The sequence below is a fragment of the Novosphingobium sp. DS6-6 genome (assembly GCF_057784975.1).
In genome coordinates this window covers 1-113,316 of sequence record NZ_JBYNTS010000003.1, presented here as the reverse complement: position 1 = coordinate 113,316, position 113,316 = coordinate 1, and the positions used below count along the sequence as shown (strand labels likewise).

Here is a 113,316-nt window from a genome sequence, read left to right as displayed (position 1 = left end):
ATTTTGCGGCGCTGCGCGGCAAAATATTGGCCTATGACAAATATATCGCGTCGCACTTTCGCAAAGGGCACTGCGCTGTCGTTATGCTTGGCCAACCCTGTCGGCAAAGCGGTTGCGGCGGTGGTACAATCACGAGGGTTTCGAATAGGCGTGAACCTGGCTGGCGCGGAGTTCGCAACGATCGGCGGCAAGTGGCAATGGCCCTCGCTCGATAACCTGTCCTACTATCTCGACAAAGGCTTCAACGTCTATCGCATCCCGTTCAAGTGGCTGCGCTTGCAACCGCAGCTTCTGGGACCTTTGGACGAAGACGCGTTGTCTGGCCTGGATCGACTGGTGCAGGCCGCTACGTCGGCCGGTGCGATCGTGCTCGTCGACGCGCACGATTATGGCAGGCGGGAAAAGAACGTCATCGCCGATACGGGCTCGCCGGTCACGGCCGAGGCTTTCGCCGACTTCTGGGGGCGGATGGGCGCGCGTTACCGGACCAATCAACGGGTCTGGTACAACCTCATGAACGAGCCGCACGATCAGACGCCCATTTCAAACATCATGGCCCAGAACGCCGCTTGCGCCGCAATCCGGGCCAACGGCGCCCGTTCGAAAGTGCTGTTTTCCGGCACGGCCTGGACAGGGGCCCACTCCTGGCTGACTTCGGCCAATGCCAAGGCGACCTTGCAGATGGTCGATCCCGGCTACAATTATGCGTTCGACGCGCACCAATACCTTGATCGCGGCTTCGGCGGGAGCAACCCGATTGCCATTCCCGGCGTTGGCGCGCGCATCCTCCAGGCGATTTGCGATTGGGCACGGCGCAACGGTAAACAGATATTCATCGGCGAATTCGGCACTGGCCCCACGTCGGCATCGCTGAAGGAAATGGGCGACATGCTGCAATACATGGTCGACAACAAGGACGTGTTTATCGGCGCGACCTATTTTGCCGGTGGAGGTACGTGGGGTAACAGCATGTCGTCCGCCGATCCCGTCAACGGGATCGACAAGCCCCAGACGCTGCTGATGCAGCGTTATCTCAAGTATTGATGATCTTGACCAATGATGTCGCTAGCAAGGCCGGCCTGCCGATGCGTGCGCCCGCGAGCCGAGGTGCGCGCAAAACTTATTGCAGTGCAAAATTCTGTTGAATGGTTGGTTCAGGTCATGTAAGTAAATCTTCGTAAGCCGATTCTGGAGTAGTTGCCATGAAACTCACGAAGATAGGCGCCTTCGGCGTCGCCGTTTCCCTGCTGATGGCGGGAACCGCACAGGCTGCCGGTACGCAGGCTGGCGTTCCTGTCGCTTCGGTCACGACCAAGAAGCTGGTGCGTTCGTCTGCTCCGGTTCGTAAGCAGTCGAAGAGCACTGAAGGCGTGATCCTTGGTATCGCTGCGCTTGGCGTTGCGGGCTGGGGCATCTACGAGCTCACCAAGGACGACTCTTCCGGCAGCTAAGCTGGTTGTCGTTTCCTGAATTTCGAAAAGCCTGTACGCTCAAGCGTGCAGGCTTTTTGTTTGTCCACGTGCTCGATCCCTCCGGCCGACGGACACTTCGCGCTGCGTCAGCCGCGCCACGCCTGCCTGGTTGCACCACAAACAAGGCGGCGATAATCAGCATGTGGCAACCTCGCGGGCCGTTGCTGCACGGGCAGGGCGGGCCGGCCGGGCACCTTTGTGATCGAGCTTGACCCCAGTGAAAGAACGCCAAGACCCAGAGCCGCTACGTCGATCCCGCCGGCGTCGCACCAAGCCGGAACTGGATGAAGACTACGTATCGGTAGCCAAGGAACCGGCATCGCGAAGTCGCCGACATCGCTCTGGCAACGCCAGCCGTCGCCGGCGCGCCCCGCGGCCCGTACCCGGCATAATGGGCCTGCCCCAGACTGGCGTTGCGATGTTGATGGCGGCGCTGGCTGCATGCCTGATGCTGGGTGGCGGTGGCACAAGCAACCCCGAGACGGAAATGATCCTGCAGCCGCTGGTCGCGGCCCTGTTCATGTTGCCCCTGCTGCACCCGCGACTTGCCCAAGGGCTTGAGCCCATCCCACGTCTGGCGTGGGTCCTCGGCGCCTTGGTTCTGGCCATACCGGTCCTGCAGCTCATCCCGCTGCCGCCTTCTGTCTGGCATGCTTTGCCAGGCCGGGAAAGCGAGGTGATGTCGCTGGCACTCATCGGCGAACAGGACCGCTGGATGCCCTGGTCGATGACCCCTGCCCGCACGTTCATTTCGCTGTTGGCGATGGTCGTGCCGGTGCTGATCCTGCTGGGCGTCTCGCGCCTCGGCTTGTCGGGTCGTTTCTGGCTATGCGCCACGATCGCAGTTGTCGCGGTGTTGTCGGTGATGCTGGGCGCATTGCAATTGACGCGGGCCGGCGGTCACGACTGGACGTTGTACAGCTATTCCCACATCGGGGTTATCGTCGGCTTCCAGGCCAATCGCAATGCCGAGGCCGACCTGCTGTCGATCGCTCTCATGGCTTTGGGCGTGATTGCCGCCGCGGTGGCCGGACGCATACGCAATCGCAAGCTGTTCTGGGCGAGCGCGGCGTTCGTCGCCGGGATCATGGTCGTGCTCATCGTGTTGACCGGTTCGAGAACAGGCATTGCATTGTCAGTCATCTCGCTGCTGACTTTCATCGTCATGCTTTTTCCGCTCGCAAGGGCTGATTTGTCCCGCCGCGCGCTGCTGCTTATCGCGGGAAGCGTCGTTGCTGCAGTCGGTCTTGTCCTCACCGTGGGCCTGCTCTCGATCAACCGCGTTCTCAGCCGATTTTCCAACCTGAACGATTCGCGTCACGAGATCTGGACCGATACGTTTCAGGCCATTGGCAGGGTCTGGCCCATGGGCAGTGGCGTGGGCAGCTTTCCGCCAGTGTTCAATGCGGTTGAGCGCCTCGAAGTGGTTCGAAACACGCTTGCCGGCCGGGCCCATAACGATTGGCTGGAATGGACGTTGGAAGCCGGTCTGCCGGGATTGTGCGTTCTGCTGACGGTCCTTGCCATTGTCGCTATGCTGCTGTGGCGGCGTTTGCGGCTTGAATTGCGCGGGATGGGAACGCTTCATTCGCGAGCGCAAGCCGTGTTCGCGCTCGGCGTTTTTGCGCAGCTTGGCATTCACGCGGCAGACGATTTTCCCATTCGCGAAATGTCGCTCGCCGCACTTCTGGCAATGGCGGCGGGCATGGTGTTCAAGCCGCATGACCTGGCCACGCCGTCAGCTAAACCGGCCGGTCTGCCGGAAGAGCCGTCTGTCGAAGCCGAAACGCAGGCAATGCCAGCCGCAGAGCGAGCCTGATCCAGCGTTACGCCGTTGCAGGGGGGTAAACCGGCTTGAGCTTGCGCCCGGCGAGAATACTGGCCAGAAAAAGGGCATCGCCGGCATAGCGCGGTAGCAGGCGGCGAGGCTCGCTGAGCATCCGGTGCGCCCATTCCAGGCTGAGTGCACGCATCCAGCGCGGCGCGCGCTTCTTGTGCTGCGAGGAAAAGTCCAGTGCCGCGCCAACGCAGAAGATATGCGCTGCAGGCAGATCGCCGAAATGGCGCGAAACCCATATCTCGGATTTAGGCGCGCCCACGCCCATGAACAGATGGGTCGTCGCCAGGCTGCGGATCCGCTCCGCCATTGCCTGGCTGTAAGCCTGATCGTCCTGAAAGCCGTAGGGTGGGCTTTCCACCCCGATAGCGGCTGGATCGAAACCCCGTTTGACGAGACTGGCTTGCAGGGATTGCGCCGCCGCAAGCGAGCTGGCAACGAAATAGGGCCGGTCGATGCCGGGCCGCAGCCGCTCCAGGAGCGCGGGAAACAGGTCTGCCCCGGTCACGACCGGCAGGTCGTGCCCGGTCTGCAATCGCGCCAGCATCCGGATAGGCCGTCCGTCCACCGTCACCATGGCGGCGCGCGAATAGGCTTCGCGGAAATCGGAATTGCTTTGCAGCATCCGCAGATGGTTGACGTTGCAGGTGCAATAGAGCCGGGGCGTAACGGCCGGACGCAGGGCGATCGCCACAATGTCGTCCAGCGAACGTTGCCCGAAGGCCAGGCCATAGCGCCGATACAGGGCTTCGCCGCCGCTCACCGTCAACGAACTCATGTCCATCGCTTGCCCCCTTGCCAGCTTGATTTTTCGATCAGTCCCAGCCGAACAAGTCGCGGGTAAAGACCTTGTCTTCCACGTCCGCCAGTTGCTCGGTGCGTCGGTTGGCAATGATCACGTCGCATTCGGCTTTGAACGCGTCGAGATCGCGCACCACGCGCGAGCCGAAAAAGCGGTCCTGGGTCATTACCGGCTCATAGATGATCACTTCGATGCCCTTGGCCTTGATCCGCTTCATGATGCCCTGGATCGAGGACTGGCGGAAGTTGTCGGAGCCCGCCTTCATCACCAGGCGGAACACGCCGACCTTGCGCGGCCGGCGGGCGATGATCTGGTCTGCCAGGAAATCCTTGCGCGTGCTGTTGGCATCGACGATCGCCCGGATCAGGTTTTGCGGCACGTTGGAATAGTTCGCCAGCAACTGCTTGGTATCCTTGGGCAGGCAATAGCCGCCGTAACCGAAGCTGGGATTGTTGTAATGCATCCCGATGCGCGGGTCCTGGCCCACGCCTTCGATGATCTCCCGGGAATCCATCCCGCGCGCCATGGCATAGCTGTCAAGCTCGTTGAAAAAGGCAACCCGCATTGCGAGATAGGTATTGGCGAAAAGCTTGATCGCCTCGGCCTCGCGCGCGCCGGTAAACAGGATCGGCACGTCCTTGCGCACCGCGCCTTCGCGCAACAGCTCCACAAAGATGCGCGCCCGTTCGGAACGATCGCCCACGACGATCCGCGACGGATGGAGATTGTCGTACAGCGCCTTGCCTTCGCGCAGGAACTCGGGGCTGAAAATGATCTCGTCGCTGCCCAGCCGGGCGCGCATGCTGTCCACGAAACCCACCGGGATAGTGGATTTGATCACGATCGTGGCAGTCGGATTGATGCCCAGGGCACGGGCGATCACCGTTTCGACCGACGAGGTGTCGAACATGTTGGTTTCGACATCGTAATCGGTGGGCGTGGCCACGATCACGAAATCAGCCCCGGCAAGCGCTTGTTCCGCATCGAGCGTGGCCACCAGATCGAGCGGCCGATCGCGCAGGAATTGTTGCAGTTCCGCATCGACGATCGGAGCCTGCCGGGCATTGAGCTGGTCCACCCGTTCCGCCGAAATGTCCACGGCGACGACCGTGTGATTCTGCGCCAGCAGGACGGCGTTGGACAGGCCGACATAGCCAAGCCCGAAAACGGCAATCTTCATTCAGCGTTACTCATCTGATCGGCCCCGGCAACGCGGCACCTTTCCGCCGCGCCGCCGGGCCAGTCAATGCAAAAGCGCTCTGGCCAAAAGCGTTCAGGCCGGCACGGCCAGCGTGCGGACGAGATCGAGCGCCTCGCGATTGAGGCCAGCGGCGCGTTCGGGCGTGGCGCTTTCGGTATAGACGCGCAGTTCGGGCGCATTGCCGCTGGGCCGCAAGTGGATGATGTCCCCATCGGCAAAGGTCGTGCGCAGGCCATCGGTGGCATCGACGCGCGCGGCGGCTCCGGCCAGCGTGCCGAACGTCTGCGTCAGGCGCGCCAGGATATCATGCTCGCTGCCCTGCTGCAGGCTGGCGAGCAGTGCCTGGCTTTGGCTGGTTGGATAGTTCTGCAGGCGCTCGCTGGCGGTATAGCGGGCGGGCAGTTGCCCCTGCAGGGCTGACAGGCTGAGCCCGCGCGCGCGCGCGTCGGCAAGCACCGCCACCATCGGCAGCACCGCATCGCGCGTGGGCAGGGCCGCCAGAACATGGCCGTCGCGGGCGATGTCGCTGCCCAGGATGAACCCGCCGTTCGCTTCATAGCCGCAAGCGCGCGCGCCGCCGGCCAGCAAGGCGTTCATCGCCTCGATCACGAACGGAGACCCGATGCGCGTGCGCTGCACGGTGCCGAACAGGCCCGAAAGCTCCAGCGCGGAATTGGAGCTGACCGGCGTTGCCACGGCCTCGATCCCCAGCGCCCGCGCGCAGAGGATGCCCAGCACGTCGCCCCGCATCCAGGCGCCGGTTTCATCGGCGAGCAGCGGCCGGTCCGAATCGCCGTCGGTGGACAGAATGGCATCGAGCCCGTGCGCGGCAGCCCATTCGGCGCCCAAGGCCACGTCCTGCGGCCGCACCGCCTCGGTATCGACGGGGATGAACGTGTTGGAACGGCCGAGCGCCAGAACCTCTGCCCCCAGGGCACGGGCGATGTCGAACAGCGTGTCGCGCCCCACGGCGGAATGCTGATAGATGCCAAGCTTCAGACCCTTGAGCGCGTCCGGCCCGAAGAAATCGGCATAGCGCGCCAGATAAGGTGTGGCGGCATCGGCGAGTTCGGGCATCGCGGGCGGGGCGGCCAGCATGCCCTGGGCATCGAACAGCGCCTCGTCCACCGCCACGTCCTGCGCGCGGATCGCCAGTTCGTCGCTTTTGAGCACTTCGCCGTCGGCCCGGTTGAACTTGATGCCGTTGCGATCGTCGGGAATGTGGCTGCCCGTGACCATTAGCGAGGGTATGGCCCGTGCAAAGCCATGGGCGGCGACGGCAGGCGACGGCACGAAGCCGCAGTTGACCACGACACCCCCGGCATCGCGCACCGCCGCCGCGCAGGCCGCCATGATGCGCGGGCTGGACGGTCGCAGATCGCCGGCGATCGCCACGGCCGTGCCCGGGCGGAACTGCCCTTCCTCCCCCATGTGCTGAAGGAACGCGCGGGTATAGGTGTAACACACGCGATCGGTCATCGCCGTGACCAGGCCCCGCGCCCCGCTGGTGCCGAAAGCGACACCGGAACTGGCCATCAATGCGGAAACGGAGAGGGTCTGCATCGTCATAGGTCCTCGATCTTGTTCGCGTTCGCAGTCACGGCTGCGCGGGAGAGTGGGTGCCGGCAGAAAACGTTTCAATATCAGCGTGAAACTTCGTCACCTCCAGCAATAGCAGGTTCATTTCCGCTCGGTCAAAGCTGCGCAAAGGCGGCTGCTGCACGCTCGACCGTAAAGTTCTTCATCACTGTCCCCGCCTTCTCCAGCCGCATGGTGACCTCATCCGGGCCAAGGGAAAGCGCATGAGCCAGTGCGGCCTGGATTTCTTCGGGCGCCAGCCCGCAAACCAGTGCCGGATCGATCTGCTTCATCAACTCGGCGCTGCCGCAGAATTTCGACACGACCGCCAGGCGCCCGCGCATCAAAGCCTCGTTGACCACCAGCCCCCAGGGATCGATCACGGAGGGCAGCACCAGCACATCGATCGCATCGAAAAACGCCTCCAGCGCCGGGCCCGAAACATAGCCGTGCACATGCTCGTGCGGCGCGGGATCGGACACGGCATGACCGGCCAGGTGCAGGCGAATGCCCTGCTCGGGCACGGTGACAACCAATGCGTTCATAGCTGCCCGCAGCGAACCGACATTCTTGCGCGGCACGCTGCTGCCCAGGAAACCGAACCGCCTTAGCGACCGGACCGGGCGTGGTGGCGGCGCATCGGCCGGGGGTGGCGGCACGACCTGCGGGATGCGGCGGATCGTGCCTTTGAAACCCAGCCCGCGCAGATAGCGGTCCGACATGGCAGACCAGCTTGCCGCTGCGCCGGCAAAGCGCAGCAAGGCGCGGGAGGTGAGCGTCTGGTAAAGCTGCTTGCCCCGACCCTTCGAGGGATCGGGGATATGCTCGACCCACACGTACGTACGCTGCGCGATCCGACTTACCGCAGGTGCGAACAGCAGCATGGCAATGTTGGTGGGATTGTTGTCAACCAGCACGGCAACTTCCGCTTGCGAGGGAAGTTGCAACTTGCCATTGGGCAAGATCATCTTAGCAACTTGTCGGGTCGGTACCCGAATCGCACGGTAATGCACCGGAACTTCCTCGGCCCATTGCCGCCCTTCGTCGCTAGCCGACTGCATATAAATCACCAGCAATCGGCGCATCTTGCCAAGCTCTTCGAAAATAGCATGGCGACTGGGCGAAAAATAATTCTGAAATACCAGGATATCAACCGCATCATTGGGGTTGTCACTCTGGCGCATGCATCACCCGTCGCTGGCCGCTGGCTGTTCGCAGCTATATAAAGACACTTGCCGCATTGCAACATCTTGTGCGGTCAGGGTCCTAGCCGCTAAAGGCTTGACCCACGGGGCGCTGCGATGCAACATTCGTTAGTGCCGTGAGCCGCTGGCCGGCGATCGGATAGTCCGCCCTGCCAGCACGCGACGATCAGGGGAAGGACGCTAGCAAATGCAAGAGACATCCGCGGCCTATGCGCCTAAGCTCGGCGCGCGCTATGAAGCTCTTGACGGCTGGCGCGGAGTGGCCGCCCTTTGCGTTGCGGTGTTTCACTTTCAAGTTGCGAGCCATGTGTATTTCCTGCCTTTCGTGCGCAACTCCTATCTGATGGTTGACTTCTTTTTTGTCCTCTCAGGTTTTGTTATTTCACATGCTTATTATCGTAAGCTGGACAGCGAGGGCGCATTGCCGCTTTTCCTATTCCGGCGGGTGGGCAGAATTTGGCCAATGCACGCAATAATGCTCGCTGTTTTTGTAATCGCGGAAACGACTTTATTTGCATTGCACAGCCACATTGGAAATGTGCTGCCCCGCCCGCCTTTCTCCGCTGATCGTACACTGGCAAGCATCCCAACAAATCTTCTGTTATTGAACGGCGTCAGCAGTTTCCAGTTTGGAACGTGGAACGGACCAAGTTGGAGCGTGAGCGCGGAACTGTGGGTCAATCTCGTTTTTGGCATTTGCGCTGTACTCTTGCCTAAACGCGGTATGTCTTTGGTTGCTTTGATGCTGGTAATCGGCAGCGCAGCGGCACTCGCTGTGCTTTCACCAACTTACCTAGACTCCAAAGACGCTTTCTCCATTCCGCGCTGCGCCTACGGATTTTTCTTGGGGTTCTTTGTATGGAAGGCGATCTCACAAGGCCGATATAAGCCTGCTGGATCGATGCTTTGGACAGTTTTAGAACTGTCTGTAGTAATCATAACATGGATCATGATATCATACATCGACATAAGCATTTGGCAGATGTCTTTACCAGTTATTTTCGCAATATTTGTTTACATATTTGCAAATCAATCAGGTGCTATATCAAAAATTATGGAAAATAATTTTTTTCTTTTATTGGGAAAGCTATCTTATAGCATATACATCATGCACTTTTTTGTTGCTTTCTGTCTTTATAATATCATTCGAGTAGGTGGAAAACTTTTCCATTTTCAATCGACCCTGCCAGGCACGCAACTAGCGTTGATCCAAAGCCCTTACATCATGGATTTTATAACTGTCGTTTACCTTCTGGTGCTGTTGCTGGCCGCGTACCTCGCTAACAAATATATTGAAGCTCCAGCGATGCAGTGGGTCAACGATCGCGCTAAACGCTTGCTCAGCTAGCCCATGACCAAAGGCTGTCGCAGACCCAGTAATCCTATCTTGGGCTCTACCCAGAAAAAAGCGCGAAGATCGACCCACGCAGGCCGCCTTAAAGGCTCGCAACATCTGATGAGGTTCGTCGCCTTCCCAGAAAGCGAGCAAGCTTGTGTGAAGGCCATTCGACGAGGCGATAAAACACCCACGCCCCTGCGAAAATCGCCAATAGCTTACATATCCATAGCACGATAGGCGAACTCATGCGAAAATGTTCTTCTATGATCGTGAGCATGAATCGATGGGTGAGATAAATGCTATAGCCTGCAAGCCCAAACTTCTCAAAGACCGAATGGCGAGATTGCGCAAATCCAAAACTGGTTTCGGCTGCCAGCCAATAAATACAAAATAGTCCGAAGAACCAAATTGTCCAGGTATAACCAATAGCGACATTTCCCAAGTGAGTGGCCAAGATCGTTGAAATCAAACAATAGAAAACTGCAGTAAATCGAAAAAAGTAAATAGGGATATTTGACACGGCCTGAGAAAAGTATGCTCTATGCTCGGCAAGAAGGCAACCAAACAGCCACAAAGGAAGACAGAACAACCAGTTTAATTTCGTTCTGAAAGACCATAGATAAATATAGTCATAATGAGTTGCTATCATTGCAATAGATATCAAAAAGGAAAAAAGAGTTAGCCTCACAATACCCATTTTCTTGACTAATGTAAAAATAAATGGGTATATAGCGTAGTATATTATTTCAGCATATACCGACCAAGTTACATCTTCTAATGCTGAAAGATAGGTTTCCCCGAAAAAATAAGATATGCAATATATTGAGAGCAATGGAATTACAATTCTTACTCCTCGCTTAATCCAAAAGTTCTTTCTGTCGATAGAACTCTTTCCCACGTTAGCGCCGTGGATGAGAAATCCTGATATTACAAAGAATACAGCTACTGCAGCTGTTCCATTGAAAACGGTTTTCGACAGCAGGAAAAGCAGTTTCTCCAACGGCCCCTCGGGGTTCACGTAGGCCGCTATCGGGAAATACGCGCCGTGAGAGAAGGCCACCCACATGGCAGTAAAAAAGCGCAAGGTGTCAAGGCCATACACTAAGCGTGACGGCGTCACCCCATGATCCCTGGTCAGATCTTCAGCAGTATCAGACGCCAAGTTTACCCCCAAAACATGAGGCTGATAGGATAGAGATGTTATCGTGATCCAAAATGCAACTGCGATAACCGCGCTCGAGCCGGTTTTGCATGAGCCTTAACGACTAACGACCTAGATATTGAACCAGGCCAAGACGCTACACCGACTAGATAACCGCATAAGCTTGCAGCTTTTATCGAAAATACGGCGGCGCCAAACAAAAGCATGGTCGTCAGGTAGATCGCAATCATTGAAAAAAACGCAACATTTGATCCTTTGCCCCTACTTATGCCGCCGCAGTACATAAATATACCTAAAAATAGCCCAGCCAAGCCAGCACTTTTAACGAGATATAATATTCCGGTATCACTAAGATTATCACTATCGACATTCCCAATGATAATTTGCCACACGCTAAATTGCTTTAAACCGTCGAACGTTATCGAGAGACGTTGGATCGTGTCGCCCAAATGATCTCCTGAGACAGTCAGGTATACAAACCAGGCCGCGGTCATTACGCCGATAGGGGCAAGCCAGATCGCGGCAGCAGGCCAGCGCAGGCGTGGCAACAGAACCAGACTGCAAAGGAAAATGAGCCCGGAAGCCGCACGTGAATCAGAAAACAGGGCCAGCAGCAAGCAGACGCCGATAGCCCCCAAGCGGACGAACAGCCGTCCGTTGTAAAGCGCCGCGTAATAGATGGTCATCAGGACCGCGAAATAGCCAAGAGACAGCGGTTCAAGGAATGGCCCTGAAACACGATGGTCCACCAGCGAAAATATCGATCCCCCCCCGCGATAGGCGCCCGCGTAGAGGCCATCGCGCGAGGCGTCGGTAGCGCCATGGCCCGCAACCCAATCTCTGGTTGCCATGAAAAAATCGCCGGGGCTAACGATGCGCGTGAACAATGAGGGAAGCAACACCTCAACCCCAACGACCAGCACGACCGCCCCCAACAGCCAGTGCATCCAATCTGCCTTAATATTTCGCGCAGATTTTCCGACCATGATGTATAGCGGAATTATCAGACAATCATAAAAGGACTTCGCATTAAAACCATTGATTGCTGCGCCAAGAATCAACAAAAGCAACAGCACGCCCAGCGCATTCTGTTCCGCTGCCTTGAGCTTGATCGGGTTGGCAAAAATCAACGCGCCGGAGGCCAAGGTCATCAGAATCTGGATGACGACCACCTTGCTGTTGTTCATGCCGATGCCGTTAGCATTGGCAATCGCCAGGAACATGTTGAGGAACATCGAGGTGACGACCGCCAGATAACAGTGCCACGCATGTTTGGCGGCCGCATTTTCCGACAGGGCCGCTCGCACTTTCCGCCGCCGCCTGCGCACGGGCGGCGCCCATGGCTGGCGCCCGGGTGGCACCGCGGCCGCCGATGCCGTGGATAGGGCGGCAGGAAACGGGCGTCTAGCTGGGGATTTCATCCGAACCGCGGTTCCCTGTATGATCGTCCGGCAAGGCACCGGCTGTTGCTGCAGCGCCAACCATACCGGCGCCAGTGTAGCAGAGGCAAGCGCTAGTCGCCAACGCCGGCCCGGTTTTGCAGCACGAAGCGCCGCAAACGGCTCTTTCGTTCCAAAGCGATAGCGATGGAACCGCTCATGGCAGAAGCAGAACCGCTGGTACGCCCCGCCCGAGATTGTTGCGTCGCAGCGAAATTGTCGGCACAAGGTTTGCGCCCCTGACTCGCTTGGACAAGCCCCCGTGACTATCGCCGTCGATCTTGTTCTGGCCACGCGGCCCAATGCCTCTACGGGCATCGAGCGCTATGCCATCAACCTGTTCCAGGCGATGCGCCGGATTGCGCCCGATGCGATCGCCTTTGTCGATGCGCGGGCCGCCGTCCCGACCGGGCCGGGCGTCGTGCGTGTCAAAGGCGGGTTTCGCGGCTGGCTGTCGCTGCCGCTGTCGCCTTCCTGGCGCCGGGCACGGGTCGAAGCCGTGGTCTGCCCGGCTTTTCCGCCCAGCCCGCTGCTGCTTGCCATGCGGGTGCCGGTGTTGCGGATCATCCATGACGATTTCCCGTGGACCCGGGGCCAGGCGATGAACCTGCGCGGACGCGCCCTGTTCAAGCATGCCGAAACGGCCATGGCACCGTTCTACAAAGATGTGGTGGCGCCGACCGCGCTGATGGCGGAAAGCCTTGCCGCGATCCTGTGCCGGCCAGTGGACGTTATCGGCAACGCGCCGGGCATCGATCTGGCGCTGGCGCCGGCACCGGCACGATCGCTGCCGGGGGTGATCGCCGTCGGCACGGTCGAGCCGCGCAAGAACTATGCTGCGGTGCTGACCCTGGCCGATGCCCTGCCCCCACCCTGGACCGTGCGCGTCGTCGGCCGCCAGGGCTGGGGTGATGTCGCGGCCGGCTGGGAAAGCCAGGTGGCGGCGCGCGCCGGGCGGCTGGAATGGCACGGACATGCCCCGGACGATGCGCTGCTCGCACTCTATCAGTCGTCCACCTGCTTCGTTTCGATGTCGCTGGCCGAAGGGTTCAACATGCCCTTGGTCGAGGCCGGCAGCCTGGGCCTGCCGATCGTATGCAGCGATATCGCGATTCACCGCCAGGTGGCGCCGCCATGGGCGCGGTTCGTGCCGCTGTCCGTCGCGCCGGCAGACCTGGCCGGCATCGTGCAGGACGCAGCCGCGCATCCGCCCGCGGCCGCGGCCGTGGATGCCTATCGCCACAAGTTCAGCTGGGACGGGATTGCGCAGGCTGTGGCGGCGCGGATCCGGGCCTTCTGAACCCAGATTGCAGGGTCAGCCGCGCCCCAGCACGCCCTGGCAAGACGCGTCCAGCCGCGCACGTGCCGCGGCGGCCTGCTCGTGAATCGTGGCGGTGACGATCCCGGCCATGTCGTCCCGCTCGATCAGCTTGGCCACATGGCCGGCCGTGGCCGGGATGGCGAGCGGGTTGGCGATATGTTCGCGATAGAGGTAATAAGGGGTGGCCCCGTACTGCGCGAACAGGATTTCCTTTTTCTTGTCGCCCAGGGTGTGGGCCACATGCTGGCTGCCATAGCCGAGGCAGACTGCGGGAATGCCCAGGTTCCAGGCGTTGACGCACAGGTGATAGGTATCGGTCAGCACGAACTTGCATTCGAGCAGGCTGTGCAGCAGTTCGCGCGGCAGGGGCGGCAGGCGCCGCGCCGGAAAGCCGAAGGCGCGGGCCAGCGGCAACTGGCGCGGGGCCGAATCGACCCATGGGATCCACTGCGCCTTGCACCCGATATGCCGCGCCAGCGCGCGGGCCAGCGCAAGGGGCTGGGCGATCCATTTGGCCCGGCCGAAGAACACGCCCATCTTTTGGCCCGGCACTTGAGGAAAGGCGTCGACCACGCCATAGCGGACGAAATCCTGGCGCGAGAGTTGCAGTGCACAATCGCTGCCCAGCACGCTGCGGTCGCCACGCAGAGGCGATGACTTCATCTGCGACAGGGCATCGCGGAAATGGATGCCGCCGGCACCCGCGATCAGCCGCCGCAGGGCCGCGGCATAGCGCGCGTCGGACAGGTCGGCCGCACCGATGGTGATGATCGTTCCGCCGAAAACCACCACTTTGCTCAGGATGGCATCGCTCGCATCCTCGAGCATGAAGGCGCGATAGATCAGTTCGATAGCAGCCGCATGGCTTGCGCAGATGCCGTCCCGCACCAGCCATTTGGCCAGGTCCACCTCCCAATAGGGCTTGGAATGCAGAAAATCGCCCCAGAACACGATGAGGTCCGCCTGGCGCACATCTTCGATATGGTCTTGCAGCGGCAGATACTGCTGGTGCGTTTCCGCCGGCGTGTAACCCAGCTTATCGAGCGGGCCGAGCGCATAATAGGCGATCTCGTCCCTGGGATAGGCACTCTGGAAATAGGCATAGGCAGACAGGTCGACCGTATACATGCCCGTGTTGCGATTGGGCAAAAAGGCGCAGATGACGGCGATACGCGCCATGGACAGTCCTCCCTTAGCGTCTTGATTTGATGGCGGTGAACACCGTGATCAGGCGATCGCGGAACAGCAGCAGGGCAATGCCGCCGTAGAGCAGCAGCGTCAGCGTGGTGGCGGCCAGCGCCGGCCCCAGATGCGCAAGATCAAGTCCGGCAGCCCAGACGATACCGCTCACTGTGGCCACCACAACCAGGCCCAGCAGCGTGGGCAATGACAGCACCACATCGCGCGGCACACGGATTTCAGGCACAAGGCGCGTGGTCAAGAAGATCAGGATGCTGCCACCCAGAAAGCATCGGATGACAAACGCCATCCCTGCCGCCAGCACACCGAAATAGGCCCCCACCCAGATGAATGCGATGTTCAGCATCGTCTGGATCACGTTATTGAAGAACGCCAGCTTGGGGCGCCCGATCGCCACCAGATAAGTCTGCATCGGCACGACCACCGCGATCAGCGGCAGGGAAACCAGCAGGATGGTGATCATCTGCGCCAGATCAGGCCACTTGTCCTTGAATACCAGTTCGGCAAGATATAGCCCGGCAAAGGCCGACGCCACGAACGGCACCGAAGCGACCAGGCTGGTAATGCCGCAGGCGCGCCACATCGCTTCCATCGTGCGTTGCCGATCGCCCGCCATGCGCGAAAAGATCGGCAGCAGAGTGTTGTTGATGGGATTGAGGAACAGACTGACCGCCAGATCAAGCACCGTGCGCGCCAGGCGGAACACGCCGGTGGCGGTGGGGCCGGCAATGAAGCCCACGATCACGTCAACCGAGCGGATGTTGATCTGGTTCATCGCGGAAAAGCCCAACAAGGCTGCGGAAAACCGCGTCAGGGCCTTCATGTCGGCCAGGCCTGACAAGCGCTGGGGCCGCCAACCTGCCGCGAAGATACTGATCGATGTGGAAATGATAGGAGCGACGGTTACCTGGACGACAATGCTCCAGGCGCCGAAACCCGTGACCGCCATGGCACAGCAGATTACGCCCGCAACGGCCTGACCCAACGTCTTGCGAACAGCCAGGACGCGATAGTTGAACGCGCGCTCCAGCAGCCCTTCGGCCACGACGCCGAGACCCGCGGCCAAAGGCGCCAGCGCCGTGGGCAGGATCATGAAGCACACCACCTCATAGCCGGGATAGAAGCGGATTGCGGCCGCCAAGGCAACGATGATCGCGGTTGCCAGCACCCCGAGCCACAGAAACAGGCTGAAAGCGGTATCCAGGAATGCTGGCGTCGCCTCTTCGCGCTGAATGACAAGCTGGTTGCCCGATTGCAAGGTTGCGGCCATCACAATGGCGGGCGCCGTTGCCATGGCGGCAATACCGAAATCGTGCGGCCCCAGAAAAAGGGCCGCCGTAAGCATGACTACGGTCTGGGTGAACCGTTCGGCCACGACCTGCAGCAACGACCAGATCGCGCCGCGTATGGCCAGTTTGGAATAGTTGATGTCGTGATCAGAACCGTCCAAGAGTCACCTTGACCGCAATCGCATGGCGCATAGATCGCCTGGCCCCATGCCGCTTCCTTGGCGTACAAAAATTTTTGCGCTGCAGCAAGCGCTGGCATGAGCCGCAACACGCGACCGCATAGCCGCCGTTTCGAAATGTTGCTGCCGTTCCCGTTTTATCCGAAACCTAAGCCATTATGGTTAAAGCTGTTTCAGCCATAACGCAACATCACGTTGTTTAACCGCAACGCGTTCTCATTCCCTTCGCTGCCTGCAGGCATTGGCCTTGGGCCCACGTTCTCCCCGTGCAAATTATTTCGCTATCGCAGCAAAAATCTTGTCCCTTGGCCCCCGATGGTGTTGGAATACCGTTGCAGCGCGCCGCGGGTTCCGACATCGCGGTTGCCACCGACACCGATAGACAGGGGATTTGGCATGACGACAGATGTTCTTGCACCCGAGCGTTCCACGGCTGGTGACAAGGTCGCCATATCGATCGTCATCTGTACCATCGAGCGTTCCGGACGCGAAGAACGGCTGGCCGAAGTCATCCGCAGATTGCAGCAGCAGGAAAAGGTTGATCTTGAAATCGTGCTGGTTTGGCAGGGTTTCGATCCCAAGCTGTTTCCGCGTTTCGATGGCGTGACCACGGTTATCACCGATTTGTGCAGTTCTGCCGAATCGCGGAACATCGGTGCCGATCACACCCGGCACGATCTGATTGCATTCTATGACGACGATGTTTTCCCGGTGGGGCCCGACCAGCTTTATCGCACGGCCAGGATGCTCGATGAGCGCGGCCTGGATTTCATTGCCAGCAATATCAAATCAGAAGGCGATGTTCAGTCCGCGGCCCCGATTACGCGGGATGTCGTTTTCGATTTCAGCAACATGCTCAACAACCTGTGGGAGCCGGGCCTGCTTGTGAAGCGCGAAGCGTTCGCTGCGACGCGGTTCGATCCGACGCTGGGCATCGGTTGCATCCACGGGTCGAGCGAAGGCATGGACTTCGGCTACCGGCTGCTGAAAGCCGGTTACAAGGGCCAGCGCGTTGCCTCGCTCTATATCGATCATCCGCCGCTGGACAGCAACGTGGACGTGAACATCGAACGCTATTTCTTCTATTCGATCGGCAACGGCGCCGCGCTGCTGCAACATGGCTATCGCTATGTCTATGCGCGCGCGATCTTCCGTGCGTTCGCTCGCCTGATCGTGTCGCTGCTCACCGGCAGGACGCCTCGCGCCAAGACTGCCTTTGTCCGCATTCTCTGTCTGCTCGCAGGCCCGTTTCTGCCGCGTCGCAATGCCCGCCTGTTGCCGCGCAATCATATCAAGGCCCCGGCCTACGTCTTGCCGCCCGCTGATCCCGCTTAAGCCAGGCTGCGCCTGCGGCATGTTCCGCCGTTCCAGGCCGAACGAAGCGTGCCGATCAGGGGTTCACGTGCTCGAGCTTGACGTCCGCAATGCGCACATCGACACTCGGCGCCAGCCAGAATACCAGCGGGCGCAGGCGGCAGGCGGCATCGAGGGCGATCTCGGTACCGACGCGGTCACGCGCGCCGGGAATCGGGGAAGGCGGCTGTGCCAGGCCCAGATCGTAAGTGCAGGCAAGGCTCACGCGCAGGGAACGCAATGCCAGTTTGCTCGCCCCCGGCATGGCCCAGGATACCCGGTAGCGCCCGGCCGGCAGCACGATAACCTGCTGCAGGACCGGCTGGGTCGAAGCACCGTTGACGCGCACGTTCAGTTGGCGCGGATTGCCGTCCGTCGCTTCATCCACCAGCATTTCGATATCGCCAGTCTCCGGCACCCGCCAACTGAAAAGCGACCCTCCCGACTTGCCATCCAGATTGAGGTTGGCAAAATCGCCATCGTGGACCAGCGAGGTTCCGGCATCGCACGATCGCGTCCAGACATCCTGGGCTTCGTCGACGCGTTCCGCTTTGGCGAGTGCCGAGACAAACCAGCCGATGCGGTCGCATCCAAAGGTACGCCGCGGCGTACGGCGGATGACATCGACCCGTTCGGCAAGGATTTCCGGAGGTGTATCGTCCTGCGTCATCAAAAAGGCGGCTTGCCAGGGGGCGCCCTTGGCAAAACGGTCGGCAAGCGCGGTCCGGCCCTCTACGCTCGCCGTCACCGCGTTCATGAGATCGTCGCGATTGGCATTGTCGGGAAATTGGCGCATCACGGCATCCAGCCGCTCGGCCGCTATTCGGGCATCGCCCAGTTCGAGCGCACGATTTATCCAGTATATCTGGGTAAAGACATCGCGCCACCCCATCGTGCCGGACACGCGAAAGGCGGCTTCGGCTTCATCACGCTGCCCAAGTGCCAGCCGCGCACGCCCCAGCGTGCTGATTGCGAAGGGATCTACCGGATCGGACAAGACCGCCCGCCGGGCCAACCGCTCTGCTTCGACCGGCTGGTTCAATGCCAGCGCATCGTTCGCCCGCATTCGGGCCGACATCGTGTCGTAAGGCCAGCCGACCAGGCCGCGAGTGGTACTCAGCGGATCGGTGGAAAGGCGGTCTGCGCCGCTGATCGCGGCAACAATGCCATAACTTGCCAATGCCAGCGCGCCGACGATGGAAGTCCACCGACGCGCCGCTGACCATGACGCCGTCTCAGCCATTGTTCTCGGGAACGTAGCGATAATAACTATAGCCGTAGTACTCGGAATAGCGGTTACCCGACTTGGACGCATCGAACATCGTCAGCACCGCACCGAGGATATTGGGATGCATCGTGCGCAGACGGCGCAGCGATGCCCGCAGCGAACCGCGGCGGCTGCGATCGGACTGGACGACCAGCACGACACCATCGACGATGGCGGACATCAGCGGCGCATCGGCAAGGCCGAGAACAGGCGGACTATCGAGGATGACCACATCGAACTGGGCACTAAGTTCCTGGAGAAGAGCGCCGAGGCGTCCGGAACTGATCAGTTCGGTCGGGCTGGGCGGAATTGGGCCCGACGTGACAACAAACAGGTTTTCGTTGTCGGTCGGGCGCAGCACGTCGGGAATAGCATGCTGCGCGGTCAGCAGGCTCGACATCCCCGCATCGTTGGAAATGCCGATAACGGCGTGCAGCGCGGGACGGCGCATGTCGACGTCGAGCAGAACGACTTTCCGGCCAAGCCGTGCAAGACCCTCGGCGATCGCAAGGCTGGTGGTGGACTTGCCTTCCGAGGGTTGTGAACTGGTAACCAGCAACGTGCGCGGCAGCCCGTTTGCGGTGGAATAGAGCAAGGCCCCACGCAGCGAGTTATAGCTTTCGCTGATGGCCGATTTGGGATCGGCCAGCGCCGCCGTGGGCGTCGTATCTTCGGCCTTGGGAATGACACCCAGAAGCGAGATACCCAGCTTTTCCTCGACATCCTCGGGAACACGCACCGCATCGTCGAGCTGGAAGCGGACAAGAATGATGAGACCCGAGAGCACCAGCCCCGCCAGCATCGCGATCAGCAGGTTATTGATCAGCACCGGAGAACTCGGAGCCCCGGGAACTTCCGCGGAATCGATGATCGAGATGTTGCTGGCGCTGATGCCGGCAGCTGCGTTCAGTTCCTTGTAACGTTGCAGGAGGCCATCATAGAGCGAGCGGTTGGTATCCGCTTCGCGGGCCAGAAGATTGTACTGCACCGAGCGGTCCTGCTCTGCGAGCGTCGAACCCTTGAGCTTTGCAAGGTCGCTCTCCAGCTGCTTTTCCTGGTTTACCGCGGCATCGTACTGCTGCTTGATCGAGGACCGAATGCTCTGGGCGACGGCGGTGATCTGCTGATTGATTGCAGCAACCTGGGCGCGCGCCTGCTGTACCGATGGATATTCCTCAAGATGGCGTGCGCGCTCGCGCTCCAGGTCCGACTGTGCGGTAGCACGGCTGGTCAAAAGGCTGGAGATCGAGGGATTGGCCAAAACTTCGGGCGCAGACAGCAAATTGGAGCCGGAAATGGCACGCCAGCGCTGCTCGGCTGCCATGCGGTTGACCTGCGCCTGGTTAAGGGCGGTATTGATCTGCAGCAGGCTGGACATCGTGACCGAACTGCCATCGCTGCTATCGCCGCCACCGCCATCGGGCGTGACCGGCGCGTTGGCATCACGCATGCGGATCAGGCCGACTTCGCGGGCGTAAGCGTTGAGATCGCGCTCCGACTGCTCGAGCTTGGCCTTGGCTTCGGCAAGCTGGCCGGAAATGAAATCGCGCGCATAGGCCGAGCTGTCATAGCGGCGTTGAAGGTTTGATTGAATGAACTCGTTGGCCCAGGCATTGGCGATCTTGGCCGAAAGCGCCGCGTCGGTGCTGGTAAAGCGGATCGTAGCAAGTCGCGAGGACGGTACCAGGTCGGCGAGGACCGCCTTGTCGAGCAGGTCCAGGGCATACTCCCGCTGGGCTTCGGTCGAGGTACCCGGCTTGGGCGCCTGCCCGCCCATCGCGACATAAAAATCGGGGTTGCCGATCAAGCGCAGACGCTGCGCCACCCGGTCCGCAATGGCCCGGCTGTTGAGAATGGCGATCTGCGTCTTGAGGAAGCGATCGGTGTCTTGCGGAGAAGCCGCCTCGGCCTGCGAAGGGTCCTGGTCGTTGCTCAAGACCTGCGCCGACTGGTTGTTGATCTGCACCGTGGCTTCGGCCGTGTAGCGCGGCGTCATCAGCAGCGTCACGACAAAGGCCAGCGCGATCGAAAGCGCAACGATGATGGCGATGATCAGCAGGTTCGCCCTGAGGATCATCAACAGCTTGCGCAAATCGAACGACGGCGTTTCCTCGTAAAGCTCGTCGAGGCCGCCATCACCATCCATGACGGAGCGCGACGCGTAATGATCAGCCGAAGCACTGTTTATAGATGTGGACACGGTACCGCCGATGTTAGAAGCGCAGAAGGAAGATGTTGAAGATCGGCGCCATCTGGATCACGTCCCGATAACCGGACTTCAACTGAGAGAAACCGACGACGACGACGTCGCCGCCAAGGATCTGTGGATCGGGGTCGAGGCCTTTGCGAATGCGGTTAAGGTCAAACCGCGCCACCATCCGCTTGCCGTTGACCGTCCGGAACACCATGGTCTCGTCCAGTTTGGCAATGCGCGTGGGGCTTTGCGCCATCGACACGGCGCCCAGGAGCGTGGTGGTGGAGTTGATCGGATAGGCCCCGGCGTGATTCACCTGCCCTTCGACGGAGACGAATTTGCCGGCGGGCGTGGTGACGTTTATGGTGACCTGCGGATACTTGAGGTACCGCGATCCGAGTTGCTTCTCGATAAGGTTCGACGCTTCCGCCGGGGAAAGGCCGCTTATCTTGACAGATCCCACCAAGGGAACCTGGATACGGCCCGCATCGTCAACGATCAGTTTGGCATAAGTGAGATCCGGTTCCCCCATTACGGAAAGGGAAATCTCGTCGCCCGCTTGGATGGGCGACACGTCGGGCATCCTGGCATCGGCGATGGACGGCGCAACTTTGTAAGCATCCACCCCCCCTTGCACCTCAGGCCCAACCGGTGTCGAAGCGCAGCCCGCAAGCATCGCGGACGCAGAAACCGCCACAAAGATGGTAGGAAACTTCACGAGTTCCATCGCTCCTGAAAAAAGTCCGGCTTCGCCATCTCGCACAACAGGCCGGCATGCGCGATTACCTTGAGCGTCGCGGCCAGCTTGATTGCAATCCCTGACAGGTCGATGCCAGTAAATGTTGCCATGCACAATACCATTCTACGAAGCCCCCGCCTTGATAGCGAGGCCCCCGCTTGCTGATGACCACCCGCATGCGGCAATGCCATCAGAATGTATTTAACTCCAAGAGCAATATGGCTTGATTGGCTGATTTCAGGCGCCGCTTACCGCCTCCCTGAGGCAGTTCGTCGCAAGTTTTGTGATGGTATTTAATGGCGAATGCTGCGCAACAGGCCTGCGCATTGCGGCGCAACCCTGGCGGGGTCCTCGGTTCCGATAAAGGCAACCAGCGACCGAGGCGTCATGCGGCATAATAGGAAAGATACCAATCGACAAATTGTTGCACCCCGTCCCTTACCGATGTCGTCGGGCGATAGCCCAGCCCGCGTTCTAGGTCCGACACGTCGGCGAACGTGGCGGGAACGTCACCCGGCTGCAAGGGCAACAGGTTCCGTTCGGCCTTACGGCCTAAAGCTTCCTCGAGCGCCTCGATATAGGCGGTCAGCTTTACGGGATCGTTGTTGCCGATGTTATAGATGCGATAGGGCGCGTCTGATGTCGCTGGATCGGGCTGCATCGGATCCCAATCCGGATTGGGTGCGGCCGGGCGGTCCAGGGCACGCACCACGCCCGCCACGATATCGTCCACGTAGGTGAAATCGCGGGTGTGGTCGCCGCGGTTGAACACGTTGATGGGCTTGCCTTCAAGGATCGCGCGTGCAAACAGGAACAGCGCCATGTCGGGGCGGCCCCACGGACCATAGACGGTGAAGAAGCGCAAGCCCGTGGTAGGCAGGCGATAGAGATGGCTATAGCTATGCGCCATCAGTTCGTTGGCCTTCTTCGTGGCGGCATAGAACTGCAACGGATGATCGGCGCCGGCATGCTCGCTGAACGGCATCGCCTTGTTGGCACCATAGACCGAGCTTGTGGAAGCATAGACCAGATGCTCCACCCCGCCATGGCGGCAGGCTTCGAGCACGTTGGTGAAACCCACGATATTGCTTTCGACATAAGCGTGAGGATTTTCGATCGAATAGCGCACACCCGCCTGCGCGGCCAGATTGATCACCCGGCGCACGTCGCCATGCGCAAAGGCACGCTCCACCGCTGCCCGATCGGCAAGGTTGGCACGGAAGAAGCGATATGAGGAACCGGTTCGCCCGGCCGTCTCGGCAAGGATCTTGAGCCGCGCTTCCTTGATCGCAGGATCGTAGTAATCGTTGACGACGTCGAACCCGATCACCGCATCGCCGCGTTCCAGCAAGGCCTTGGCCGTGTGAAAGCCGATGAAGCCTGCGTTTCCGGTCACCAGGATAGCCACGTCACGTCTTCCTTCTCCGGCGTCGGCCGCACTTGCGCGGATACGCGAGCGATAGCAACAAGGCGCAAGCGCCCGGCACTGCTGCCGGAAAGCTCAACTGGCTTTCTTCGCCACGTTGAACGTCCCGGTGACCCGGCCATCCGGCGCGGTGACCCCGTTGCCCGTGGCAGGGGCCGGAGCGCTGCCGCGCCCGTCGACGCTGGAAAGCCCGGTATTGAGATCGATGACCAGGCGGCCGCCATTGAGCGTATCCTTGCCACGCCGCAAGGCGACATTGCCGACCATCGTGATGATCCGCCGGGGGATGTCATAGACCGCGCTGCTGCCGCTTGCCCGCTGGTCGCCGCGCGTCACCACGACACCGCCAGCGGCATCGATACGCTGCACCTGAACCGTGCTCGCGTCGGTATAGGCGAGAGTCGTACGGGCCGCCTGGAGACGCAGGCCTTCCTGGGTGATATCGACATTGCCGGTCAGAATCACGCGCTTCTGCCGGTCTTGCAGTTCCATGCGATCGGCACCGAAATTGACCGGCGCGCTGGAATCATGCTTCCCCAAAGCCTGTGCGTCGAGATTGACCGCGCCGGCAACAAGCGCTGCCGAAAGAGCAAAGCCGGCGGCGAGCGACCGCAAGGCCATGACGCGGATGGGGAGGCGGCGTGACGCGGGGATCGGGGCAGGAAACGGGTCTGTCATCTGCTTGTCCTCTTCGTATCGCACGTCACGGCCTGGATGGCAGGGTCAGCCGGCCCTGGTCCATGCGCATGCGCGCATGCCCTTCCAGGGTGACTACCCGGTCGTCAAGGTCGGCACTTATGCGGTTGGCCGAAAAGGTGCCCGTCGGCAAGCGCCCTTCCACATACCCGTCGCTGATCAGACGGTGCCCGGAAAGATCGATCGATGCGCCCTGGGTGATCATGCGATAGCCGTCGGAACTTTCGAAATTGACAACGCCCGGCACTTTGATGAACTGCCGTCCGAAATCGTAGGTGCCCTGCTGAGTGGTGAGAATGGCAGGCCCATCCTTTAGCATCACGCGCGCGGTCACGTCCTTCATCTGGATCAGGTCTTGCGTCGCGGAATGCTGAACCGCGCTGCCGGCGGTGACGGAAAAAGCACGGCCTTCGTTGTCCGCCCCCCGATACATCGCACTCGCCACCCGCAAGCGATCCTGCACGATGGCGACTTTTGTCCGATCGAGCAGAAAGCTGATTTCCCCGCGCGGGGTCAACGGGCTCAGCACGAGAACCGCCATCAATGCACCGATCAAACCGGGCAATGTCACGGCCAGAACGCGCACGATGAAATCGTGCCGCCCGCCCGGCGCGGCGTTCTGACGGCGTTGATCACGAAGGCGGTCGGCCTGGACAGTCATGGCGATGGATCGGTCATGAACGCACCAGGATTACTCGTGGCTGAAGATATCGCGGTCGGCCCATCCGGCAATATCGAGCGAGGCCCGCGTCGGCAGGAAGTCGAAACAGGCCTGGGCCAGATCGGAACGCTTTTCCCGCGCCAGCCGTTCCACAAGGATGGCGTGGACACCATGCAGGTAACGCACATCCGATGCGGCATATTCCAGTTGCGCCTCGCTCAGCACGCCACCACCCCAGTCACTCGATTGCTGCTGCTTGGAAATCTCCTTACCCAGCAGTTCGCGCACCAGATCCTTCAGTCCATGACGATCGGTATAAGTGCGCACCAGCTTTGAAGCGATCTTGGTGCAGAACACCGGCGTTGCCATGACGCCCAGGTAGTGACGGATCGCGGCCAGATCGAACCGTGCGAAATGATAGAGCTTGAGCCGGGCCGGGTCGGCCAGCACCGCACGCAGATTCGGCGCTGCATAATCGCTGCCAACCTCGAAACGGACGAGATGCTCGTCTCCCTGCCCGTCGGAAATCTGTACCACGCAAAGCCGGTCGCGCGGCGTGATCAACCCCATCGTTTCGGTATCGACGGCGAGAATGCCCGGAGCCAGGAGATCGGCGGAGGGCAGGTCTTCTTCATGCAGATAAACGGCCATGCCCGCGTGCTTAGGCCCGTTCGATGCCAGCGGCAACCCCGACACGTTTCCCGCCCCCTTTTCAACGGCAAGACAATTGCACCAGCACCGGCGCTTTCCGTGGTGCAGCAAATTCAAGGTTGCCGCTCCATGACACGTGCACTAGGGTCTGTGTGCCAATGTTGCGGCCTGGCCCGACAGTGCAGTCAGGCGGCGCGGCATTCTTGGCCAGGTAATCGCAGCGTCTTCCTACGAGATTCTCGTACCTGAAACAAATAAAGCCAAGGCAGTTAAGAACATAAGCAGGACGCGAAAACCATGATCACACCGGTAATCCTGTGCGGCGGCAGCGGCACGCGTCTCTGGCCGCGCTCGCGCAAGGTCAAGCCCAAGCCTTTCCTGCCCCTGGTGGGCGATACCACGCTATTCGAAGCCACCGTGCTGCGTTGCAGCGTGGACGCGGGCTTTGCGCCGCCGATCGTGGTCACCGGCGCACATCATCTCGATCATGTGGTGGCACAGTTGCCCGATCCGGCCAGCAGCCAGATCATCGTCGAACCGGAAGGCAAGAACACGGCGGCCGCCATCGCGCTGGCTGCCCTTCGGCTTCCCGAAGATGCGATCATGCTGGTCTGCCCGAGCGACCACCACATCGGCGATTGCGGCGCCTTTCAGGAAGCGGCCCGCGCCGCGGCCGCGCTTGCCGCTGATGACTGGCTGGTTTCATTCGGAATCGCCGCGACCGCTCCCGAAACGGGCTTCGGCTATCTCAAGCAAGGCGACCCGATCCCGGGCAGCGCCGGGCGCCGTGTCGAGCGGTTCGTCGAAAAGCCCGATCTGGAACGCGCCAAGGCCTTTCTGGCTGATGGCGGCTATGCCTGGAACGGCGGCATCTTCGCCTTTCGCGCCGGGCACTTCCTCGGCGAACTGGAAAAACATCGGCCTGATATCGCGCAAGCCGTGCGGGCGGCGGTGGAAAAGGGCCGCGCCAATGGCAATGCCTTTCATCCCGATCCCGCCGAGTTTGCGCGCATAGCCGGCGAATCGGTCGATTACGCAGTCATGGAAAAGACCGACCGCGCCGCCATGGTGCCGGCGGTGATGGCCTGGTCAGACATCGGCAACTGGCAGGCCCTGCACGAGGCGCTCGACAAGGATGACATCGGCAATGCCGTGAAAGGCACGGTGGAACTCAAGGACTGCACCAACGTGCTCGTCCACACCGACGGCCCGCGCGTGTCGGTCGTGGGCGCGAGCAACCTGATCGTCGTGGTCGATGGGAACGACGTGCTCGTCTGCACGCCCGAAGGCGCGCAACTGGTGGGCAAGCTCGACGGCGCGGTGAACCAGTGAGCAAGCTGCCGATCCGCATGGTCGAAAAGCCCTGGGGCAAGGATGTGCTGCCCGCGCCGTTCCAGGCGCCTAAGGGCCAGCGGATCGGCGAAATCTGGTTCGTTCCCCCGCCCGAAGTGCCCAGCCTTCTGGTCAAGTACATTTTCACCAGCGAAAAGCTGTCGGTCCAGGTCCACCCGACCGACGCGCAGGCCGCCGCCGCGGGGGAAAAGGATCGCGGCAAAGAGGAGTGCTGGCTGGTCATCGATGCCGAACCGGGCGCCACGCTGGGCATCGGATTTCATGCGCCTGTCGATCACGAGACCATGCGCGCTGCCGCACTCGACGGCCGCATCGAGGACATGCTGGTGTGGTATCCGGTCAAGCCGGGGGACTTCTTCTATATTCCCGCCAACACCGTTCACGCCATCGGCGCCGGCGTCAGCCTGATCGAGATCCAGCAGAACAGCGACATCACCTATCGCCTCTATGACTATGGCCGCCCGCGCGAGCTTCATCTCGATGCCGGGATCGCCGTGTCGAAAGGCGAACCGCTCGACCCGGCGCTGCACCGGCACATTCCCGATGCCGGCACGGTGGAACTGGCGAGCGGCACCTATTTCACCGCGCACCGCCTCGATGGCCTGCCCGATGCGGGGCTGCTTGCCGATTATGCCGGCCCCTTGCTGGTGATCCCCCGCCGGGGCAACGTGACATTGGGCGAGGAGGTACTGCGCCCGGGCGATTGCGCGGCGGCACCGGAAATCGACGCGCTCACGTTCGATCCGCAAGGCCAGGCGATTATCGTTCGCCCCGCGGCCTGACGGGGGCCTATGGTGCCCCGCGCAAAGCCCTGGTAAGCCTTTGACGATGAGTGCTTCTTCCATTCCCGAAAGCTGGGCGCCCGCCCTTGATCCGGTGCTGCAAAGCCGGCCGTTGCGCACGCTGGGCGGCTTTCTGAAAGCGGAGGAGGCGGCCGGCAAGGCAATCTATCCGCCGCGCGGCGAACGCCTGACCGCGCTGGAACTGACGCCCCTGCCCGCCGTCAAGGTCGTGATCCTGGGACAGGACCCTTACCACGGCCCGGGCCAGGCCCATGGCTTGGCCTTTTCGGTCAAACGCGGCGTCAGGGTGCCGCCCAGCCTTGCCAATATCTACAAGGAACTGGAAACCGACCTGGGCCTCCCCTGCCCGGCGCATGGCAACCTCACCCATTGGGCGCAGCAGGGCGTGCTGCTGCTCAACAATGTGCTGACCGTGGAAGCGGGCAAAGCCGGCTCGCACCAGGGCAAGGGCTGGGAGGCGTTTACCGACGCTGCGGTCGCCGCCGTCGCGGCGCGGACCGATCCCATCGTCTTCCTGCTATGGGGCAGCCACGCCCAGAAAAAGGCCGCGCACGTGCCGGGCCTGGCCGACGGCACGCATCTGGTGCTCAAAGCCCCGCACCCCAGCCCACTATCGGCGCACAACGGCTTTTTCGGCTGCCGCCATTTCAGCAAGACCAACGCTTTCCTCGAAAGCCACGGCCAGACCCCGATCGATTGGCGGGTGGACCCGGCGTGAGCGACGGGGCCAACGTCGATACGGTCGGTCCTGGTGGTTAGCGGACGGGTGACTTTCAAGTTTACAATCGCGAAGAGCGGACCCTATCTCTAGGCTTCAGCGGGTGGGGGATGCTCGATGAAGAGTGTTTTGAAGTGGGCGTTTGGGCGCAAGATGGCTGATCCCAGCGCAAGTGCAGGCTCGCCGCCTGCCTCAATGGATGCGGGACAGGTATACTCCTTTCGAACTCGGCCCTATACAGAGTTCTCACCTCCTGCGACCGGTCGATTTGCTGCGATCAAGATCCTTGGCATCAATAAAAATTATGTCGCCGTTGCCGTCTTAGATGGCATTTGGTTCAATTCGCCGACTTTTACAGAAGTCCGAACTACATCTATAATCAACGAACATCGCTTCGCGCACACGGGTCGGCCCGCTGTTTTTGGTGTAGTCCGCGATTGGTGGGAACCGGTGAGCGATCTAGATGAATTCAAGTTTGTAGGTACACAGCCCGTATCTCGTACGGAACGATCGTTTTTTGATGCAATTGCGAGGCATGCTCCCGGATCCTGCACTTCCACATTGTTCGCTGCCAATCACGCCGCAGAAGGTGAGTGGCGCTGGTTCAACGACCGGGGAGCTCTTACCGTTGAGGTTGAGAAAGAGAACGCCAAGAATGAAGCCGAGCGGACGGTTAAGGAGGAGCGGTATCGCACCCGGTTAAGCAATCTCACATGGGAGAAGCTTCAATCGGAAACTCCATTCGAGAGATGGTCCTTTTCACCACCATTTCCTCCGGAAGAGTTCACAGTTGCCGCTCGCACTGTGATCCGCAATGCTTACGATGCCCTTAGAGAGCTTGGGCCCAAGCCTCGCAGGGCGGATGTCCGTGCCGTTCTGAAGAATACCGTTATCTGGTTCAACAAAGCGGACGAGAAGGCCGGTGGCGTCATCGAGACCGAAGAGCGCGAGGACATTTGCGCCGTGCTCGAAGAGATGGCCCATGTGGCGCGGCAGAAGGTGCTCGTGGAGGAGATCGACGATTGGCGCGAGTGGTGAAACTCAAGGCGATCCTCCAATAGAAGGGCAGGTTTCGGGTCGTACAGTCCTCTGCCCTATTGGCAGGAACTGGGCGAGTGCCGACGTTCCCGACAGCACTTCTCACCCGGCGCTTTTTGATTGTGGATCGCGCAGAGGCGCGGAGGCGCAGAGGAATTTGATTCTCTGCGCCTCCGCGCCTCTGCGCGAAAAACTCCTTGCTCAGCGGCCGATACCGGTAGCATCGACGACCCATTTCACAACATCGTCACCCTGAACTTGCTTCAGGGTCCAGGCTTCAACCTCTTTCAGACTTCGGCTGGCATAGCCCATCTGCAAGCTGGACCCCGGATCAAGTCCGGGGTGACAAGGAGTTTGATGGCCACGAAAAAGGGCGCCCGTTGCGGGGCGCCCTCGTTCAATCGCAAACCAGGCCAATCGCTCAGCGCGGCAGTTCGGTCGCGCCCATCAAGGCTTCGTCCACGGCGCGGGCGCACTGGCGGCCTTCGCGGATCGCCCAGACGACCAGGCTCTGGCCTCGGCGCATGTCGCCGCAGGCGAACACGCCATCCACGCTGGTCTTGTAGTCCACCGTGTTGCCTTTGACGTTGCCGCGCGGGTCAAGCTCCACGCCGGCCTGTTCGAGCAGGCCCTGCTTGCGCGGGCCGACAAAGCCCATGGCCAGCAGGATAAGATCGGCCTTGAGCACGAATTCGCTGCCCGGCACTTCCTGCATCTTGCCATCGACCCATTCTATGCGCACGCACTCCAGGCCGGTCACGTCGTTTTCGCCGACCACGCGCTTGGTCAGCACGGCGAATTCGCGGGTGACGCCTTCCTCGTGGCTCGACGAAGTGCGCAGCTTGAGCGGCCAGTTCGGCCAGGTCAGCGCCTTGTCTTCCTTTTCGGGCGGACGCGGCATGATTTCAAGCTGGGTCACCGACAGGGCGCCCTGGCGGTTGGACGTGCCCACGCAGTCGGACCCGGTATCGCCGCCACCGATCACCACCACATGCTTGCCCGTGGCGGTAAGCGAACCGCGCGGCGCGGCGCGGATTTCATCGTCCCCGGCCACGCGCTTGTTCTGCTGGGTCAGGAATTCCATGGCAAAGCGCACGCCCGGCAGCTCGAAGCCGGGAATGTTGAGCGGGCGCGGATCTTCCGCCCCGCCGGCCAGAACCACCGCGTCGAAGTTTTCCTTGAGCGAATCGACCGAGACAGTGACGCCCACTTCGACCGAGGTACGGAAATCGACGCCTTCGGCCATCATCTGCACCAGCCGGCGGTTGATCAGGTGCTTTTCCATCTTGAAGTCGGGAATGCCATAGCGGAGCAGGCCGCCGACGCGGTCCGACTTTTCGAATACGGTCACCGAATGGCCGGCGCGCGCCAGTTGCTGCGCCGCAGACATGCCGGCGGGGCCGGAACCCACCACCGCGACCGATTTGCCGGTCTTCCGGGCGGGAATCTGCGGCTCGATCCAGCCTTCCTTCCAGCCCTTGTCGACGATCGCACATTCGATCGATTTGATCGTCACCGGCTGGTCGACGATATTGAGCGTGCAGGCCGCCTCGCAGGGGGCGGGGCAGACGCGGCCGGTGAACTCCGGAAAATTGTTGGTCGAATGCAGGTTGTCCAGCGCCTCGCGCCAGTCGTTTTCATAGACCAGGTGATTCCAGTCGGGGATCTGGTTGTTCACCGGGCAGCCGTTGTGACAATACGGAATGCCGCAATTCATGCAGCGCGAGGCCTGCCCCTTGAGCGAGGCCTCGTCATGCGGAACGATGAATTCGCGATAGTGCTTGAGGCGCTCGGCCGGGGCGTCATAGCCCCGGTCCTTGCGATCGAGTTCGAGAAAGCCGGTTGCCTTACCCATTGCAATCCAATCCTTATTCCGCAGCGACCGAAGCGGCTTCGAGCCGTTCGGCCTCCAGCTGGCGGAGCGCGCGCGCATAGTCGCGCGGCATGATCTTGACGAAACGCGTCACTTCCTCGTCCCAGTTGTCGAGGATCGCGCGGGCGCGCCTGGACCCGGTGTGGAGCAGGTGCCGCTCGATCAGGATGCGCAGGCGATCGGCATCGTGACGCAGCATGTCGCCCATGCCGAAATCGTTGACGTCCACGCCGCGCTGCTGCGGCCGGCCGGCTCCTTCGTCCTCGTCGCGCGCCGCCGAAACCGGCAGCACGTCGACCATGGCGCCATTGACCAGCGACGCGAAGTTGCCTTCGCCGTCATAGACATAGGCCACCCCGCCCGACATCCCTGCGGCAAAGTTGCGCCCGGTCTTGCCCAGCACGACCACGACGCCACCGGTCATGTATTCGCAGCCATGGTCGCCGGTGCCTTCCACCACGGCGAGCGCACCGGAGTTGCGCACGGCAAAGCGTTCGCCGGCAACGCCGTTGAAAAAGGCTTCACCGGCAATCGCGCCATAAAGCACGGTATTGCCAACGATGATGTTCTCGGTCGCCTCGCGGTCCACGTGCGCGGGTTGGCGCACGATCACGCGGCCGCCGGAAAGCCCCTTGCCGACATAGTCGTTGGCATCGCCGACCAGATCGAGCGTGACGCCATGCGCCAGGAACGCACCAAACGATTGGCCCGCCACGCCTTTGAAAGCGATGTGGATCGTGTTATCGGGCAGGCCGCCATGGCCATAGCGCCGCGCCACTTCGCCCGAAAGCATCGCGCCTACGGTACGGTTGACGTTGATCACCGGGCGTTCGATGCGCACAGCCTCGCCCGCTTCCAGCGCGGATGCGGCCGCGGCAATCAGATCGTTGTCGAGCGCGGCATCGAGGCCGTGATCCTGCCGCCCGGTCCAGTTGAGGCTGGTGCCGGGCGCGGGTTCCACCTGGTGCAGCAGGCGCGACAGGTCCACCCCTTCGGCTTTCCAGTGGGCCACCGCCTTGCGCGTGTCGAGCCGGTCCACCCGGCCGACCATTTCGGCCACCGTGCGAAAGCCCATTTCGGCCATGATCGCGCGCAGCTCTTCGGCCACGAAGAAGAAGTAGTTGATCACGTGCTCGGGCTGGCCGGTAAAGCGCGCGCGCAGCACCGGGTCCTGCGTCGCCACGCCCACCGGGCAGGTGTTGAGGTGGCACTTGCGCATCATGATGCAGCCGGCCGCGATCAGCGGTGCCGTCGCAAAGCCGAATTCGTCGGCCCCGAGCAAGGCAGCCACCGCCACGTCACGCCCCGTGCGCAGCCCGCCATCGGCCTGCACGCAGATGCGGCTGCGCAGGTTGTTGAGCAGCAGGGTCTGCTGGGTTTCGGCAAGGCCGATTTCCCAGGGGCTGCCGGCATGGGTCAGCGAGGTGAGCGGCGAAGCGCCGGTGCCGCCTTCATAGCCCGAGATGGTGACATGGTCGGCGCGAGCCTTGGAAACGCCGGCGGCCACCGTGCCCACGCCCACTTCCGACACCAGCTTCACGGAAACGCGCGCCCTGGTGTTCACGTTCTTGAGATCGTGAATGAGCTGGGCGAGGTCTTCGATCGAATAGATGTCATGATGCGGCGGCGGGGAAATCAGGCCGACACCGGGGGTGGAATGGCGGGTCTTGCCGATCACCTTGTCCACCTTGTCACCCGGCAGCTGGCCCCCTTCGCCGGGCTTGGCGCCCTGGGCCATCTTGATCTGGATGTCATCGGCATTGACGAGATATTCGGTGGTCACGCCAAAACGGCCCGAAGCGACCTGCTTGATCGCCGAACGCATCGAATCGCCATTGGGCAGCGGCTTGAAGCGATCCGGCTCCTCGCCCCCTTCCCCGGTGTTGGACTTGCCGCCAATGCGGTTCATCGCGATCGCCAGCGTCGTATGCGCCTCGCGGCTGATCGAGCCGAAGCTCATCGCCCCGGTGGCAAAGCGCTTGACGATCGCGCTCGCCGGTTCGACTTCGTCGATGCTTAACGGCTTGTCGGCCTTCTTGAGGTCCATCAAGCCGCGGATCGTCAGCATGCGCTCGGACTGATCGTTGATCGTCTGGGCAAATTCCCGATACTTCTCGGGGATATTGCCGCGCACGGCATGTTGCAGGCTGGCGATGTTGCCCGCCGTCCACGCATGTTCCTCGCCGCGGAGGCGCAGCTGGTACATGCCGCCGACGTCGAGCATCTTGCGGTAGACCGGGTTGTCGCCATAGGCGAGCGCGTGGCGGCGCACGGTTTCCTCGGCCACTTCCCTTAGGCCCACGCCCTCGATCGAGGTCGCCGTGCCGGTGAAGTACTTGTCGACGAATGCCGAGGACAGCCCGACCGCGTCGAAGATCTGCGCGCCGCAATAGGACTGGTAGGTCGAAATGCCCATCTTGGACATGACCTTGAGAATGCCCTTGCCGATCGCCTTGATATAGTTCTTCTGCACGTCATAGGGCGTGAGCGGCAGGCCCTTGTCGATCCGGATCGCTTCCAGGGTCTCGAACGCCAGATAGGGGTTCACCGCTTCCGCGCCATAGCCGGCCAGCACGCAGAAGTGATGCACTTCGCGCGCTTCGCCGGTTTCCACGACCAGCCCGGTCTGCATGCGCAGGCCCTGGCGCACCAGGTGATGATGAACCGCGGCGGTGGCAAGCAGCGCCGGCATGGCAATGCGCTCGGCGCTCTGCGCACGATCCGACAGGATCAGGATATTCTGATCGGCCAGCACCGCTTCGGTCGCCGCCCAGCACATTTCCTTGATCGCCATGGCGAGGCCATCGGCGCCCGATGCCGCGTCCCAGGTGGTATCGATCGTGGCGGTGCGGAACGCGCCGTCGAGCGCGGCTTCGACCGAGCGGATCTTCGCCACGTCGGCGTTGGTGAGGATCGGCTGGTCCACTTCCAGGCGCTTGTGCGTGCCGGCATCATGCCCCAGCAGATTGGGGCGCGGGCCGATCATCGACACCAGGCTCATCACCAGTTCCTCGCGGATCGGGTCGATCGGCGGGTTCGTGACCTGGGCGAAGTTCTGCTTGAAATAATCGTAAAGCAGGCGCGAGCGCTTCGAAAGCACGGCGATCGGCGTATCGGTGCCCATCGAGCCGATCGGGTCTTCGCCCATCGCGGCCATCGGCTCCAGAAACTTCGTGACGTCTTCCTGGGTATAGCCAAACGCCTGCTGGCGATCGAGCAGGCTGTCGGTCGGCGCAGGCAGCGCCACGACATCGGGCTCCACCACTTCCAGCTCCTTGAGCTTGTACTGCGCCTGGCCCAGCCATTCTTCATAGGGCTCGGCCGACGAAAGCTGCGCCTTCAGCTCGTCGTCCTCGACGATCCGGCTCTGTTCCAGGTCGATCAGCAGCATGCGGCCCGGCTGCAGGCGCCACTTGCGCACGATGTCTTCCTCGCGGAACGGCAGCACGCCGCTTTCCGAGGCCATGCAGACCAGATCGTCGCGCGTGATCGAGAAGCGCGCCGGGCGCAGGCCGTTGCGATCGAGCGTCGCGCCGATCTGGCGCCCGTCGGTAAAGGCAACGGCCGCCGGGCCGTCCCAGGGCTCCATCAGCGCGGCATGGTATTCGTAGAACGCCCGGCGCTTGGGGTCCATCAGCGCATTGCCCGCCCAGGCTTCCGGCATCAGCATCATCATGGCGTGCGCAATGCCATAGCCACCGGCCACGAGCAGTTCGAGCGCATTGTCGAGGCTGGCGGTATCGGACTGGCCATGGGGGATCAACGGCCACATCTTGTCGAGATCGGGGCCGAGCAACTCGGATTCCATCGTGCGGCGGCGCGCGTTCATCCAGTTGACGTTGCCGCGCACAGTGTTGATCTCACCGTTGTGGGCCACGAACCGGAACGGATGGGCCAGCTTCCAGCTGGGAAAAGTGTTGGTCGAAAAGCGCTGGTGGACAAGGCCGAGCGCCGAAACGCAGTCCGGATCGCGCAGATCGTCATAGAAAGAGCCCACCTGCCCGGCGAGCAGCAGCCCCTTGTAGACGATCGTACGCGACGAGAAGCTGGGCATGTAAAGCTCGGTCACGCCCGGCAGGCCGTGCTTTTCGGCCATGGCGGCCAGCGGGTTCTGCGTCTGCTTGCGGATGGCCAGCAGCTTGCGTTCGAAGGCGTCCTGATCGGCGCAGTTCTCCCCGCGCTTGATGAAGCACTGGCGGATGACCGGCATCGATTCGATCACGGTCTTGCCCAGGCCATCGAGCGTGGTCGGCACATCGCGCCAGCCGATCAGTTCCTGCCCTTCCTTGGCAATGAACTTTTCGAAAAATTCGATCACGAATGCGCGCGCGGCATCGTCCTGCGGCAGGAAGCACATGGCCACGGCATAGTCACCAGGTTGGGGCAGTTCCTTGCCTTCCCCCGCCGCCCACTTGCGAAACAGTTGATCCGGCAGCTGTATCAGCAGCCCGGCACCATCGCCCAGCAGCGGATCGGCGCCCACCGCGCCGCGGTGGTCGAGATTGCGCAGAATCTCCAGGGCCTGGCCAATAATCGCGTGGCTTTTGACGCCTTTGATATGGGCGATGAAGCCCATGCCGCATGCGTCATGCTCGTTACGCGGATCATACAGGCCCTGAACCGGCGGAAATCCCATCGCGTTGATCGTCCCTACACCCAAAAAAAGACAGCTCGCACGAATCATGGGCGCCGAAAGACGCCGAAAATTGCGCGAGAATTCCCCATGACTGTTGGAAAGTTATTTTGCAACCGGTGAGAGTCCCCCCAATGGGACAGCATGCCGGGAAATACGGATGCGATGCACAAATGGCGCACCGTCACCGTTCATGCGATCGCGGCCTCAACGGTTGGCCGTCATCCGTTGCAAGGTGGCTAGCGCATCGCGCAAGGCCTGCTGTGCGCTGTCCGCATCGGGCAAAGCATCGGTATCGTTGCTGTCAAATACCTGAAAACGGCTGGGTACCGAAGCGAGATAGGGGCGTTCGAACGGCGCAGCAACCGGCGCGACGCAGTGGTCCTCGCCTCCGCGCGCCGCGCGCGCCTGGCCGGGGAAAATCACAACGGGTTCCACGGCAGCAGCAGTGCCGCTCTCGGCCGGCGCACGCAGAGAATCGGCGCGGCGCACGGCAGTGGCGATGTCGAGCAGCGAGGAATAGCGTTCTTCGAGCAGCGACGGCTCGCCCGCATGCCCTGTTTGGACTGGGCCCAGACGGCGCAGACGCGGCATGGCAAGCACATCGGCTCCATCGGCCAAGGCGGAAGGCCCGGGGCCAGCATCAGGGTCGAGCCCCGACGCACCATCTGCAGCAGGCACGTCCGCCGTCGGAGCGAGGGGAACGCCGGTGGGGTTGGCAGTGGCGGGGCCGGAAGTGGTCGGGCCGGAAGCAGTCGGGCCGGAAGCAGTCGGGCTGGCAGCGGCCTCCTCAATTGCGGCGTCGAGCGCGCGGCGATGGTCGGCAATGGCCAGGGCCAGCCGCTCGACCAGCTGGACGAGGCCGAGCCCGTCAAGATCGGCCTGCGCCACGGGAGAGCGTGCCCGTTCGCCATCGATCTGGCGGGCCATGGCAAACAGCGAGGGCGCAGGCGGCGTCGGGGCCGGTCGCGGCTCGGCCAGGGCGACCGGTTCGCCCTGCACGCCAAAGGCAATCTCGGTCTCGGGAATTTCGGCTTCGGCAATTTCGGTTTTGGCAATTTCGGTTTTGGCGAGGGTTTCCGTCTCAGGTGCAGGATCGGCGATCGTCTCCACCGCAGGCACGGGCTCTGCCACCGCAGGCGGCGAAAAGGCGTCGCGCGTCGTTTCGCCAAGAGCATCGGCCAGGAACGCGGGAGGCACGAACGCCTCGCTTTCGTCTACCGCGTTCTCGTAGATGGCAAAGGGATCGAACGCATCCGCGGTGAAATCCGGATGGTCGCGCACCGCATCGATGGATAAAGCTGGCCGGGGCGCCTCGAACGCATCATTACGGGCGAGCAGCGCCCTACGGCGCGAGGGCATGGCCCCGTCGGCAAGGATCGCCGTTTCCGATTCGTCGATCATGTCCGCGCTCACTACCAAGGGGCGGCGGGGCGGCGCATCGGGGTGGGCATCGCGGGCGCGCACGCGCGGGGCCGGCATCGCAGCCGCATCCGCTTCGAAAGCGTCATGATCCGGTTCGTCCGCGACGATGCGGTGAGGTGCGCCCAGCCGCAGCCCGACGATCAGACCGAGCACGCCGCCCAGCCCCGTCAGCAACAGCGCCACCAAAGCGCGCGCGGTAAAGCCCAGCGGCGGGGCGGCCATCGCGATCACGTGAGGCAGGCCGCTCGCCACGACAGCGCTTTGCAGGATGTCGACGGGAACCGCCAGGCTGCCCATTCCCAGCAAGGCGGCAAACCAGAGCGCGGCAAAGGCCGGAAACAACCGGTGCGCGGTAATCGGCCGTGGCCGGGCCGCTGCCTTGCGCTTGGTTCTGCTCACCTGTGCATACCCCCTTTGGTGGGCCTTTACCCTCAATGTCAGGCGAATCGGCCTGGCGATACCCACTTATCGCGCTCGATCTTCCAACATTTCAGGCCGCCAGGCCAGGCTTGACGATAACCTGGGCTATCAGCCCTTGGTAAACGGGAAGATAACGCGCCGCGTTGCAAGCCCAGTCATGGGCCTGTTCCACGAACGCGCGCGCGACCTCGCGTTGCCGGTCCCATTCCGGCCGGCGGGCGAACAGCGCGACCATCGCCTTGGCAAGCGCCGCCGGATCGCCTGGTCCGAACAGCGTGCCGGTTTCCCCGTCGCGGATCAGTTCGCGATGGCCGCCTACGTCGCTCGCCGCCACCAGCTTGCCCTGGGCCATGGCTTCGAGCGGCTTGAGCGGGGTGACCAGATCGGTCAGCCGCATCGCTTTGCGCGGATAGCAGACCACGTCGGCCAGCGCATAATAGCGATCGACTTCGTGATGCGGCACGCGGCCGACAAAGCGGATGGCTTGTGCCGCCGGGCTGGCCGCCGCCTGGGCGCGCAAGGCCTCTGCCGCGGGGCCGCCGCCGACCAGCAGCAGCCGGGCGCCCGGCACCTGCGCGGTGATCGCAGGCATCGCCGCGATCAGATCGTCCAGCCCTTCATAGGGATAGAAACTGCCCAGAAAGCCGATCACCGGCCCCTCCCCCAGCCCCAACTGTGCGGCAAGAGCGGGATCAGGCGCCGGCGGCGTGCCGAACAGCGCCAGATCGACCCCGTTGGGCATGATCGTGATCTTGCCGGGCGCCACGCCACGCGCCACCAGATCGTCGCGCAGCCCGCGGCAGATCGTCACCACTGCATCGGCGGCGGCTACCACGCGGTTTTCCAGCTGCCGCGTCAGCCGATAACGGGGCGAGCCTTCGCGGCCCGTGCCGTTGCCGACGGCCGCATCCTCCCAGAACGCGCGGATTTCATAGACCACCGGCAGTCCCAGCCGCCTGCCGGCGCGCAAGGCCGCCAGCCCGCACAGCGCCGGGCTGTGGGCATGGAGCACGTCGGGCCGCCATTCCCGCGCCACGGCGACAATGCGATCGGCCAGGGCGCCCGCTTCGCGCCACTCGCGATAGAGCGGCAATCCGCCGCTTTCGCCCGGCGTGCGGTAGAACAACAGGCCGTCATGGGTTTCCGGCCCGGACCCTTGCGGGAGCGCCTCTTGCAGAGTCGCCCCTTGCAAGGGCGCCGCATGGCGTAGGCCCGTTATCCCCCGCACCTCCAGCCCATGCCCTTGCTGTGCCTTGAGAATCGCGCGGGTGCGGAAGGTATAGCCGCTGTGCAGCGGCAAGGCGTGATCGAGAACGTGGAGAATGCGGGCCATGACGGCATTCCTCGCATAACAAGCCTTAACGGCCGGCAAATTCTTCGCTTAACGCAGCGTCAACCGTACGGCACTATCGCCTTGCGGAAACAGGCGCCTTACGGCGTGCCTGAACACATGCGGCGACAAGGCGATGGCGGCGACAAGGCGATGATCGACAAGATAACCATCTTCGTGCCGCACATCCTGATGGCGCTGATGATCTGGAAACTGGTGCGCCGCGCCGATCTGGACGACGATCCGGCCTTGCCCAGCCGCCGTCAGCGCCTGATGGGCCAGCGTCATACGGCTTCGCACGGCGGGCGGCCGGGGCCGGGGCGCGATGCTTGACCTTTTCTTCACCGCCTTCTGCCTCGCGTTCATGGGCGCCGGGCTCAAGCGGCCGTTCCTGTTCGTGCTGGCCTATGCCTATATCGATATCGTTGCCCCGCAGAAGGTCAGCTGGGGCTTTCTCACCCATATCCCGATCTCGCTGATCGCCTTTTCCTGCGCGCTGCTGGGCTGGATCGTTGCCGAGGACAAGAACGGTATCCGCATCAGCCCGCGCCAGTTCGTGCTGCTGCTGCTGCTGGTCTATTGCGGATTGACCACGCGCATGGCCGATTTCCCGGTGGAAGCCGCCGCGAAGTGGGACTGGGTGTGGAAAGCGCTGGTCTTTGCCCTGTTCCTGCCGCTGACCTTGCGCACCCGCCTGCGGATCGAGGCACTCGCTCTGGTCATGGTACTGTCGGTGGGGGTGATCGTGATCGGCGGCGGGATCAAGACTCTGGCGAGCGGCGGCGGCTATGGCGAGCTGCGCCTGCTGGTGAACGACAACACCGGCCTTTACGAAGGATCGATCATCTCCACCGTGGCGATGTGCGTGATTCCGCTGGCGCTATGGCTTGCCAACCATGGCACGATTTTCAAGCCCGACTGGAAAGCCAAGCTTTTTGCCGCCGGCATCTGTTTTGCCTGCCTGCTCATGCCTATCGGCACGCAGGCGCGCACCGGGCTCATCTGTGCAGGCGTGCTGGCGGTGATGATGCTGCGCTCCACCCGGCGGCGCATGCTCTATATCGGCCTGGTCTGCGCCGGGATGGCGGTTGCCGTGCCGCTGCTGCCGTCCAGCTTTACCCAGCGCATGAGCACGATCGGCAATCACCAGGCAGACCAATCGGCCTCCACCCGCGTAGCGGTGTGGAAATGGACCATCGCCTTTGCCCAGACCCACCCGTTCGGCGGAGGCTTCGATGCGTTCCGCCAGAACAGCGTCAGCTACGATACGGTGAAAGCCGATTATGCCGGCGCCAACAACGCTGCGATCGAAACCGAACATATCGAAGAAAAGGGCCGCGCCTATCACTCCGCCTATTTCGAAATGCTGGGCGAGCAAGGCTATCCGGGCCTGGCCATATGGCTGCTGCTGCACATCATGGGCGTGTTCCAGATGGAACTGATCCGGCGGCGCTATCGCCGTGATCCGCCCGAAGGTTTCACCTGGGTTTCGCCGCTTGCCGATGCGCTGCAACAGGCGCAGATCTGCTATCTTGTCGGCTCGACTTTCGTGGGCATCGCTTTCCAGCCGTTCTGCTACATGCTGGTGGGCCTGCAATGCGGTCTGTCGGCCTATATCGGACGGGTGCGGCGGGCGGCGCCGGCACCTTTTCCGCGCCGCGCGCCCGCACCGGCCGCCGTCCAAGCCTGAGCCCAGGCTCCCGCGAACGGGGGCCGGTCAGTTCACCGCGGCAAGCTTGCCGCCGTGCCGCGGCTTGGCGTTGTCCGCATCGTCCCGCGTATTGAACCGGGCCATCCACGCCTCGATCACCGGGGCGATGTTCTTGCGCCAGCGCGAGCCGTTGAAGATACCGTAATGGCCCACTTCCGGCGCCAGCATGTACTGCTTCATCTCGTCGGAAAGGTTCGGCGTGACTTTCAGCGCCGCGCGCGTCTGGCCGATGCCCGAGATATCGTCCTTCTCGCCCTCGATGCACAGGATCGCGGTATCGGTGATTGCCCCCAGGTCGACCAGCTGGCCGCGATGCACGAACTGGCCCTGGGGCAGCGCGTGGCGCTGGAACACCACGTCGACGGTCTGGAGATAGAATTCGGCCGGCAGATCGCAGACCGAACGGTACTCGTCATAAAATTTCTTGGTGGCGTCCGCGCTTTCCTCCGCGCCCTGGACCATGTGCTTGAACAGCTTGTAATGGCTCATCATGTGGCTGCCCAGATTCATCGACATGAAGCTGGTGAGCTGCACGAAGCCGGGATAGACCTGCCGCCCCGCGCCCGGGTAATTCTCGGGCACGGTGGTGATCACGTTGTGCTTGAACCAGACATAGGGCTTGGTCACCGCATGGTCGTTCACCGCTGTCGGGCTTTCGCGCGTGTCGATCGGGCCGCCCATCATGGTCAGGGTCAGCGGTCGGCAGGGATGGTTGCGCGCGCCCATGATCGCGGTGGCCGCAAAGGCCGGCACCGATGGCTGGCACACGGCCATGAGGTGGGCGCCCGGCCCGAGATGCTCGAGAAAGCCGATCACGTAGTCGATGTAGTCGTCAAGATCGAAACGCCCTTCGGACAAGGGCACGTATTTCGCGTCCGCCCAGTCGGTGATGTAGACTTCCGCGCGTTCCAGCAGGCGTTCGACCGTGCCGCGCAACAGCGTGGCATAGTGGCCGCTCATCGGGGCAACCAGCAGCAGGCGCGGGGCGTCGGCCGCAAGACCATCGTGGGTAAAGCGCTTGAGATCGCCGAACGGGCGGTGAACCACGGTGCTTTCGTGCACCGCATGGGTATGGCCGTCCACCTGGATCGTGCGGATGCCGAACGCCGGCTTGCCGCGCGGCGCGGTGGCATGGGCAAAGACGTCCAGCGCCGAAGCCATGGTCTGGTTGGGGCCATAGCCGGCAAAGGGCAGCCGTGGATCGTTCAGCACGTCGGCCATCATCGAGGCCCAGGCGCTGCTCGCGTTCATCAACGAACGCTGGATTTCATAAGCCTTGTACAGCATCGCGATCTTGCCTTTCCATTCGCCGCGCCCGACCGCTGCGGCTCTCGCAGTTTCTGGCGCGGTTTGTGGCGCGTTGCGAAAAAGTCTTGCTCTTTAACCCGATAATGCCTGCGAATCGCTTCACCCGCAATGCAGCACGAAGGGCAGGTTCTAAGGTTAACTGGTCCACTTCAGATGGTAACTTTCCTCTCTGCACGCAACCCCCCTTCCGGTGCGGCCCGCCATCCGCTAGGCCCGCGCCATGGAAGAGGTTTCCCAGGATCGGCCCGCGCCGGACATGCCCGTCACTGCTGATGCCATGCCGGCGCCACTGCGCCTTCCCGCCTCGCGCCGGCTTACGCCACTGCGGATGGTCTGGCGCGAGGTGCTGAAATATCCGTGGCAGGTGACAATTGCCCTTCTGGCCCTGTTCGCCAGCTCATCGGCAACGATTGCCATCCCGGCGCGGTTCAAAACCATTATCGATCAGTCATTTGGTGCTCATGCCCCGCTCGAACTGATCGACCGGTCGTTCCACGTGCTGCTGGTTATCGTGGTGATCCTGGGGTTTGCCACCGCGTTCCGCTTCTACTTCGTTTCATGGCTGGGCGAACGGGTGGTGGCCGATGTCCGCATCAAGGTGCAAACGAATCTGCTGCGGTTGCCGCCTGCCTTTTTCGAGACCAACAGTCCCAAGGAAATCTCTTCGCGCATGACGTCGGATACGGCGGTCATCGAGCAGGTGGTGGGCACGACTGTCTCGATCGCCTTGCGCAATCTGATCACGGCATTGGGCGGGCTGGTCTATCTGTTTTTCCTCGCTCCGCGCCTGACCGCCGGCTTGCTGATCGGCATACCCGTGGTGATTTTCCCCATCGCCTGGTTCGGCAGCCGCCTGCGCAAGGTTTCGCGGGTCAGCCAGGATCGCGTGGCCGATATCGGCGCGATGACCGCCGAGGTGCTGGGCGCGATCCGCATCGTCCAGTCGTTCGGCCAGGAATTGCGTGAACGGGCACGCTTTTCCGCCGCGGTGGAACGCACGTTCGACACCGCGCGCCGCCGCATCACGATCCGCGCGCTCATGACCGCAGTGGTCATTTTTCTGGTCATGGGCGGGATCACGCTCGTGATGTGGGAAGGCGCCAGAGGCGTGGCCAGTGGCACCCTTTCCGAAGGCACGATCGCGGCGTTCGTGATCACCGGCGGGATCGTTGCCGGTTCGTTCGGCGCCTTGACCGAGGTTTACGGCGATCTGCTGCGCGGCGCCGGGGCCGCGGGGCGCCTCAACGAATTGCTGCTCGAATTCCCCGACATTGCCCCCCCGGCGCGGCCCATCGCCCTGCCGCAACCGCCGCGCGGCGCGCTGTCGTTCCAGAACGTCGCGTTCCGCTATCCCAGCCGCCCCGAAATTTCGGCGCTGGCCGATTTTTCGCTGACTGTGGAACCGGGCGAAACCGTGGCGATCGTCGGCCCGTCCGGCGCCGGCAAATCGACCCTGTTCCTGCTGGCCCAGCGGTTCTACGATCCGCAGGGTGGCGTCATCCGCGTCGACGGGGTGCCCCTGCCCCAGGCCGATCCGGCCGAAATCCGCGCGCGCATGGCGCTGGTCCCGCAGGAACCGGTACTGTTTGCCGCCAGCGCCCGCGACAATCTGCGCTACGGCGCATGGGACGCCACCGACCAGGCGATCTGGGCGGCGGCCCGCGCCGCCAATGCCGAGGATTTCCTGCGTGATCTGCCCGAAGGGCTCGATACGTTCCTGGGCGAGAATGGCGCCCGCCTTTCGGGCGGGCAGCGCCAGCGCATGGCGATTGCCCGCGCCTTGCTGCGCGATGCGCCGATCCTGCTGCTGGACGAGGCAACGAGCGCGCTCGACGCGGAAAGCGAGCGCCTGGTGCAGGATGCGCTCGACCGCCTGATGGAAGGCCGCACCACGCTGGTCATCGCACATCGCCTCGCCACCGTGCGCGCGGCAACACGGATCGTGGTGATGGATGGCGGACGTATTGTCGAACAGGGCAATCATGCCAGCCTGATGGTCACCGATGGTCTTTATGCCCGCCTGGCGCGCATGCAGTTCGAAAGCGCCTGAGGCTGTTCGGTACCCGGTGTCGCGTGCGGCAAGACGCGGCCAGGGGTTGCTACCAGTTCGGGAACGTTACCAATTTGCCATCTGGGCACCGCATCGAAACGCTTGAAAGCCGTGCTGCGCTGCGGCAAGTCGGTGATCCATGGACAGCCACATCATTACCGCCGTCGTTCTCGGCATCGTCGAAGGCCTCACCGAGTTCCTTCCTGTTTCTTCCACCGGGCACCTGATTCTCGCCACCGAGCTGCTCGGCTTCAAAGCCGGGGAATGGGAAGTGTTCAACGTGGTGATCCAGCTTCCGGCGATCATGGCGGTGGTGGTGCTTTACTGGCGCACGTTCCTCGAGGTTGCCCGAGGCGCGTTGCGGGCCGAGACCGAAGCGCTGCATTTCGTGCGCAATGTGCTGGTGGCGTTCGTTCCTTCGGCGATCCTTGGCGTGCTGCTCAAGAAAAGGATCGACCTGCTGATGGAAACACCGGCCGTGGTTGCCGTGGCGCTGATCGTGGGCGGGGTGCTGATTCTCCTGATCGAGCGCCTGGCACGCGAGGGGGAATACCAGCCGGTGGGCCGTATGCCTTTGTCCAAGGCGCTGGCGGTGGGGGTGATGCAATGCCTGTCGATGGTGCCGGGCATGTCGCGTTCGGCCTCGACCATCATGGGCGCGCTGACAATGGGCATCAACCGCAAGACGGCGGCCGAATTCAGCTTCTTCCTGGCCGTGCCCACCATGTTCGGCGCCACGGCCAAGCAGCTGTGGGACAATCGCGACGCTTTGGCCAGTGGGGCCAGCAGCGTCGGGTGGGCCGATATCGCCGTGGGCAGCGTGGTGTCCTTCGTCGTTTCGCTCGTGGTGATCAAGGGTTTCGTCACTTATATCGGCCGTCACGGTTTCGCGCCATTTGCCTGGTATCGCATCGTTGTCGGCGCAGGCGCGCTGGTGTGGCTGCTGGGCGCCTGAGCGCGCGTTCGGCTGCTGGTGCACGGCGGCGTGCCAGCTTGCGCCCGGCCCTCTGACCAGCTTTTCGGCAGGGCCGCGGCGCAACGTTCCGTCGCAAAAGCGGAACCAACCCCCCTGTGGCGAATTATCCCCGGCAGACAGCCATTCGTGGCACCAAATCAAAGGGGTTTACCGTCATGGGCCTTATCGTTCTCCTTATCGTCGGCGGCATTCTCGGCTGGCTGGCGAGCATCGTCATGCGCACCGATGCGCAGCAGGGCATTTTCCTCAACATCGTGGTCGGCATCGTCGGCGCGCTGCTGGGCGGCTTTCTGCTTACCCCGCTGGTCGGCGGCGGCAGCATCACCGAAGGCATTTCGGCCGGCAGCCTGATCGTTTCGTTCCTGGGCGCGCTGATCCTGCTGGCGGTCGTTAACCTGGTCCGTCGCGGTTCGGTGCGCTGAGCATCCGTCCGGCGAAACACCACGCATCAAAACAGGGAGAGCCCGTCATGAACTTTACCGCCAGACACGCGCTGCTGCTGCCCGTCCTCGCGCTGGGCCTTGGCCTTGCCGCCTGCAAGAACGAGCAGGAGAACGCTGCCGAGAGGACTGCTGACGCGATTGCCGAATCGTCTGACGCTGCCGCCGACGCTATCGACACGCAGGCTGTCGAAGCCACCGGTGCCGTGGCGGACCAGTTGAACAGCAAGGCTGACGAAGTCCGCGCCCAGGGTAAGGACGAAGCGACCTCGATCAAGGAAACGGCGGAAAAGGCGGGCGACACCAGCCACTGACGCTTTTGGCGATCGCGTCATGCGGGGCGTCGGGCCATTGGCCTGGCGCCCCGTTCGCTTTCGCAAAGGCTTGACTTTCGTAGTGGCCTCCCGCATGGGCGGCCACCTGTCAGGGCGGCGCGCGCCGCCCGTTTCGTTTTGAGCACGCGGCGCGCAGACGCCTAGAAGGAATTCAGGACAAGCCCATGGCAAAGCCCACAACCGTCAAGATCCGCCTGGTTTCGACCGCCGATACCGGCTTCTTCTACGTCACCAAGAAGAACCCGCGCAACACCACGGAAAAGATGTCGTTCCGCAAGTACGACCCAGTGGTGCGCAAGCACGTGGAATTCAAGGAAGCCAAGATCAAGTGATCTGAACGACGCTTCTGCCGTTCCGCAAAGGGCCGGGTAACACCCGGCCCTTTTGCATTGGTGGCCCTGACTGGCTGGTCTGCCTATTGGAACCGGAAGGTTCACAGGCGGTTCAAGGCCGCTGTAGCAAGGAGTGGCGATGAACCGACTGACCAAGATCCTGAGCGCTGGCGCGGCGATGATGCTGTCGCTGTCGCCAGCCCTGTTCCCGGCAATGGCTGCCCCGTCCCCTGCCGCCACTACCCCCACCGATGACGTGGACCGGGCGGTGGCCGCGTTGCGTGCGATATCTTCGATGCGCGCCGATTTCGTGCAGACCGATCGCAACGGGCAGCGTCTTACCGGCACGCTGACGCTGCAGCGGCCCGGCAAGATCCGCTTCCAGTATCAGCCCGGCGTGCCGCTGCTGATCGTGTCGGACGGCGCGGCCCTTACCGTAATCGATTACGAGGTCCGCCAGGTTTCACGCTGGCCCATCCGCAACAGCCCGCTTGGCGCGCTGCTCAACCCCAGCAAGGACGTGGCACGCTATGCCCGGCTGCTGCCGACTATCAATCCCGGCGTGCTGAGCCTGGAAGTGAAGGATCCGCGCCATCCCGAGTATGGCACGCTGACGCTGATCATGGTGCGCAAGCCCGGTGCCCCCGGCGGCCTGGAGCTTGACAGCTGGGTCGCGCTCGATTCGCAGAATCAGCGCACCACCATTCGCCTGTCCAACCAGCAATACGGCATTGCCGTGCCGGCCAGCATGTTTCGCTACAACGATCCGCGCCCCCAGGGCCGCCGTTGACGGGCATTGGTCGCGCTGGATGACCGCTTCGTCACTGCAGTATGCCGGCCCGCGACAATTTGCGAAAAACCCTGGGTCTTCGTTCATGCGGCAGCAAGCGGGCAGCGCCTAGGACGGTTTCAGGCGAGACGGACAGGACGGGTTTCCCCCCTGTTGCCCAGTCTGACCAATCCTCTCGTCAACCGCGTGACGAACGCACATGGAACCCTCGGACTATTGCCCCCGGTCCGAGGGTTTTTCGTATGAAGGCCGTGACAGCAGCGCCGTGCGATCGGCCTTGCTGCACGCGACGCGGCCACGTAAAGCGCGTGACATGGTCTCGATCGCCACCTGGAACATCAATTCCGTTCGCCTGCGCATCGATCAGGTCGTGCGCTTCCTGCAGGCCGAACGGCCCGATGTGCTTTGCCTGCAGGAAATCAAAGTAGCCGAACCGCTGTTCCCGCACGAGATTTTCGAGACGCTCGGCTACACCCACCGGGCCATTCACGGGCAGAAAGGCTATCATGGCGTTGCCACGCTTAGCCGTTTGCCTTTTCGCGAATACAGCCGGCACGATTGGCAGGATAACGGCGAAGCCCGCCACGTGGGCGTGGAGCTGCTCGGCGCGGGCCAGGGCCTGATTCTGGAAAACGTCTATATTCCCGCCGGCGGCGACATTGCCGATCGCACGCTCAATCCTAAGTTCGCGCAGAAGCTCGATTTCCTCGAACGCATGGCGCGATGGGCCGACACGCTCGACCGCCCCACCCTGATCGTCGGCGATTTCAACATCGCGCCGCTGCCGCACGATGTCTATGACCACAAGGCCTTGCTCAAGGTGGTCAGCCACACCCCGATCGAGGTGGAATCGCTGCAACGCTTTGCCGATGCCCATGGCTGGGTCGATCTGGGCCGCCGGCACATTCCCGCGCCGGAACGCAACTATTCGTGGTGGTCGTACCGGTCCTATTGGCGGCAGAAGGATCAGGGGCGGCGGCTCGACCATATGTGGGCCTCGCCCGAACTTGCGCCGCAATCCATCTCCCATCGTTTCGTCGAAGAAACCCGCCGCTGGGAACAGCCTTCCGATCACGTCCCGCTGATCACCGAGTTCGCGCTTTGACAATGCCGGCGGCGGCAACGCGCCGCGTGGCACGCGCGCTCGATGCCTTGCGCCATGGCTGGGCCATTCGCGTCACCGATGCCGATGGCGCATTCGCGCTGCTGCCGGCGGAAACGGGCTTTGCCCAGCCGGGCCTCTTTGCCGCGCAGATGCTGATTTCGGCGGCCCGCGCGGCAACGCTCAAGCTGGCCAACCAGCGCGATGCCGCCCTGCCCCATGCCCCGGTGCTGATCCACGGCCCCGAACCGTTCACTTTGGCGGCGGCACGCAACCTCGCCGATCCCGCGCATGATCTGGCAAGTCCCCTGCGCGGCCCGTTCCGCGCCAGCGCGATCGTTGCGCCACAGGCCGCGCAGGCGGCAATGGAACTGGCCCGCCTGGCCGGCATCCTGCCTGCCTTTCTGGTCGCCAGCGGCGCCGATATCGCCGAAACCGTTGCCGCGGCCGACGTTGCCGCATTTGCCGATCCGCTCAACCTGACGATCCAGGCCCGCGCCCGCCTGCCGGTCGATGCCTGCGAAGAAGCGGAAATCGTCGCTTTCCGCGCGCGCGACGATCTGCGCGAACATGTGGCCCTGATCATCGGGCAGCAGGACAACGGCATTGCGCCTCTCGTCCGGCTGCACAGCGAATGCCTGACGGGCGACATTCTCGGCAGTCTCAAGTGCGATTGCGGCCCCCAGTTGCAAGCGGCCCTGGCGCGCATGGCGGCAGAAGCGGCACGGGGGGGCTGGGGCGTGCTGCTTTATCTGCGGCAGGAAGGGCGCGGCATCGGGCTGATCAACAAGTTGCGCGCCTATCAGTTGCAGGATCAGGGCTTTGATACGGTCGACGCCAACGAGCGTCTGGGCCTGCCCGCCGAAGCGCGCGATTTCCCCGTGGCGGCCCGGATGCTGGACCTGATCGGCGCGCGGCAGATTCGGCTGATGACCAACAATCCCGCCAAAGTCGCCGCACTGGCCGCCTTGGGCATCATCGTGCTGGAACGGGTCGCCCACCAATTGCCGGCAAACCCCCACAATGCCCGCTATCTGGAAACCAAGCGCGATCGCACGGGCCACTTGCTGAAATAGCGCCAGCTTTGCCTGAGCCGGCCGGCGCCGTGGCACGGCACCCGGGCATCAGCGCCGTTCGAACCGGGCAATGCCCGGACCAAGCGCGTTCGCCCCCAGGTTGATCCTGTCGCCCGACCAGTCGGCCACGAACACCGTCTGGCGCGAAAGGCCGGGTGCCAGGCGGGCCGTGTTGCCGGCGATCGTCAGCCCATCGGCGCTATGCTTGTGGCCTTCGGCAGCATTGGCAATGAACGTGCTGTAGTTTTCCTTGTCGGCCCCTTGCACGAACCAGTTGCCGGAAATCACCCCGGTTGCGCCGATCGACAGGTCGATCATGTAATTGGTGGTGCGGCCGCGGCTGTCGTCGAAACTCGAATCGGTCACTTCGATCCGCGCCGCGTGGCTTTTCACATAATGCCCGCCTGTGCCCTGTTCGAACCGGCTGCGGCGGATTACCACTGTGGCCTCGTCGCCGAAATAGACCGAATGCGCGCAGGACAGGCCCCGGTCGCAGCGGCCCAGCCGGGTAAAGGTCGATTGCTCGATCAGCACGTGTCCCGACGGATAGTTGGCCGAAAGGATGCCCTGCTCGCTATCGCGAAACCAGGCTTCGCGTACGGTCAGGTCACCGCGTTCCAGGCGTATGCCAGCCCCGTTCGCATCGAACGCACGCATGTTCTGGAATACCAGGCCTTCCACGCGCATCGATTGCCCGCGCATGACGAGCGCGGCTTTCTCTTCGCACACTTTGCCATCGAAGATCGACTGGCCGGGAACGGCGGCCACATAGGTCACGTTGCCATAGGGCTGCACCCCGCAATCGCGCCAGGTTCCGGGCGCCACGCGGATCGTGCCATCCCCTTGCCCCAGGGCATTGATGGCATCCTGCAGGCGATCGAAGCCCTGGCCGGTTTCCACCACGGTGAACGGCGCGGAAGCCCTGGCCGTCGGCGCATTCTGCGCGAGCAGCGCGCCCGCGGGGATTGCCGCCAGCACGGCCATGCACAGCAGCATCAGGCGCCCCCGCACGATGCGGTGCCGGCTCAGCCGTGTTTCCATCTCGGTCAACATGACATCCACGCTCGGTTCCCCATCCAATCGAGGCAACCTAACGAAAAATGGTTGACGGGCTCTTTAGGTTCCATAGCCAACCGGATTCCCCATTACGCGTTCTGCCCATGGCTGTGGATAACCGCCAGGAAGCGCGCGCCATAGGCATCGCGCTTGCGTGTGCCAACGCCGCTGATAGCCGCGAGGTCGGTCAGCGACCGGGGCCGGATCGCGGCCATTTCGCGCAGCACCGCATCGTGGAACACGACATAGGGGGGCACATTGGCCTGCTGGGCGATTTCGCGGCGCAGCGCGCGCAGCGCGTCGAACAGCGGGTCGCCCACCGGGTTGAGCGCGGCGGCATTGCCGCTTTTGCCCCGGCGGCGCCCGCCACGTTCCTGCGCCGGCGGCAGGACAACCTGCACGCCCGCCTGGCCTTTGAGAATGGCTTTGGCATCGCCGCCCAGGGCCAGCCCGCCATGTTCGGTCGGCACCAAGCTGCCGCGCGCCAACAGTGCCCGCGCCAGGGCCTTGAGCAGCGGCGCCTGGTCTGTCGGCACGATCCCGAACACCGAAAGCGCATCATGGCCCCGGGCGACGACACGCTCGTCAGCCACGCCCGTCAGCACTTTTTCCAGATGCGCCAGGCCATAGCTCTGCCCGGTGCGATAGACCGCCGAAAGCAGCTTCTGCGCCAGTTCGGTGGCGTCGGTCCGGCCGGGCGGATCGAGGCAATTGTCGCAGTTGCCGCACGCTGCGGGGGGATCTTCGCCAAAATGGCGCAGCAGCACGGCACGGCGGCAGGCGGCGGTCTCGACAAGGCCCGCCAGCGCTTCTAGCCGGGCGCGCTCGCCCTGGCGGCGGGCTTCCTCCACTTCGGCAAGGCGGTGGCGCGCGCGGGCGAAATCATCGGCGCCCCACAGCAGCAGCGCCACCGCCGGATCGCCATCGCGGCCGGCGCGGCCGGTTTCCTGATAATAGCCTTCGATCGATTTGGGCAGGCCGGCATGGGCCACAAACCGCACGTCGGGCTTGTCGATGCCCATGCCGAAGGCCACCGTGGCGACGATGACCATGTCCTCGCTGGCAACGAAGGCTTCCTGGTTGGCCGCGCGCACTTCGGCCGGCAGCCCGGCGTGATAGGGCAAAACGCGCCGTCCGCCGGCGCCCAGTTGCGCGGCAAGCTTTTCCACCTGGGCGCGGGTGGGCGCATAGACCACGCCGGGGCCGGGATTCTCCGCGACGAACCGGCTCAGTTGGCGCAAGGGATTGTCGCGCGGGGCAATGCGGTACTGGATATTGGGTCGATCGAATCCGGCGACGATCAATCCGTCGCGGGCAATGCCCAACTGCTCCAGAATATCGGCGCGCGTGTGGCGGTCGGCCGTGGCCGTCAAGGCCAGGCGCGGCACCTGCGCAAAGGCATCCATCAGCGGGCGCAACAGGCGATAGTCGGGACGGAAATCATGGCCCCACTCCGAAACGCAGTGCGCCTCGTCGATAGCGAAAAGCGCCAGCGGAGCCTTGGCCAGCAATTCGCGGAAATGGGGCTGGCTCGCCCGTTCCGGCGCCACGTATAGCAGATCGAGATCACCGTTGCGAAACCGCTCGATCGTGCGGTCACGGTCGGTATCGACGCTGGTCAGCGCGGCCGCGCGGATGCCGTTGGCGGTCGCGCTGCGCAGTTGATCGTGCATCAGGGCGATAAGCGGCGAAACCACCACGCAAGTGCCCGGCAGCATTACCGCCGGCAATTGATACGTCAGCGATTTGCCGGCACCGGTAGGCATCACCGCCAGCGTGGACAGGCCCGCGAGCACACGGCCGACCACCTGGTCCTGAACCCCGCGAAAACCGGAAAACCCGAAAACCTGCGCCAGGCGGCGGCGCGCCGGCTCCAGGTCAGGCATTAGCGGCGCAGGCGATTCAGGCAGAACGGCGGTCACTCGCCGCCTATGGCAGATCGGCCCCGCGCCCGCCACCCCGGCAAGCGTGCCGGCCGCAGATCGTCAAGCCTCTGCCATTGCCAGCTTTTTCAGCCGGGGGCGGACGATCGGCATGGTCAGCATCGTGCTCATCACCGCCATCAGCAGCAGCGCGGTAAACGCTTCGGCAGTGATGATCTGCTTGTCGAGCAGCACGTTGACGAAAATGATCATGATCAGCGCCTTGGTTTGCAGCATCCAGCCGATGACGCCGGCTTCGCCCCGCTTCCAGCCCAGCAGCCGCCCGGCCAGGTGGACGCCGATCAGCTTGCCGGCCACCGAAGCCGCCAGCAGCAGCAGCGCCGCACCTGCCACGGCAGGCAGGCCCAGGCCCCCTACCTGGCCCCATTGCGTACGCAGGCCGGTGGACAGGAAGAACACCGGCATGACCGCCAGCAGCAGGAAATGGCGGAACGCGTCGCGCCGCCCCTGTTCGAACCAGCGCGCTTCGAGCACGGCCCCGGCCAGGAACGCGCCGACCATGAAATGCAGGCCCGACCAATCCGCGGCAAAGCCGACCGCCGCCAACCAGATCAGCGCGAGATGCCAGCGGTCGTCTTCCCGCACGCGCGCCATCAGGCGGCGACAGGCCCAGGCAGCAAGGCAGAAGCCCAGCAGGAACAGGCCCTGGCGCCCGATCCGCTGCCAGTCGAGCAGGATCAGCGACAGAACGCCCCAGATCGCCACGTCGTCGATACTGGCATAGCGCAGCAGGCGCTGGCCCAGCGGCGCGCGGAAAATTCCCAGCTTTTCCATCAGGAGAACAAGGATCGGCAGCGCGGTGACGGCGCAGGCCATGCCGATGCCGGCAATGCCCTGGCCCAAACTGCCTTTCGCGCCAAGCCATCCGGGGGCGGAAAGCAACGCGGCCGCCGCCAGCGCGCCCAGCAAAAGCGGCGCCAGCAGCGCGCAGGAAGCGGTGATCAGCGTTTCGCGGGCATTGCCCCAGGCGTCGGCCAGGTCGAGTTCAACGCCGGCGATGAAGACGAACAAGCTCACCGCCCACCAGGCAACGCCATTGAGCGCGGCGATCACCTGGGGATTGAACACGAAGCTGTAATAGGCCGGATAGGCCGCGCCGAGCACCCCCGGCCCGAGCAGGATGCCGCCAACGATCTGCACCACCACCAGCGGCGCATGATCGTCGCGATCGAGCAATCGCCAGACCAGCCACGGCACCGCCAGAATGATCGTCAAGGCAATCAGGAAGATTTCGCTGGTGCCCATGGCCATGCCCATCGCCGATCCTTACTCCCCATTAGCGCGATGCGCTCTTGCCGCGCGACAAGACCCGCGCCATCTCCTGTACATCCATCTCTTGCGTGGATCGTGTTTGCGCACAAGGAGTGGCGGTCATGGCATTTGATCTGCGAAACGCGCTGTTGCGCAAGGCGGAATACGAATCCGCCCGGCTGACGGCATTCGAATTCACGGAAATGGCTCAGGCGCTCAAGGCCCTTGCCGGCGCAAGCGGCCTCCACCCGCGCCCGGTGCTCGATCGCATGGTGGACCAAGGTCTTGCCGCGGCGCTAACCATGATCGCGGTGCAGGCGGGCCAAGCCGAAAGCGCGGTGGAAGCACGGTTTATCGAGGCCCGGGCACGGGCGCGGCAGCGCCTGATCGCGCTTCATGGCGATCCGTCGCCGGTCCGTCTCGCGTAAGGTTGCTCCGCAAAATGCCTATGACCGGCCTTAAAACCGTTTGCGCTGTCTCCCTGCTAGGCTGCGCATGGCAACAACGGCAGGAACGAGGGCATGATTGTGCAGCAGGGCTTTTGCCCATCGGCGGAACCGCGCGCGGCCCGCGAACACCTGCTGGAATTCATCGACATGGCCACGGCGATCGGCGATCTGGCCATCCAGCTCGGCATTCCCCCCGAAGTGGCGGTCGATCGCCTGGCCGAACGCGGGCTGCATGCCGCGCTTTCGATCCTGACCCAGCAGGCCGCCCTGCCCCAGCCTGGTTTGCGCCAGCCTGCTTTACATCAGCCCGCTTTGCATCAACCATTGTGACACAGCCGGGGTCAGCACCGCCGCGGCGCTGCGAAAGGACCCCGGCATGACCGACCGCATCGAAAGCGACAGCATCGGCACGATCGCCGTGCCCGGCACGGCCTATTGGGGTGCGCAGACCCAGCGCTCGATCGAGAATTTCCCGTTCGCCGCGCAAGAGCGCATGCCGATCGGCGTGATCCACGCGCTAGCGCTGATCAAACACGCCGCCGCCACCGTCAACCGTGCCCACGGCCTTGACGGGACGCTGGCCGACGCCATCGAACACGCCGCGGCCGAAGTGGCGGCCGGCCAGCACGACGACCAGTTCCCGCTGGTGATCTGGCAGACCGGCAGCGGCACGCAGACCAACATGAACGTCAATGAAGTGATCGCCGGCCGTGCCAACGAAGCCCTGGCCGGCACCCGCGGCGGCAAGAGCCCGGTCCATCCCAACGACCACGTCAACCGGGGGCAGTCGTCGAACGACAGCTTTCCCACCGCGCTTCACGTGGCGGCGGTGATCGCGTTCAACCGCGATCTGCTGCCGGCGCTCGATCTGCTGACCGACACGCTCGATTCGGCCGCGCGCGACTGGGCCGGCATCGTCAAGATCGGCCGCACCCACCTGCAGGATGCCACGCCCTTGACACTGGGCCAGGAATTTTCCGGCTATGTCCAGCAGCTGCGCGACGCCCGCATGCGCCTGGGCCAGGCCGAGCAGCACCTCTTGCGCCTGGCCCAGGGCGGCACGGCGGTCGGCACCGGCCTCAATGCGCCCGAAGGCTTTGCCGAAGCGATGGCGGCCGAGCTGACCAGCCTGACGGGCCATGCGTTCTCCCCAGCACCCAACCGGTTCGAAGCGCTGGCCAGCAACGATGCGCTGGTGCAGTTTTCGGCAACGCTGGCAACGCTGGCCGTGGCATTGACCAAGATCGCCAACGATATCCGCTTGCTCGGTTCCGGCCCCCGCTCGGGCCTGGGCGAGATCGACCTGCCGGCCAACGAACCGGGCAGCTCGATCATGCCGGGCAAAGTCAATCCCACGCAGTGCGAGATGCTGACGATGGTGGCGGCCCAGGTGATCGGCAACCATCAGGCCGTGACGGTGGGCGGCCTGCAGGGGCACCTGGAGCTCAACGTGTTCAAGCCGATGGTCGGGGCTGCGGTGCTGCGCAGCGTCCACCTTCTGGCCGTGGGCATGGAAAGCTTTGCCCTGCGCTGCGTGGCCGGCATCGCGCCCAACACCCGGCGCATTGCCGAACTGGTCGATCGCTCGCTGATGCTGGTCACCGCCCTGGCGCCCGAAATCGGCTATGACAACGCCGCCGCAATTGCCAAGCATGCCCATGCCGCGGGCCTTACCCTGCGCGAAGCGGGGCTCGCCCTGGGCCTGGTCGACGAAGCGACCTTCGATCGCCTGGTGCGGCCGCAGGACATGGTGTGACCAGCGGCCACCCCCGTCACCCCGCGCCTGATTCGGGGGTGACGGAGAACATGTTTCGCTAATCCAGCCGCACTTTGCCGCGCCCGGCCTTGACCGCGCCCCTGATCTTCTTGCCTTGCAGACGCTCGGCCTTGCCCACGCGGTTGAGCCGCGATTTCGCGCGCTTTTCGGGCAGGCGGCAAGCCTCGCGCAGCAATTCGGCGAGGCGGGCGCGAGCGTCTTCGCGGTTGGCCTCCTGCGTGCGGAAACGGCGCGCGGTCAGCACGATCTCGCCTTTGGCGGTGAACTTGCTGCCCGCCAGCGCCTTGAGGCGGTGAAACACCGCCGGCGCCAGGCGCAGGGCAAACACGTCGATGCGCAGTTGCACGGCCGTCGCCACTTTGTTGACGTTCTGCCCGCCCGGCCCGGCCGCGGCGATAAAGCTTTCCTCCACCAGGCTCAGGGCCCGGGCCACGATAGCCTCGGGCGAATCGTTCATGGCACAAAGCCCAGCCCGGCAATATCGGCCGGCACCGGCGCTTCGGCGATGACCGGCGCCTTGCCCTGGCGCGGCACGACCAGGCGCAGGGCATGGAGCAGCGTGCGCGGCGCGCCTTTGCCGTCGCCATAGACCGGATCGCCCAGCAACGGCGCGCCCAGACCGGCCAAAGCATGGACGCGCACCTGGTGCGTGCGTCCGGTTTCCAGTCGGAATTCCACCAGCGTCCGTCCGGGAAGGCGCGCCAGCACGCGCCAGTGCGTCACCGCCGGCTTGCCTTTTTTGGCCGGGATCATGCGCCAGCCGGCCGCCGCGCTGGAAATCTTCGCCAGGTTCAGCGCGATGGTTCCGGCCGTGCCGTCCACCTCGCCGGCCACCACGCCCCAATAGACCTTTTCCACCTCGCGCGCTTCAAAGGCGGCGGCAAAGCGTTTCAGCGCCTTGGGATTGCGCGCCAGCAGCAGGCAGCCCGAGGTATCGCGATCCAGCCGGTGCACGGGCACGGGCGGGCGCTGGAAGCCCAGCTTCAGATCGTCGAGCCGGTCTTCGAGCGAAAGGCCGCCCGCGCGCGGCCGGTCGAGCGGCAAGCCGGCAAGCTTGTTGATAACCAGCGCTTCGCCGTCTTCGAACAGGATGGGCAGATCTAGCATGCCGATCCCTTGCGCGCGAAATCGGCGCGCGGCAAGCGGCCCATTGCTTTACAGCAGCGCAGCCGCGATCCGCCGCAAGGCTTCGTCCAGCATGGCATCGTCTGCCGCGAACGAGACGCGAAAGCCCGGCCCGCCGCCAAATGCGGACGCCGCCACCACCGCCACGCCATGTTCCAGCAGATGCAGGGCCAGGGCCTCGTCATTGCCGAAGCGGCCCATCAGCGGCGCGGCATCGATCATGCAATAGAATGCGCCATCGGGCACGGGCGTGGAAAGGCCGGGGATGGCATTGATCGCCGCCACCACGGTGTCGCGTCGCGCGCGAAACCGATCGCGCCAGCCGGCCAGGAAGTCTTGCGGCCCGGCCAGCGCGGCAGTGGCGGCGGCCTGGGCGATGGCGCAGGGATTGCCCGAATTGTGCGATTGCAGCTTGGCCATCGCCTCGATCAGCCATGCCGGCCCGGCCGAAACGCCGATGCGGAAACCGGTCATCGCATGGCTTTTGGACACCCCCGACACGGTGAGGATGCGCTCGGCAAGATCGGGGCATTCCACGCCGAGCGTGGCATGGCGCCCCTCGCCATAGCGCAGCGGGGCATAGATATCGTCCGACAGCACGAGCACGCGCGGAAAGCGGCGCAGCACCGCGCCCAGCGCGCGCAGTTCCGCCGGCGGATAGGTGGCCCCCGTGGGGTTGCCGGGGCTGTTGAGCAGCAGCCAGCGCGTGGCCGGGGTGATCGCCGCTTCCAGTTGCGCCGGGGTGATGCGAAAGCCCCCTTTGGCCGTGGTCGGCAGAGCGACAACGTCGGCCCCGGCGAAGCGCACGATTTCGGGATAGCTGACCCACCAGGGCGAAGGGATCAATACGGCATCGCCCGGATCGAGCGTTGCCAGCAGTGCTTCGAAAATGGCCTGCTTGCCGCCCGCGGTCACGATTACCTGCGCCGGCGGCACCGCGATGCCCAGATCGCGGCGGAAATGGAGAGCGGCCGCCTCGCGCAGCGCCTGCGTCCCTGCCACCGCGGTATAGCGCGTCTGCCCCGCATCGAGTGCCGCCTTGGCCGCGGCAATCACGTGGGGCGGCGTGGCAAAATCGGGTTCGCCCACCGAGAGCGAGATGATGTCGCACCCGGCCGCACGCAACGCGATGGCGCGATCGGTCATCGCGTTGGTGGGCGACGGGGCAATGCGGCGCAAGGCGGCGCTGACGGTCTGGCTGTCGGCCATGGTTCAGCCCGGCCCGGGCCGGCTGTCGAGCAGGCGCGCGGGGCTGAGCCCGCGCACGGCATTGCCGATGAAAAAGCCGTGCGTCAGGTCTTCAAGGCGGATTTCGCCTTCGATGGCCCGGCCTTCGTCGAGCAATTGCGCGCGCAGTACGCCGGGCAGCAGCCCCAGGTCCGCGCGGGGCGTCACCAGCAGGCCATCGCGCTCCACGAACAGGCTGGTAAAGCACCCTTCGGTCAGCAGCCCGTCGTCGCGGCGCAACAGGGCCTCTTGCGCACCGGCCCGGCACGCCGCAGCAAGGCCCGCCTCGTAAAATCCGCGATCGCTGCTCTTGTGGCGCAGCCGCCAGTCGCCTTCGGCCACGGGCAGCGGCAGCACGGCGCAGGCCACGGGCGTCGCAAACGGCGCGGGCAGTGGCGCTGCTTCCAGCGCATGGGCACCGCTCTTGGCCAGCACCAGCCGCACTTTGGCCGGCGCGTCGAGATCGAAACACAGCGCATGAATGGCATTGCGCAAGGCGTGGCGATCAAAGGCAAAGCCCAGCGCCAGCGCGCTTTGCTTCATCCGTTCGAGATGCCGCTCGAGCAGGGCTATGCCCGTCGCCGGATTGAACGCCATGGTTTCGATCAGATCGGCACTGCCGGCGTTCAGGCGCAAGAAATCCCCCTTTACCAAGCATTCGCGCCATTCGCCCAGCATCGCCGAATCCGCGACCACGGCCGAACCGACCCCCATGGTCGCCCGCCCCCCGGCCGCGCCGGGATGATCTGGCACCAGGCGCACAGTGCGGATTGCCACATTGAACGCGGCGCTTCCAGCCCTTGGCACATCGGCGCGCTGGCCCTGGGTGTCGGCATCTGCATCGTCCCCCGGCACGTCGATATGGCCGATCGATCCGCAATAGAGCCCGCGCGCATCGCGCTCGGTCATGTCGATCCATTCCATGGCGCGGATCTTGGGCGCGCCGGTGATCGATCCGCAGGGAAAGATCGCGCGCAGCACATCGGCCACACTTGCGCCTGGCCGCGTCTGCGCGGTCACCGTGGTCACCATCTGGTGTACGGTCGGATAGGTCTCCACCGCAAAGGGATCGTGCACTTTCACCGTGCCCGGCACCGCCACGCGCGAGAGATCGTTGCGCATCAGATCGACGATCATCAGGTTTTCGGCACGATCCTTGGCATTGGCGGCAAGTGCGGTCTTGCGCGCGGCATCCTGCTGCGGGGTCTGCCCGCGCGCGGCGGTGCCTTTCATCGGGCGCACCGTCACCCGGTCGCCGCGCCATTCGAAGAACAGCTCGGGCGAGACCGACAGATGCCAGTGCGATCCGTCCCACAGCACCGCGCCATGGCCGGCACGGGCGTTGCCGCGCAGCATGGCATAGATCGCCAGGGGATCGCCCTGCCACGATCCGGCCAGCCGAAGCGTGAGATTGGCCTGATAGATATCGCCGTCGCGGATCGCCTCCTGTACGCGGGCAAAAGCGCGGGCATAGGCACCCGGGCCTTGCGCGGGGCCAAGCGGACCCAGCCGCGCGCCACCGCCGCCCGCTTCGCGCGCAAGCCAGGCTGCAACATCGCCGCTGTCGAGGCGCGTCATCCGGGCAAAGCGGGCAAACCATACGAGCGGCCCGCCCGCGCCGCTGCGCGCCGCCGCGCGGGGCATCAGCCGCGGCTCGAGTGCCAGCCCCGCTTCATAGGCGAGCGCGCCCGCCCACCACCCCGGGACCGATCCGATCCGCGCCAGGGCGGGCGCAACCTCGTCGGGGCGGCGCGCCACCACGATTTCCTGCGGCGCCTCATACAGCCGGGCCGGGCCGGCAGCACTTTCGCGGGCATCGTCAAGCAGCAGGAAAGGCGCAGCGCTCATCGCGCGGCCATAGCGGCAAGCCGATGCGGATGCAAAAAGCCCTCGCGGGCAATCGCGCCGCCGCCTAGACAGGGCGGCAAGCGAACGAGAAAGAGGGCGATGGACGAGATTTTCCTGGGGCTGGGTGCCAAGGGCGAACGCGAAGTGCTGCTGTTGCACCGGGCCAACCGCCACGGGCTGGTGGCCGGGGCCACCGGGACGGGCAAGACCGTCACTTTGCAGGGCATGGCCGAACAGTTCAGCCGCGCCGGCGTGCCGGTGTTCGTGGCCGACGTGAAAGGCGATCTTGCCGGCATCGCCATGCCGGGCAGCCCCACGTTCAAGCATGCCGCCACCCTCGAACAACGCGCCAGGGACCTGGGGCTGGAGGACTATGCCTATGCCGATAACCCGGCCGTGTTCTGGGACCTTTACGGCGAGCAGGGCCACCCGATTCGCACCACGATCTCGGAAATGGGGCCGCTGCTGCTTGCCCGGTTGATGGGCCTAAACGAAACGCAGGAAGGCGTGCTGACGATCGCGTTCCGCTATGCCGACGACAACGGCCTGCTGCTGGTGGACCTGGCCGATCTTCAGGCCGTGCTGGCCGCCTGCGCCGAAAACGCCGGCCAGCTTGCCACGCGATATGGCAACGTCACCAGGGCCAGCGTCGGCGCGATCCAGCGCCAGTTGCTGGGGCTGGAGAGCCAGGGGGCGGATCGCTTCTTCGGCGAACCGGCCTTTGAGATCCACGATTTCCTCCATCTGGACGAAAACGGGCGTGGCATGGTCAATGTCCTGGCAGCCGACAGACTGATGCAGAGCCCCAAGCTCTATGCCACGTTCCTGCTCTGGCTTCTGTCCGAACTGTTCGAAGCGCTGCCCGAAGTGGGCGATCCGGAAAAGCCCTGCCTGGTGTTCTTCTTTGACGAGGCGCACCTCCTGTTCGACGATGCCCCCGATGCCTTGATGGACAAAGTGGAGCAGGTGGTGCGCCTTGTCCGCTCCAAAGGGGTAGGCGTCTATTTCGTCACCCAGAACCCGATCGACATTCCCGAGAAGGTGGCAGGCCAGTTGGGCAACCGCGTGCAGCACGCCCTGCGCGCTTTCACCCCGCGCGATCAGAAGGCCATCCGCGCCGCAGCCGAAACGTTTCGCATCAATCCCGATCTCGACGTGGCGCAGGCCATTACCGAACTGAAAGTGGGCGAAGCGCTGGTGTCCACGCTCGATGCCGAAGGCGCGCCGGGCGTGGTGGCCCGCACACTGATCGCCCCGCCCCGCTCGCGCCTTGGCCCGGTCAGCCCGGCGGAACGCACCGCGATCCAGGCGGCCAGCCCGTTTGCCGGCAAATACGATACCGCCATGAACCGCGACAGCGCGGCCGAAGTCCTCGCGCGCAAAGCGGCCGACGCGGCTGCAGCGGCGCAGGTGGTGGAGGAAGAGGGAGACGCGGCCCAGCGTGCCCAACCGCGCCGCTCGCCCACGCTATGGGGCCGGGCCGGTAAGGCCGCCGCCGGCGCCGTCGCTTCATCTGCCGGCGCGATGATCGCGGCGCAGATCGCCGGCAGAAACTCGCGCGCCTCGCCCGTCGCCACGGGGGTGACGGCTATGGTCGGCTCGATCGCGACGAGCATCGGCGGGGAAACCCTGGGCCGCTTTGCGCGGGGGTTGCTGGGCGGGCTGCTGCGGTAGCGCGATCATGAAAAGGGGCGCCTTCCACGGCGGAAGGCGCCCCCTTCTTCAAGCCTGCAAAGCAGCGGTCATTCGATCACCGCGCCCCAGTTGCCCCAGACGTAGATCGCCACGAACAGGAACAGCCAGACCACGTCGACGAAGTGCCAATACCAAGCCGCCGCTTCCAGGCCGAAATGCTGGCGCGGCGTGAAATCGCCGCGTTCGGCGCGAATCCAGCACACGATCAGGAAGATCGTGCCGATGATCACGTGAAAGCCGTGGAACCCCGTGGCCATGAAGAACGCCGAGCCATAGGTGTTCTTGCCGAAGGGAAACGGCGCGTGGATATATTCGAAAGCCTGGATCGCCGTGAACAGCAGGCCGAGCAGGATCGTGGCGATAAGCCCCTGCTTGAGGCTCTTGCGGTCACCATGGATCAGCGAATGGTGCGCCCAGGTCAGCGTCGTGCCCGAACACAGCAGGATCAGCGTGTTGAGCAGCGGCAGATCGAACGCGTTGATGACGGCTTCGATCGCCTTGGGCGGCCACACGCCGCCGATCACCTCGGTGTTGACCTTGCTGGGAAACAACGCGAAATCGAAGAAGGCCCAGAACCAGCCGACGAAGAACATCACTTCCGACGCGATGAACAGGATCATGCCATAGCGCTGGTGAAGCTGCACCACCGGGGTATGATCGCCCGCATGGGCTTCCTTGATGATTTTGCCCCACCACGAGAACATGGTGAGCAGCACGCCCAGAAGGCCCAGCAGCATGATCTGCATGCCCCCGGCCATCTTGTGCATGAACAGCACGCCGCCGCTGGTCATCACCAGGGCAGACATCGCGCCCATCAATGGCCAGATATCGGGCGGCAGGATGTGATAATCGTGGTTCTTGGCACCAGCCATGATCGTCTACTTCCCCCAAAGGCTTACCCGGCATCCGCGCGCCTTGCGGCAACGGGACGCCAACGGCATCGTGGCGGCCATGTCTATCGGGCGCGGGTGGCCCGGTCCAGTCAATTTGCGGCCTTGTTGAACGTATAGCTCAGCGTGATTTCGGGCACGTCGCGCGCGTTGGCATCGTCCAGCATCGCCGGGTCGACATAATAGACCACCGGCATGCGCACTTCCTGGCCCGGTTCAAGCTTCTGATAATTGAAGCAGAAACACTGTATCTTGTGGAAATAGGCACCGGTCTGTTCGGGCGTGACGTTGAACACCGCCCGGCCCACGATCGGCTGGTCGGAATTGTTGCGCGCCGTGAAGAAGGCGATCTTGCGCTCGCCGATTCGGCCGTCCTGGGTCACCTGCTCGGGCTTGAAAGTCCAGGGCAGGCCCGGCGCCACGTTGGCATCGAAGCGGATGGTGATCGGGCGCAGGGTGGCCTTGACGGCGGCCGCCTGCTGCGCCGTGGCGCGCTGGGTCGTGCCGGCAAACCCCGTAGCCTGGCAGAACATGCGATAGAGCGGCACCGCGGCATAGCCCAGGCCCAGCATGCCCAGGGCCACGCCGGCCGCGATCAGACCGACCTTGCGATTGGCGCGGGCAATATCGGGAGTGGCCGTCGCCATCGTTCCGGCTCCTTATTCCTGCACCGGCTGCTGCGCGCTGTCGTGCCGGTGCGCCGCCTGAATGCCCAGCTTGGCGATCGTGATGGCAAAGAACAACACGACCAGCGCACCGAGCAGCAGCCCCAGTGCCCGGTTGCGCGCCTTCTGCCGCGCGCGGAAAGCTTGCAGGTCCAACTTGTCCGGCGTTTCGCTCACCGTGTCTCTCCTCTCAGGCCCAGTTGTGAAGGCCGGCAAACCGGTCCAGCACCAGGGCGCCGAACAAGGCAAACAAATAGAGCACGGAATAGGCGAAAAGCTGCCGTTCCGGCTTCATCGCATCGTCCGGCCCGCTTTGCCGGAGGCCCACGCGCAGGGCGAGCAGAACAAAGACCAGCCCCAGCGCGGCGGCCGCCCCACCATAGACTACCCCCGCACCGCCCAGCGCCCACGGCAAAAGGCTGAGTGGCACCAGCAGCACCGTATAGAGCAGGATCTGGCGGCGCGTTGCCTGCTCTCCGGCAACCACCGGCAGCATCGGAATGCCGACCTTGGCGTAATCGGTCTGCACGAAAAGGGCGAGTGACCAGAAGTGCGGCGGGGTCCAGAAAAAGATGATCAGAAACAGAATCACCGGCATCCAGCCGATATGCCCGGTCACCGCCACCCAGCCGATCAGCGGGGGAAACGCGCCGGCGCCGCCACCGATGACGATGTTCTGCGGCGTGCGCGGCTTGAGCCAGACGGTATAGACCCAGGCGTAATAGAAGATCGAAACCGCCAGGATCACGGCGGCGAGCCACCCGATTGCCAGGCCCATCACCACCACCGCACCGCCGGCCAGGGCAAAGCCGAAATCGCGTGCCGATTCGCGGTCCATCCGCCCGGCGGGCAGGGGCCGCTTGGCCGTGCGCTTCATCCCGGCATCGAGATCGGCTTCCCACCACTGGTTGAGCGCGGCGGCCCCGCCCGCCCCCACGGCAATGCACAGGATCGCCGTGAAAGCCAGCACGGGATGAAGCTCGCCAGGCGCGGCGAGCAGGCCGCACAGGCCGGTGAAGATCACCAGCGTCATCACGCGCGGCTTGGTCAGCGCAAAGAAATCGCGCCAATCGGCGGGCATGCGCAGCGGAGTCGTCACAAGGTCCATCGTCAGGGGCCTATAGCAGCCCCTGCCTTGAGGGAAAGCCCAACCGGAGGGCAGCCGTTCACGGCAGGACGCCGATCGAGCCGCCCCGGCACGACGGGCAATGGAACCGCCGGGCCGCCCGATCATTTGCCCCCATGTCCGCGCCCCGAAGTTCTGGGCGCATTGTCCAGGCGGGGCCGTGCGCGCCCTGCCAGATCATTTTTGCAGGAGCGTGTTTCATGGCCACTGCCAGCATCGACAAGCCCGCCACCATCCCGGCCGACGCCGAAGCCGCCTTTACCGATACGGCCACACTGCGGGCGCAGGCGCGGGAGGGGATCGGCGACGGACCTGTCACCCGGTCGTTTCCGCAGGACCGCGACGTCATCATCGCTCATCTCAACAAGGCCCTGGCCACCGAATGGGTCTGCGTGCTGCGTTACATGCGGCATTATTACACCGCCGAAGGCCTGGTGTCCGAGCCCGTAAAGGCCCATTTCCTCGAACATGCCAATGAAGAGCGCGCGCACGCCGACAAGCTGGCCGAGCGCATCGTGCAACTGGGCGGCGAACCCGATCTCGATCCCGCCACGCTCACCGCGCGCAGCCATGCCGAATACCAGGTGGGCAAGACGCTCAAGGACATGGTCAGGGAAGACCTGATTGCCGAGCGCATTGCCGTCGAGGCCTATCGCGAACTCATTGCCTATGTCGGCGATCGTGATCCCACGACGCGCACGTTGCTGGAAGGCATCCTGGCCCAGGAAGAACACCACGCCGATGAATTCCGCGATCTGCTGGAAGGCTGGCAGGGCGAGTAGCTTGAAACGGCAGCGTCCATGACGGCCGCGGCATCGACCGTCATGAAGCTCAGAACGGGAGGGCGCGCCCCGCGCAGATCAGCGCCAGCGCGCATCCCAGCACCGGCAGGCCGGCCAACGCCTGCCGGGCGCGGGCCGGAAGCGCGGAAAGTGCAAGCGAAAGAGGCAGGCTGCAGACCATGGTGCCTGTCTGCGCCCGCAACAGTTAACGGGTCGTAAAGGCTGGTGATCTCGATCGGCGCGCGGCCCCTTGTGCCGGTTACGGCTGAAGCCATTCCCACAGCGCTGCCAGGCATTCGCGGGCCAGCAACTTGCTGCGCTCCGCACTCCAGCCATAGACCGGATCGGGCAAATCGGCATTGTCCTTGAACGGCATTTCCAGTGTCATCGCTACCGCACCAAAGCGCTGTGCCAGCTGGTTGGTCGACATGTTGAGATTGCCCTGCCCGGGCTGGCTTTCGGGATAACCGCGCCGGACCTGGAAATCGGGGCTGCGCCTGTCGAGAATGGCGCGATAACGCCGGTATCCTTCCGATTGCCCGGGCGTAAGGCCGGGAATGCCTTCGAACCCGGCCAGGAACACGGCGGGGATCGCCTCGTCGCCATGCACGTCGATCGCGAAATCAACGCCGGTTGCATCCATCGCATCGCGGATCGCCAGCACTTCGGGCGAACGTTGCGGGCTCGGTTCGTGCCATTCTCGGTTGAGGTTGACGCCTGCCGCGTTGGTGCGCAGGTGGCCGCGCACGCTGCCATCGGGATTGCAGTTGGGCACGATGTGAAACGTGCAGGCCTGGCGGAGCGCGCGGGCATGCGGGTCGGCCGGATCGGTCAGCATGTCGATGGCGCCCTCGATCCACCATTCCGCCATGGTTTCGCCCGGATGCTGCCGGGCATAGAGCCACACCTGGCGCGCGCCCGTGCCCAGCGTCAGGCAATCGATCGGCTGCCCGTCGAGCGACAGGCCCAGGACGCGATGGCTCACCCCCGGGCTCGCCGCGGCTTCGCTTACCAGATCGTTGTGGCATTCGAGCGAATAGGGTGTGAAATACGCAAACCATGCCTGGTCGCCCGCCGGGCGGTAGCGGATATGCAGCGTGCCGCCTTCGCGCGCCCGGTCGAAGTTCGATTCGGCGCGGGTCCATTCCTGGCGGTCTTCCGAAACGCAGGCGGAATAGCCAGGCCAGCCATCCGGATAGGCCGAGGCATTGAGGCCGGTTATCGCCAGGTCAAGCTCGCGCCCCGCGATGCCGCTGACGCGAAAGTAGAACCACTGCGCGAACTCCGACTGGTTGTCGCGGCGGATCGCCAGCGTGGCGCGGGCGCCGTCGATCGACAGAACCTCGATGTTCCCGGCATCGAACGCGGCATTGATCAGGATCGGCGAAACGGAAGCGGGTGAAGATGATGTCATCTGACCGAGATAGTATCGCCCGACTTGCCGGGAAAGCCCTTAAACAGCGCCCGGGCCATGCGCGGCGCCAGAACATCGGCCGAAGCGGCGGACGATCCGGCTTTCTCGCTGTTTTCCGCGCGCCCTTCCCACAGCGGATCGCCACTGGCCCGATCGCGCAGCACCACGCGCAGCCAGGTCGTATCGCGCCGGCGCGGCCCGCCGCCCAAATTGAAACCCAGCCCCATGCCGACGCCGCCACCGCGCCCGCCGGTCGCCCCGCCAAGGCCCAGGCTGACCGGGCCGTTGCCGCCCTGGCGCGTTTCCGTCTCGCGCTGCACGCGCACTTCGGCCACCACGTCGGCCGCGCCGGGCGTCGCCGCGCCAAAACCCATTGCCGCCAGTTCGCGCTGAACCGCCAGCAGCCATGGCTGATCGGCCAGGCTTTGCGGATCGCCTTCGGCGCCGGCGCTGACGGATACCACCGCCACTGCGCCCCGGCCCAGGCGCGTCACCGTATCGGGCTTGGAAAAGCGCGTCACTTCAATGGGCGCGGCAAGGGCTGGCAGCGGTGCGGCGATGATCAGGGCCATGGCAAGGCGGCGCATACCTGTTCCTTTGTTTGCTTGCGATGTGCCCGCCACGCGCGGATCGCTTCAGCTAGATAGGCATGCCAGCAAACGGGCTCAAGGCCGCGCCGCCAGCACGGCACCGGGCCCACCCGCATCGGCCGCGACAACCTGGCCCTCCGGAAATCGGGCGAACAACGCCTTGGCCAGACGCGCGACCATTCTGCCATCGTCCAGGCCGCCCTCCCCCTGGCGCGCCAGGCCTTCGGCATGCCCTTCCCACAACACACGGCCGCTCGGCTTGTCGCGGATGCGCACGTCCATGCGGGTGGAGACGATGGCTTTTGCCGGCTTGGTGAAATCGAGTGCCAGGGCCATCGATACGGCCGAACCGCGGTTGCTGACGGTCGTGCTCATCGCGCCGCTGACAGGCGACCGCTTCGGTTCCTCGGGCACGACCACCTGGTGGCTGATGGCGACTTGCGCGATCTGAGTCACATCGCGCGCCGTCTGCGTGTCGTAACCATGCGCAACCAGTGCATCGATAACCGCGGCTTCATAGATGGGCTGCTTGCCCGGCAGGGGCGTGTCGGCGCCGTTTTCCAGATCGTCGGCCGAAGGATCAAGGCCCGTCATCATGATCCGGCCCTTGCCGAGCAGCGGCAAGGCGTCGGCGCTGCGCCAGGCGCTCACCTCGATCCGGCTCGAAGGTTCGGCCGATGTGCCGCCGCGGGGGCCGGCCTGCCCATCCCAGCCACTCGCCGGCCCACCACCCCAGCCGCCAACGGAGCCCGGGCCGACGCCGTCCCAGCCGCGCCAGGACTGCGCAAGGCCCGCTTGCGGCGCGGCCAATATCGTTGCACCCAATATCGATGCCGCCAGGGTCAGCGGGGCAAAAGCGCGAAAACCATGGCGAAGCATGAAAGAAATCCCCCAGGGTAAGATCGCTGCACTGCCACCCGGCGGCTGTCGCGCGGCTGAACCGCATCACGTCTTTAACGGCCCGGCGCGTCAAACCCTGCAAGCGCGGCGCGGACGGCGGCCTCGTCGGCCCAGAGGCAAATGATTTTGAACCATGCCCGCAATCGGCCATGCTGCTAGTGCGAACAGGCGTCTACAAAGGTGATTCGCAGCAATGTCCCCAGTTCCCGTTCTCGTCACCGGTGGCGCAGGTTATATCGGCAGCCATGCGGTTTTGGCGCTCAAGGATGCCGGCTGGCCGGTGGCGGTGATCGACAATCTCGTCACCGGCTTCCGCTTTGCCGTGCCCGACGACGTGCCGTTCTACCAAGGCGACATTGCCGATGCCGAGCTTCTGGCGCGCATCTTTGCCGAACGGGGCATCGGCGCGATCATGCACTTCGCCGGCTCGATCATCGTGCCGGAATCGGTCGAAAACCCGCTGAAATACTATCATAACAACACCGCCAAGACGCGCAGCCTGATCGCGGCGGCGGTGGCCGGCGGGGTCAGGCATTTCATCTTTTCGTCGACCGCCGCCACATACGGCATTCCCAAGGTTTCCCCCGTCACCGAAGACAGCCCAAGGGAACCGATCAATCCCTATGGCATGTCCAAGCTGATGAGCGAGATCATGCTGGCCGATACCGCACGTGCGCATCCGTTCAATTTCTGCGCGCTGCGCTATTTCAACGTCGCCGGGGCCGATCCGCAGGCGCGCACCGGGCAATCGACCGCCGGGGCGACGCATCTGATCAAGGTCGCGGTCGAAGCCGCGCTGGGCAAGCGCGACAGCGTGGGCGTTTTCGGCACCGATTACGATACGCCCGATGGCACCGGGGTGCGCGACTACATTCACGTGTCCGATCTGGCCGAGGCGCATGTCCTGGCGCTCGCCGCGCTGATCGCGCAGCCCGAGCGCTCGCTGACGATGAATTGCGGCTATGGCCGCGGCTTTTCCGTGCTCGAAGTGCTCGACGCGGTGGACCGCGTGACCAACAGGAAGATCGAGCGGGTTCTGCAGGGCCGCCGCGCCGGCGATCCGGATTCGCTGATTTCGGCCAACGCGCGGATCAAGGCCACCCTGCCCTGGGTGCCGCGCCATGCCGATCTCGACACGATCATCGCCCATGCCCTGGCCTGGGAACGCAAGCTGGGCGAAATCCGGAACGACGGGCGCTGAACCCTGCATGCCGCCGCCTGCGCCTCCAGTTGACTTTCGGAAGGTGGGCCACTAACCGCCCACCTTCAGTTTCGCGCCCGGTCGGATTCGGGCAAAAGGAATAGCCATGAAGATTCGCAACAGCCTGAAGTCGCTCAAGGACCGTCACCGCGACAACCGCGTGATCCGCCGCCGTGGCCGGACTTATGTGATCAACAAGACCCAGCGTCGTTTCAAGGCGCGCCAGGGCTGATCTGCCCGGGCGCCTAACCCCGCCCGGCTTCTTGCCGCGCGGCAAGGCTGCGATGCCGTTTCCAGCCCGCTTCCCGGCCAGGTACCCGCGACGGCGGACTCCTGGGCCGGGGAGCGGGCTGACTCGTTCGAGCGCCGGCGTGCAATGGCTCGGCCCCTGCTCTGATGGTCCTGCGATGAACTCTTCGCCTGTCAAATCAGCCATCGTGCGACCAGCCACCGTCCGGCCAGTCATCGTCGTCTGGGATGTCGGGCGCGTGCTCGTGGAATGGGATCTCGCGCTGCTCTACAGCGAGGCCATTCCCGATCCGCAGGAACGGGCCCGCTTCGTGGCCGATGTGGTAAGCGAGGAATGGCATGCCCAGCACGATGCCGGCGTTTCCTGGGCGGAGATGGTGGCCGCGCGCAGTGCGCAGTTTCCCCAGCATGCCGCGCTGATCGCCCGTTATGCCAGCCACTGGCTGGACAGCCTGCCTGGCCCCGTTGCCGGCACGCATGACCTGGTCCGGCGGCTGGACGCGCGCGCCGTGCCGCAATATGCGATCACCAATTTCGGCACCGATGCCTGGGCGCGCTTTCGCCCGACTTTTCCGGTGCTCGATCATTTCCGCGACATCGTCGTGTCCGGCCACGAAAGGCTGATCAAGCCCGATCCCGCCATTTTCCGGCTCGCCGCCCGCCGGTTCGGCCATGCCCCCGAACAGATGCTGTTCATCGACGACAATGCCGCCAATATCGCCACCGCGCAAAGCCTTGGCTGGCACACGCATCACTTCGCCGGGGGCGCGGCCGCGCTGGAAGCCGATCTGGAGCGCTTCGGCCTGTTGTGATCAACCGTCGAGTTCGGCGGGCGGCGCGGCGGCCTTGGCGCGCTGCACCAGCAGCTTGTCGATCTTGCGCCCGTCCATGTCGACCACTTCGAAGCGCCAGCCCTGCTCGGTGAAATGCTCGCCTTCGATGGGCAGCTTGCGCAGCACGGAAAGGGCAAAACCGGCCGCGGTGGCATAATCGCGATCTTCGGGCAGATCGATGCCCAGCCGGTCGGCCATGGCATCGGCCGGCAGCGCGCCGGCGATCAGCAGCGAGCCATCCTCGCGCTCGGTGATCATCGGCCCGTCCCCTTCGTCGCCATGGGCCACGAAACTGCCGGCAATGGCGGAAAGCAGATCGGCCGGGGTGACGATGCCTTCGAGGTGGCCATATTCGTCGTGCACCAGCGCGAGTGCCACTTCGGCCTGCTGGATCACCCGCAATGCATCCATGGTATCCAGCCGGTCGGGGACGATGCCCGGCTTCTTCATCAAAGTGCCAAGCGCCGGTTCCACCCCGCGCAGCCGCGCTGCCAGCACGTCGCGCACTTTGACCACGCCGACGATGCGATCGACCGAACCGTCGGCTACCAGCAGCAGCGAATGGGGGCTGTCCTCGATCGCCGCGTCGAGCTCGGCAGGCTGGGCATCCTGTTCGATCCAGTGCAGTTCGGTCCGCGGCGTCATCACTTCGCGCACGGGGCGTTCGGCAAGGCGCATCACGCTGGCCATCAACGCGCGCTCTTCCTCCTCGATCACGCCGGAACGGGTCGCTTCGGCAAAAATCATCTGCAGTTCTTCGGCAGTCACTTCCTGATCGCCGCCCTTGCCCAGGCCCAGCACCCGCATGATCATCATCGACGAGCGGTTGAGCGCCCAGACAAACGGTGCGGTCATCCGCGCCATCACCACCATCGGCCGCGCCGCCACCACCGCGATCGGCTCGGCCGCGTTCAGCGCCAGTTGCTTGGGCACCAGTTCGCCCACAACCAGGCTCAGATAGGTCGTCAGCGCGATGACCACGGCAAATCCGGCTTCCCCGGCATAAGCCGGCGGCACGCCCAGCACGGCCAGCCGCTCTCCCACCGGGCCGCCCAGGCTCGATCCCGAATAGGCGCCGGCCACGATGCCGACCAGCGTGATCCCGATCTGCACGGTCGACAAAAATTTTCCGGGATCCGCCGCCAGTTCCAGCGCCACCCGGGCACCACCGCTGCCGCTTTCGGCCAGCACTCTAAGGCGGGCCGGCCGTGCCGATACGATGGCCAGTTCCGACATGGAAAACAGGCCGTTGAGCACGACAAGGCCCAGGATGACGAGCGCTTCTGGCCACGGAAAAGGGGTCACGCCCTGGCCACTAGCAGATTTGCACGGCGCCGCGAAGACTTTGCAACGGCCGCCGGGCGGCCCGGCCATTCGGGAACCATTCAGGCGGGCCTGGTGTATTGGCCGTGTTCGGATTACCGATCGTGTCGGTATGCCCGGCAGTCAACAGCGCCGGCAACGCAGCCGGCGACACGGCCGGGCCGTGAATGCATAAGGGGAATTTGCCATGAAGCTCACTCGGGTGTTCGTCTCCAGCATGTGCGCTGTGTCGCTCGTCAGCCTGTCGGCCTGCGTCACCGATCCCAACACCGGGCAGAAAAAAGTTTCCCGCACGGCCATCGGCGCCGGCGCCGGCACACTGGGCGGCCTGCTGCTGGGCGGCCTGATCGGTGGCGGCACCGGGCGCATCATCGGCGCCGGCATCGGCGGCATCGCCGGGGCGGCCGTGGGCTATACCATGGACAAGCAGATCAAGCAGCTGCGCGAGAACACCGCCGGTTCGGGCGTGGAAGTGACGCCCACCGACAATGGCCAGGCGATCCTGGTCAATCTGCCCAACGGCGTGACGTTCGATACAGACAGCACGCTGATCAAGCCCGCCTTTCGCGATACGCTCGATCGCGTGGCACAGTCGCTGGTGCAATATCCCAACTCGCTGATCGACGTTTACGGGCACACCGATTCGACCGGCTCGGACGGCTATAACATGACGCTCTCGCAGAACCGCGCGCAGGCGGTGTCCGATTATCTCGCCTCGCGCGGGGTGGCCCCGGCACGTATCCGCGCGCAAGGGTTCGGCAAGACCCGCCCGATCGCCTCCAACGCCACCGAGGAAGGCCGCGCCGCCAACCGCCGCGTGGAAATCAAGATCGTGCCGGTGACCCAGGACGACGTGGCCCGCGCCCGCGGCCAGTAATCGCAGCAAGGGCTTTTGCCGGAACGTTCAAAGGGCCCCCCTTGCAAGGGGGGCGCCCTTTCTGCTGTCTGTCGAGACGGTTGACGCAGTGCGGCGCGGGCTGGCATGCCGCGCCCGAACGAGGAGATTATCCGGTCATGTCCACCGTTTCGCAAGTCACCCGCCGCGCGCTTGCCGGGCGCATGGTCAATCCGGTCGGTCTAGGCTGCATGTCGCTCAGCTGGGCTTATGGCGGCCGCCCGAGCGACGGAGAGGGCCTCGCCCTGCTGCACCGCGCGATCGACATCGGCTACGATCATTTCGATACCGCGCGTCTTTATGGCCTTGGCCACAACGAGACGCTGGTGGGCCAAGCGCTCAAGGGCAAGCGCGACAAGGTCTTTCTGGCCAGCAAGATGGGCATTTTCGCCAGTGGCGAGAAGCGCGGCGTCGATTGCCATCCCGCGACGATCCGAGCCGAGCTGGAAACCTCGCTGAAGCTGCTGCAGACCGACCACATCGATCTCTATTACCTGCACCGCCGCGATTTTGCAGTGCCGATCGAGGAGTCGGTCGGGGCCATGGCCGATCTCGTCAGGGAAGGAAAGATCGGCGCCATCGGCCTTTCTGAAATGTCGGCCGAGACGCTGCGGCGTGCCGCGGCCGTTCATCCCATCGCCGCTATGCAGACCGAGTATTCCCCCTGGACGCGGCAGGGCGAGATCGCGGTGATCGAGGCCTGCCGGCAGCTCGGCACCACCTTCGTGGCCTTTTCCCCGGTGGCGCGCGGCGTGCTCGCCAACGGCGTGCGCGATCCCGGGGCGCTGCCCGACGGCGACATCCGCAAGATGATGCCCCGTTTCTCAGGCGAAAACTGGCCGCGCAACCTTGCCCTGGTCGACGGCTTCAACGCGATCGCCGCGCGCGAAGGCGTCACGCCGGCGCAGCTTTCGCTGGCATGGGTGCTGGGCAAGGGCGAGCATATCGTGGCCATTCCCGGCACGGGCAAGATCGCCCACCTGGAAGAAAACATCGCCCGCTGGGACTGGGCCATTCCCGCTGACCTCACGGCCGAAATCGACGCGCTGATCAACCAGCAGACCGTCGCCGGCCATCGCTATGCCGGTGCCATCCTGCACACGATCGATACCGAGGATTTTGCCCCCGCCTGAGGATCCGCGAGGGGCCGGTGAAAGACCGGACGCTCAGCGCCGCGCGGTTCGCGATCGTCCGGGGCTCACCCGCGCGCGCGCTTCGGCATGGATGGCCGGGGCGCTGACCAGCACGCCGAAACTGCGCGGGTCGGGCTTGTTGAACAGCAGGTCCGTGCCACGGGCGTCGGTCACGGTCGCGCCGGCCTCCTGCGCGATCAGGGCGGCTGCGGCAATGTCCCATTCATAGCCCCACCGCCACGTGGCAAGCAGGTCGGCCTCGGCCGCGGCCACCATGGCCATGCGCAGCGCGATCGAATTGGGCTTGGCCACCATGACCAGGTCCATGTCCGCTGCCGGCACATGATCCGTCGGCACCCGCGCGCCGCGCAAGGCGGTGCGCTGGCTGGCCGCCAGCGGCAGGCCGTTGCGGGTCGCGCCCTGTCCGGCCCGCGCCAGCCAGACCTCGCCCCGCGCCGGCGCTGCCAGCATGGCCAGGATCGGGCGCCCCGTCTCCACCAGCGCAACCGACACCGCCCACCCCCGTCGCCCGCGCACGAAATCGCGCGTACCGTCGACGGGATCGACCACCCAGCACAGGCCGCGCGCCAGCCGGGCAGGATCATCGGCGGTTTCCTCCGACAGCCAGCCGGCATCGGGCACCAGGGCACCCAACGCATCGCGCAAATAGGCATCGACCGCAATGTCGGCATCGCACACCAGGTTATCGGGGCTCTTCTCCCACACCTTGGGCTTGTGCCCGTGCCCCGGCCACAGCGCGAGCGCTTCGGCTGCAGCTCTTTCGACGATGGATGCAAAGATGACGGGATCGATCATGCGCCTGTCAGCCTTGGGCGCGTGCCTGCCGATTGGCAAGGGGGGCGCGGCCCGACGGCACCGGCCCGCGTTCCCGCAAGGGCGCGGTTAACCGCCCGCTGAATCTCTTTGCAACTGCGAAGACCTGTGCTTATGGCAGCGCGGAAATCACGGCGCTACGCCATCCCTTCACTCATAGGTAAGCGGGGATCCTGTATGAACGTCCACGAATATCAGGCCAAGGAACTGCTCGCGAAATTTGGGGTCGGCATTCCCGCCGGCATTGCCGCGCTCACCGTCGAAGAAGCGGTGGCGGCCGCCAGGCAACTGCCCGGCCCGCTCTATGTCGTCAAGGCGCAGATCCACGCCGGTGGCCGTGGCAAGGGCAAGTTCAAGGAACTGCCGGCCGATGCCAAGGGCGGCGTGCGCCTGGCCAAAAGCGTCGAGGACGTTGAAACCTTTGCCAAAGAGATGCTCGGCAACACTCTCGTCACTGTGCAGACCGGCGAAGCAGGCAAGCAGGTCAACCGCCTGTATGTGACTGATGGGGTTGATATTGCAAAGGAATATTACCTGTCACTGGTCGTCGACCGTGGTACCGGCCGCGTTGCCCTGATCGTCTCGACCGAAGGCGGGATGGACATCGAGGAAGTCGCCCACGCGACTCCCGAAAAGATCGCCACGATCACGATCGATCCGGCGCAGGGTTTCATGCCGCACCACGGCCGCGCCGTAGGCTTTGCCCTGGGCCTGTCGGGCGACCTCAACAAGCAGGCCGCCAAGATCGCCCAGCAGCTCTACACCGCCTTTGTCGCGCTCGATTGCGACATGCTCGAAATCAACCCGCTGGTCGAAACCAAGCCGGATTCTTCCGGGGCCGCCAAGCTGCTGGTTCTCGATACCAAGATGAGCTTCGATTCCAACGCGCTGTACCGTCACCCGGACGTTGTTGCACTGCGTGATGAAACCGAGGAAGACCCGGCCGAAATCGAAGCCAGCAAGTACGATCTCGCCTATATCAAGCTCGATGGCGATATCGGCTGCATGGTCAACGGCGCGGGCCTCGCCATGGCCACGATGGACATCATCAAGCTGAACGGCATGTTCCCGGCCAACTTCCTCGACGTGGGCGGTGGCGCCAACAAGGAAAAGGTCACGGCCGCGTTCAAGCTGATCCTGTCCGATCCGGCAGTGAAAGGCATTCTGGTCAACATCTTCGGCGGCATCATGAAGTGCGACATCATCGCCGAAGGTATCGTTGCCGCGGCCAAGGAAGTGAACCTTCAGGTTCCGCTCGTCGTGCGCCTCGAAGGCACCAACGTGCAGGCGGGCAAGGACATTCTCGCCAATTCCGGTCTCCCCATCGTTCCGGCCAACGACCTTGGCGATGCTGCCAAGAAGATCGTCGCCGAAGTGCAGAAGGTCGCCTGATCCATGAGCATTCTGGTCAACAAGAACACCAAGGTCATCACCCAGGGCATGACCGGCGCCACCGGCACGTTCCACACGGAACAGGCTTTGGCCTATGGTACGCAGATGGTCGGCGGCGTCACCCCGGGCAAGGGTGGCACCACGCATATCGGCCTGCCCAATTTCAACACCGTGGCCGAAGCCAGGCACGCCACCGGCGCAACCGCCTCGTGCATCTACGTTCCGCCGCCATTTGCCGCGGACTCGATTCTCGAAGCGATCGATGCGCAGATGGAACTGATCGTCTGCATCACCGAAGGCATTCCCGTGCTCGACATGGTCCGCGTGAAGCGGGCGCTGCAGGGCAGCAAGTCGCGCCTGATCGGCCCCAACTGCCCCGGCGTGCTGACGCCCGACGAATGCAAGATCGGCATCATGCCGGGTTCGATCTTCAAGAAGGGCTCGGTCGGAGTGGTCTCGCGCTCGGGCACCCTCACCTATGAAGCTGTGTTCCAGACCTCGAACATCGGCCTGGGGCAGACCACGGCTGTCGGCATCGGCGGCGACCCGGTCAACGGCACCAACTTCATCGACGTGCTCGAGCTGTTCCTCGCCGACGAGGACACCAAGTCGATCATCATGATCGGCGAAATCGGCGGCGACGCGGAAGAACAGGCCGCGCAGTTCCTGATCGACGAAGCCAAGCGCGGCCGCAAGAAGCCGATGGCCGGCTTCATCGCCGGCCGATCGGCGCCTCCGGGCCGCCGCATGGGCCACGCCGGGGCGATCGTCTCGGGCGGCAAGGGCGATGCGGAAAGCAAGATCGCCGCGATGGAAGCCGCGGGCATCCGCGTCTCCCCCTCGCCAAGCCTGCTGGGCGAAACCCTGGCCGAAGTGCTCAAGGGCTGATCGGCTAACCAAGCTAACGAAAAGGCCAAGCTGACGAAAAGGCCGGAAGGGCACACTTCCGGCTTTTTTCGTGTCACGCGCCTTCCTTGTTCAGAACGCCGCGTCGAGCCGCATCGCCAACCCGCCCAGGCTTTCGGCCTCCAGCACCAGTTCGTCGTCGGCAGCGCCTGCCGGCAGGCTTTCCCGGCCAATGATCACCAGCACCGGCACCGCCAGCGGCGTCACTCGCTCCAGCTCGACATGCACGAGTTGCGCCGCCGAACGATCGAGCAGGTCGGCCAGCCGGCCCACGTCGGTCATCCGCGCCCGCGCGTCGGCCCAGGCCGCTTCGATCAGTACGTGATCGGGCTCGTACTTGCACAGCACCTCATAGATCAGATCGGTCGAAAAAGTGACCTGCTTGCCGCTTTTGCGCTTGCCGGGATGCTGCCGCTCCACCAGCCCGGAAATCACCGCCACTTCGCGGAACGCGCGGCGCAACAGGTGCGAATTCTGCACCCATTCGACGAATTCGTGAGTCAGGATATCGGGCGAAAGCAAGGGCGCGGGATCGCGGATCGGGCGCAGGCTCCATACCGCCAGAGCATAATCGTTGGCCACGAAACCAAGCGGCCCCAGCCCGAGCGCGTCCATCCGCCGGGTGATCAGCATGCCCAGCGACTGGTTGGCGTTCCACCCTTCGAACGTGTAGAACACGCTATAGGCGCGGCCCTGGTAGGGAAAGCTTTCCACCAGCAGTTCGCCCGGGGCAGGCAGGCGGCTGCGCCAATCCTGCATTTCCAGCCACTCGCGCACATCGTCGGGAAAGCGCGCCCAGGTGCTGCGGTTGGCCAGCATCGCCTGCACGCGGGTGGAAAGATGGGTGGTAAGTGGCATGCGCGCGCCGCCATAGCTCGGGATCTGCCCGGCTTTTTTCGCCGCCCGCACCACCAGTTCCAGATCGCGGACCCCTTCCACTTCCAGATCCAGCCCGGCAAAGCGGAACGTGTCGCCCGGGCTCAATTGCGCGCCAAAATGCTCTTCCACTTTGCCCAGCGAGCGCCCGTTGCGGAAACGCACTTCGAGCATTTCGGAATCGACGATAATCCCGGCATTCATCCGGTGCCGTGCAGCCTGTTCGGGATGAGCCAGGCGCCAGACGCCGTGGCGATCCCGCACGATGCGGGCAAAGCGGTCATAGGCGCGCAAGCTGTATCCGCCCGTCGCCACGAAATCGAGCACGCGGGCAAACGCGGCTTCGTCCACCCAGGCATAGGGTTGGGTCGATCGCACTTGCGCCAAAAGCGCGGCCTGGTCGAACGGCCCGGCACAGGCGCAGCCCATCACGTGCTGCGCCAGCACGTCGAGCCCGCCCGGGCGGAAATCCTCGCCATCGCGCTGGCCCTCGTTCACCGCGTCGCGCGCGGCCATCGCCTCGACATATTCGAAGCGGTTGCCCGGCACGAGCACGGCGCGGCTGGGCTGATCCAGCCGGTGGTTGGCGCGCCCGATCCGCTGCAACAGGCGCGAAGAGCCTTTCGGCGCGCCCATCTGCACGACCAGATCGATATCGCCCCAGTCCACCCCAAGATCGAGACTGGCCGTACACACCAGCGCCCGCAGTTCCCCCCGCGCCATCGCCGCTTCCACCTTGCGCCGCGCTTCGGCCGAAAGCGAGCCGTGGTGAATGCCGATCGGCAGGTTCCCGTCGTTGGCATCCCACAGCAGCTGAAAGATGTATTCGGCCAGAAAGCGCGTGTTGGTGAACACCAGCGTCACGCGGTTGGCGCGGATCATCTCGATCAGTTGCGGCACGGCCCAGGCAGCGGCATGGCCGCCCCAGGGCACGCGCTCTTCGCGCGGCAGCAGGATTTCGACCTCCGGCGGCGCGCCCGCTTCCCCTTCGACCAGCCGAACGCCGTCGATCTCGCCCCAGGGCGCCAACCAGGCGCGGAAAGCTTCGGGCTCGGCCACCGTAGCCGACAGCGCGGCGCGTTGCAGGCCCGGGCTGATCGCCTGAAGGCGCCCCAGCGCCAAGGCCAGCAGATCTCCCCGCTTGCCCGTGGCAAAGGCGTGAATCTCGTCGATTACCACGCGTTGCAGCCCGCCGAAAATCTCCGCCGCCTCGGGATAGGACAGCAGCAGCGACAGCGATTCAGGCGTGGTCAGCAGAACGTGCGGCGGTTTTGCCCGCTGCCGCGCCTTGCGATCCGAGGGGGTGTCGCCGCTGCGGGTTTCCACGCGCAGGCCAAGGCCCATTTCGGCAACCGGCGTCAGCAGATTGCGCTGCACATCATGGGCCAGCGCTTTCAGCGGCGAGATATAGAGCGTGTGCAATCCCTCGGGCGGCGGCGCCCCATCCAGCCGCGAGGAGCAGAACGCGGCGAGCGTGGGCAGAAAGCCTGCCAGGGTCTTGCCCGCGCCCGTATCGGCCACCAGCAGTGCATGTTGCCCGGCATCGCCAGCCTCGAGCATCGCGGCCTGGTGGCCCCGCACGCGCCAGCCTCGCCCGGCAAACCAGCTTTCGATTTCGGACGGGACCATGGCCATGGCGTGAAGATAGGAAGCCACCGACGCCAGGTCTACACGCGGCATAACGCGCGCGCAGGGCTTAACGGGCGGTAATGGAACGGCCCCCGCGCGCCAGCCCCGACAGCGCCAGTTGCGCGTCGATCTGCGCGACGAGCCGGGCGAGGCCCTCTTCGCTATCGCTTTCCGCCCGCGCCACCAGCGCGGCCTGCGTGTGCGAGGCGCGCAGCAGCCACCAGCCATCGGGCGTGGTCACTCTGACGCCATCGATCGTGACCATATCGGCCGATGCGGCGGCCAGCCTGGCTTTCACTTCGTCCACGGCGGCAAACTTGCGCGCCTCGTCCACCGCAAAGCGCAATTCGGGCGTGGCATGGGTTGCGGGCATGGCGCCGCACAATTCGGTGATCGAGCGGCCGAGCCGCACGGTTGCCGCGATCAGACGGATTGCTGCAAAGATGCCGTCGTCGAAGCCATACCATTCGTCGGCAATAAAGACATGGCCGCTCATTTCGCCTGCCAGCAGCGCGCCGGTTTCGCGCAGACGGGTCTTCATGTGCGAATGGCCCGATTTCCAGATCTGCGCCTCGCCGCCCAGCGCCCGCACGCTGTCGAACAGCGCCCGCCCGGTCTTGATGTCGCCCAGCACCAGCGCGCCGGGGCGGCGCGGCAGCAGATCCTGCGCCAGGATCATCATGATCTGATCGGCCCAGATCACGCGCCCTTGCGCATCGACCGCGCCGATGCGATCGGCATCGCCATCGAACGCCACGCCGAAATCCAGCCCGCCCTCGCGCACCGCGCGGCGCAGATCGGCAAGGTTTTCCTCGACTGTGGGATCGGGGTGATGATTGGGAAAGGTCCCGTCCACTTTCGAGAACAGCAGTTCATGGCGCCCGGGCAGGCGCGCCACCAGCCGCTCGAGCACCGGGCCTGCGGCGCCATTGCCCGCGTCCCAGGCCATGGCCAGATCGGCAAGCGCGCCACGATCGATCCCCTTGAGGCCCTCAAGCAGGCGCTCGACATAGGCATCGATCACCAAGGCACTGCGTATCGTGCCCGTGCCGCTTGCCCAGTCGCCCGCTGCCGCCTGGCGGCCGAGATCCGTGATCGCTTCGCCAAAAAACGGCTGGCCATCCAGCATCAGCTTGAAACCGTTGTGATGGGCCGGGTTGTGGCTGCCGGTGATCTGAATGCCCGCGACGACGCCGGGCAACGTCAAAGCGGCGAAATAGAGCATCGGCGTTGGCCCCAGCCCTGTGCGGATCACATCCACGCCGCTCGACACCAGCCCTTCGACCAGCGCATGTTCGAGAATGGGCGAACTGACCCGTCCATCCATTCCCACCGCCACGGCGCCAGGACCCTGCCGCCCGACGCGCGTGCCAAACGTGCGGCCGATCGCCCGGGCATCCTCGGCGCCCAGGCTTTGCCCGAACACCCCGCGCACATCGTATTCGCGCAATATCGCGGGATCGAAGCTGTGGCTCATGTCCACAGTTCGCCCGTCATCGATCCGTCCGGCATCGATTCTTTCGGCATCGCTTCAACGCCGGTCGACCAGACGGGCCAGCAGGAGATCACGGGCGGCATTGGCTTCGTGCACCGCCTCGTTGCTGCCGCCGCGATCGGGGTGAACCATACCCAGCAGGCGGCGGTGCGCCTCGATGATCTGTTCGCGCCCGGCATCGGCCCCTACGCCAAGAAGATTGCGCGCCCGCGTTTCGGCAAGAGAACGTGCGTCTTGCCCGCCCAGTTTCCAAGGCCCCATTTCCCAGGGCCCCATTTCCCAGGGCCCCATTTCCCAGGGCCCCATTTCCCAGGGCCAGCGCCGCGTCAGCAGCTTGACCGCGACGCACACCAGCGCGGCCAGCAGCAGCAGCTTGATCATGCCACGTCGACCAAAGGCGCGGCCTGGGTGGCGCGGCCGGCCGGCAGCGGAAGATTTAGCCCGGCCACCAGCGTGCGCAGTTCCTGGCGGGCCACCAGGTGGCTGGTGCCCAGTTCGCCCAGATGGCCCTTGTCCAGCAAGGTCAGCCCGCTGGGAAACAGCTCGCGATAGATCACGCGTTCCGACAGGCCGCTGGAAATGCGAAAACCCACGCGCTTCGACAGTTCGTTGAGGGCCTGATCGATGCGCCGCTGGTTGCGCGCTTCCACGTGCTGGGTGCGATTGCGTACCACCACCCAGTCCATCTCGCGCCGGGCATCGCGGATCGTTGCCAAGGCTCGTTTCTTGCGGGCTTCCCAGATCAATTCGGCATAGAACGAAAGCCGCCGCACACGGAAGGTTTCGGCATCGACCTGGCCGATCAGGTCGAAATCGACGAAGCTGTCGTTAAGCGGCGTGACCAGGGTATCGGCCCCGGTCGCCACATGGCGGGCCAGCGGATCGTCGCGCCCCGGCGTATCGAAAATCAGGAAATCGTGATCCTGCGAAAGATCGGCCACCAGGGCATCGAGCGCGTCGGTCGTAGTCTCGTTGAACACCACGTGCGTGGCATTGGGCAGCGGGATCTGGCGCCGGCGCGCGGTCTCGTCGCGATTCTGGAGGTAGCGGTGCAGCGTGGCCTGGCGATTGTCGAGATCGATCGCGGCCACCCGCGCTCCTTGATAGGCCATGGCGACGGCCACGTGCACGGCCGTGGTGGATTTTCCGGTGCCGCCCTTTTCGTTGGCAAAGACGACGCGATGGGGACCTGTGGACACGCGGCTTTCTCTCTCGATTTCCGGCCATCGGCCGAGCGCTTGAAGGCCCGGCAAGGCACGGTTAGGAACGGATTCACCCGTGCGGCCGGTTGCCGTTCCGGCTTAAAGGAGTGGCCCCCGACGTGCAAACCATCAATGGCCCGGAACATCGGCCGGAAGCACAAGCGGCGTGGAAAATGGGGGAAAACGTTTTCCGCCCTGCCCGGCCGCTGGCGGGGCGGGCAGGGCGTTGATCCGCGCCGCACGCCTCGGCCTGGCGCTGGTGCTGCTGTGCTCGGCACCAGTGGCACGAGGGCGGAGCATGGCCGATGCCGCGCTCGACGCGGCGCTGGCGCGCCTGCCGGGCGGTGCGCGCATCGGGCTGCTGGTGATCGACGAAAACGGCGCCATCGTGGCCCGGCGCGATGCCGACGCACGCATGGTGCCAGCCTCGACCACCAAGCTGTTCACCACCGCGGCGGCGCTCGCGCTGTTGCCAGCCACCGATCAGCCGGATAGCGTCGGTGGCGCCAGCGTCAGCCTGGAAGGCCCGGCCGCGCTTCCCGACGTGGTGCTGCGCGGCCATGGCGATGCGCGCCTCTCGGCCGCGCGCGATTGCGCGGTGGATTGCCTTGCCACGCTGGCCGATGCCGTCGCGGCGCATGCGCGGCGGATCGGCAGCGTGATCGGCGACGACAGCGCCATGGCCGACGAGCGCTGGCCTTCGGGCATGAGCTGGGACAACATGACGACGGTTTCGGGCACGGCCGTTTCCGCGCTGACGCTGGACGACAATGTAGCGGCCGTTGAGATCATGGGCCGTGGCGAAGGAATGCCGGCAAGGATCGCGGCACCGCCCGGCATTGCTGTGACCGGGACGGTCACGAGCGCAGGATCGGGCCCGGCGGCGATCACCCGCACGGCCCTGCCCGCAAGCGATGCCTGGCAGTTGGGCGGCGTCGTTGCGGCAGGTGCCACCTGGCAGGTGCCGCTTGCCGTGGCCGATCCCGCAGCGCGTGCTGCGGCTGTTTTTCGCGATCTGCTGACGGCACGCGGCGTGACCGTACAAGGCGCGGCGCAGGCCCGCCATCGCAGCAATGCGGCACCTTTGCCCGAAGCCGTGCCGCTGGCCCGCCTCGTGCCGCCGCCGCTGGCCGATGACGTGGCGCTGATGTTGCGCGAGAGCCAGAACCTTCATGCCGAACTGCTGCTGCGGCGGCTGACACCCGCCGGAACGGTGGCCCAGGGCATTGCCGCCCGCGCCGCGGTACTTGCCCCGCTTGGCCTGCCCCCCGGCAGCGTCAGCCTATATGACGGATCGGGCATGTCGACCTACAACCGGGTCACCCCCCGCGCGCTGGTGGCGCTGCTGCGCTGGGGGCAGGCACAGCCATGGGGGCCATTGTGGATTGCCGGTTTCCCGGTGGCCGGGCAGACCGGCACCTTGCGAAACCGCCTGCGCGGAACAGTGCTGGAAGGGCAACTGCGGGCCAAGACCGGTACGCTGATGGGCACCCAGGCGCTTGCCGGCTTTTTTCCAGCGAAGGACGGGCGCAAGCTGACTTTCGCCGTGCTGGTCAACGATCTGCCCGAGGGGGCCAGCGCCGGTGGGGTTGTCGATGCGCTGCTGCTGGCCCTGGCGGCGCGGGATTGACCAGGCTTCGCACCGGCGCCTAAAGCCTGGGGGATGGCCAGCCTCACGCTCAATGCGCAGCCGCTCGATATCCGCCTGCCCGATGACACGCCGCTGCTCTGGGCGCTGCGCGATGCAGTCAATCTCACCGGCACCAAATATGGCTGCGGTACGGGCGAATGCGGGGCCTGCACGGTGATTGTCGATGGCCAGGCCCTGCCCAGCTGCACGCTTTTGCTGGGCGAAGCCGAAGGGCGCAGCGTGACGACGATCGAAGGCCTTTCGCCCGATCGCAATCACCCGGTGCAACAGGCGTTTGCCGTCGAGCAGGCGATCCAGTGCGGGTTCTGCACGCCGGGGCTGGTCATGGCGGCGGCCGCGCTGCTGGCCCGTAATGCCGATCCGACCGAAGCCGACATTGCCGCCGCGCTGCCCCATGTCTGCCGCTGCGGCGTGCAGCCGCGGCTGGTGCGGGCGGTGCAGCGGGCGGGTCGCATTCTGCGCGGCGAAGAACGCCCGGTACGCCTGCCGGTGCCGCGCACCGCCACAACCGGCGGTTTCTGACACCTCATGCCGAGATACGATTAAAGGGAGCGGATCGCTCCGCCCCCTTTATCGTGGTTCCCGGCGTGGCCGCCGGTGATACGGGCTTGAAAGCCTTACTCCGCCTTGCCGAAAGTGGCGTAGTTTTCGTTACCGACGAAGCCGAACTTGGTCACCTTGGCCGCGGTGATGTCCTTCAGCAGTCGGTTGGCCGTTTCATAGCTGGCATAGGCTTCCGGCTGGAATTGCAGTTCCGGTTCCGGGTTATAGGCCTTGGTTGCCTGAAGCAGCGAGATCAGATTGCCTTCGGTAATGGGCGAACCATTCCAGAGGATCTGATTGGCCTGAGTCAGGATCAGCTTGTTCTTCACGGGGTCGATCACCGGCTGGTTCGTAGGCGGGGTCGCCTGCGGCAGGTTCACGTTGACCGAGTGCGTGGCCACGGGGATGGTGATGATGAACATGATGAGGAGCACGAGCATGACGTCGATCAACGGCGTCGTGTTCATTTCCATCATCGGCGAGCCATCGTCCTTGCCGCCGCTCATTGCCATGGGGTGTTACTCCTGTTCGCCATGTGCGCCGCGAGGGGCGCGTCCAGGACGATCGCCACGGTATCAGCCGTTGGGATCGACCGGAGTGGAAATGAAGCCGACCTTGGGATAGCCCGCGGACTGCACGTTGTAGATCGCCCCGGCAATGCACTTCCACGGCACGTTGACGTCGCCACGGATATGCACTTCGGGGATCTTTTCCGGATCCATGTTCGCCGCGCCGCCTTCACGCTTCACGATCGCGTCGAGGCGCTCGAAAGCCTGCTTGTACAGCTCGGTATTGTCCACCGGTGCCACGTTGTTGAAATAGACGCGGCATTCGCCGTTGCGGCTCGAGCCCTGATAGCCCGGTTCGCGCGGGCTGCGGCCGTTCTCGTCGGTCGTGACCACGGCGAGCAGCAGGTTTTCGACCTTGTCCTGGGTTTCTTCCGAGGGAAGGACAGGGACCTTGAGCTTCTCGATGGTCTGGATCGCGACCGGGACCGCGATGAGGAAGATGATCAGCAGCACCAGCATCACGTCCACGAGCGGCGTGGTGTTGATGTCCGACATCGGGCGTTCTTCTCCGCCAGCGCCGCCTACAGACATTGCCATTGGTTACATCCTATCCGATTGAAGCCGCGGGAGGGGCCAGGGTACGGGTTGAAAAGCGACCCTGGCCATGACCCGCGTTCTGCGGACAAGACCGGCAGCGGGATGCCGCCGGCCCTTGTGGTGACAGCTTACTTCTTGACCGGAGCGGCAGCCGGCGTGGCCGGCTTGGCGGCCGGAGCCGGGCCGACGGCAGGCTTGACAGCGCCCTTCGACGTGATGTTGGCCAGAACATCGGTCGAAAAGCCCTGGAGCAGTTCGGCGATCTTCTTGTTGCGCGACTGCAGCCAGTTGTAGGCAAGCACTGCCGGCACGGCCACGAGCAGACCGAGCGCGGTCATGATCAGAGCCTCGCCGACCGGGCCGGCGACCTTGTCGATCGAGGCCGAACCGGCCAGACCGATAGCGATCAGCGCGCGGTAGATGCCGACCACGGTCCCGAACAGACCGATGAACGGCGCGGTGGCGCCCACGGTGGCGAGGAACGGCAGGCCGCCGGCAAGCTTGGCATTGATGCCAGCTTCCGAACGGGCGAGCGAACCGTGCAGCCAGTCATGGGCTTCGAGCGCGTCGGTCATCTTGGCGTGCTGGTCTTCGGCGGCGATGCCGTCATCGACGATCTGGCGCCAGGCGCTGTTCTTTTCCAGCTTGGCAGCGCCTTCGCGCAGCGTCGGCGCGCGCCAGAAGTTGGCCAGGGTCTTGTGCTGGTTCATGATCTTCGACTGTTCGAAGAGCTTCGTGAACAGGATGAAGAACGAGCCGAACGACATGATGCCCAGGATGGTCACCGTGGCGTACGAAATGAAACCGCCGGCCTGCAGGGCTTCCACGAAGCCGAACTTGTTCTGCGGCGCGGCATTGGCCGCAGCAGCGGCAAGCGTCTGGATAAACATTCGGGTCTTCCTCTCAAGAATTCGATAGCAAGTGCAAATTGCTGTGCGCAAGAAAGCTGTAAGGGGACGTTGGCTGGTCCCGCCGGACGACGAATACTAGTCCTTCGGGATCTGCCAGCGCACCGAACTGCTGTAGGTGCTGCCAACTGGCTGGCCATTCTGCGTGCCCGGCTTGAACCGCGCACGGCGCATCAGGTTCTGACAGGTTGCGCTGTCAAGTTCCTGGTTGCCCGAAGAACGCGTCACGGAGCAGTTGGTCGGCCGGCCGCTGGCGTCGTATTCCAGACGGAAGCCGACAGTGCCGGTGGCACCTTCACGCAATGCACGCGACGGATAATCGTTGGGCGTCACCCAATCGCTGGGATTGCCACGCGGAATGCCGGGAACCGGCGGTGGCGGAGGCGGAGGCGGCGGGGGTGCGGGCGGCGCAGGCGGCAGCACGACGGCGACCGGCGGCGGCGCGACAGGGGGCGGCGTCGTCACCGTCTGAATCGGCGGAGGAGCCAGATTCAGATTGATCGGCGGCGGCGGCGCAACGATCGGCGGCGGCGGCGTATCGGGCTGCTTTGGGGGCGGCGGCGGCGGCTCCTTCGGCTTTTCTTCCTCGATCTTTACCGCGGTGGTCACTTCCTTGATCTTCTTGAACGCCGAGTAGGCAAGGCCGGTGACCAGCGCATACCCCACGACGACATGAAGAACAGCAACGATGATGAGCGCGGTGATCTTGTTACCGCTCATCTGTTGGTCAGCGTATGCCATTCAGCTCCATTACTCCTGAATGTCCCGGCCAAGCCCGACACATCGCCCCATGAGACAACGCCTATCGTGCCCAGAAAGGACCGACGCCCGGAATCACCGTTCCGGCCGACGAGACAATCCAGCGATTTCTTCCACCCTGCCGACAACCCGGACCGCCGACATCGGACGCAGAGGGCCCGGCGGCGGCAAAATTCGGGCTTGGTTTTTTCTTTGCCCGAACGTCCGGGAGCTTTAACGCCGAACCCCTGAGGGCGCAATTGCTTTATCGGTTAAGCCAAAATTCAGCGATGCATCCCGCAATCGCAAGGAAATCTTAGGAATTTTGCGGCGCAGCGCCGCCCGGAAGGAGGAATATGCCCAAATCCGCGCATCCTGTGCGAAAATTTGTCGCAAGCTTGATACTGTTCGCGAGCATCCCAGCGCCGTTGCAGGCCAGGCCTGAGGAGGCAATGATTCGCCCGCTCGACGGCCCGGCGCCAAGCTATGCCGATCTCGTCGATCTGGCGCAGCCGGCCACCATCGCCGCAAAAGCCGTGATCACAGCTGTTTCCACCATCCGGCCGGAGCTGGCAGCCGGGGCAGCGCCGGGCAAAGTGCGGGTCTATATCGAAGCGCGGACCACGGGGCTGCTGGTCGGGCCCGACATCGGCGAAAACCTGCGATTCCTCGCGGACGTGCCACGCGATGCGCGAGGCAAAGTGCCCAAGCTGCGCAAGCTGCCCGTGCTGCTGCTGGCCGATCCGGTCGAGCGGCGCCCGGGCGAAATCACGCTGGTGGCCCCCGATGCGATGCTGGCCTGGACGCCGGAGCTCGAAGCGCGGCTGCGCCCGATCCTGACGGAACTGGTCGGGGCCGGTCCGCCCCCCGTGATCACCGGGGTGCGCGAGACGCTGCACGTGCCGGGCAACCTTGCCGGCGAAGGCGAGACCCAGGTCTTCCTGGCGACGCAGGACGGCAAGCCCGCCGCGCTTTCGATCCTGCGCCGCCCCGGGCAGCCCACCGTCTGGGGGGCGAGCTTTTCCGAGATCGTCGACCAGTCGGCCCAGCCGCCCCAGCCCGAAACGCTCGCCTGGTATCGGCTGGCATGCGCCCTGCCCCCCGCTCTGCCGCCGCGCAGCGTGATCAGCGGCACGGCCGAGGACCGGCGGATCGCGAACGAGGACTATGCCCAGGTGGTGCGGGAACTGGGACCATGCACGCGCAACCGTCCCCCGCAGTGATGCAGAGGCGTTGCGCGATGCCGGCATATTGCAGGGGCCTCTCCTTCTTGAACTGGCGGTTTCTGCTTCCAGCCGTGGCGTTGCGGAATTAGTCCACGCCGCCTAAGGCACCGGCCAGACCTGAACAGAATGGGAAGATCATGAGCGAACCCTTGCGCATCGCGCTGGCCGGGCTGGGCACCGTTGGCTGTGGCGTGATCCGGCTGATCGAAACCAACGCCGATCTGATTGCCCGCCGTGCCGAAAAGCGGATCGAGATCGTGGCGGTGGCCGCGCGTGATCGCAGCAAGGATCGCGGGGTGGACCTGTCCCGCTATGCCTGGGAAGACGACATGACGGCCATGGCCGCCCGGCCCGACGTGGATGTGGTGGTCGAACTCGTGGGCGGATCGGATGGTCCCGCGCTCACCCTCGCGCGCAATACTCTGGCAGCGGGGAAGGATCTGGTCACGGCCAACAAGGCGATGATCGCCCATCATGGCCTGGAACTGGCCGTGCTGGCCGAAACGGCCGATGCCGCGCTCAAGTTCGAAGCGGCGGTGGCCGGCGGCATTCCCGTGATCAAGGGCCTGAAGGAAGGCGTTGCCGCCAACGAGATCAAGCGTGTCTATGGCATCCTCAACGGCACGTGCAACTATATCCTTTCGACGATGGAAGACACCGGCCGCGATTTTGCCGACGTCCTCGCCGAAGCGCAGGCCAAGGGCTATGCCGAAGCCGATCCCACGTTCGACATCGACGGGATCGATGCGGCGCACAAGCTGGCCATCCTTTCGAGCGTGGCGTTCGGCACCAAAGTCGATTTCAGAAGCGTCGCCACCACCGGCATCCGCCGCATCGCCGCCGCCGACATCGCCCAGGCCGATGCCCTGGGCTATTACATCCGCCTGATCGGCATGGCCGATACCGAACTCGACGCGGCGGGCCAGCGCCGCCTGATGCAGCGCGTGCAGCCGCATCTGGTCCATCGCGACCACCCGCTGGCCCATGTCGACGGCGCGACCAATGCCGTCGTCGCCGAGGGCAATTTCGTGGGTCGCCTGCTGTTCCAGGGCGCGGGCGCCGGCGATGGTCCCACCGCCAGCGCGGTGGTGGCCGATCTGATCGACATCGCGCGCGGCGACATCGGCGCGCCGTTCTCGATCCCCGTGGCCGAACTGGGGGAAGCACCGCCGGCGCTGACGGGGCAACGCATCGGCAGCGCCTATATCCGCTTCAACGTGGCCGATCGTCCCGGCGCGCTGGCAGAAATCACTGCGGCCATGCGCGATGCCGGGGTTTCCATCGAAAGCCTGATTCAGAAAGGCACGCCCGGCGCCGCCGCGGGCGAGGCCGATACCGTGCTGGTCCACATGGTGACGCACGAAGGGCCGGAAAGCGCCATCGCCCAGGCGCTGACTTTGCTCGATGGCTCTCCCTGCCTGGCCGAACCGCCGGTCGTCCTGCCGATCCTCGAGGAATAGGGCGCCCGCATCAGGGTGCGCGGATTTCACCCTTGGCGATGCGATCGGCGTCAGAACCGGGCGGCGGCGGGGGCAGTGCCTTGATATCGAAATAATACATCGCCGCCGGCACGCTGCCAAAGCCCAGGCAGGCGCCATTGCCCTTGCACGGCGCCAGGCCGGAAACGTTGGGCGCCCGCGGCAGGCCATCGTCGGTGGAAAGCGCCGTGTCGGTCTGATCACGCATCGGCAGGCGCTCTTTTTCGCGCGATTCGGCATCGCGGCACACCACGATGGCGCCATCGGCGGAACGCCCGGGCCGGCAGCGCGTCGCCCGGCTGCCGGTAACGATCCGCTGCGCCAGATTGCCGTCGAAATCGTTGAGCGTCGGCAGGCCCGGCCCCGCCACTGGCGGCACGGTTACCGCTTCCGCCGGATCGACCGGGGAAGCGGCGGTTGCATTCTGGGCCAGGGCGGCCGCACTCGGCAGGCCAAGCGACAGCAGCAGCGTTGCAAGGACGATCGGGACGGACACTTTCGACAAAACGCGACCTCCGGTCCAGAGTCCGCCCTCAGACATGGTCTGATCGGCCGCGGCATGGTTAACCGCAAGGGCCGCCGCTGTAGAGGCCCTGCGCCTCGGCTTCAACGCACTTTGTGTCTTGGCGTGGCATCGCCAGGCGAAAGCGAGTGGCCCCGCCTTGGCCCGCCTGCGCCAGCCACATGCCGTCAAAGCCTGGCGTTGACTGTGAAGATCGCCGTGCGCCCGGGCGCCTGGCCCGCAAAGTGCGAATTGTAGGCCCGGTCGAAATAGCGCTTGTCGAACACGTTGTTGATGTTGGCCTGGAGCGAGAAGCGCGGCGTCACCTGCCAGATGGCATTGGCATCGAAGCGCCAGAAGCCCGGCACATAGCGCGCCAGCGTGTTGGTCACCACGCCGTTGCCGGTAACGCCCGCGCCATAGCCGCCATAGACCTTGCTCATGTAAAGCGCGTTGGCGCCCAGCGAGAGGCGCTGCGTGGCCTTATAAGTGGTAGTGGCGGTAAAGCTGTGATCGGGCGTATTGGGAAAGCGCTGCCCGGTGCTGGGGGACGGCACGAAATAGGCAACTCCGTTCACGGTCACCGACGTGAAGCCGCCATCGAGAATGGTCGAATCCATGTAGGTGTAGCCGCCAAAGACGCTCCAGCGCTCGGTGACATTGCCGCTGGCGGACAATTCGATGCCCCTGATGCGCCGCTTGCCGACGAAGATCACCGTGCCGTTGGCATCGTTGGCGCGGGCATTGGTGGTTTCGGTCTGGAACGCGGCGAGCGACAGCGACAGCCCTTCGCCCAGCACGTTCCACTTGGTGCCCACTTCATAACTGCGGGTGCGTTCCACCTTGAGCGAATCGGTAAGCGCCTGGCTCGTCGTGATCAGCGCATTGCTGTCGCTGCCATTGCCCAGATAGGATCCCGGCGGGGTAGCGGCGGTGGAAGCCGATGCATAGAGGCTGCCGTTTGGCGCCGGCTTCCATGTCAGGCCGGCCTGCCAGGTCACCAGGTTGTCGGTCCGGCTGTACCACGCCCGCCCGCTTTCGTCGGCAGCCGTCGCGGCAAGCCCGGGACTGACCCGCGTGACATAGCGATCGTAGCGCAGCCCCAGGTTGAGCAGCAGCGCTTCCGAAAAGCGCACCGTGTCGAACACCGAGACCGCCTGGGTATTGGCGCGCGACTTGTTCCACGTCCGTTCCGCCGACAGGGCGATCGGGGCGACGACGCCCGATCCGTCTGCCGTATAGCTCACCCACGGGTCATAAGGATTCGGATTGGCCAGCGTGGTGCAGTTGTAGGCGGCGATGGAAGCCGCGCCGCAGCGCCCGCCCGGCAGGTTTATGCCCGTGGCGATGGCCGTCCCGGTGCTGGGATTGGCCTGATAGGCGCCGACATCGGCCGTCTCGCGGCTCACTTCGGCGGTGATCGCAAAGCTGTTCTTGATCCCACCCAGCGCGAAATCGCCGAAGAAATCGGTCTGGTTGAAGAACCCGGTGGTGCGGCTGTAGCGCGTGTTGGCGCGCCGCCAGACCAGCCCGTTGATCACGTTGCCGCGGCTGTCATCGGGCTGGGTCAGGACATAGCCCTGGCTCGATACGCCATAGCGCGTCGTGTTGCGCAAAGTCAGGCCATTGCCGAAGCGATGTTCGAACCGGGCCGTGCCGGTATTGACCAGGGTCCTGCGGAAATCGCGATTCGCCAGGCCGTAAAAGGCATTGCGCGGCGTATCGGCAACCGTGGTTTCGCTGTAGCCGGCCGGCGCGTTGGCCACCGTGTTGCGATAAGGAATGCCCGTATCCGGCAGTTCGTCGCTGTCGAGGTGATAATAGTCCAGCGTCAGGCTGGTCGGGCCGGAAAGCCCGAATTTGACCGACGGCGCCACGCCCCAGCGGTCCTGCCAGATCGCATCGCGGCCGGCCACCTGCTGATCGTGATAAACGGCCGCCAGACGCAGGCCGACATTGCCGATCGGCTGGTTCACGTCGAGCAGCACGCGGCGATATGCGGCGGTTCCGGTGGCGAGCGAGGCAGTGGCAAAACGATCGCCGGTGGGCAGCTTGGAAATCATGTTGATCGCGCCGCCGACACTGCCCCGGCCGTTCATCGTGCTGTCCGATCCCTTGACCACTTCGATGCGGTCAATCGCGAAGACTTCGCGCGACTGGGCGCCGGTATCGCGCACGCCATCGAGAAACAGGCTGTTCTGCGCGTCGGCTCCGCGAATGAAAGGGCGGTCCCCCTGCGGGTTGCCGCCTTCGCCTGCCCCGAGCGTGATCCCTGGCACGAAGCGTAGTGCGTCGGCCAGGCTGGCCGTGGCATTGTCGAGCAGGACCTGGTTTGGGATGACCGTGATCGTCCGCGGCGTATCGAGCAAGGGCGCGGTATACTTGGGTGATGCGGCGCGCTCGGTCTTGTAGCTACCTTCGACGATCACCGTGTCGGTCACCGTGACCGCGCCCAGAACCGGCGGCGTGCCCGCACCCGTATCCTGGGCCACCGCGGACCCGGCGCCAACAAACAGGCTAACGCACCCCAAGGCCAGAAAACCCGCCGCATTGGCAGCGGCGTTGCGATCGGAACAATCCCTCACTCGTCAATCCTTCTGCATAGGCATCCGGCCGTGATGGCCGGGCAGCCGGTGCGGCCCCGGCGGTGGATACGCGCATACCGTTCCGCCGATGACCTCTGGCTTGGAACGAGCGCTTAATGCGAATCGCTATCATTCGCAATGCTATTGATAATGATTCTCCGACACGTCGTGACGTCATGGTTCAAGCGTTGAAAAACGCCGGGCCGGTATTAGGCGGAGGGGGAGGGGTAGAACCCGCTTGACGCTGCGGGCCATTCCATTCCGCTCGACAGATTTGGCTCTGAACGCTATGCGAATGACTCTCAATAACCCGTTCGTAAGATCGAGACCCAATTCGTGAGCAGCCAGGCCAGTTTGATTGCCATACCCGCCGATGCCCCTCGATCGGCCCCAAATCCGTTACGCGGCGAAATCGTGCCCTTGCGCGCCAGCGCCTGGCAGCCTTCGCGCTATCAACCCGGACGCAGGCTACAGGGCCCGGCACTGTTCGGCGCGGGGGTGGCGGTCGGCGGCATTCTGGCCGCTTTCCTGTCGCTGGGCGTCATCGGGGCCAAGCCCCGTCACCAGTCGCTGACAGCGGTGCGCCTGACCACCGACCTTGCCGTGCCGCCGCCGCCCTCCGCACGGCCGCATCCGCCGTCGCCCGCGCCGCACAGCGCGCCGGCCATGGCCCCGCCGCCGCCGATCGCCTTGCCGGTACAGCCCGCAACGATCGCTACGGCAACGACGCCGGCCCCGGTCCCGACGCCCATTACCGCGCCCGCCCCGGTTGTTGCCGCCCCGCCGGCGCCCGCCGCTGCGGCCCCGGCGACGACGGCGGTCGCACGGGTCCGCGATCTTTCCGTCAATCTCGTGGAAGCGACGCCGCCACGCTATCCGATCGATTCCAGGCGCGCGCGCGAGCAGGGCACCGTTGTCCTTTCGGTCACGGTCGGGCTGGACGGCCGGGTCGCCGAGATCGGCGTGTCGCGGTCCAGCGGGTTCGACCGGCTCGACCGCGCCGCGCTGAGTGCCGTCAGGCACTGGCGCTGGACGCCCACCCGCCAGAATGGGCAGACCGTGATGGTCCAGGGGCTGGTCTCCATTCCCTTCGTGCTGCAAGGCTGAAGCGGCCGCCATGATGCTGCACATCCCCGGCGTGCTGTCGCCGGAAGACGTGGCGCAGGCCCGTACCGCCCTGGCCCAGGCCGAATGGGAAGACGGCCGCGCGACGGCCGGGCATCTTGCCGCCCAGGCAAAAGCCAACCGTCAGTTGCCGCTGGCCAGCCCGGTGGGCACGGCCCTGGGGCAGCGCATTCTCGAGCGCCTGGGCCAGACCCCGTTGTTCATTGCCGCCGCTCTGCCGCTGCGCGTCCTGCCGCCACGGTTCAACCGCTATGATCCCGGCGGCGCCTATGGCAGCCATATCGACAACGCGCTGTTCCGCATGCCCGGCAGCGATATCTATCTGCGCAGCGACCTTGCCAGCACGCTGTTTTTGGCCGACCCGCACGAATACGACGGCGGCGAACTGGTGGTGGAAGACAGCTATGGCGCCCACCGCATCAAACTGCCCGCCGGTGACATGGTGCTTTATCCCGGCACCAGCCATCACCACGTCACCCCGGTAACACGCGGCACGCGGCTGGCTGCGTTCTTCTGGACGCAAAGCCTGGTACCCGCAGAGACCGACCGGCGCAGCCTGTTCGAAATGGACCAGGCGATTCAAGCGCTTGCCGCGCAGCAGCCCGATCATCCGGCGATCGCGGCGCTGACCGGGGTCTATCACAACCTGCTGCGCCGCTGGTCGCAGCCGTGATCGCGGCACAACCCCTGCCCGGCGACATCGCCACGCTGGCCGATTATGAACGACACGCGGCGACGCGGGTGACGCCCGAAACCTGGGCCCATATCCAGCAGGGCGCCACGCCGGGCAACCGCGCGGCCTTTGCGCGCTGGGGCCTTGTTCCGCGCATGCTGCGCAGCCTGGCCGGCGGCAGCACTGCCCTGACGCTGTTTGGCCAGGCCCATGCCGCGCCCATCCTGCTCGGTCCGGTCGCCTATCACAGCCTCGTCCACCCGCAGGGGGAAGTGGCCACCGCGCAGGCCGCCGCCGCGCTGGATACCACACTGGTTGCCAGCACGCTGTCGAGCGTGACGCTGGAGACGATTGTGCAGACCCTGCGCGAGGCGGCAGGGCAATTGCAGCACCCGATGCCGCCGCCGGCTTGGTTCCAGCTCTATCCCCAGCCCGATCCTGCCGCTTCGCTGGCGCTCGTGCGGCGGGCGGAAGCTGCGGGGTATGGCGTGCTGGTCCTGACTGTCGACGCGGCGATCAAGCGGGCGGAATTCGCCCTGCCCGCCGGGGTCGTGGCGGCCAATCTTGCCGGCATGGCGCCGCTGCTGCACCAGGCGGGCGCGCAGGGCGGGCATCTGGTGTTCGGCAGTGCGCTTGCCGGTCAGGCGCCGACATGGGAAACGCTGGCCTGGCTGCGGCGCGAGACCGCTTTGCCGTTGGTCGTCAAAGGCCTGCTTCATCCCGAAGACGCCCTGCGCGCGCGCGATGCCGGCGCCGACGGCATTATCGTATCAAACCACGCCGGCCGTGTGCTGGATGGCGTTGCCCCCGCGCTGGTGCTGCTGCCGGCTGTCCGGGCCGCGCTGGGCCCGGATTACCCGCTGCTGCTGGATGGCGGCGTCCGCAGCGGCGCCGATGCGCTCAAGGCCATGGCCCTGGGCGCCCAGGCCGTGCTGATCGGCGCGCCGCAACTCCATGCCCTTGCCGTGGGCGGCGTGGCCGGCCTTGCCCATATGCTGCACATCCTGCGCACCGAGCTCGAACTGGCCATGGCCCAATGCGGCTGCGCCAGCGTGGCGCAGATCGGGCGCGATCTGGTCGTCTCGCTCTAGGCGGCGCTGCCCGGCTGGCCTTCGCCGCCAATCGCGCTATAGCGCGGGCCATGACCGTGGTTACCCGCTTTGCCCCTTCGCCCACCGGCCGCCTGCATGTCGGCAATATCCGCACTGCGCTGCATAACTGGCTGCTGGCGCAAAAGCACGGCGGCCGCTTCCTGCTGCGCATCGACGATACCGATGCCGAGCGCAGCCGCGAGGAATACGTGGCGGCAATCCGTGCCGACCTTGCCTGGCTTGGCCTGCACCCCGAACGGGAGGAACGGCAATCGGCCCGCGCCGCGATCTACGAGGCCGCGTTCGCGCAGCTTGTCGCCGAGGGGCGGCTATACCGCTGCTATGAAACCGCTCACGAACTCGATCTCAAGCGCAAGATCCTGCTCGGGCGCGGGCTGCCGCCGCTCTATGACCGCGCCGCCCTGGCGCTGTCCGAAGCCGACCATGCCGCGCGCGCTGCTGCCGGCGAAGCGCCGCATTGGCGGTTCAAGCTCGATCACGAGAGGCCGATCACCTGGAACGACGGCATTCGCGGGCCGCAGCACTTCGATCCCCGCCAGATGTCCGACCCGGTGGTGCGCCGCGCCGACGGCTCGTGGCTCTACATGCTGCCAAGCGCCATCGACGATAGCGAGATGGGCGTGACCGACGTGCTGCGCGGCGAAGACCATGTTTCGAACACCGCGACGCAGGTGCAGATGTTCGAGGCGCTGGGCGCCAACCCGCCGCGGTTTGCCCACGAAGCGCTGCTGACCGGCAGCGAAGGCAAGCTGTCCAAGCGCCTGGGATCGCTGGGCGTCGCCGATCTGCGCGACGCGGGGATCGAGCCCGAAGCGCTGGTGGCTTTGCTTGCACGGCTCGGCACTTCGGATCCGGTCGATCCCGCGCTTTCGACCGGCGAACTGGCCGCGCATTTCGATCTCGCCCATTTCGGCCGGGCGCCGGCGCGGTTTGACGAGGCGGAATTGCAGCGGGTCAACGCCGCAGTGATCCATCGCCTGCCTTTTGCCCGGGTGGCCGATCGCCTGCCAGAGGGGATGGGCGAAGCCGCCTGGAATGCGATTCGCCCCAATCTGGCCCATGTCGCCGAGGCGGGCGATTGGTGGCAGGTGATCCAGGGACCGATCGCCACCCCGGATTTCGATGCGGAAACCCGCGCGTTCCTGGCCCAGGCGGCACAGGTGGCGCAAAACCTCGATTGGGCCGATCCCTGGCCGGCGCTGACCGGCGCGCTCAAGGACAGTACGGCGCGCAAGGGCAAGGCCCTGTTCCTGCCGCTGCGCCAGGCGCTGACCGGCATGGACCACGGGCCTGACATGAAAGCGCTGCTGCCGCTGATCGCGCAGGACGAAGCGGTGCGCCGGCTGGCGGCGTGACCCCTCAATCGTCGTCGCTGTCGCCATCGGCCTGGACAGTTATTGTGATCCGGTCCTGCCCTTCAGGTGCCGGCGCGACGAGGCCGTAAGGCGCATAGTATCCGTCGATCCTGGGCTGAAGCGTCCGTACAGCCATGATATCGGCCTTGCCTTGGGCCATATCGCCGCTGGCAAGGCGCGCCAGGCCCCGCACGAAAAGCGCCGCGGCCATTCTGGGCGCGTTGGCAAGGGCTGCGGTTTCGTCAGCGATCGCGGCGGCGAAGTTCTGGCGGCGGAACTGCACCAGGGCCCGCGTGTCGAGAAAGCCCGGAAGCGGGCCGCTCTTGCGAATCGCGATTTCCACGTCTCGGAGCGCGCGATCGAGATCGGCATTGGCCAGCGCGCGGTTCCAGCTGCGGGCATTGAGCAGGCGCGGATAATTGGCATCCTCGCGGTGCAGCGCGATCACCGGATCGATCAGCGCCAGCCCGCGTTCGGCCGCGCCCAGCCGCTCGTAAAGCGTCATGACGGGCATGACGTCGAGCGACCCCGTGGGAAGATGGGCGGCCGCGGCATCGGTATCGGCGCGCGCGCCGGCCTTGTCGCCCTTGGCCAGCCTGATCTGCGCACGGCGGGTCAACAGGCGGTGATCGTTCGGCGTGATTGCCAGCGCGGCGTCGATGTCGTTCGCCGCCAGGTCCAGCCGGCCCTTGCGCGTATAGGCCTGTGCCCGGTGAAGCAGCAGGTCCGCGCTGGTGGGCGCAAGCGCGATGGCGGCCGTGAAATCGGTAATGGCGCCGTCCACGTCGCCGCGCGTCAGCCGCCCGGAGGCCCGCCCCGCAATCGCGTCGGCCGTCGCGGGATCGGCGGTCTTCTCTTCCGCGCCCATGTTTTCCGCGCGGGTCGGCAGGCGGCCCAGTTCGCCTTCCATCGAGGCCGAAAAGACCGGGCCGCCGTTGTAAGTGAGATAGAGCCTGCGCTGCGGGCGGGACACGATGACATGGTGCGACAGCAGGAAGTCCATGCCCAGCACCATGTCGGTCTCGTCCTTGTCGCCGGCACTGTCGATCACGCGGATCGGGCTGTTGCGGATGTCTTCGCCGCCGATCGAGATCGTGCTGGTGCGGGCGATCCAGCTGTCGCGACGCTTGGTCCCGATGCCGCCGATCTTGACCGAGCTGACCACGTCGGGCGCGTTCAGATCGATGCCGGCCCGCTGTGCCGCCTCGCGCCAGATGATCGACGTGGTGGCGCCGGTATCGAGCAGCGCCCGCAACGCGCGCCCGTTGACCGTCACTTCGACATAGATGTGGTGATCCTCCGGCCCCTTGCCGTTCAGCAGACGCGCTTCGCCCACCGACATGCCCTTGCTCCAATAGGCCATGCTGGTGTGGTCACAGCCTTTTTCGGTGAAGATATTGACCACGCCTTTGGCCAGGTCGAACTCCGTATCCCATAAGCCCAGCAGGTTCGCCCCAAGGAAGCCGTTGCCAGGGTCGGTGCCGCCAACCACGAACTGCACGTTGCGCAAGGTCGTCCCGGCAATGGCGAATTCGCGTACTTCGGCAAGGGCCGGCGTAACGCTCCCGCCGATGCCTTTCATCATGAAACCGAAAGGCAGCGGTTTGAGGCTCAGTCCCAGCTCGGCCGCCTTGGCCTCGGACATGAAGTTGAAGAACGCGCCGCTGTCGAGCCACACACGCGACCGCTTGCCGTTGAAGCTGACCGGAACGCTGGCGCGCAGACCTTCCATCAGCACGGGAAGCCTGGCGACCACCTCGACCTTGCATTTGCCTGCCGGCTCCGCCCGCGCAGGCTGGGCCAGGATTGCCAGCGCCATGGCGATCGGGGTCATCGTCATGCAGATACGGAACGGGACGGTCATGAGCGCGGTCTGCCTTCTCGACGTGACACCAAGGTTGCCGGCCCTGCGTTTGCGCGCGACCGATCAGGCCGCCTGCGCCTGCGGATCGACAGAGACGCGGTTGCGGCCGTCGCGCTTGGCGGCATAAAGCGCGGCATCGGCCGATTTGAGCAGAGCCGCGCCGTCCCGATCCATGCCGGCTTTCCAGCTGGCCAGCCCGAACGACATCGTCACCGATCCCAAGGTCCGATCGTCGTGCCGCACGGTCAACAGGCCCACCGCCTGCCGCACTTCCTCCACGCGGGCGCGCAGTACCTCGACAGAGGTGGCGGGGGCGATGATCACGAACTCCTCCCCCCCGAAACGGCAGACCACATCGCCTTCGCGAAACCGGCGGCGCAGTTCGGCCGCCACCATCTGCAAGACCCTGTCGCCCGCATCGTGGCCGAAATCGTCGTTGAAGCGCTTGAAATGGTCGACATCGCACATCACCACGGTCAGCGGTGCGCCCGAACGCGCGGCGCGGGCCATTTCCAGCGCCAGCGTTTCTTCGAGATAGCGCCGGTTGAACAGGCCGGTCAGCGGATCGCGGATGGTCTGTTCGCGCAGGCCGCGCTGCAGGCGGTGGTTGACGAGTGCCGAGGCGATGTTTTCGCTCAGCACCGCCAGGCGAAAGCGGTTTTCGGTGCCGATCATGCCCCTGAGATAAAGCACCCCGATCACTTCGCCCCCGGCGAGCAAGGGCTCGCAGTGATAGTGATCGGCCTGCGTGCCGACATGGGCGCAGACGACGTCGGATCCTGCCTCGTCCACGAAATGGCTTTGCCCCCGGCGCAGCGCCCAGCAGTCTTCGGGCGCAAAGCCCGCGCGCGCTACGTCCAGCCCGCCCCAGGTGACCGTGGGCACCAGCAGGTTGCGTGAATTGTTGTGCACGAACAAGGCGCCGGGGATCTGCGGCAAGACGCGCGGCACGAACAGGCCGATGATCGTGGTCAGTTCATCGTCGGTGCGCGCGGCCTGCATGCGGTGGGCCATGCCGCCCAGGATCTCGATCACCTCGCCCCGTTCGCGCAGGGTATCGGCATTGTGGCTGAGCGCGGCATTGGCGGCTTTGAGACGTTCGCCAGCCTCGGCCTGGCTGGCCACCGCGCGCTGCAACTCGTCGGCCATGGCATTGTACCCGCTGGCCAGCCGCTCGAACTCGGTCGAGCCCATCTGCCCGGTGATGCGCGCCTGGCGCTGACCCGCACCCAGTTCGCCCATTACCGCCAGCATATCCCCCACAGGGCGGCCGATGCGCCGGACCAGCGATCGCGCGACCAAAGCGACCATCATAAGCGTCAGCGGCGTCCCCAGAATGACCAGCCAGCGGATCGCGCGCAGCAGGCTTTCCACCGCATCCATCCGCGCGACCGCCAGCGCGCGTTCGTCGAGCAGCAGATCGCCGACCTTGGCTTCCACCAGTTGCATCTGCGCCAGGCCGCGCCCGCTGGCGATGGAGGCCCGGGCCTGATCGAAAGCACCGTCCTGCGCCAGGCGCGCCGCCGCGCCCAGCTGGCTGGCGCGCACGTCGACCAGGCCCTGCAACTGCCGGGCGCGTTCGTGCTGCGCCGGATTATCGGCGGTAAGCGCCACGAGTTCGGCAGCATCGCACCGGGCGGTATCGAGCGCGGGCGCCACGGCGCGGGAAAAATCGGAATTGCCTGTCAGCGTGAAACCGCGCTGGCCCGACTCGGCCGTGCGCAGGCTGCTCAAGGCATGGTTGGCCGTGCGCAACACGCGCGAGGAATGGTCGAGCCAGCCGAGATTGCCGTGCATCTGCATCGTCACGGCAAGCAAGGCGCAGGCCATGACCGCGATAAGCCCCGCCAGTGCCGCACACAGCAGCACGATGCGATGAGACAACGATCCGACCAAGGCAGTGCCCCTTCCCGATACCGCCTTTTACCACATTGTGCAGTAAAGACAATTTATTCAGGTGGGCGTTACTTTTGACATTCCGGGCAAAAGAAAGTGGAGCGGCCGCCCTGCACCACCCGGGCTACCCCGTGCCCGCAGGCGCAGGGATCGCCTTCGCGGCCATAGACCCGCCAGTCCTTGGCGAAATAGCCCAGTTCGCCATCGGGCCGGGCATAGTCGCGCAGCGTGGAACCGCCGGCCGCGATCGATTCTTCCAGCACGGCGCGGATTTCCGGCACCAGCCGGCGCAGCGCGGGCAGCGAAACGGAGCCCGCCGGGCGTGCCGGATGGATGCGCGCCCGGTGCAATGCCTCGCAGACATAGATGTTGCCGAGCCCCGCGACGACGCGCTGGTCGAGCAGCATGAGCTTGATCGCCGCCACCCGCCCCTTGAAGGCCTGTGCCAGATGCGCGGCGCTCAAGTCCGGGCCCAGCGGTTCAGGCCCCAGCGCGGCAAAGGCCGGCCAGGCATCGAGCGCCGCGTCATCGACCAGATCGACCGCGCCGAAGCGGCGCGGATCGTTGAGCGCGATGACATGGCCATGCCCGGTTTCCAGTACCAGGTGATCGTGCCGGCCGATGTCGCCGGGATCGATTCGCCAGCGCCCCGACATGCCCAGGTGAAACACCATGGTGCGCACGCGATCGGTGTGGACCAGCCCGTATTTGGCGCGGCGCGAAAGACCGGTGACCCGGGCGCCGGTCAAGGCCTGGGCGAGGTCTGGCGGAAAAGGGCGCCGCAGATCGGCGCGGCGTGTGGTCACGCGGGAAATGGTCTGGCCCGCAAGAACGCTCGCCAGGCCGCGCACGGTGGTTTCAACTTCCGGCAGTTCGGGCATAGTGACGCCCTGCTATCATGCTTTGCGCCTGCGGCAATTCCTCATTAAAGCCCTGATCCATGACCAGCCCGGAAAGCGTGTCCTTCGGTTACGAGGACGTCACCCCAGAAGAAAAGACCGCCCGCGTGGGCGCCGTGTTTTCCAACGTCGCCAGGAAGTACGACGTGATGAACGATGCCATGTCGGCGGGCATGCACCGCCTGTGGAAGGATCGCTTCGTCGCCCGGGTCAAACCGCGCGCGGGCGAACAGATCCTCGACATGGCCGGCGGCACCGGCGACATCGCGTTCCGCATGGCGCGCGAAGGCGCCGCGATCACCGTGTCCGACATCAACCAGGACATGCTGGACGTGGGCATCGAGCGCGCGATGCAGCGCGGCATCGACGGCCTGGTATGGTCGTGCCAGAATGCCGAGGACCTGACATTCGGCGATCGCTTTTTCGATGCCTATACGATCGCGTTCGGCATCCGCAACGTGACGCGGATCGACCGCGCCCTGGCCGAAGCCCATCGCGTGCTCAAATTCGGCGGGCGGTTCTTCTGCCTGGAATTCTCGACGACGCAGTGGCCCGGCTTTGCCGAGCTTTATGACGCCTACTCGCACAAGCTGGTGCCGCGAATCGGCAAGGCCATTGCCGGCGACGCCGATTCCTATCGCTATCTGGTGGAATCGATCCGCCGCTTTCCCGGGATGGACGATTTCGAAGACATGATCAAAGCGGCCGGTTTCCGCCACACCAAAGTCGAGCCGATCCTGGGTGGCCTGGTCGCCATTCATTCCGGCTGGAAGGTCTGAAAGAGCGGCGATTGCCTTGACCCGTCCCGTCACCCATATCCGCCGCCTGCTTGGCTGGGGCCGCACCCTGGCACGCCATGGTGCGCTGCGCCTGCTGGAAGAAAGCCCCAACACGCCCGCGCAGGTCCGCCGGCTGTGCCGCATGGCCCGCCTGGGCACCCGCCAGCCTGTCGTGCCCGACTATGCCGGCGCTTTCCGGGCGATCGGCCCGGCCGCGATCAAGCTGGGACAGACTCTCGCCACCCGGCCCGATCTGGTGGGCGAGGAAGCCGCACGCAATCTGCTGGCCTTGCAGGACAAGCTGCCGCCCGTGGATTTCGCGTTGATCCGGCGCGAGATCGAAACCAGCTTCGAACGGCCGCTGGAAAGCCTGTTCGCACGCTTTGATCCCGAGCCGGTGGGCGCCGCCTCGATCGCGCAGGTGCATCAGGCCTGGACGATCGAAGGCCGCAAGGTGGCCGTGAAAGTGCTGCGCCCCGGCGTGCGTGAAAAGCTGGCGCGCGATATCGAAACCTATGAGTGGGCTGCTGCTCACCTCGAAGCGCTGGGCGGGGAAGCCGGCCGCCTGCGCCCCCGCCTGGTGATTGCCAATTTCAAGCGATGGACCGCGCGGGAAATCGATCTGCGGCGCGAGGCGGCCAGCGCCTCGGAACTGGCCGATGCCATGCACGCCTTTCCCGGCTATCGCGTGCCCGGCATCGACTGGGACCGCACCAACGGCCGGGTAATGACGCTCGACTGGATCGACGGGATCAAGATCAGCAATCTGGCCGCGATCGACGCGGCCGGGCACGATCGCAAGGAGATGGCGGCCCGGCTGGTGCTGGCATTCCTGACCCAGGCGATCAGCGGCGGCTATTTCCATGCCGACATGCACCAGGGCAATCTGTTCGTCGAGGCCGACGGCACGATCACCGCGATCGATTTCGGCATCATGGGGCGGATCGACCGGCAGGCGCGGCAGTGGCTGGCCGAAATTCTCTATGGCCTCACCACCGGCGATTACAAGCGCGTGGCCGAAATCCATTTCGAAGCGCGCTACGTGCCGACCTATCATTCGGTCGACGAATTCGCCACGGCCCTGCGCGCGGTGGGCGAGCCGATGCGCGGACGCCCGGTGAAGGACCTTTCGGTGGGGCAGATGCTCGACGGGCTGTTTGCCATTACCCGCGATTTCGACATGCAGACCCAGCCGCATCTGCTGCTGCTGCAAAAGACGATGGTGATGGTCGAAGGGATCGCGCGGCAGCTCGATCCCGATATCAACATGTGGGAAACGGCGGCGCCGTTCGTGCGCAACTGGATCCGCGACGAGCTGGGACCGGAAGCCGCCATCGCCCAGCGCCTGCAGGACGATGCCGCCACGCTGCTGCGCGTGCCCGCGCTGATCCGCCGGATCGAGGAACGCTTTCCGCCCAAGGGTGGCGCGCCCGAAGCGCCGCCTCTGCCGCACGTGGACCTGATGTGGGAGCGCAAACGCCGCGATCCGGCCGCACGTGACGCCGGCTGGGGCGGGCTGCTGATCGCCGCGGCACTTGGCGCAGCCGCCGTGCTGGGCATCCAGGCGCTGGGCATCCAGGCGCTGGGCGATCATCGCCCTCCGCCCGATCGCGACTGGCCCCGCCATCCGTGAACCAGCCCGCCCGTCCTGCTCCGCGCCCCGGCCTGCGGCTGGCCAAGCGCCATTTCAACGCGCTTGATCTTTCGCGCGTCGCCGCCGCGTTTTTCGTGCTGTTCTGGCATTACCAGCACTTCTTCGTGCCGCCGGTCGGCTATGGCTTTCAGGTTGACCGCGCGGCGGTCCTCCCGCTCTATCGTCCGCTGCGCTGGCTGTTCGATTACGGACACATGGCGGTCCAGTATTTCTGGGCGGTTTCGGGCTTCGTCTTTGCCCATGTCTATCTGGCCGACACCACGGCTATGCGCCGTTTCTGGCTTGCGCGGGTGGCGCGGCTATGGCCGCTGCATCTGTTGACGCTGGTGATCGTCGCGGGCCTGCAGGCCACCTATACCCGCATCAACGGCACGGCGTTCATCTATCATCAGCAGGACTTGAAGCATTTCCTGCTGTCGATACCGCTGGCGCACTATTGGGGCTGGCAGCGCAACCAGTCGTTCAACGGGCCGAGCTGGTCGCTTTCCACCGAAATCCTTGCTTATGCCGCGTTCTGGGTGCTGCTGCCGGCACTGCGCCGTGCGCCCCTGCTGGTTGCCCTGCCGGTGGCCGTGGGCGTGTTGCGCCTGTTCTTCCTGGGCTGGCCCAACGAACCGGTGCTGACCTGCATCGGCTATTTCTTCCTGGGCGTGGCGATCTATGCCGCCGCGCTCAAGGGCTGGATGCCGCTGCCGGTGCTGGTGGGCGGCGCGTTGGCCTGCGCCTTGGCGGGGTGGCTGCTTACCACGCGCTATCATGCCGAAGATGCCACGATCCTGGCCGGCACCTTTGCCGTGTTCCTTGCCGCGCTGGCGGTGGACATGGCCGACAGGGCCAATGCCCTGGCGTTCGGCCGGCAATGGGGGGAGGCGTCCTATGGCATCTATCTGTGGCATTTTCCCATGCAGGTGGCGCTGGTCCTGCTGATCGATGCCACGCTCGGCAGCCGCGCCATCGCGCGCGAACCGGCGTTCCTGATCTTCTTCCTGGCAGCGGCCGTGGCTGCCGGCTTTGCTTCGCATCGTTGGATCGAGCGCCCGGCGCAACGCGCCATCCTGCGCCTGGCCGCGCGCATCGGAGCCGGCCTGCGCGCCGCGCCGGAGGAACGATCCGATCGCGCTTTCTGACAACGACCGATACGAGAACTTGCGCCCGTCCCGCCAAGGCGGCACAACCTGCGGATCATGCAAGCCCAGCGCATTCTCCTTATCGTCGGCGGCGGCATCGCTGCCTACAAGGCCTGCGAGCTGATCCGCCTGATCCGCAAGGGCGGGGGCGATGTCACCTGCGTTCTCACCGAAGGCGGCGCCCATTTCGTGACGGCGATGACTCTTGCCGCGCTCAGCGAAAATCCCGTGCATACCACGCTGTGGGATCTGAAAAACGAGGTGGAAATGGGCCATATCCAGCTGTCCCGCCAGGCCGACCTGGTGGTCGTGTGCCCGGCCACGGCCGATCTGCTGGCGCGCATGGCCGCCGGCATTGCCGATGATCTGGCAACCACGCTGCTGCTGGCGACGGACAAGCCGGTCATCGCCGTTCCCGCGATGAACGTGCGGATGTGGCAGCACGCGGCAACGGTGCGCAATGTCGCCAGCCTGCGCGCCTCGGGCGTTACCGTGCTGGAGCCCGACGCGGGGCCGATGGCCTGCGGCGAATTCGGCCCCGGGCGCCTGCCCGAACCCGCGGCGATCTGGGCCGCCATCCAGCCGCACGGTACCGCCGCCGCGCCAAAGATGCGGGTGCCGGGCGCGCTGGCGGGGCGCCATGTCCTCATCACCGCGGGGCCCACCCACGAACCGATCGATCCGGTGCGCTATATCGCCAATCGGTCCAGCGGCCGTCAGGGCTTTGCCATTGCCGCAGCTGCGGCCCGGGCCGGCGCGCGGGTGACGCTGGTGGCCGGGCCGGTGGCGCTGGCCACCCCGCCCGGCGTCACGCGGGTGGACGTGGAAACCGCGCGCCAGATGGCAGCGGCCGTAGACGCTGCCTTGCCGGCCGATGTCGCCGTGATGGTGGCGGCCGTGGCCGACTGGCGCACGGCCGACGCACCGGAGCACAAGCTCAAGAAGGATGGCAGCGGCACGCCGCCGGCGCTGGCTCTGGTGGAAAATCCCGATATTCTCGCCGGGCTGTGCCGCGACCCGCGCCGCCCGGCGCTGGTCGTCGGCTTTGCCGCGGAAACCGATGACGTGATCGCCCATGCCACGGCCAAGCGCGCGCGCAAAGGGGCGGACTGGATCGTCGCCAACGACGTTTCGGGCGATGTCATGGGCGGGGCCGCCAATACCGTGCACATCATCGATGCCGCTGGCGTGGAAAGCCTGCCCGAGTTGCCCAAGGACCAGGTGGCAGAAGCCCTTGTCGCCCGCATCGCGCAAACGCTTGCCAGGGAAACCACAGCATGACCGGCCATCCCACGCCCTACCACGCCGCCCCGGTGCCGATCCTGTTCAAGCGCCTGCCGCACGGCCAGGGCCTGCCTCTGCCCGCCTATGCCACCGACGGGGCCGCGGGCATGGACGTGGTTGCGGCCGAAGACCTGGACCTGGCGCCCGGTGCGCGCCATGCCGTCGCCACCGGCCTGGCGCTGGCCATTCCGCCGGGTTTCGAAATCCAGGTGCGGCCGCGCTCGGGCCTGGCGCTCAAGCACGGGATTTCGGTGCCCAATGCGCCCGGCACGATCGACAGCGACTATCGCGGCGAACTGAAAGTCATCCTGATCAACCATGGCGCCGACAGCTTTTCGATCCGCCGCGGCGACCGCGTGGCGCAGCTGGTGATTGCACCGGTGGTGCGCGGCAGCTGGCTGGAAGTCGACGCGCTGGACGACACCGCACGCGGGCAAGGGGGGTTTGGCTCGACCGGCGGCGTTGTTGCCCTCGGCAACTGATCATGCCCATGAACCTGCCCGATTTCCGCCTCGAAACCTATTTCTCGCACTGGGAATTCGCGGCGCGCCATCACCTCACCGCGTCCGACGCGCAAAGCATGACGGTGCGGGCGCTGCTCGACATGGCCGACCCCGCCGATGCCGCCGCGTTCGACACGCACTGGCTGGGCTATACGCAAACGTTCGGGGCGCCCGTCCTGCGCGCCGAAATCGCCCGGACTTATGATGCCATGGCGCCGGACAACGTGCTGTGCTTTGCCGGTGCGGAAGAAGGCATCTATGTGGCCAACCACGTGCTGCTGGGGGCAGACGATCATGCCATCGTGATCACGCCCAACTACCAGGCGGCCGAAGCCGTGCCGCTGTCGCTCTGTGCGGTTACCGGCGTGCCGCTCGATCCCGCCAATGGCTGGCGCCTCGATCTCGATCGCATTGCCGATGCCCTGCGCCCCAACACGCGGCTGATTTCGATCAACTTCCCGCACAATCCCACTGGCTGCATCCCCGATCGCGCCACGCTCGACGGGTTGGTGGCCCTGTGCCGCCGACACGGCATCTGGCTGTTCAGCGACGAGGTCTATCGTCTGCTTGGCCCCGATCCGGCACGGCACCTGCCGCAAGTCGCGGATATCTATGAACGCGGGGTTTCGCTCAACGTGCTGTCCAAGGCCTATGGTTTGCCTGGCCTGCGCATCGGCTGGATCGCCTGCCAGGACGCCGATCTGCTCGCGCGCATGGAGCGGATGAAGCATTACCTGTCAATCTGCAATGCAGCGCCGAGCGAGGCTCTGGCCGTGATCGCCCTGCGCGCCGGCGATCGCATCGTGGCCCGCAACAATGCGCTGGTGCGCGCCAATCTTGCCGTGCTCGATGCCTTCTTTGCCGATTACCCCCACCTGTTCACATGGACGCGCCCGGACGGGGGCTGCGTCGGCTATCCGCGCTGGCACGGGCCGGGCACCGTCGATGCGTTCTGCGAGGATCTGGTGACGAAGGCCGGCGTGCTGCTGCTGCCTTCGGGCATCTATCGTTCCGCGCTGGGGCCGGTGCCGACCGACCGTTTCCGCATCGGCTTCGGCCGTGCCGACGTCCCCGCCGGCATTGCCGCGTTCCGCACCTATCTGGATGAACGCGGTTTCTGAACCGATCGGCCAGGATGGCGCAAAACTGGACGGCCTCCGCCACGCATCCCCTGTTCGATTTCCAAGAACTGCGATAGGCCGTTCCCGGGGAGCGACAGGTGGGGCGCACCAGGCATGTTCGACGCGGGATTGATCGGGGGTATCTATGAAGCGGCGGCTCTGCCCGAACGCTGGCCCGTGGTCTTGCAGGACCTGGCCGAGCGCGTGGGCGCCCTGGGCAGCAATCTGATCCGGTTCGGGCCGGAAGGCGTGGCGATCGTCTCAACCGAAAGCGTGCGCCGCCTGACCGACGAATTTGAACAGCGCGGCTATCAGGCACAGAACACCCGCATCGACCGGCTCTTGGAACGCTGCGACTATCCCGGATTCCTGACCGACAGTGACATGCACAGTGCGCATGAGTTGGCGACATTGCCGATCTACCGCGAGTTTCTCGTGCCCCATGGTGCCGACGCGGGCGCGGCCACGGTGATCCAGGGGGCGGGCGACGACGGGCTGATCCTGGCGATCGAGGGCTTTTCCGGGCATGCCGCCTCGCGCGCGGCGGCGCGCCAGCTCGATACACTGCGCCCGCATCTGGCGCGCGCCCTGGCCTTGAGCGCGCAATTGCGCATGCAGCGCGTGATGGCCGCGGTCAGCGCGCTGGAACTGATCAGCGTGGCGGCGGCGGTGATCGATCCGGCAGGGCGGATCGAAGCGATGAACGGCCTGCTGGCCAAGGCCATGGATCGCATCGTGACGCAACGCGCGGGCCTGTTGCGCGCGGTGGATGCCCGGTGCGACGTGCTGCTGCGCCAGGCACTGGCCCGCTTGCGCCACGATGGCAGCGGCTGCTCGCTGCCTTTGCGCGATGCCACCGGCGCCGCGCTCCATGCCCTGCATATCGTGCCCATGCGGGGCCTGGCGCGCGATGCCTTTGCCAGCGCCGGGGCCGTGGCGATCCTTGCGGGGGCGGGAAATCCCAGCCTGCCCGGTGCCGATCTGATCCGCGCACTGTTCGATCTGACCCCGGCCGAAGCCCGCGTCGCGCGGGCCGTGGCGCAGGGGCTGTCACCGGCCGAAATCGCCGCGCGCCACAGCGCTTCCCCGGCCACGGTGCGCACGCAGCTCAAGCATATCTTTGCCAAGACCGGCGTGACGCGCCAGACCGAACTTGTGGTCCTGCTCGCCTCGCTGGGCGGCGGGGCGGCTCTGCCGCCTGCCTGAGAGCGCTTGGCCCCGGGGGGAAAAGCTGCTTTGATCGCCGGCTAGAGATCAAGCCGGAAATAGGCGCTGTCGCACCATCCGATATGCGTCTGCATCGTATCCCGCGCAAATCCGGCATGTGTGAAACCGCATTTTTCCAGCAGCTTGCGCGATCGATGATTGCGGGGGTCGATATCGGCCAGCAGATGATCGCACGCGCGCGCTTCTTTCATGTGCGCGATGAAGCCGCGCAGCGCCTCTTCCGCGATGCCCTGCCCCCAGTATGCGCGGTTCAAGGCAAAGCCGATTTCGGGCACTTTCCAGCAGCCCAGCTTGCCGACGATCCGGCCATCGTATTCGATGAAATAATCGAACCGACTGCCGGCCGGATCATCGAGGATCGGCTGAAGCCAGGCCGCCGTTTCCGCAAGGCTGCGATGCGCCGCCGCTGACCAGTAGGTCAGCGCGTCTTCGTCGCAGAAAATGCGGTGAATGTCTGCCACATCCGCAGCGCGGGCGTGGCGAAGCGCGAGGCGTTGGGTAACGATCATATCTGCACCCTGGCACACCCCCGCGTCTGTGACAGAAAAAGGGGCCGCCTTTCGGGCAGCCCCTTTTCCACGAACGTTCGGCCAGTCGCGCTTAGCGCTTGGAGAACTGGAAGCTGCGGCGGGCCTTGGCGCGTCCATACTTCTTGCGCTCCACCACGCGGCTGTCGCGGGTGAGGAAGCCGGCGGCCTTCACCGCGCCGCGCAGGGCGGGTTCGAATTTCGAAAGCGCCTGGGCGATGCCGTGCTTCACGGCGCCGGCCTGGCCCGACAGACCGCCACCCTTGACCGTGGCGACAATGTCGTACTGGCCTTCGCGGCCGGCCACCTGGAACGGCTGGTTGATCACCAGGCGCAGGGTCGGGCGGGCGAAGTACACTTCCTGATCGCGGCCGTTGACCACGATCTTGCCGCTGCCGGGCTTGAGCCACACGCGAGCGACGGCGTCCTTGCGGCGGCCGGTGGCATAGGCGCGGCCATAAGCATCGACTTCGCGATCGCGCAGCGGGGCCGGCGGAGCGGCAGGGGCAACCGGCGCATCGCCTTCAACGGCGGGTGCAGCGGCAGCGGGAGCGGCGGACGTCAGGCTCTTGAGGTCGGCCAGGCTCGAGACGGTGTCGTTATCGGCCATGATCAGGCACCCACCTTGTTCTTGCGGTTCATCGAGGCGACGTCGAGCGCCACCGGCTGAGTGCCACCGTGCGGATGCTCGGTGCCGGCATAGAGATGCAGGGCGCGCATCTGGGCGCGACCGAGCGGACCGCGCGGGATCATGCGCTCGACCGCCTTTTCCAGCACGCGTTCGGGGAAGCGACCGCCCAGAACCTTGTCTGCGGTCACTTCCTTGATGCCGCCGGCATAGCCGGTGTGCTTGTAATAGGTCTTGGCCTTGAGCTTGTTGCCGGTGAGGCGCACCTTGTCGGCATTGATCACGACAACGTGATCGCCACAATCGACGTGGGGGGTGAAGCTGGGCTTGTGCTTGCCGCGCAGATGGTTGGCGATGACGACGGCCAGACGGCCGACCACCAGGCCTTCGGCATCGATCAGATGCCATTTCTTTTCCACCTCGGCCGGCTTGATCGACCGGGTGACCTTGCTGAGAGCCTTCATGGCTGGTTCGGTTCCCTGATGATGGGTTTACCCCATCACGCGCCGACGTGGCGCAAAACGGGGTGAAGAACCGCGCCTTTGTTGCAAATCACCCCGAGAGTCAAGCAAACCGCGCCTTTGCGGAGAGGTAAAATGATACCGCTCTATCTCGTGAGGCGCATTGCGGGTCCGTTCGCGTTCGTCAGGCGGCCTGGCCCCGGCGGCCCAGGGCATGGGCGCCCCATACCGTACAGATCAGCAGAACCGCGCCGCCCAGTTGGTGCAGCACGGCCAGCCAGAGCGACACGCCGCTATAGACCGTGGCGATGCCCAGCAGAATCTGCGTGCCGAAAGCGGCATGGATGGCAATCGAAACGGGCCGTTGCCCGGCGCGGCGCAGCGTGCGCGCCATGACCACCAGAACCGCGGCCACTGCCCAGGCCCACCAGCGGTGCAGGAAATGCACGAGATAGGGATCGCTGGTCAGCGTGGCCATGGCGCCCCGCGCCCAGGCGACGCCTTCGGGATAGAAGCTGCCCTGCATCAGTGGCCAGGCATCCCATGAAAACCAGCCTGCCCCGGCCACGACCCCGGCGCGAAGCCCCGCCAGGAAAGCGCCATAGACCAGTTGCAGCGCCAGCATGGCAAGGGCCAGGGCGCCGAGGCCGGTCAGGCGCGCACGAGCCTGCCCCCGGGACAGCGCACGCAGATCCAGCATGGTCCACACGATCCCGGCCAGCGTGAACAGCGCCACGGCCAGATGCGTGGCCAGGCGATAGTGGCTTACTTTCACGTCGTGGACGATACCGGATTTGACCATCCACCATCCCACCGCACCCTGCAAGGCGCCCAGCGCCAGAAGCGCCAGCAGGCGCGGCTTGTATCCGGCGGGGATCTGCCCGCGCAGCCAGAACCAGGCGAGCGGCGCCGCAAAGGCCACGCCGATCGTGCGGGCCAGCAGGCGGTGAACCCATTCCCAGAAGAAGATGAACTTGTACGTCGCCAGCGTCATCCCCGCCGGGCCGTTGACCAGGGTATATTGCGGCGTCTGGCGATAGGCATCGAACTGCGCCTGCCATTGGGCCTGCGTCAACGGCGGCAGCGTTCCCGAAACGACGTTCCATTCGGTAATCGAAACGCCCGATTCGGTCAGCCGGGTAATGCCGCCCACCACCACGATCGCCACGATCATGACCGCCACGACCATCAACCAGCGGACAAGTGCGCGCGGAGCAGGTTTGAGTGCCGTCATGCCCCGGCCTCATGCGTCCACGCGGGCGGCGGTGCAAGTGGCAATTGGAGCGGACGGCCTTGAGGGGCATACCGGCGCAAAGCGCTTGAACGATGTTACAACGTTACATATATGCCGGACCCATGAACCAGGCCCTTCTTCTCCTGCGCAGCCGGCTCGACCGTTTCGGCGTGCTGCTATCGGGTCTGTGCATGATCCATTGCCTGGCCGGGCTTTTCCTGGTCGGCATTTTGGGTTTGGGGGGCGGCGTGCTGCTCGATCCCGCAGTGCATCGTATCGGTCTGGTCCTGGCAATCGCGGTGGGCGCGGCAACGATCGGGCTGGGCGCGCTGCGCCATGGCCATCGCCTGCCGCTGGGGCTGGGCGCTGCCGGGCTGGCGCTGATGAGCGCGGCGGTGCTGGTGGACCATGGCCCGGCCGAATCGGTACTGACGATCGGCGGCGTGCTGATGGTCGCCACCGCGCATGTCGTCAACATCCGCCGCAACGCCTGCTGAAGCCTTGCGCTGAAGTCTTGCATGGCGCGCCTCCCGCGTTAAAGCACGGGCCATGGCCACCAACCTGCATACGCCGCCCACCCTTGCGATAACGCTCAATGGCGAGCCGCGCCGCGTCGCGCCTGGCACCATTGCCGATCTGGTGCGCGCGCTGGAACTCGATCCCGCGAAAGTCGCGGTGGAACGCAATGGCGATATCGTGCCGCGCTCCACCTTGGGCACCATAGCACTGGGCGAGGGAGACGTGCTGGAGATCGTCCATTTCGTCGGCGGCGGAGAAGCCGACGTGGCCGCGGGCGACGACACCTGGACGGTTGCCGGCCGCACGTTCCGTTCGCGCCTGATCGTGGGCACGGGCAAGTACAAGGACTTTGCCCAGAATGCCGCCGCCCTTGCCGCATCGGGCGCGGAAATCGTGACGGTGGCCGTGCGCCGGGTGAACGTGTCGGACCCCAAGGCGCCGATGCTGACCGACTACATCGATCCCCGGAAAGTCACCTACCTGCCCAACACCGCCGGCTGCTTCACGGCCGAAGAGGCCATTCGCACGCTGCGCCTGGCGCGAGAGGCGGGCGGCTGGGACCTGGTCAAGCTGGAAGTTCTGGGCGAAGCGCGCACGCTCTATCCCGACATGCGCGAGACCCTGCGCGCCACCGAAGTGCTGGCACGCGAGGGCTTTTTGCCGATGGTCTATTGCGCCGACGATCCGATCGCCGCGCGGCAGCTTGAAGAAGCCGGCGCCGTGGCGATCATGCCGCTGGGCGCGCCGATCGGTTCGGGCCTGGGCATCCAGAACAAGGTGATGATCCGCCTGATCGTGGAAGGCGCAAAGGTGCCGGTGCTGGTCGATGCCGGCGTGGGCACGGCGAGCGATGCCGCCGTCGCCATGGAATTGGGCTGCGACGGGGTGCTGATGAACACCGCCATTGCCGAAGCGAAAGACCCGATCCGCATGGCCCGGGCGATGAAAGCGGCGGTGGAAGCCGGGCGCGATGCCTATCTGGCCGGGCGCATGGCCACGCGCCGCTATGCCGATCCGTCGAGCCCATTGGCTGGCCTGATCTAGAGCAGATTCCGATCACTCTGGCTCATAACCTGCTGCGATAAAGTAATTTGTGCATTCGTGGGGTGTGAAGCGTGGCAGCGCATCGCGAATGGCATCCCAGAGTTCGGGGACAGTCCG

103 protein-coding genes and 1 pseudogene are annotated in these 113,316 nt (G+C 64.8%); 49 read left to right on the top strand and 55 right to left on the bottom strand.

What is annotated here, in order from left to right:
* Window positions 1-150: 150 nt before the first annotated feature.
* The 3 genes from AC3EDY_RS04700 (at window position 151) to AC3EDY_RS04690 (ending at window position 3,291) form a co-directional block, all read left to right on the top strand.
* On the top strand, window positions 151-1,044 hold the full coding sequence (locus AC3EDY_RS04700; protein ID WP_488571319.1) for a glycoside hydrolase family 5 protein: 894 nt from the start codon (window positions 151-153) through the stop codon (window positions 1,042-1,044).
* A 158-nt stretch (window positions 1,045-1,202) separates the two neighbouring features.
* Window positions 1,203-1,451: a hypothetical protein gene (locus tag AC3EDY_RS04695; protein WP_488571318.1), complete on the top strand. Its 249-nt coding sequence runs from the start codon at window positions 1,203-1,205 to the stop codon at window positions 1,449-1,451.
* A gap of 445 nt (window positions 1,452-1,896) precedes the next feature.
* Window positions 1,897-3,291 (top strand): O-antigen ligase family protein, encoded by a 1,395-nt coding sequence (locus AC3EDY_RS04690; protein WP_488571317.1) that lies wholly within the window; start codon window positions 1,897-1,899, stop codon window positions 3,289-3,291.
* Window positions 3,292-3,298: 7 nt separating this feature from the next.
* Here AC3EDY_RS04690 and AC3EDY_RS04685 read toward each other — a convergent pair whose 3' ends face one another.
* From AC3EDY_RS04685 to AC3EDY_RS04670, 4 genes are all read right to left on the bottom strand, one after another.
* Window positions 3,299-4,087: a WecB/TagA/CpsF family glycosyltransferase gene (locus AC3EDY_RS04685; RefSeq protein WP_488571316.1), complete on the bottom strand. Its 789-nt coding sequence runs from the start codon at window positions 4,085-4,087 to the stop codon at window positions 3,299-3,301.
* A gap of 37 nt (window positions 4,088-4,124) precedes the next feature.
* Window positions 4,125-5,291, bottom strand: coding sequence for a nucleotide sugar dehydrogenase (locus AC3EDY_RS04680; protein WP_488571315.1), 1,167 nt, complete (start codon window positions 5,289-5,291; stop codon window positions 4,125-4,127).
* A gap of 93 nt (window positions 5,292-5,384) precedes the next feature.
* Window positions 5,385-6,881, bottom strand: coding sequence for a phosphomannomutase (locus tag AC3EDY_RS04675; RefSeq protein WP_488571314.1), 1,497 nt, complete (start codon window positions 6,879-6,881; stop codon window positions 5,385-5,387).
* Window positions 6,882-7,006: 125 nt separating this feature from the next.
* Entirely contained in the window at window positions 7,007-7,858 is an 852-nt protein-coding gene (locus AC3EDY_RS04670) for a glycosyltransferase (RefSeq protein ID WP_488571313.1), read from the bottom strand.
* 424 nt (window positions 7,859-8,282) lie between these two features.
* Between AC3EDY_RS04670 and AC3EDY_RS04665 the strand changes: the two genes are divergently transcribed.
* Complete coding sequence (locus AC3EDY_RS04665; RefSeq protein ID WP_488571312.1) at window positions 8,283-9,443, top strand: acyltransferase family protein; 1,161 nt, start codon at window positions 8,283-8,285, stop codon at window positions 9,441-9,443.
* Between the two features lie 88 nt (window positions 9,444-9,531).
* On the opposite strand, the gene AC3EDY_RS04660 is transcribed toward AC3EDY_RS04665, so the two are convergent.
* Both AC3EDY_RS04660 and AC3EDY_RS04655 read right to left on the bottom strand, forming a co-directional pair.
* The gene (locus tag AC3EDY_RS04660; protein WP_488571311.1) at window positions 9,532-10,596 is read right to left on the bottom strand and encodes an acyltransferase family protein; all 1,065 of its coding nucleotides are present in this window, start codon (window positions 10,594-10,596) and stop codon (window positions 9,532-9,534) included.
* Between the two features lie 38 nt (window positions 10,597-10,634).
* Window positions 10,635-11,903 carry a hypothetical protein gene (locus tag AC3EDY_RS04655; RefSeq protein ID WP_488571310.1) on the bottom strand — a complete coding sequence of 423 codons (1,269 nt, stop codon included), beginning with the start codon at window positions 11,901-11,903 and terminating at the stop codon, window positions 10,635-10,637.
* A 394-nt stretch (window positions 11,904-12,297) separates the two neighbouring features.
* Between AC3EDY_RS04655 and AC3EDY_RS04650 the strand changes: the two genes are divergently transcribed.
* The gene (locus AC3EDY_RS04650; RefSeq protein ID WP_488571309.1) at window positions 12,298-13,335 is read left to right on the top strand and encodes a glycosyltransferase; all 1,038 of its coding nucleotides are present in this window, start codon (window positions 12,298-12,300) and stop codon (window positions 13,333-13,335) included.
* A 15-nt stretch (window positions 13,336-13,350) separates the two neighbouring features.
* Here AC3EDY_RS04650 and AC3EDY_RS04645 read toward each other — a convergent pair whose 3' ends face one another.
* Together AC3EDY_RS04645 and AC3EDY_RS04640 are read right to left on the bottom strand one after the other, a co-directional pair.
* Window positions 13,351-14,535, bottom strand: coding sequence for a hypothetical protein (locus AC3EDY_RS04645; protein WP_488571308.1), 1,185 nt, complete (start codon window positions 14,533-14,535; stop codon window positions 13,351-13,353).
* Window positions 14,536-14,548: 13 nt separating this feature from the next.
* The gene (locus tag AC3EDY_RS04640) at window positions 14,549-16,006 is read right to left on the bottom strand and encodes an oligosaccharide flippase family protein (RefSeq protein WP_488571307.1); all 1,458 of its coding nucleotides are present in this window, start codon (window positions 16,004-16,006) and stop codon (window positions 14,549-14,551) included.
* Window positions 16,007-16,420: 414 nt separating this feature from the next.
* On the opposite strand from AC3EDY_RS04640, the gene AC3EDY_RS04635 reads away from it, so the two are divergent.
* The gene (locus AC3EDY_RS04635; RefSeq protein ID WP_488571306.1) at window positions 16,421-17,359 is read left to right on the top strand and encodes a glycosyltransferase family 2 protein; all 939 of its coding nucleotides are present in this window, start codon (window positions 16,421-16,423) and stop codon (window positions 17,357-17,359) included.
* A gap of 55 nt (window positions 17,360-17,414) precedes the next feature.
* On the opposite strand, the gene AC3EDY_RS04630 is transcribed toward AC3EDY_RS04635, so the two are convergent.
* The 8 genes from AC3EDY_RS04630 to AC3EDY_RS04595 form a co-directional block, all read right to left on the bottom strand.
* On the bottom strand, window positions 17,415-18,620 hold the full coding sequence (locus AC3EDY_RS04630; protein WP_488571305.1) for a tetratricopeptide repeat protein: 1,206 nt from the start codon (window positions 18,618-18,620) through the stop codon (window positions 17,415-17,417).
* Entirely contained in the window at window positions 18,613-20,790 is a 2,178-nt protein-coding gene (locus AC3EDY_RS04625; RefSeq protein ID WP_488571304.1) for a GumC family protein, read from the bottom strand. The genes AC3EDY_RS04630 and AC3EDY_RS04625 overlap by 8 nt, the downstream gene beginning before the upstream one ends.
* Window positions 20,791-20,857: 67 nt before the next feature.
* Window positions 20,858-21,565, bottom strand: coding sequence for a polysaccharide biosynthesis/export family protein (locus AC3EDY_RS04620; RefSeq protein ID WP_488571303.1), 708 nt, complete (start codon window positions 21,563-21,565; stop codon window positions 20,858-20,860).
* Window positions 21,553-21,687, bottom strand: a complete 135-nt coding sequence (locus tag AC3EDY_RS04615; protein ID WP_488571302.1) for a hypothetical protein — start codon at window positions 21,685-21,687, stop codon at window positions 21,553-21,555. The genes AC3EDY_RS04620 and AC3EDY_RS04615 overlap by 13 nt, the downstream gene beginning before the upstream one ends.
* Before the next feature lie 275 nt (window positions 21,688-21,962).
* Complete coding sequence (locus AC3EDY_RS04610; protein WP_488571301.1) at window positions 21,963-22,985, bottom strand: NAD-dependent epimerase; 1,023 nt, start codon at window positions 22,983-22,985, stop codon at window positions 21,963-21,965.
* A gap of 93 nt (window positions 22,986-23,078) precedes the next feature.
* A complete protein-coding gene (locus tag AC3EDY_RS04605; protein WP_488571300.1) occupies window positions 23,079-23,681 on the bottom strand; it encodes an LptA/OstA family protein in 603 nt (200 codons plus the stop codon).
* A gap of 25 nt (window positions 23,682-23,706) precedes the next feature.
* Window positions 23,707-24,360: an LPS export ABC transporter periplasmic protein LptC gene (lptC, locus tag AC3EDY_RS04600; protein ID WP_488571299.1), complete on the bottom strand. Its 654-nt coding sequence runs from the start codon at window positions 24,358-24,360 to the stop codon at window positions 23,707-23,709.
* A gap of 30 nt (window positions 24,361-24,390) precedes the next feature.
* The gene (locus AC3EDY_RS04595; RefSeq protein ID WP_488571298.1) at window positions 24,391-25,011 is read right to left on the bottom strand and encodes a ribonuclease D; all 621 of its coding nucleotides are present in this window, start codon (window positions 25,009-25,011) and stop codon (window positions 24,391-24,393) included.
* A gap of 297 nt (window positions 25,012-25,308) precedes the next feature.
* Between AC3EDY_RS04595 and AC3EDY_RS04590 the strand changes: the two genes are divergently transcribed.
* The 4 genes from AC3EDY_RS04590 (at window position 25,309) to AC3EDY_RS04575 (ending at window position 28,923) form a co-directional block, all read left to right on the top strand.
* Window positions 25,309-26,343, top strand: a complete 1,035-nt coding sequence (locus tag AC3EDY_RS04590) for a mannose-1-phosphate guanylyltransferase (RefSeq protein ID WP_488571297.1) — start codon at window positions 25,309-25,311, stop codon at window positions 26,341-26,343.
* Complete coding sequence (locus AC3EDY_RS04585; RefSeq protein ID WP_488571296.1) at window positions 26,340-27,146, top strand: class I mannose-6-phosphate isomerase; 807 nt, start codon at window positions 26,340-26,342, stop codon at window positions 27,144-27,146. Before AC3EDY_RS04590 ends, AC3EDY_RS04585 begins: the two co-directional genes overlap by 4 nt.
* Before the next feature lie 46 nt (window positions 27,147-27,192).
* Window positions 27,193-27,885 carry a uracil-DNA glycosylase gene (ung, locus tag AC3EDY_RS04580; protein ID WP_488571295.1) on the top strand — a complete coding sequence of 231 codons (693 nt, stop codon included), beginning with the start codon at window positions 27,193-27,195 and terminating at the stop codon, window positions 27,883-27,885.
* A 117-nt stretch (window positions 27,886-28,002) separates the two neighbouring features.
* On the top strand, window positions 28,003-28,923 hold the full coding sequence (locus tag AC3EDY_RS04575) for a hypothetical protein (protein WP_488571294.1): 921 nt from the start codon (window positions 28,003-28,005) through the stop codon (window positions 28,921-28,923).
* Between the two features lie 421 nt (window positions 28,924-29,344).
* Here the strand turns inward: AC3EDY_RS04575 and AC3EDY_RS04570 are convergent, their stop codons facing one another.
* From AC3EDY_RS04570 to AC3EDY_RS04555, 4 genes are all read right to left on the bottom strand, one after another.
* Window positions 29,345-30,778, bottom strand: a complete 1,434-nt coding sequence (locus AC3EDY_RS04570) for a glutamate synthase subunit beta (protein ID WP_488571293.1) — start codon at window positions 30,776-30,778, stop codon at window positions 29,345-29,347.
* Window positions 30,779-30,791: 13 nt separating this feature from the next.
* Window positions 30,792-35,432: a glutamate synthase large subunit gene (gene gltB / locus AC3EDY_RS04565; protein ID WP_488571292.1), complete on the bottom strand. Its 4,641-nt coding sequence runs from the start codon at window positions 35,430-35,432 to the stop codon at window positions 30,792-30,794.
* A 204-nt stretch (window positions 35,433-35,636) separates the two neighbouring features.
* Window positions 35,637-37,253 carry a hypothetical protein gene (locus AC3EDY_RS04560; RefSeq protein WP_488571291.1) on the bottom strand — a complete coding sequence of 539 codons (1,617 nt, stop codon included), beginning with the start codon at window positions 37,251-37,253 and terminating at the stop codon, window positions 35,637-35,639.
* 91 nt (window positions 37,254-37,344) lie between these two features.
* On the bottom strand, window positions 37,345-38,607 hold the full coding sequence (locus AC3EDY_RS04555; RefSeq protein ID WP_488571290.1) for a TIGR04063 family PEP-CTERM/XrtA system glycosyltransferase: 1,263 nt from the start codon (window positions 38,605-38,607) through the stop codon (window positions 37,345-37,347).
* Window positions 38,608-38,724: 117 nt separating this feature from the next.
* Here AC3EDY_RS04555 and AC3EDY_RS04550 point away from each other — a divergent pair, with 117 nt between their 5' ends.
* Together AC3EDY_RS04550 and AC3EDY_RS04545 are read left to right on the top strand one after the other, a co-directional pair.
* The gene (locus AC3EDY_RS04550) at window positions 38,725-38,937 is read left to right on the top strand and encodes a hypothetical protein (protein ID WP_488571289.1); all 213 of its coding nucleotides are present in this window, start codon (window positions 38,725-38,727) and stop codon (window positions 38,935-38,937) included.
* The gene (locus AC3EDY_RS04545) at window positions 38,930-40,294 is read left to right on the top strand and encodes a putative O-glycosylation ligase, exosortase A system-associated (protein WP_488571288.1); all 1,365 of its coding nucleotides are present in this window, start codon (window positions 38,930-38,932) and stop codon (window positions 40,292-40,294) included. Before AC3EDY_RS04550 ends, AC3EDY_RS04545 begins: the two co-directional genes overlap by 8 nt.
* A gap of 27 nt (window positions 40,295-40,321) precedes the next feature.
* Here AC3EDY_RS04545 and AC3EDY_RS04540 read toward each other — a convergent pair whose 3' ends face one another.
* Window positions 40,322-41,602, bottom strand: coding sequence for a polyhydroxyalkanoate depolymerase (locus tag AC3EDY_RS04540; protein WP_488571287.1), 1,281 nt, complete (start codon window positions 41,600-41,602; stop codon window positions 40,322-40,324).
* Between the two features lie 298 nt (window positions 41,603-41,900).
* Here AC3EDY_RS04540 and AC3EDY_RS04535 point away from each other — a divergent pair, with 298 nt between their 5' ends.
* From AC3EDY_RS04535 to ribA, 8 genes are all read left to right on the top strand, one after another.
* Window positions 41,901-43,673, top strand: a complete 1,773-nt coding sequence (locus tag AC3EDY_RS04535) for an ABC transporter transmembrane domain-containing protein (RefSeq protein ID WP_488571550.1) — start codon at window positions 41,901-41,903, stop codon at window positions 43,671-43,673.
* 139 nt (window positions 43,674-43,812) lie between these two features.
* A complete protein-coding gene (locus tag AC3EDY_RS04530; RefSeq protein WP_488571286.1) occupies window positions 43,813-44,628 on the top strand; it encodes an undecaprenyl-diphosphate phosphatase in 816 nt (271 codons plus the stop codon).
* 176 nt (window positions 44,629-44,804) lie between these two features.
* Window positions 44,805-45,071 carry a GlsB/YeaQ/YmgE family stress response membrane protein gene (locus AC3EDY_RS04525; RefSeq protein ID WP_488571285.1) on the top strand — a complete coding sequence of 89 codons (267 nt, stop codon included), beginning with the start codon at window positions 44,805-44,807 and terminating at the stop codon, window positions 45,069-45,071.
* Window positions 45,072-45,118: 47 nt separating this feature from the next.
* Window positions 45,119-45,403, top strand: a complete 285-nt coding sequence (locus AC3EDY_RS04520) for a hypothetical protein (RefSeq protein WP_488571284.1) — start codon at window positions 45,119-45,121, stop codon at window positions 45,401-45,403.
* A gap of 185 nt (window positions 45,404-45,588) precedes the next feature.
* Window positions 45,589-45,756, top strand: coding sequence for a 50S ribosomal protein L33 (gene rpmG, locus AC3EDY_RS04515; protein ID WP_054132393.1), 168 nt, complete (start codon window positions 45,589-45,591; stop codon window positions 45,754-45,756).
* A gap of 139 nt (window positions 45,757-45,895) precedes the next feature.
* A complete protein-coding gene (locus AC3EDY_RS04510) occupies window positions 45,896-46,546 on the top strand; it encodes a LolA family protein (RefSeq protein WP_488571283.1) in 651 nt (216 codons plus the stop codon).
* Between the two features lie 313 nt (window positions 46,547-46,859).
* Complete coding sequence (locus AC3EDY_RS04505; protein ID WP_488571282.1) at window positions 46,860-47,651, top strand: exodeoxyribonuclease III; 792 nt, start codon at window positions 46,860-46,862, stop codon at window positions 47,649-47,651.
* A gap of 2 nt (window positions 47,652-47,653) precedes the next feature.
* The gene (ribA, locus tag AC3EDY_RS04500; protein WP_488571549.1) at window positions 47,654-48,724 is read left to right on the top strand and encodes a GTP cyclohydrolase II; all 1,071 of its coding nucleotides are present in this window, start codon (window positions 47,654-47,656) and stop codon (window positions 48,722-48,724) included.
* A gap of 48 nt (window positions 48,725-48,772) precedes the next feature.
* On the opposite strand, the gene AC3EDY_RS04495 is transcribed toward ribA, so the two are convergent.
* From AC3EDY_RS04495 to AC3EDY_RS04485, 3 genes are all read right to left on the bottom strand, one after another.
* Window positions 48,773-49,777: a right-handed parallel beta-helix repeat-containing protein gene (locus AC3EDY_RS04495; protein ID WP_488571548.1), complete on the bottom strand. Its 1,005-nt coding sequence runs from the start codon at window positions 49,775-49,777 to the stop codon at window positions 48,773-48,775.
* 92 nt (window positions 49,778-49,869) lie between these two features.
* Window positions 49,870-51,666 carry a DNA helicase RecQ gene (gene recQ / locus AC3EDY_RS04490; RefSeq protein ID WP_488571281.1) on the bottom strand — a complete coding sequence of 599 codons (1,797 nt, stop codon included), beginning with the start codon at window positions 51,664-51,666 and terminating at the stop codon, window positions 49,870-49,872.
* 99 nt (window positions 51,667-51,765) lie between these two features.
* Window positions 51,766-52,968, bottom strand: coding sequence for a cation:proton antiporter (locus tag AC3EDY_RS04485; protein WP_488571547.1), 1,203 nt, complete (start codon window positions 52,966-52,968; stop codon window positions 51,766-51,768).
* A 128-nt stretch (window positions 52,969-53,096) separates the two neighbouring features.
* Here AC3EDY_RS04485 and AC3EDY_RS04480 point away from each other — a divergent pair, with 128 nt between their 5' ends.
* From AC3EDY_RS04480 to fumC, 3 genes are all read left to right on the top strand, one after another.
* Window positions 53,097-53,402 (top strand): hypothetical protein, encoded by a 306-nt coding sequence (locus AC3EDY_RS04480; RefSeq protein ID WP_488571280.1) that lies wholly within the window; start codon window positions 53,097-53,099, stop codon window positions 53,400-53,402.
* A 93-nt stretch (window positions 53,403-53,495) separates the two neighbouring features.
* Window positions 53,496-53,753, top strand: coding sequence for a hypothetical protein (locus tag AC3EDY_RS04475; RefSeq protein ID WP_488571279.1), 258 nt, complete (start codon window positions 53,496-53,498; stop codon window positions 53,751-53,753).
* A gap of 46 nt (window positions 53,754-53,799) precedes the next feature.
* Window positions 53,800-55,179 (top strand): class II fumarate hydratase, encoded by a 1,380-nt coding sequence (gene fumC, locus AC3EDY_RS04470; protein ID WP_488571278.1) that lies wholly within the window; start codon window positions 53,800-53,802, stop codon window positions 55,177-55,179.
* Window positions 55,180-55,237: 58 nt separating this feature from the next.
* Here fumC and arfB read toward each other — a convergent pair whose 3' ends face one another.
* The 4 genes from arfB to pabB are packed head-to-tail and all read right to left on the bottom strand — an operon-like array spanning window position 55,238 to window position 59,400.
* Window positions 55,238-55,657, bottom strand: coding sequence for an alternative ribosome rescue aminoacyl-tRNA hydrolase ArfB (gene arfB, locus AC3EDY_RS04465; RefSeq protein WP_488571277.1), 420 nt, complete (start codon window positions 55,655-55,657; stop codon window positions 55,238-55,240).
* Complete coding sequence (locus tag AC3EDY_RS04460) at window positions 55,654-56,307, bottom strand: RluA family pseudouridine synthase (RefSeq protein WP_488571276.1); 654 nt, start codon at window positions 56,305-56,307, stop codon at window positions 55,654-55,656. Before AC3EDY_RS04460 ends, arfB begins: the two co-directional genes overlap by 4 nt.
* Before the next feature lie 48 nt (window positions 56,308-56,355).
* A complete protein-coding gene (locus tag AC3EDY_RS04455) occupies window positions 56,356-57,534 on the bottom strand; it encodes a pyridoxal phosphate-dependent aminotransferase (RefSeq protein ID WP_488571275.1) in 1,179 nt (392 codons plus the stop codon).
* 3 nt (window positions 57,535-57,537) lie between these two features.
* Complete coding sequence (gene pabB / locus AC3EDY_RS04450) at window positions 57,538-59,400, bottom strand: aminodeoxychorismate synthase component I (protein WP_488571274.1); 1,863 nt, start codon at window positions 59,398-59,400, stop codon at window positions 57,538-57,540.
* A gap of 99 nt (window positions 59,401-59,499) precedes the next feature.
* On the opposite strand from pabB, the gene AC3EDY_RS04445 reads away from it, so the two are divergent.
* Window positions 59,500-61,074, top strand: coding sequence for a helicase HerA-like domain-containing protein (locus AC3EDY_RS04445; RefSeq protein ID WP_488571273.1), 1,575 nt, complete (start codon window positions 59,500-59,502; stop codon window positions 61,072-61,074).
* 68 nt (window positions 61,075-61,142) lie between these two features.
* Here the strand turns inward: AC3EDY_RS04445 and AC3EDY_RS04440 are convergent, their stop codons facing one another.
* The 4 genes from AC3EDY_RS04440 to AC3EDY_RS04425 all read right to left on the bottom strand — a co-directional run bounded on the left by AC3EDY_RS04440 (window position 61,143) and on the right by AC3EDY_RS04425 (window position 63,758).
* On the bottom strand, window positions 61,143-61,967 hold the full coding sequence (locus tag AC3EDY_RS04440) for a cytochrome c oxidase subunit 3 (protein ID WP_488571272.1): 825 nt from the start codon (window positions 61,965-61,967) through the stop codon (window positions 61,143-61,145).
* 110 nt (window positions 61,968-62,077) lie between these two features.
* Window positions 62,078-62,632, bottom strand: coding sequence for a cytochrome c oxidase assembly protein (locus AC3EDY_RS04435; RefSeq protein ID WP_488571271.1), 555 nt, complete (start codon window positions 62,630-62,632; stop codon window positions 62,078-62,080).
* 12 nt (window positions 62,633-62,644) lie between these two features.
* A complete protein-coding gene (locus AC3EDY_RS04430; protein WP_488571270.1) occupies window positions 62,645-62,827 on the bottom strand; it encodes a hypothetical protein in 183 nt (60 codons plus the stop codon).
* 13 nt (window positions 62,828-62,840) lie between these two features.
* Window positions 62,841-63,758, bottom strand: coding sequence for a heme o synthase (locus AC3EDY_RS04425; RefSeq protein ID WP_488571269.1), 918 nt, complete (start codon window positions 63,756-63,758; stop codon window positions 62,841-62,843).
* Between the two features lie 218 nt (window positions 63,759-63,976).
* Here AC3EDY_RS04425 and AC3EDY_RS04420 point away from each other — a divergent pair, with 218 nt between their 5' ends.
* Window positions 63,977-64,558, top strand: coding sequence for a ferritin-like domain-containing protein (locus AC3EDY_RS04420; RefSeq protein WP_488571268.1), 582 nt, complete (start codon window positions 63,977-63,979; stop codon window positions 64,556-64,558).
* Between the two features lie 259 nt (window positions 64,559-64,817).
* On the opposite strand, the gene AC3EDY_RS04415 is transcribed toward AC3EDY_RS04420, so the two are convergent.
* The 3 genes from AC3EDY_RS04415 to AC3EDY_RS04405 all read right to left on the bottom strand — a co-directional run bounded on the left by AC3EDY_RS04415 (window position 64,818) and on the right by AC3EDY_RS04405 (window position 67,441).
* Window positions 64,818-65,972, bottom strand: coding sequence for a M14 family metallopeptidase (locus AC3EDY_RS04415; protein WP_488571267.1), 1,155 nt, complete (start codon window positions 65,970-65,972; stop codon window positions 64,818-64,820).
* The gene (locus AC3EDY_RS04410) at window positions 65,969-66,559 is read right to left on the bottom strand and encodes a DUF4136 domain-containing protein (RefSeq protein WP_488571266.1); all 591 of its coding nucleotides are present in this window, start codon (window positions 66,557-66,559) and stop codon (window positions 65,969-65,971) included. The genes AC3EDY_RS04415 and AC3EDY_RS04410 overlap by 4 nt, the downstream gene beginning before the upstream one ends.
* Before the next feature lie 78 nt (window positions 66,560-66,637).
* The gene (locus tag AC3EDY_RS04405) at window positions 66,638-67,441 is read right to left on the bottom strand and encodes a DUF4136 domain-containing protein (RefSeq protein WP_488571265.1); all 804 of its coding nucleotides are present in this window, start codon (window positions 67,439-67,441) and stop codon (window positions 66,638-66,640) included.
* A gap of 214 nt (window positions 67,442-67,655) precedes the next feature.
* Between AC3EDY_RS04405 and galE the strand changes: the two genes are divergently transcribed.
* The 3 genes from galE to AC3EDY_RS04390 all read left to right on the top strand — a co-directional run bounded on the left by galE (window position 67,656) and on the right by AC3EDY_RS04390 (window position 69,724).
* The gene (gene galE, locus AC3EDY_RS04400) at window positions 67,656-68,663 is read left to right on the top strand and encodes a UDP-glucose 4-epimerase GalE (RefSeq protein WP_488571264.1); all 1,008 of its coding nucleotides are present in this window, start codon (window positions 67,656-67,658) and stop codon (window positions 68,661-68,663) included.
* Between the two features lie 106 nt (window positions 68,664-68,769).
* On the top strand, window positions 68,770-68,895 hold the full coding sequence (ykgO, locus tag AC3EDY_RS04395; RefSeq protein WP_008069451.1) for a type B 50S ribosomal protein L36: 126 nt from the start codon (window positions 68,770-68,772) through the stop codon (window positions 68,893-68,895).
* Between the two features lie 175 nt (window positions 68,896-69,070).
* On the top strand, window positions 69,071-69,724 hold the full coding sequence (locus AC3EDY_RS04390; protein WP_488571263.1) for an HAD family hydrolase: 654 nt from the start codon (window positions 69,071-69,073) through the stop codon (window positions 69,722-69,724).
* On the opposite strand, the gene AC3EDY_RS04385 is transcribed toward AC3EDY_RS04390, so the two are convergent.
* Window positions 69,725-71,050, bottom strand: a complete 1,326-nt coding sequence (locus AC3EDY_RS04385) for a hemolysin family protein (RefSeq protein ID WP_488571262.1) — start codon at window positions 71,048-71,050, stop codon at window positions 69,725-69,727.
* Between the two features lie 205 nt (window positions 71,051-71,255).
* Between AC3EDY_RS04385 and AC3EDY_RS04380 the strand changes: the two genes are divergently transcribed.
* Together AC3EDY_RS04380 and AC3EDY_RS04375 are read left to right on the top strand one after the other, a co-directional pair.
* Window positions 71,256-71,945: a YiaD family glycine zipper/OmpA-like lipoprotein gene (locus AC3EDY_RS04380; protein ID WP_488571261.1), complete on the top strand. Its 690-nt coding sequence runs from the start codon at window positions 71,256-71,258 to the stop codon at window positions 71,943-71,945.
* 137 nt (window positions 71,946-72,082) lie between these two features.
* Window positions 72,083-73,096: an aldo/keto reductase gene (locus tag AC3EDY_RS04375; RefSeq protein WP_488571260.1), complete on the top strand. Its 1,014-nt coding sequence runs from the start codon at window positions 72,083-72,085 to the stop codon at window positions 73,094-73,096.
* 33 nt (window positions 73,097-73,129) lie between these two features.
* On the opposite strand, the gene AC3EDY_RS04370 is transcribed toward AC3EDY_RS04375, so the two are convergent.
* Window positions 73,130-73,912: a 3'(2'),5'-bisphosphate nucleotidase CysQ gene (locus AC3EDY_RS04370; protein WP_488571259.1), complete on the bottom strand. Its 783-nt coding sequence runs from the start codon at window positions 73,910-73,912 to the stop codon at window positions 73,130-73,132.
* Window positions 73,913-74,107: 195 nt separating this feature from the next.
* On the opposite strand from AC3EDY_RS04370, the gene sucC reads away from it, so the two are divergent.
* Complete coding sequence (sucC, locus tag AC3EDY_RS04365; RefSeq protein WP_488571258.1) at window positions 74,108-75,322, top strand: ADP-forming succinate--CoA ligase subunit beta; 1,215 nt, start codon at window positions 74,108-74,110, stop codon at window positions 75,320-75,322.
* Window positions 75,323-75,325: 3 nt separating this feature from the next.
* Entirely contained in the window at window positions 75,326-76,210 is an 885-nt protein-coding gene (gene sucD / locus AC3EDY_RS04360; RefSeq protein WP_488571257.1) for a succinate--CoA ligase subunit alpha, read from the top strand.
* Window positions 76,211-76,300: 90 nt separating this feature from the next.
* Here the strand turns inward: sucD and AC3EDY_RS04355 are convergent, their stop codons facing one another.
* The 4 genes from AC3EDY_RS04355 to AC3EDY_RS04340 form a co-directional block, all read right to left on the bottom strand.
* Window positions 76,301-78,739: a ligase-associated DNA damage response DEXH box helicase gene (locus AC3EDY_RS04355; RefSeq protein ID WP_488571546.1), complete on the bottom strand. Its 2,439-nt coding sequence runs from the start codon at window positions 78,737-78,739 to the stop codon at window positions 76,301-76,303.
* A gap of 61 nt (window positions 78,740-78,800) precedes the next feature.
* A complete protein-coding gene (pgmG, locus tag AC3EDY_RS04350) occupies window positions 78,801-80,210 on the bottom strand; it encodes a phosphoglucomutase/phosphomannomutase PgmG (RefSeq protein WP_488571256.1) in 1,410 nt (469 codons plus the stop codon).
* A gap of 54 nt (window positions 80,211-80,264) precedes the next feature.
* Window positions 80,265-80,609, bottom strand: a complete 345-nt coding sequence (locus tag AC3EDY_RS04345; protein WP_488571255.1) for a J domain-containing protein — start codon at window positions 80,607-80,609, stop codon at window positions 80,265-80,267.
* The gene (locus tag AC3EDY_RS04340) at window positions 80,606-81,427 is read right to left on the bottom strand and encodes a division plane positioning ATPase MipZ (RefSeq protein ID WP_488571254.1); all 822 of its coding nucleotides are present in this window, start codon (window positions 81,425-81,427) and stop codon (window positions 80,606-80,608) included. The genes AC3EDY_RS04345 and AC3EDY_RS04340 overlap by 4 nt, the downstream gene beginning before the upstream one ends.
* Window positions 81,428-81,656: 229 nt before the next feature.
* Here AC3EDY_RS04340 and dacB point away from each other — a divergent pair, with 229 nt between their 5' ends.
* Together dacB and AC3EDY_RS04330 are read left to right on the top strand one after the other, a co-directional pair.
* The gene (gene dacB / locus AC3EDY_RS04335; RefSeq protein WP_488571253.1) at window positions 81,657-83,060 is read left to right on the top strand and encodes a D-alanyl-D-alanine carboxypeptidase/D-alanyl-D-alanine endopeptidase; all 1,404 of its coding nucleotides are present in this window, start codon (window positions 81,657-81,659) and stop codon (window positions 83,058-83,060) included.
* Between the two features lie 33 nt (window positions 83,061-83,093).
* Window positions 83,094-83,603: a (2Fe-2S)-binding protein gene (locus AC3EDY_RS04330; protein WP_488571252.1), complete on the top strand. Its 510-nt coding sequence runs from the start codon at window positions 83,094-83,096 to the stop codon at window positions 83,601-83,603.
* A gap of 95 nt (window positions 83,604-83,698) precedes the next feature.
* Here AC3EDY_RS04330 and AC3EDY_RS04325 read toward each other — a convergent pair whose 3' ends face one another.
* The 4 genes from AC3EDY_RS04325 to AC3EDY_RS04310 form a co-directional block, all read right to left on the bottom strand.
* Entirely contained in the window at window positions 83,699-84,136 is a 438-nt protein-coding gene (locus tag AC3EDY_RS04325; RefSeq protein WP_488571251.1) for an ExbD/TolR family protein, read from the bottom strand.
* A gap of 63 nt (window positions 84,137-84,199) precedes the next feature.
* On the bottom strand, window positions 84,200-84,730 hold the full coding sequence (locus AC3EDY_RS04320) for an ExbD/TolR family protein (protein ID WP_488571250.1): 531 nt from the start codon (window positions 84,728-84,730) through the stop codon (window positions 84,200-84,202).
* Window positions 84,731-84,858: 128 nt separating this feature from the next.
* The gene (locus AC3EDY_RS04315) at window positions 84,859-85,620 is read right to left on the bottom strand and encodes a MotA/TolQ/ExbB proton channel family protein (RefSeq protein ID WP_488571249.1); all 762 of its coding nucleotides are present in this window, start codon (window positions 85,618-85,620) and stop codon (window positions 84,859-84,861) included.
* Between the two features lie 96 nt (window positions 85,621-85,716).
* Entirely contained in the window at window positions 85,717-86,379 is a 663-nt protein-coding gene (locus tag AC3EDY_RS04310; protein WP_488571248.1) for an energy transducer TonB, read from the bottom strand.
* Window positions 86,380-86,828: 449 nt separating this feature from the next.
* Between AC3EDY_RS04310 and AC3EDY_RS04305 the strand changes: the two genes are divergently transcribed.
* Window positions 86,829-87,599, top strand: a complete 771-nt coding sequence (locus AC3EDY_RS04305; RefSeq protein ID WP_488571247.1) for a hypothetical protein — start codon at window positions 86,829-86,831, stop codon at window positions 87,597-87,599.
* A gap of 140 nt (window positions 87,600-87,739) precedes the next feature.
* A complete protein-coding gene (locus AC3EDY_RS04300; protein WP_488571246.1) occupies window positions 87,740-89,062 on the top strand; it encodes a homoserine dehydrogenase in 1,323 nt (440 codons plus the stop codon).
* A gap of 10 nt (window positions 89,063-89,072) precedes the next feature.
* On the opposite strand, the gene AC3EDY_RS04295 is transcribed toward AC3EDY_RS04300, so the two are convergent.
* Both AC3EDY_RS04295 and AC3EDY_RS04290 read right to left on the bottom strand, forming a co-directional pair.
* A complete protein-coding gene (locus AC3EDY_RS04295; protein WP_488571245.1) occupies window positions 89,073-89,585 on the bottom strand; it encodes a hypothetical protein in 513 nt (170 codons plus the stop codon).
* Between the two features lie 185 nt (window positions 89,586-89,770).
* Window positions 89,771-92,167: a TonB-dependent receptor gene (locus AC3EDY_RS04290; protein WP_488571244.1), complete on the bottom strand. Its 2,397-nt coding sequence runs from the start codon at window positions 92,165-92,167 to the stop codon at window positions 89,771-89,773.
* A 336-nt stretch (window positions 92,168-92,503) separates the two neighbouring features.
* Between AC3EDY_RS04290 and AC3EDY_RS04285 the strand changes: the two genes are divergently transcribed.
* From AC3EDY_RS04285 to gltX, 4 genes are read left to right on the top strand one after another with little or no spacing between them, the layout of a single operon-like run.
* A complete protein-coding gene (locus tag AC3EDY_RS04285) occupies window positions 92,504-93,274 on the top strand; it encodes an energy transducer TonB (RefSeq protein ID WP_488571243.1) in 771 nt (256 codons plus the stop codon).
* A gap of 10 nt (window positions 93,275-93,284) precedes the next feature.
* Window positions 93,285-93,965 carry a Fe2+-dependent dioxygenase gene (locus AC3EDY_RS04280; RefSeq protein WP_488571242.1) on the top strand — a complete coding sequence of 227 codons (681 nt, stop codon included), beginning with the start codon at window positions 93,285-93,287 and terminating at the stop codon, window positions 93,963-93,965.
* Window positions 93,962-95,056: an alpha-hydroxy acid oxidase gene (locus tag AC3EDY_RS04275; protein ID WP_488571241.1), complete on the top strand. Its 1,095-nt coding sequence runs from the start codon at window positions 93,962-93,964 to the stop codon at window positions 95,054-95,056. The genes AC3EDY_RS04280 and AC3EDY_RS04275 overlap by 4 nt, the downstream gene beginning before the upstream one ends.
* A gap of 50 nt (window positions 95,057-95,106) precedes the next feature.
* Entirely contained in the window at window positions 95,107-96,432 is a 1,326-nt protein-coding gene (gene gltX / locus AC3EDY_RS04270) for a glutamate--tRNA ligase (RefSeq protein WP_488571240.1), read from the top strand.
* Between the two features lie 4 nt (window positions 96,433-96,436).
* Here gltX and AC3EDY_RS04265 read toward each other — a convergent pair whose 3' ends face one another.
* From AC3EDY_RS04265 to mutM, 3 genes are all read right to left on the bottom strand, one after another.
* The gene (locus AC3EDY_RS04265) at window positions 96,437-98,296 is read right to left on the bottom strand and encodes an aspartyl protease family protein (RefSeq protein WP_488571239.1); all 1,860 of its coding nucleotides are present in this window, start codon (window positions 98,294-98,296) and stop codon (window positions 96,437-96,439) included.
* Window positions 98,297-98,359: 63 nt separating this feature from the next.
* The gene (locus tag AC3EDY_RS04260; protein ID WP_488571238.1) at window positions 98,360-100,192 is read right to left on the bottom strand and encodes a diguanylate cyclase; all 1,833 of its coding nucleotides are present in this window, start codon (window positions 100,190-100,192) and stop codon (window positions 98,360-98,362) included.
* Window positions 100,193-100,260: 68 nt separating this feature from the next.
* Window positions 100,261-101,073 (bottom strand): bifunctional DNA-formamidopyrimidine glycosylase/DNA-(apurinic or apyrimidinic site) lyase, encoded by an 813-nt coding sequence (gene mutM, locus AC3EDY_RS04255; protein ID WP_488571237.1) that lies wholly within the window; start codon window positions 101,071-101,073, stop codon window positions 100,261-100,263.
* Between the two features lie 59 nt (window positions 101,074-101,132).
* On the opposite strand from mutM, the gene AC3EDY_RS04250 reads away from it, so the two are divergent.
* The 7 genes from AC3EDY_RS04250 to AC3EDY_RS04220 all read left to right on the top strand — a co-directional run bounded on the left by AC3EDY_RS04250 (window position 101,133) and on the right by AC3EDY_RS04220 (window position 108,765).
* Complete coding sequence (locus AC3EDY_RS04250) at window positions 101,133-101,870, top strand: class I SAM-dependent methyltransferase (RefSeq protein ID WP_488571236.1); 738 nt, start codon at window positions 101,133-101,135, stop codon at window positions 101,868-101,870.
* A 16-nt stretch (window positions 101,871-101,886) separates the two neighbouring features.
* Window positions 101,887-103,503, top strand: coding sequence for a 2-polyprenylphenol 6-hydroxylase (ubiB, locus tag AC3EDY_RS04245; protein WP_488571235.1), 1,617 nt, complete (start codon window positions 101,887-101,889; stop codon window positions 103,501-103,503).
* Window positions 103,500-104,651 carry an acyltransferase family protein gene (locus AC3EDY_RS04240; RefSeq protein ID WP_488571234.1) on the top strand — a complete coding sequence of 384 codons (1,152 nt, stop codon included), beginning with the start codon at window positions 103,500-103,502 and terminating at the stop codon, window positions 104,649-104,651. The genes ubiB and AC3EDY_RS04240 overlap by 4 nt, the downstream gene beginning before the upstream one ends.
* Window positions 104,652-104,708: 57 nt before the next feature.
* The gene (gene coaBC, locus AC3EDY_RS04235) at window positions 104,709-105,932 is read left to right on the top strand and encodes a bifunctional phosphopantothenoylcysteine decarboxylase/phosphopantothenate--cysteine ligase CoaBC (protein WP_488571233.1); all 1,224 of its coding nucleotides are present in this window, start codon (window positions 104,709-104,711) and stop codon (window positions 105,930-105,932) included.
* A complete protein-coding gene (gene dut / locus AC3EDY_RS04230; RefSeq protein WP_488571232.1) occupies window positions 105,929-106,417 on the top strand; it encodes a dUTP diphosphatase in 489 nt (162 codons plus the stop codon). Before coaBC ends, dut begins: the two co-directional genes overlap by 4 nt.
* A gap of 2 nt (window positions 106,418-106,419) precedes the next feature.
* Window positions 106,420-107,559 carry an aminotransferase class I/II-fold pyridoxal phosphate-dependent enzyme gene (locus AC3EDY_RS04225; protein ID WP_488571231.1) on the top strand — a complete coding sequence of 380 codons (1,140 nt, stop codon included), beginning with the start codon at window positions 106,420-106,422 and terminating at the stop codon, window positions 107,557-107,559.
* A gap of 114 nt (window positions 107,560-107,673) precedes the next feature.
* Complete coding sequence (locus AC3EDY_RS04220; protein WP_488571230.1) at window positions 107,674-108,765, top strand: helix-turn-helix transcriptional regulator; 1,092 nt, start codon at window positions 107,674-107,676, stop codon at window positions 108,763-108,765.
* A gap of 41 nt (window positions 108,766-108,806) precedes the next feature.
* Here the strand turns inward: AC3EDY_RS04220 and AC3EDY_RS04215 are convergent, their stop codons facing one another.
* From AC3EDY_RS04215 to AC3EDY_RS04200, 4 genes are all read right to left on the bottom strand, one after another.
* Window positions 108,807-109,295: a GNAT family N-acetyltransferase gene (locus AC3EDY_RS04215; protein WP_488571229.1), complete on the bottom strand. Its 489-nt coding sequence runs from the start codon at window positions 109,293-109,295 to the stop codon at window positions 108,807-108,809.
* 91 nt (window positions 109,296-109,386) lie between these two features.
* The gene (gene rpsI, locus AC3EDY_RS04210) at window positions 109,387-109,923 is read right to left on the bottom strand and encodes a 30S ribosomal protein S9 (RefSeq protein WP_488571228.1); all 537 of its coding nucleotides are present in this window, start codon (window positions 109,921-109,923) and stop codon (window positions 109,387-109,389) included.
* 2 nt (window positions 109,924-109,925) lie between these two features.
* Window positions 109,926-110,405 (bottom strand): 50S ribosomal protein L13, encoded by a 480-nt coding sequence (gene rplM, locus AC3EDY_RS04205; RefSeq protein WP_488571227.1) that lies wholly within the window; start codon window positions 110,403-110,405, stop codon window positions 109,926-109,928.
* A 181-nt stretch (window positions 110,406-110,586) separates the two neighbouring features.
* Window positions 110,587-111,636 (bottom strand): COX15/CtaA family protein, encoded by a 1,050-nt coding sequence (locus tag AC3EDY_RS04200; RefSeq protein ID WP_488571226.1) that lies wholly within the window; start codon window positions 111,634-111,636, stop codon window positions 110,587-110,589.
* Between the two features lie 122 nt (window positions 111,637-111,758).
* On the opposite strand from AC3EDY_RS04200, the gene AC3EDY_RS04195 reads away from it, so the two are divergent.
* Both AC3EDY_RS04195 and thiS read left to right on the top strand, forming a co-directional pair.
* Window positions 111,759-112,133, top strand: coding sequence for a MerC domain-containing protein (locus tag AC3EDY_RS04195; RefSeq protein ID WP_488571225.1), 375 nt, complete (start codon window positions 111,759-111,761; stop codon window positions 112,131-112,133).
* Between the two features lie 52 nt (window positions 112,134-112,185).
* On the top strand, window positions 112,186-113,199 hold the full coding sequence (gene thiS / locus AC3EDY_RS04190) for a sulfur carrier protein ThiS (protein ID WP_488571224.1): 1,014 nt from the start codon (window positions 112,186-112,188) through the stop codon (window positions 113,197-113,199).
* Between the two features lie 12 nt (window positions 113,200-113,211).
* Here the strand turns inward: thiS and AC3EDY_RS04185 are convergent.
* Window positions 113,212-113,316 (bottom strand): annotated as a pseudogene (locus AC3EDY_RS04185) (IS630 family transposase); the annotation flags it as partial.

Bases quoted from the DNA above. Each gene is read 5' to 3' on its own strand.
- AC3EDY_RS04680 (WP_488571315.1), bottom strand. From the start codon at position 5,291: ATGAAGATTGCCGTTTTCGGGCTTGGCTATGTCGGCCTGTCCAACGCC.
- AC3EDY_RS04575 (WP_488571294.1), top strand. From the start codon at position 28,003: ATGAAGAGTGTTTTGAAGTGGGCGTTTGGGCGCAAGATGGCTGATCCC.
- AC3EDY_RS04690 (WP_488571317.1), top strand. From the start codon at position 1,897: ATGGCGGCGCTGGCTGCATGCCTGATGCTGGGTGGCGGTGGCACAAGC.
- pgmG (WP_488571256.1), bottom strand. From the start codon at position 80,210: ATGAGCCACAGCTTCGATCCCGCGATATTGCGCGAATACGATGTGCGC.
- AC3EDY_RS04355 (WP_488571546.1), bottom strand. From the start codon at position 78,739: ATGGCCATGGTCCCGTCCGAAATCGAAAGCTGGTTTGCCGGGCGAGGC.
- AC3EDY_RS04505 (WP_488571282.1), top strand. From the start codon at position 46,860: ATGGTCTCGATCGCCACCTGGAACATCAATTCCGTTCGCCTGCGCATC.
- rpmG (WP_054132393.1), top strand. From the start codon at position 45,589: ATGGCAAAGCCCACAACCGTCAAGATCCGCCTGGTTTCGACCGCCGAT.
- AC3EDY_RS04410 (WP_488571266.1), bottom strand. From the start codon at position 66,559: ATGCGCCGCCTTGCCATGGCCCTGATCATCGCCGCACCGCTGCCAGCC.
- fumC (WP_488571278.1), top strand. From the start codon at position 53,800: ATGACCGACCGCATCGAAAGCGACAGCATCGGCACGATCGCCGTGCCC.
- AC3EDY_RS04435 (WP_488571271.1), bottom strand. From the start codon at position 62,632: ATGGCGACGGCCACTCCCGATATTGCCCGCGCCAATCGCAAGGTCGGT.
- rpsI (WP_488571228.1), bottom strand. From the start codon at position 109,923: ATGGCCGATAACGACACCGTCTCGAGCCTGGCCGACCTCAAGAGCCTG.
- AC3EDY_RS04665 (WP_488571312.1), top strand. From the start codon at position 8,283: ATGCAAGAGACATCCGCGGCCTATGCGCCTAAGCTCGGCGCGCGCTAT.
- AC3EDY_RS04545 (WP_488571288.1), top strand. From the start codon at position 38,930: ATGCTTGACCTTTTCTTCACCGCCTTCTGCCTCGCGTTCATGGGCGCC.
- ribA (WP_488571549.1), top strand. From the start codon at position 47,654: ATGCCGGCGGCGGCAACGCGCCGCGTGGCACGCGCGCTCGATGCCTTG.
- AC3EDY_RS04675 (WP_488571314.1), bottom strand. From the start codon at position 6,881: ATGACGATGCAGACCCTCTCCGTTTCCGCATTGATGGCCAGTTCCGGT.
- coaBC (WP_488571233.1), top strand. From the start codon at position 104,709: ATGCAAGCCCAGCGCATTCTCCTTATCGTCGGCGGCGGCATCGCTGCC.
- AC3EDY_RS04615 (WP_488571302.1), bottom strand. From the start codon at position 21,687: ATGGCAACATTTACTGGCATCGACCTGTCAGGGATTGCAATCAAGCTG.
- AC3EDY_RS04605 (WP_488571300.1), bottom strand. From the start codon at position 23,681: ATGACAGACCCGTTTCCTGCCCCGATCCCCGCGTCACGCCGCCTCCCC.
- AC3EDY_RS04630 (WP_488571305.1), bottom strand. From the start codon at position 18,620: ATGGCTGAGACGGCGTCATGGTCAGCGGCGCGTCGGTGGACTTCCATC.
- AC3EDY_RS04540 (WP_488571287.1), bottom strand. From the start codon at position 41,602: ATGCTGTACAAGGCTTATGAAATCCAGCGTTCGTTGATGAACGCGAGC.
- rplM (WP_488571227.1), bottom strand. From the start codon at position 110,405: ATGAAGGCTCTCAGCAAGGTCACCCGGTCGATCAAGCCGGCCGAGGTG.
- AC3EDY_RS04320 (WP_488571250.1), bottom strand. From the start codon at position 84,730: ATGGCAATGTCTGTAGGCGGCGCTGGCGGAGAAGAACGCCCGATGTCG.
- AC3EDY_RS04595 (WP_488571298.1), bottom strand. From the start codon at position 25,011: ATGGCCGTTTATCTGCATGAAGAAGACCTGCCCTCCGCCGATCTCCTG.
- gltB (WP_488571292.1), bottom strand. From the start codon at position 35,432: ATGGGATTTCCGCCGGTTCAGGGCCTGTATGATCCGCGTAACGAGCAT.
- AC3EDY_RS04330 (WP_488571252.1), top strand. From the start codon at position 83,094: ATGGCCAGCCTCACGCTCAATGCGCAGCCGCTCGATATCCGCCTGCCC.
- AC3EDY_RS04380 (WP_488571261.1), top strand. From the start codon at position 71,256: ATGAAGCTCACTCGGGTGTTCGTCTCCAGCATGTGCGCTGTGTCGCTC.
- AC3EDY_RS04425 (WP_488571269.1), bottom strand. From the start codon at position 63,758: ATGGACCTTGTGACGACTCCGCTGCGCATGCCCGCCGATTGGCGCGAT.
- AC3EDY_RS04480 (WP_488571280.1), top strand. From the start codon at position 53,097: ATGGCATTTGATCTGCGAAACGCGCTGTTGCGCAAGGCGGAATACGAA.
- pabB (WP_488571274.1), bottom strand. From the start codon at position 59,400: ATGAGCGCTGCGCCTTTCCTGCTGCTTGACGATGCCCGCGAAAGTGCT.
- sucD (WP_488571257.1), top strand. From the start codon at position 75,326: ATGAGCATTCTGGTCAACAAGAACACCAAGGTCATCACCCAGGGCATG.
- AC3EDY_RS04370 (WP_488571259.1), bottom strand. From the start codon at position 73,912: ATGATCGATCCCGTCATCTTTGCATCCATCGTCGAAAGAGCTGCAGCC.
- AC3EDY_RS04460 (WP_488571276.1), bottom strand. From the start codon at position 56,307: ATGCTAGATCTGCCCATCCTGTTCGAAGACGGCGAAGCGCTGGTTATC.
- AC3EDY_RS04645 (WP_488571308.1), bottom strand. From the start codon at position 14,535: ATGGCGCGTATCGCCGTCATCTGCGCCTTTTTGCCCAATCGCAACACG.
- AC3EDY_RS04445 (WP_488571273.1), top strand. From the start codon at position 59,500: ATGGACGAGATTTTCCTGGGGCTGGGTGCCAAGGGCGAACGCGAAGTG.
- AC3EDY_RS04225 (WP_488571231.1), top strand. From the start codon at position 106,420: ATGCCCATGAACCTGCCCGATTTCCGCCTCGAAACCTATTTCTCGCAC.
- AC3EDY_RS04520 (WP_488571284.1), top strand. From the start codon at position 45,119: ATGAACTTTACCGCCAGACACGCGCTGCTGCTGCCCGTCCTCGCGCTG.
- AC3EDY_RS04375 (WP_488571260.1), top strand. From the start codon at position 72,083: ATGTCCACCGTTTCGCAAGTCACCCGCCGCGCGCTTGCCGGGCGCATG.
- gltX (WP_488571240.1), top strand. From the start codon at position 95,107: ATGACCGTGGTTACCCGCTTTGCCCCTTCGCCCACCGGCCGCCTGCAT.
- AC3EDY_RS04195 (WP_488571225.1), top strand. From the start codon at position 111,759: ATGAACCAGGCCCTTCTTCTCCTGCGCAGCCGGCTCGACCGTTTCGGC.
- AC3EDY_RS04305 (WP_488571247.1), top strand. From the start codon at position 86,829: ATGATTCGCCCGCTCGACGGCCCGGCGCCAAGCTATGCCGATCTCGTC.
- AC3EDY_RS04475 (WP_488571279.1), top strand. From the start codon at position 53,496: ATGATTGTGCAGCAGGGCTTTTGCCCATCGGCGGAACCGCGCGCGGCC.
- sucC (WP_488571258.1), top strand. From the start codon at position 74,108: ATGAACGTCCACGAATATCAGGCCAAGGAACTGCTCGCGAAATTTGGG.
- AC3EDY_RS04525 (WP_488571285.1), top strand. From the start codon at position 44,805: ATGGGCCTTATCGTTCTCCTTATCGTCGGCGGCATTCTCGGCTGGCTG.
- ung (WP_488571295.1), top strand. From the start codon at position 27,193: ATGAGTGCTTCTTCCATTCCCGAAAGCTGGGCGCCCGCCCTTGATCCG.
- AC3EDY_RS04635 (WP_488571306.1), top strand. From the start codon at position 16,421: ATGACGACAGATGTTCTTGCACCCGAGCGTTCCACGGCTGGTGACAAG.
- AC3EDY_RS04685 (WP_488571316.1), bottom strand. From the start codon at position 4,087: ATGAGTTCGTTGACGGTGAGCGGCGGCGAAGCCCTGTATCGGCGCTAT.
- AC3EDY_RS04670 (WP_488571313.1), bottom strand. From the start codon at position 7,858: ATGATCTTGCCCAATGGCAAGTTGCAACTTCCCTCGCAAGCGGAAGTT.
- recQ (WP_488571281.1), bottom strand. From the start codon at position 51,666: ATGCCTGACCTGGAGCCGGCGCGCCGCCGCCTGGCGCAGGTTTTCGGG.
- AC3EDY_RS04495 (WP_488571548.1), bottom strand. From the start codon at position 49,777: ATGTTGACCGAGATGGAAACACGGCTGAGCCGGCACCGCATCGTGCGG.
- AC3EDY_RS04535 (WP_488571550.1), top strand. From the start codon at position 41,901: ATGCCGGCGCCACTGCGCCTTCCCGCCTCGCGCCGGCTTACGCCACTG.
- AC3EDY_RS04420 (WP_488571268.1), top strand. From the start codon at position 63,977: ATGGCCACTGCCAGCATCGACAAGCCCGCCACCATCCCGGCCGACGCC.
- AC3EDY_RS04300 (WP_488571246.1), top strand. From the start codon at position 87,740: ATGAGCGAACCCTTGCGCATCGCGCTGGCCGGGCTGGGCACCGTTGGC.
- thiS (WP_488571224.1), top strand. From the start codon at position 112,186: ATGGCCACCAACCTGCATACGCCGCCCACCCTTGCGATAACGCTCAAT.
- AC3EDY_RS04265 (WP_488571239.1), bottom strand. From the start codon at position 98,296: ATGACCGTCCCGTTCCGTATCTGCATGACGATGACCCCGATCGCCATG.
- AC3EDY_RS04200 (WP_488571226.1), bottom strand. From the start codon at position 111,636: ATGACGGCACTCAAACCTGCTCCGCGCGCACTTGTCCGCTGGTTGATG.
- AC3EDY_RS04570 (WP_488571293.1), bottom strand. From the start codon at position 30,778: ATGGGTAAGGCAACCGGCTTTCTCGAACTCGATCGCAAGGACCGGGGC.
- AC3EDY_RS04440 (WP_488571272.1), bottom strand. From the start codon at position 61,967: ATGGCTGGTGCCAAGAACCACGATTATCACATCCTGCCGCCCGATATC.
- AC3EDY_RS04620 (WP_488571303.1), bottom strand. From the start codon at position 21,565: ATGGAACTCGTGAAGTTTCCTACCATCTTTGTGGCGGTTTCTGCGTCC.
- AC3EDY_RS04555 (WP_488571290.1), bottom strand. From the start codon at position 38,607: ATGGCCCGCATTCTCCACGTTCTCGATCACGCCTTGCCGCTGCACAGC.
- AC3EDY_RS04405 (WP_488571265.1), bottom strand. From the start codon at position 67,441: ATGCTTCGCCATGGTTTTCGCGCTTTTGCCCCGCTGACCCTGGCGGCA.
- AC3EDY_RS04345 (WP_488571255.1), bottom strand. From the start codon at position 80,609: ATGATCAAGCTGCTGCTGCTGGCCGCGCTGGTGTGCGTCGCGGTCAAG.
- mutM (WP_488571237.1), bottom strand. From the start codon at position 101,073: ATGCCCGAACTGCCGGAAGTTGAAACCACCGTGCGCGGCCTGGCGAGC.
- AC3EDY_RS04625 (WP_488571304.1), bottom strand. From the start codon at position 20,790: ATGGATGGTGATGGCGGCCTCGACGAGCTTTACGAGGAAACGCCGTCG.
- lptC (WP_488571299.1), bottom strand. From the start codon at position 24,360: ATGACTGTCCAGGCCGACCGCCTTCGTGATCAACGCCGTCAGAACGCC.
- AC3EDY_RS04455 (WP_488571275.1), bottom strand. From the start codon at position 57,534: ATGGCCGACAGCCAGACCGTCAGCGCCGCCTTGCGCCGCATTGCCCCG.
- AC3EDY_RS04215 (WP_488571229.1), bottom strand. From the start codon at position 109,295: ATGATCGTTACCCAACGCCTCGCGCTTCGCCACGCCCGCGCTGCGGAT.
- AC3EDY_RS04415 (WP_488571267.1), bottom strand. From the start codon at position 65,972: ATGACATCATCTTCACCCGCTTCCGTTTCGCCGATCCTGATCAATGCC.
- galE (WP_488571264.1), top strand. From the start codon at position 67,656: ATGTCCCCAGTTCCCGTTCTCGTCACCGGTGGCGCAGGTTATATCGGC.
- AC3EDY_RS04485 (WP_488571547.1), bottom strand. From the start codon at position 52,968: ATGGGCACCAGCGAAATCTTCCTGATTGCCTTGACGATCATTCTGGCG.
- AC3EDY_RS04390 (WP_488571263.1), top strand. From the start codon at position 69,071: ATGAACTCTTCGCCTGTCAAATCAGCCATCGTGCGACCAGCCACCGTC.
- AC3EDY_RS04325 (WP_488571251.1), bottom strand. From the start codon at position 84,136: ATGGCAATGAGCGGCGGCAAGGACGATGGCTCGCCGATGATGGAAATG.
- dut (WP_488571232.1), top strand. From the start codon at position 105,929: ATGACCGGCCATCCCACGCCCTACCACGCCGCCCCGGTGCCGATCCTG.
- AC3EDY_RS04280 (WP_488571242.1), top strand. From the start codon at position 93,285: ATGATGCTGCACATCCCCGGCGTGCTGTCGCCGGAAGACGTGGCGCAG.
- AC3EDY_RS04550 (WP_488571289.1), top strand. From the start codon at position 38,725: ATGCGGCGACAAGGCGATGGCGGCGACAAGGCGATGATCGACAAGATA.
- AC3EDY_RS04250 (WP_488571236.1), top strand. From the start codon at position 101,133: ATGACCAGCCCGGAAAGCGTGTCCTTCGGTTACGAGGACGTCACCCCA.
- ykgO (WP_008069451.1), top strand. From the start codon at position 68,770: ATGAAGATTCGCAACAGCCTGAAGTCGCTCAAGGACCGTCACCGCGAC.
- AC3EDY_RS04220 (WP_488571230.1), top strand. From the start codon at position 107,674: ATGTTCGACGCGGGATTGATCGGGGGTATCTATGAAGCGGCGGCTCTG.
- AC3EDY_RS04315 (WP_488571249.1), bottom strand. From the start codon at position 85,620: ATGTTTATCCAGACGCTTGCCGCTGCTGCGGCCAATGCCGCGCCGCAG.
- arfB (WP_488571277.1), bottom strand. From the start codon at position 55,657: ATGAACGATTCGCCCGAGGCTATCGTGGCCCGGGCCCTGAGCCTGGTG.
- AC3EDY_RS04695 (WP_488571318.1), top strand. From the start codon at position 1,203: ATGAAACTCACGAAGATAGGCGCCTTCGGCGTCGCCGTTTCCCTGCTG.
- AC3EDY_RS04310 (WP_488571248.1), bottom strand. From the start codon at position 86,379: ATGGCATACGCTGACCAACAGATGAGCGGTAACAAGATCACCGCGCTC.
- AC3EDY_RS04590 (WP_488571297.1), top strand. From the start codon at position 25,309: ATGATCACACCGGTAATCCTGTGCGGCGGCAGCGGCACGCGTCTCTGG.
- AC3EDY_RS04510 (WP_488571283.1), top strand. From the start codon at position 45,896: ATGAACCGACTGACCAAGATCCTGAGCGCTGGCGCGGCGATGATGCTG.
- AC3EDY_RS04530 (WP_488571286.1), top strand. From the start codon at position 43,813: ATGGACAGCCACATCATTACCGCCGTCGTTCTCGGCATCGTCGAAGGC.